104 protein-coding genes, 6 tRNA genes, 1 other RNA gene and 1 pseudogene (1 of these 112 only partly in view) are annotated in these 115343 nt (G+C 43.1%); 51 read left to right on the top strand and 61 right to left on the bottom strand.

All coding sequences use genetic code 11. The annotated features are described in order from the left end of the window. The 4 genes from F955_RS05450 to cxpE form a co-directional block, all read right to left on the bottom strand. A protein-coding gene (locus F955_RS05450; protein WP_004892162.1) for a CSLREA domain-containing protein crosses the window boundary here: on the bottom strand, window positions 1-406 show its beginning. It extends 2045 nt beyond the left edge of the window; 406 of the gene's 2451 nt are visible here — the first part of the coding sequence; the start codon lies at window positions 404-406; its stop codon lies beyond the left edge, outside the window. 11 nt (window positions 407-417) lie between these two features. Next, entirely contained in the window at window positions 418-2286 is a 1869-nt protein-coding gene (gene rbtA, locus F955_RS05445; protein ID WP_004892159.1) for a rhombotarget A, read from the bottom strand. Between the two features lie 123 nt (window positions 2287-2409). Further along, a complete protein-coding gene (hda, locus tag F955_RS05440) occupies window positions 2410-3114 on the bottom strand; it encodes a DnaA regulatory inactivator Hda (RefSeq protein ID WP_004815088.1) in 705 nt (234 codons plus the stop codon). A 14-nt stretch (window positions 3115-3128) separates the two neighbouring features. Continuing rightward, window positions 3129-4349, bottom strand: a complete 1221-nt coding sequence (cxpE, locus tag F955_RS05435) for a chloramphenicol efflux transporter CxpE (RefSeq protein ID WP_004892156.1) — start codon at window positions 4347-4349, stop codon at window positions 3129-3131. A gap of 134 nt (window positions 4350-4483) precedes the next feature. Between cxpE and purM the strand changes: the two genes are divergently transcribed. After that, window positions 4484-5554 (top strand): phosphoribosylformylglycinamidine cyclo-ligase, encoded by a 1071-nt coding sequence (gene purM, locus F955_RS05430; protein WP_004892154.1) that lies wholly within the window; start codon window positions 4484-4486, stop codon window positions 5552-5554. A 4-nt stretch (window positions 5555-5558) separates the two neighbouring features. Further along, window positions 5559-6188, top strand: a complete 630-nt coding sequence (gene purN, locus F955_RS05425) for a phosphoribosylglycinamide formyltransferase (protein WP_004892151.1) — start codon at window positions 5559-5561, stop codon at window positions 6186-6188. Between the two features lie 56 nt (window positions 6189-6244). Here the strand turns inward: purN and F955_RS05420 are convergent, their stop codons facing one another. Together F955_RS05420 and sppA are read right to left on the bottom strand one after the other, a co-directional pair. Next, a complete protein-coding gene (locus F955_RS05420) occupies window positions 6245-7051 on the bottom strand; it encodes an alpha/beta fold hydrolase (protein ID WP_004815080.1) in 807 nt (268 codons plus the stop codon). Beyond that, window positions 7048-8070, bottom strand: a complete 1023-nt coding sequence (gene sppA / locus F955_RS05415) for a signal peptide peptidase SppA (RefSeq protein WP_004815079.1) — start codon at window positions 8068-8070, stop codon at window positions 7048-7050. Before sppA ends, F955_RS05420 begins: the two co-directional genes overlap by 4 nt. Window positions 8071-8198: 128 nt before the next feature. Here sppA and F955_RS05410 point away from each other — a divergent pair, with 128 nt between their 5' ends. Next, window positions 8199-9209, top strand: a complete 1011-nt coding sequence (locus F955_RS05410) for a lysophospholipid acyltransferase family protein (RefSeq protein ID WP_004892148.1) — start codon at window positions 8199-8201, stop codon at window positions 9207-9209. On the opposite strand, the gene F955_RS05405 is transcribed toward F955_RS05410, so the two are convergent. The 3 genes from F955_RS05405 to F955_RS05395 form a co-directional block, all read right to left on the bottom strand. Further along, window positions 9196-11649 (bottom strand): DNA internalization-related competence protein ComEC/Rec2, encoded by a 2454-nt coding sequence (locus F955_RS05405; RefSeq protein WP_004892146.1) that lies wholly within the window; start codon window positions 11647-11649, stop codon window positions 9196-9198. The two genes, F955_RS05410 and F955_RS05405, sit on opposite strands and share 14 nt — an antisense overlap. A 96-nt stretch (window positions 11650-11745) precedes the next feature. After that, complete coding sequence (gene lolD / locus F955_RS05400) at window positions 11746-12429, bottom strand: lipoprotein-releasing ABC transporter ATP-binding protein LolD (RefSeq protein ID WP_004892142.1); 684 nt, start codon at window positions 12427-12429, stop codon at window positions 11746-11748. Further along, window positions 12422-13657: a lipoprotein-releasing ABC transporter permease subunit gene (locus tag F955_RS05395; protein ID WP_004815071.1), complete on the bottom strand. Its 1236-nt coding sequence runs from the start codon at window positions 13655-13657 to the stop codon at window positions 12422-12424. Before F955_RS05395 ends, lolD begins: the two co-directional genes overlap by 8 nt. Window positions 13658-13683: 26 nt before the next feature. Between F955_RS05395 and F955_RS05390 the strand changes: the two genes are divergently transcribed. Then, window positions 13684-14250 (top strand): PilZ domain-containing protein, encoded by a 567-nt coding sequence (locus tag F955_RS05390; RefSeq protein ID WP_004892139.1) that lies wholly within the window; start codon window positions 13684-13686, stop codon window positions 14248-14250. Between the two features lie 10 nt (window positions 14251-14260). On the opposite strand, the gene F955_RS05385 is transcribed toward F955_RS05390, so the two are convergent. Next, window positions 14261-15163: a DMT family transporter gene (locus F955_RS05385; protein ID WP_004892136.1), complete on the bottom strand. Its 903-nt coding sequence runs from the start codon at window positions 15161-15163 to the stop codon at window positions 14261-14263. A gap of 15 nt (window positions 15164-15178) precedes the next feature. Next, entirely contained in the window at window positions 15179-15682 is a 504-nt protein-coding gene (locus F955_RS05380) for a YaiI/YqxD family protein (RefSeq protein WP_034424949.1), read from the bottom strand. A gap of 229 nt (window positions 15683-15911) precedes the next feature. Between F955_RS05380 and F955_RS05375 the strand changes: the two genes are divergently transcribed. Then, window positions 15912-16841, top strand: a complete 930-nt coding sequence (locus F955_RS05375) for a hypothetical protein (RefSeq protein ID WP_004815058.1) — start codon at window positions 15912-15914, stop codon at window positions 16839-16841. A 606-nt stretch (window positions 16842-17447) separates the two neighbouring features. Here F955_RS05375 and serC read toward each other — a convergent pair. Beyond that, window positions 17448-18530 (bottom strand): 3-phosphoserine/phosphohydroxythreonine transaminase, encoded by a 1083-nt coding sequence (gene serC / locus F955_RS05370; protein WP_004892133.1) that lies wholly within the window; start codon window positions 18528-18530, stop codon window positions 17448-17450. A 145-nt stretch (window positions 18531-18675) separates the two neighbouring features. Continuing rightward, window positions 18676-19512: a hypothetical protein gene (locus tag F955_RS05365; RefSeq protein WP_004892130.1), complete on the bottom strand. Its 837-nt coding sequence runs from the start codon at window positions 19510-19512 to the stop codon at window positions 18676-18678. A 205-nt stretch (window positions 19513-19717) separates the two neighbouring features. Between F955_RS05365 and F955_RS05360 the strand changes: the two genes are divergently transcribed. From F955_RS05360 to F955_RS05345, 4 genes are all read left to right on the top strand, one after another. Continuing rightward, window positions 19718-21181, top strand: coding sequence for a TolC family protein (locus tag F955_RS05360; protein WP_004892123.1), 1464 nt, complete (start codon window positions 19718-19720; stop codon window positions 21179-21181). 62 nt (window positions 21182-21243) lie between these two features. Continuing rightward, window positions 21244-22278: an HlyD family secretion protein gene (locus F955_RS05355; protein ID WP_373853531.1), complete on the top strand. Its 1035-nt coding sequence runs from the start codon at window positions 21244-21246 to the stop codon at window positions 22276-22278. Then, on the top strand, window positions 22278-23408 hold the full coding sequence (locus F955_RS05350; protein ID WP_004892118.1) for an ABC transporter permease: 1131 nt from the start codon (window positions 22278-22280) through the stop codon (window positions 23406-23408). The genes F955_RS05355 and F955_RS05350 overlap by 1 nt, the downstream gene beginning before the upstream one ends. Continuing rightward, window positions 23405-24499, top strand: a complete 1095-nt coding sequence (locus F955_RS05345) for an ABC transporter permease (protein ID WP_004892117.1) — start codon at window positions 23405-23407, stop codon at window positions 24497-24499. Before F955_RS05350 ends, F955_RS05345 begins: the two co-directional genes overlap by 4 nt. A gap of 25 nt (window positions 24500-24524) precedes the next feature. Here F955_RS05345 and F955_RS05340 read toward each other — a convergent pair whose 3' ends face one another. From F955_RS05340 to F955_RS05315, 7 genes are all read right to left on the bottom strand, one after another. Next, entirely contained in the window at window positions 24525-24941 is a 417-nt protein-coding gene (locus F955_RS05340) for a DUF4878 domain-containing protein (RefSeq protein ID WP_008302383.1), read from the bottom strand. A 67-nt stretch (window positions 24942-25008) separates the two neighbouring features. Then, on the bottom strand, window positions 25009-27984 hold the full coding sequence (gene gyrA, locus F955_RS05335; protein WP_004892112.1) for a DNA gyrase subunit A: 2976 nt from the start codon (window positions 27982-27984) through the stop codon (window positions 25009-25011). 245 nt (window positions 27985-28229) lie between these two features. After that, complete coding sequence (locus F955_RS16570; protein ID WP_155757524.1) at window positions 28230-28370, bottom strand: hypothetical protein; 141 nt, start codon at window positions 28368-28370, stop codon at window positions 28230-28232. Between the two features lie 202 nt (window positions 28371-28572). After that, window positions 28573-28947, bottom strand: a complete 375-nt coding sequence (locus F955_RS05330; protein ID WP_004892109.1) for a hypothetical protein — start codon at window positions 28945-28947, stop codon at window positions 28573-28575. 106 nt (window positions 28948-29053) lie between these two features. Next, a complete protein-coding gene (locus F955_RS05325; RefSeq protein WP_004815039.1) occupies window positions 29054-29986 on the bottom strand; it encodes an electron transfer flavoprotein subunit alpha/FixB family protein in 933 nt (310 codons plus the stop codon). A gap of 18 nt (window positions 29987-30004) precedes the next feature. Then, a complete protein-coding gene (locus F955_RS05320; protein WP_004815037.1) occupies window positions 30005-30757 on the bottom strand; it encodes an electron transfer flavoprotein subunit beta/FixA family protein in 753 nt (250 codons plus the stop codon). A 552-nt stretch (window positions 30758-31309) separates the two neighbouring features. Further along, a complete protein-coding gene (locus tag F955_RS05315) occupies window positions 31310-31915 on the bottom strand; it encodes a LysE family translocator (protein WP_004815035.1) in 606 nt (201 codons plus the stop codon). Window positions 31916-32029: 114 nt separating this feature from the next. Here F955_RS05315 and F955_RS05310 point away from each other — a divergent pair, with 114 nt between their 5' ends. Beyond that, the gene (locus F955_RS05310) at window positions 32030-32524 is read left to right on the top strand and encodes an Lrp/AsnC family transcriptional regulator (RefSeq protein ID WP_004815034.1); all 495 of its coding nucleotides are present in this window, start codon (window positions 32030-32032) and stop codon (window positions 32522-32524) included. 56 nt (window positions 32525-32580) lie between these two features. On the opposite strand, the gene F955_RS05305 is transcribed toward F955_RS05310, so the two are convergent. Further along, on the bottom strand, window positions 32581-32961 hold the full coding sequence (locus F955_RS05305) for a hypothetical protein (protein WP_004815031.1): 381 nt from the start codon (window positions 32959-32961) through the stop codon (window positions 32581-32583). 197 nt (window positions 32962-33158) lie between these two features. Next, a pseudogene (locus F955_RS17055) lies at window positions 33159-33257 on the bottom strand (recombinase XerC); the annotation flags it as partial. Between the two features lie 320 nt (window positions 33258-33577). Here F955_RS17055 and F955_RS05300 point away from each other — a divergent pair. Continuing rightward, window positions 33578-35287, top strand: a complete 1710-nt coding sequence (locus F955_RS05300; RefSeq protein ID WP_004815030.1) for an amidase family protein — start codon at window positions 33578-33580, stop codon at window positions 35285-35287. Window positions 35288-35313: 26 nt separating this feature from the next. Here the strand turns inward: F955_RS05300 and xerA are convergent, their stop codons facing one another. The 5 genes from xerA to F955_RS05275 all read right to left on the bottom strand — a co-directional run bounded on the left by xerA (window position 35314) and on the right by F955_RS05275 (window position 40244). Continuing rightward, on the bottom strand, window positions 35314-36240 hold the full coding sequence (gene xerA, locus F955_RS05295; protein ID WP_004892105.1) for a site-specific tyrosine recombinase/integron integrase: 927 nt from the start codon (window positions 36238-36240) through the stop codon (window positions 35314-35316). A gap of 108 nt (window positions 36241-36348) precedes the next feature. Beyond that, entirely contained in the window at window positions 36349-37194 is an 846-nt protein-coding gene (gene dapF / locus F955_RS05290; protein WP_004815025.1) for a diaminopimelate epimerase, read from the bottom strand. Between the two features lie 12 nt (window positions 37195-37206). Continuing rightward, window positions 37207-38451, bottom strand: coding sequence for a diaminopimelate decarboxylase (lysA, locus tag F955_RS05285; protein WP_004892101.1), 1245 nt, complete (start codon window positions 38449-38451; stop codon window positions 37207-37209). Window positions 38452-38475: 24 nt separating this feature from the next. Further along, a complete protein-coding gene (lptM, locus tag F955_RS05280) occupies window positions 38476-38709 on the bottom strand; it encodes an LPS translocon maturation chaperone LptM (RefSeq protein ID WP_026056785.1) in 234 nt (77 codons plus the stop codon). Window positions 38710-38840: 131 nt separating this feature from the next. Next, entirely contained in the window at window positions 38841-40244 is a 1404-nt protein-coding gene (locus F955_RS05275; RefSeq protein ID WP_004815018.1) for an amino acid permease, read from the bottom strand. A 322-nt stretch (window positions 40245-40566) separates the two neighbouring features. Here F955_RS05275 and F955_RS05270 point away from each other — a divergent pair, with 322 nt between their 5' ends. Next, window positions 40567-41913, top strand: coding sequence for an alanine/glycine:cation symporter family protein (locus F955_RS05270; RefSeq protein ID WP_004815015.1), 1347 nt, complete (start codon window positions 40567-40569; stop codon window positions 41911-41913). 75 nt (window positions 41914-41988) lie between these two features. Here F955_RS05270 and F955_RS05265 read toward each other — a convergent pair whose 3' ends face one another. Beyond that, entirely contained in the window at window positions 41989-42417 is a 429-nt protein-coding gene (locus F955_RS05265; protein WP_004892097.1) for a hypothetical protein, read from the bottom strand. 187 nt (window positions 42418-42604) lie between these two features. On the opposite strand from F955_RS05265, the gene radA reads away from it, so the two are divergent. The 6 genes from radA to F955_RS05235 all read left to right on the top strand — a co-directional run bounded on the left by radA (window position 42605) and on the right by F955_RS05235 (window position 48359). Beyond that, entirely contained in the window at window positions 42605-43990 is a 1386-nt protein-coding gene (gene radA / locus F955_RS05260) for a DNA repair protein RadA (RefSeq protein ID WP_004815011.1), read from the top strand. A 120-nt stretch (window positions 43991-44110) separates the two neighbouring features. After that, window positions 44111-45118 carry a Tim44 domain-containing protein gene (locus F955_RS05255; protein WP_004892094.1) on the top strand — a complete coding sequence of 336 codons (1008 nt, stop codon included), beginning with the start codon at window positions 44111-44113 and terminating at the stop codon, window positions 45116-45118. 249 nt (window positions 45119-45367) lie between these two features. Further along, on the top strand, window positions 45368-45712 hold the full coding sequence (locus tag F955_RS05250; protein ID WP_004892091.1) for a hypothetical protein: 345 nt from the start codon (window positions 45368-45370) through the stop codon (window positions 45710-45712). Between the two features lies 1 nt (window position 45713). Next, window positions 45714-47402, top strand: coding sequence for a PepSY-associated TM helix domain-containing protein (locus F955_RS05245; RefSeq protein WP_004892087.1), 1689 nt, complete (start codon window positions 45714-45716; stop codon window positions 47400-47402). Continuing rightward, window positions 47399-47737 carry a DUF3325 domain-containing protein gene (locus F955_RS05240; RefSeq protein ID WP_004892084.1) on the top strand — a complete coding sequence of 113 codons (339 nt, stop codon included), beginning with the start codon at window positions 47399-47401 and terminating at the stop codon, window positions 47735-47737. Before F955_RS05245 ends, F955_RS05240 begins: the two co-directional genes overlap by 4 nt. A 97-nt stretch (window positions 47738-47834) precedes the next feature. Further along, window positions 47835-48359, top strand: coding sequence for a tetratricopeptide repeat protein (locus tag F955_RS05235; protein ID WP_004892081.1), 525 nt, complete (start codon window positions 47835-47837; stop codon window positions 48357-48359). A gap of 26 nt (window positions 48360-48385) precedes the next feature. Here the strand turns inward: F955_RS05235 and F955_RS05230 are convergent, their stop codons facing one another. Continuing rightward, entirely contained in the window at window positions 48386-49423 is a 1038-nt protein-coding gene (locus F955_RS05230; RefSeq protein ID WP_004892078.1) for a DUF4917 family protein, read from the bottom strand. Between the two features lie 227 nt (window positions 49424-49650). Between F955_RS05230 and ahcY the strand changes: the two genes are divergently transcribed. The 8 genes from ahcY to F955_RS17025 all read left to right on the top strand — a co-directional run bounded on the left by ahcY (window position 49651) and on the right by F955_RS17025 (window position 60153). Beyond that, on the top strand, window positions 49651-51033 hold the full coding sequence (gene ahcY, locus F955_RS05225; protein WP_004814998.1) for an adenosylhomocysteinase: 1383 nt from the start codon (window positions 49651-49653) through the stop codon (window positions 51031-51033). A 191-nt stretch (window positions 51034-51224) separates the two neighbouring features. Then, window positions 51225-52061, top strand: a complete 837-nt coding sequence (metF, locus tag F955_RS05220; RefSeq protein WP_004892076.1) for a methylenetetrahydrofolate reductase [NAD(P)H] — start codon at window positions 51225-51227, stop codon at window positions 52059-52061. Between the two features lie 106 nt (window positions 52062-52167). Beyond that, entirely contained in the window at window positions 52168-52878 is a 711-nt protein-coding gene (locus tag F955_RS05215; RefSeq protein ID WP_004892073.1) for a 16S rRNA (uracil(1498)-N(3))-methyltransferase, read from the top strand. A 195-nt stretch (window positions 52879-53073) separates the two neighbouring features. Further along, a complete protein-coding gene (locus F955_RS05210) occupies window positions 53074-55950 on the top strand; it encodes a putative bifunctional diguanylate cyclase/phosphodiesterase (protein WP_004892070.1) in 2877 nt (958 codons plus the stop codon). A 138-nt stretch (window positions 55951-56088) separates the two neighbouring features. Next, window positions 56089-58368: an NADP-dependent malic enzyme gene (locus F955_RS05205; RefSeq protein ID WP_004814993.1), complete on the top strand. Its 2280-nt coding sequence runs from the start codon at window positions 56089-56091 to the stop codon at window positions 58366-58368. Window positions 58369-58451: 83 nt separating this feature from the next. Next, window positions 58452-59684: a multifunctional CCA addition/repair protein gene (locus F955_RS05200; RefSeq protein WP_004814992.1), complete on the top strand. Its 1233-nt coding sequence runs from the start codon at window positions 58452-58454 to the stop codon at window positions 59682-59684. Window positions 59685-59883: 199 nt separating this feature from the next. Further along, a complete protein-coding gene (locus tag F955_RS16965) occupies window positions 59884-60009 on the top strand; it encodes a hypothetical protein (RefSeq protein WP_017401631.1) in 126 nt (41 codons plus the stop codon). A gap of 60 nt (window positions 60010-60069) precedes the next feature. Further along, entirely contained in the window at window positions 60070-60153 is an 84-nt protein-coding gene (locus tag F955_RS17025; protein WP_305790509.1) for a hypothetical protein, read from the top strand. A gap of 174 nt (window positions 60154-60327) precedes the next feature. On the opposite strand, the gene epmA is transcribed toward F955_RS17025, so the two are convergent. The 5 genes from epmA to F955_RS05170 all read right to left on the bottom strand — a co-directional run bounded on the left by epmA (window position 60328) and on the right by F955_RS05170 (window position 66679). Then, window positions 60328-61302, bottom strand: a complete 975-nt coding sequence (epmA, locus tag F955_RS05190; protein WP_004814990.1) for an EF-P lysine aminoacylase EpmA — start codon at window positions 61300-61302, stop codon at window positions 60328-60330. After that, window positions 61299-62366, bottom strand: a complete 1068-nt coding sequence (locus F955_RS05185; RefSeq protein ID WP_004892065.1) for a 4-phosphoerythronate dehydrogenase — start codon at window positions 62364-62366, stop codon at window positions 61299-61301. Before F955_RS05185 ends, epmA begins: the two co-directional genes overlap by 4 nt. Window positions 62367-62507: 141 nt before the next feature. Beyond that, window positions 62508-63746 carry a CaiB/BaiF CoA transferase family protein gene (locus tag F955_RS05180; protein WP_004814986.1) on the bottom strand — a complete coding sequence of 413 codons (1239 nt, stop codon included), beginning with the start codon at window positions 63744-63746 and terminating at the stop codon, window positions 62508-62510. Between the two features lie 52 nt (window positions 63747-63798). Continuing rightward, window positions 63799-65229, bottom strand: coding sequence for an MFS transporter (locus tag F955_RS05175; protein ID WP_004892063.1), 1431 nt, complete (start codon window positions 65227-65229; stop codon window positions 63799-63801). A 226-nt stretch (window positions 65230-65455) separates the two neighbouring features. Next, window positions 65456-66679, bottom strand: coding sequence for an acyl-CoA dehydrogenase (locus tag F955_RS05170; RefSeq protein ID WP_004892060.1), 1224 nt, complete (start codon window positions 66677-66679; stop codon window positions 65456-65458). A gap of 241 nt (window positions 66680-66920) precedes the next feature. On the opposite strand from F955_RS05170, the gene F955_RS05165 reads away from it, so the two are divergent. Further along, on the top strand, window positions 66921-67880 hold the full coding sequence (locus tag F955_RS05165; protein WP_004892057.1) for a LysR substrate-binding domain-containing protein: 960 nt from the start codon (window positions 66921-66923) through the stop codon (window positions 67878-67880). 37 nt (window positions 67881-67917) lie between these two features. Here the strand turns inward: F955_RS05165 and F955_RS05160 are convergent. The 3 genes from F955_RS05160 to greB all read right to left on the bottom strand — a co-directional run bounded on the left by F955_RS05160 (window position 67918) and on the right by greB (window position 68924). Beyond that, window positions 67918-68008 (bottom strand) — tRNA-Ser (locus F955_RS05160). Window positions 68009-68250: 242 nt separating this feature from the next. Continuing rightward, window positions 68251-68341, bottom strand: a tRNA-Ser gene (locus F955_RS05155). An 88-nt stretch (window positions 68342-68429) separates the two neighbouring features. Continuing rightward, on the bottom strand, window positions 68430-68924 hold the full coding sequence (gene greB, locus F955_RS05150) for a transcription elongation factor GreB (protein ID WP_004814978.1): 495 nt from the start codon (window positions 68922-68924) through the stop codon (window positions 68430-68432). 367 nt (window positions 68925-69291) lie between these two features. Between greB and F955_RS05145 the strand changes: the two genes are divergently transcribed. Further along, window positions 69292-70407 carry an MltF family protein gene (locus tag F955_RS05145; RefSeq protein WP_004892055.1) on the top strand — a complete coding sequence of 372 codons (1116 nt, stop codon included), beginning with the start codon at window positions 69292-69294 and terminating at the stop codon, window positions 70405-70407. A 62-nt stretch (window positions 70408-70469) separates the two neighbouring features. Here the strand turns inward: F955_RS05145 and F955_RS05140 are convergent, their stop codons facing one another. After that, window positions 70470-70853, bottom strand: coding sequence for an SCP2 sterol-binding domain-containing protein (locus tag F955_RS05140; RefSeq protein WP_004814972.1), 384 nt, complete (start codon window positions 70851-70853; stop codon window positions 70470-70472). Between the two features lie 226 nt (window positions 70854-71079). Continuing rightward, window positions 71080-72006: a tRNA 2-thiocytidine(32) synthetase TtcA gene (ttcA, locus tag F955_RS05135; protein ID WP_004814970.1), complete on the bottom strand. Its 927-nt coding sequence runs from the start codon at window positions 72004-72006 to the stop codon at window positions 71080-71082. 559 nt (window positions 72007-72565) lie between these two features. Here ttcA and F955_RS05130 point away from each other — a divergent pair. Together F955_RS05130 and htpX are read left to right on the top strand one after the other, a co-directional pair. Next, a complete protein-coding gene (locus F955_RS05130; protein ID WP_008305700.1) occupies window positions 72566-73372 on the top strand; it encodes a lytic transglycosylase domain-containing protein in 807 nt (268 codons plus the stop codon). A 170-nt stretch (window positions 73373-73542) separates the two neighbouring features. Continuing rightward, window positions 73543-74448, top strand: coding sequence for a protease HtpX (htpX, locus tag F955_RS05125; protein WP_004814968.1), 906 nt, complete (start codon window positions 73543-73545; stop codon window positions 74446-74448). Window positions 74449-74517: 69 nt separating this feature from the next. On the opposite strand, the gene F955_RS05120 is transcribed toward htpX, so the two are convergent. From F955_RS05120 to F955_RS05105, 4 genes are all read right to left on the bottom strand, one after another. Next, the gene (locus tag F955_RS05120) at window positions 74518-75111 is read right to left on the bottom strand and encodes a DUF4112 domain-containing protein (protein WP_004892045.1); all 594 of its coding nucleotides are present in this window, start codon (window positions 75109-75111) and stop codon (window positions 74518-74520) included. Between the two features lie 79 nt (window positions 75112-75190). Further along, window positions 75191-76519 carry a magnesium transporter gene (gene mgtE / locus F955_RS05115; protein ID WP_004892043.1) on the bottom strand — a complete coding sequence of 443 codons (1329 nt, stop codon included), beginning with the start codon at window positions 76517-76519 and terminating at the stop codon, window positions 75191-75193. A gap of 125 nt (window positions 76520-76644) precedes the next feature. Beyond that, entirely contained in the window at window positions 76645-79746 is a 3102-nt protein-coding gene (locus F955_RS05110; protein WP_004892040.1) for a multidrug efflux RND transporter permease subunit, read from the bottom strand. Window positions 79747-80002: 256 nt separating this feature from the next. Then, window positions 80003-81604, bottom strand: a complete 1602-nt coding sequence (locus F955_RS05105) for an isocitrate lyase (RefSeq protein ID WP_004814964.1) — start codon at window positions 81602-81604, stop codon at window positions 80003-80005. A 675-nt stretch (window positions 81605-82279) separates the two neighbouring features. Here F955_RS05105 and F955_RS05100 point away from each other — a divergent pair. The 3 genes from F955_RS05100 (at window position 82280) to F955_RS05090 (ending at window position 85065) form a co-directional block, all read left to right on the top strand. Further along, complete coding sequence (locus F955_RS05100) at window positions 82280-83269, top strand: LysR family transcriptional regulator (RefSeq protein WP_004814962.1); 990 nt, start codon at window positions 82280-82282, stop codon at window positions 83267-83269. 127 nt (window positions 83270-83396) lie between these two features. Continuing rightward, complete coding sequence (locus F955_RS05095; RefSeq protein ID WP_004892036.1) at window positions 83397-84722, top strand: polyamine export protein PaeA; 1326 nt, start codon at window positions 83397-83399, stop codon at window positions 84720-84722. Window positions 84723-84783: 61 nt separating this feature from the next. Further along, a complete protein-coding gene (locus F955_RS05090; RefSeq protein ID WP_004892033.1) occupies window positions 84784-85065 on the top strand; it encodes a hypothetical protein in 282 nt (93 codons plus the stop codon). A 33-nt stretch (window positions 85066-85098) separates the two neighbouring features. Here the strand turns inward: F955_RS05090 and F955_RS05085 are convergent, their stop codons facing one another. Beyond that, on the bottom strand, window positions 85099-85605 hold the full coding sequence (locus F955_RS05085; protein WP_004892030.1) for a hypothetical protein: 507 nt from the start codon (window positions 85603-85605) through the stop codon (window positions 85099-85101). A 174-nt stretch (window positions 85606-85779) separates the two neighbouring features. Here F955_RS05085 and F955_RS05080 point away from each other — a divergent pair, with 174 nt between their 5' ends. The 3 genes from F955_RS05080 to F955_RS05070 all read left to right on the top strand — a co-directional run bounded on the left by F955_RS05080 (window position 85780) and on the right by F955_RS05070 (window position 87522). Continuing rightward, window positions 85780-86508 (top strand): hypothetical protein, encoded by a 729-nt coding sequence (locus tag F955_RS05080; RefSeq protein WP_004892027.1) that lies wholly within the window; start codon window positions 85780-85782, stop codon window positions 86506-86508. 146 nt (window positions 86509-86654) lie between these two features. Then, window positions 86655-86740 (top strand) — tRNA-Leu (locus tag F955_RS05075). A gap of 92 nt (window positions 86741-86832) precedes the next feature. Beyond that, window positions 86833-87522: a hypothetical protein gene (locus tag F955_RS05070; RefSeq protein ID WP_004892024.1), complete on the top strand. Its 690-nt coding sequence runs from the start codon at window positions 86833-86835 to the stop codon at window positions 87520-87522. 28 nt (window positions 87523-87550) lie between these two features. Here F955_RS05070 and F955_RS05065 read toward each other — a convergent pair whose 3' ends face one another. From F955_RS05065 to rlmE, 5 genes are all read right to left on the bottom strand, one after another. Further along, entirely contained in the window at window positions 87551-87865 is a 315-nt protein-coding gene (locus F955_RS05065) for a DUF5713 family protein (protein ID WP_004892021.1), read from the bottom strand. 105 nt (window positions 87866-87970) lie between these two features. Further along, entirely contained in the window at window positions 87971-88825 is an 855-nt protein-coding gene (gene folP / locus F955_RS05060; protein ID WP_004892017.1) for a dihydropteroate synthase, read from the bottom strand. 76 nt (window positions 88826-88901) lie between these two features. Further along, entirely contained in the window at window positions 88902-89516 is a 615-nt protein-coding gene (locus tag F955_RS05055; RefSeq protein ID WP_004892014.1) for a GNAT family N-acetyltransferase, read from the bottom strand. A gap of 107 nt (window positions 89517-89623) precedes the next feature. Next, entirely contained in the window at window positions 89624-91513 is a 1890-nt protein-coding gene (gene ftsH, locus F955_RS05050) for an ATP-dependent zinc metalloprotease FtsH (protein WP_004814946.1), read from the bottom strand. Between the two features lie 129 nt (window positions 91514-91642). Continuing rightward, entirely contained in the window at window positions 91643-92293 is a 651-nt protein-coding gene (rlmE, locus tag F955_RS05045; protein WP_004892011.1) for a 23S rRNA (uridine(2552)-2'-O)-methyltransferase RlmE, read from the bottom strand. Between the two features lie 196 nt (window positions 92294-92489). On the opposite strand from rlmE, the gene yhbY reads away from it, so the two are divergent. Both yhbY and F955_RS05035 read left to right on the top strand, forming a co-directional pair. Continuing rightward, window positions 92490-92813, top strand: coding sequence for a ribosome assembly RNA-binding protein YhbY (gene yhbY, locus F955_RS05040; protein ID WP_004814942.1), 324 nt, complete (start codon window positions 92490-92492; stop codon window positions 92811-92813). A gap of 11 nt (window positions 92814-92824) precedes the next feature. After that, window positions 92825-93364 carry a DOMON-like domain-containing protein gene (locus F955_RS05035; RefSeq protein WP_004892007.1) on the top strand — a complete coding sequence of 180 codons (540 nt, stop codon included), beginning with the start codon at window positions 92825-92827 and terminating at the stop codon, window positions 93362-93364. Window positions 93365-93466: 102 nt separating this feature from the next. Here F955_RS05035 and F955_RS05030 read toward each other — a convergent pair whose 3' ends face one another. Both F955_RS05030 and F955_RS05025 read right to left on the bottom strand, forming a co-directional pair. Further along, window positions 93467-93688: a hypothetical protein gene (locus tag F955_RS05030; protein WP_004892004.1), complete on the bottom strand. Its 222-nt coding sequence runs from the start codon at window positions 93686-93688 to the stop codon at window positions 93467-93469. A gap of 101 nt (window positions 93689-93789) precedes the next feature. Further along, window positions 93790-94281, bottom strand: coding sequence for a hypothetical protein (locus F955_RS05025; protein ID WP_004892001.1), 492 nt, complete (start codon window positions 94279-94281; stop codon window positions 93790-93792). Window positions 94282-94589: 308 nt separating this feature from the next. On the opposite strand from F955_RS05025, the gene carA reads away from it, so the two are divergent. The 3 genes from carA to greA all read left to right on the top strand — a co-directional run bounded on the left by carA (window position 94590) and on the right by greA (window position 99550). Further along, entirely contained in the window at window positions 94590-95732 is a 1143-nt protein-coding gene (gene carA / locus F955_RS05020; RefSeq protein ID WP_004814933.1) for a glutamine-hydrolyzing carbamoyl-phosphate synthase small subunit, read from the top strand. Window positions 95733-95745: 13 nt separating this feature from the next. Next, entirely contained in the window at window positions 95746-98976 is a 3231-nt protein-coding gene (carB, locus tag F955_RS05015) for a carbamoyl-phosphate synthase large subunit (RefSeq protein WP_004814930.1), read from the top strand. Between the two features lie 97 nt (window positions 98977-99073). Continuing rightward, entirely contained in the window at window positions 99074-99550 is a 477-nt protein-coding gene (greA, locus tag F955_RS05010) for a transcription elongation factor GreA (protein ID WP_004891998.1), read from the top strand. 78 nt (window positions 99551-99628) lie between these two features. Here greA and F955_RS05005 read toward each other — a convergent pair whose 3' ends face one another. Then, window positions 99629-100210: a TetR/AcrR family transcriptional regulator gene (locus F955_RS05005; RefSeq protein ID WP_004891996.1), complete on the bottom strand. Its 582-nt coding sequence runs from the start codon at window positions 100208-100210 to the stop codon at window positions 99629-99631. 141 nt (window positions 100211-100351) lie between these two features. On the opposite strand from F955_RS05005, the gene F955_RS05000 reads away from it, so the two are divergent. After that, the gene (locus tag F955_RS05000; RefSeq protein ID WP_004891993.1) at window positions 100352-100747 is read left to right on the top strand and encodes a RidA family protein; all 396 of its coding nucleotides are present in this window, start codon (window positions 100352-100354) and stop codon (window positions 100745-100747) included. 103 nt (window positions 100748-100850) lie between these two features. Beyond that, window positions 100851-101468 carry a CatB-related O-acetyltransferase gene (locus tag F955_RS04995; protein WP_026056784.1) on the top strand — a complete coding sequence of 206 codons (618 nt, stop codon included), beginning with the start codon at window positions 100851-100853 and terminating at the stop codon, window positions 101466-101468. Here F955_RS04995 and F955_RS04990 read toward each other — a convergent pair. From F955_RS04990 to coaD, 5 genes are all read right to left on the bottom strand, one after another. Continuing rightward, window positions 101451-102854, bottom strand: coding sequence for a KAP family P-loop NTPase fold protein (locus F955_RS04990; RefSeq protein WP_004891987.1), 1404 nt, complete (start codon window positions 102852-102854; stop codon window positions 101451-101453). The two genes, F955_RS04995 and F955_RS04990, sit on opposite strands and share 18 nt — an antisense overlap. Before the next feature lie 101 nt (window positions 102855-102955). After that, a tRNA-Met gene (locus F955_RS04985) sits at window positions 102956-103032 on the bottom strand. A 72-nt stretch (window positions 103033-103104) separates the two neighbouring features. Then, window positions 103105-103482, bottom strand: an RNA gene (gene rnpB, locus F955_RS16170) — RNase P RNA component class A. A gap of 26 nt (window positions 103483-103508) precedes the next feature. Then, a complete protein-coding gene (locus F955_RS04980; protein ID WP_017401625.1) occupies window positions 103509-103772 on the bottom strand; it encodes a YfhL family 4Fe-4S dicluster ferredoxin in 264 nt (87 codons plus the stop codon). Window position 103773: 1 nt separating this feature from the next. Further along, window positions 103774-104265: a pantetheine-phosphate adenylyltransferase gene (gene coaD / locus F955_RS04975; protein ID WP_004814921.1), complete on the bottom strand. Its 492-nt coding sequence runs from the start codon at window positions 104263-104265 to the stop codon at window positions 103774-103776. A 139-nt stretch (window positions 104266-104404) separates the two neighbouring features. Between coaD and smpB the strand changes: the two genes are divergently transcribed. Then, window positions 104405-104884: an SsrA-binding protein SmpB gene (gene smpB / locus F955_RS04970; RefSeq protein WP_004891982.1), complete on the top strand. Its 480-nt coding sequence runs from the start codon at window positions 104405-104407 to the stop codon at window positions 104882-104884. A 59-nt stretch (window positions 104885-104943) separates the two neighbouring features. Here the strand turns inward: smpB and F955_RS04965 are convergent, their stop codons facing one another. The 3 genes from F955_RS04965 to rluD are packed head-to-tail and all read right to left on the bottom strand — an operon-like array spanning window position 104944 to window position 107378. Continuing rightward, entirely contained in the window at window positions 104944-105504 is a 561-nt protein-coding gene (locus F955_RS04965) for a flavodoxin family protein (protein ID WP_004814919.1), read from the bottom strand. 40 nt (window positions 105505-105544) lie between these two features. Next, complete coding sequence (pgeF, locus tag F955_RS04960) at window positions 105545-106285, bottom strand: peptidoglycan editing factor PgeF (protein WP_004891978.1); 741 nt, start codon at window positions 106283-106285, stop codon at window positions 105545-105547. A 40-nt stretch (window positions 106286-106325) separates the two neighbouring features. Next, the gene (gene rluD / locus F955_RS04955) at window positions 106326-107378 is read right to left on the bottom strand and encodes a 23S rRNA pseudouridine(1911/1915/1917) synthase RluD (RefSeq protein WP_004891975.1); all 1053 of its coding nucleotides are present in this window, start codon (window positions 107376-107378) and stop codon (window positions 106326-106328) included. A gap of 71 nt (window positions 107379-107449) precedes the next feature. On the opposite strand from rluD, the gene F955_RS04950 reads away from it, so the two are divergent. Continuing rightward, entirely contained in the window at window positions 107450-108439 is a 990-nt protein-coding gene (locus F955_RS04950; protein WP_004814916.1) for an outer membrane protein assembly factor BamD, read from the top strand. Window positions 108440-108629: 190 nt separating this feature from the next. Further along, entirely contained in the window at window positions 108630-110564 is a 1935-nt protein-coding gene (locus F955_RS04945) for a DNA primase (protein WP_004891971.1), read from the top strand. 68 nt (window positions 110565-110632) lie between these two features. Here the strand turns inward: F955_RS04945 and hemA are convergent, their stop codons facing one another. Then, a complete protein-coding gene (gene hemA, locus F955_RS04940; protein WP_004891969.1) occupies window positions 110633-111916 on the bottom strand; it encodes a glutamyl-tRNA reductase in 1284 nt (427 codons plus the stop codon). Between the two features lie 79 nt (window positions 111917-111995). Here hemA and F955_RS04935 point away from each other — a divergent pair, with 79 nt between their 5' ends. From F955_RS04935 to F955_RS04915, 5 genes are all read left to right on the top strand, one after another. Then, window positions 111996-113708 carry a tetratricopeptide repeat protein gene (locus F955_RS04935; protein ID WP_004891967.1) on the top strand — a complete coding sequence of 571 codons (1713 nt, stop codon included), beginning with the start codon at window positions 111996-111998 and terminating at the stop codon, window positions 113706-113708. Window positions 113709-113715: 7 nt separating this feature from the next. After that, window positions 113716-114297 carry a lipoprotein insertase outer membrane protein LolB gene (gene lolB, locus F955_RS04930; RefSeq protein ID WP_004891964.1) on the top strand — a complete coding sequence of 194 codons (582 nt, stop codon included), beginning with the start codon at window positions 113716-113718 and terminating at the stop codon, window positions 114295-114297. A 22-nt stretch (window positions 114298-114319) separates the two neighbouring features. Beyond that, the gene (gene ispE, locus F955_RS04925) at window positions 114320-115150 is read left to right on the top strand and encodes a 4-(cytidine 5'-diphospho)-2-C-methyl-D-erythritol kinase (protein WP_004814910.1); all 831 of its coding nucleotides are present in this window, start codon (window positions 114320-114322) and stop codon (window positions 115148-115150) included. Next, window positions 115149-115223 (top strand) — tRNA-Gln (locus F955_RS04920). The genes ispE and F955_RS04920 overlap by 2 nt, the downstream gene beginning before the upstream one ends. 26 nt (window positions 115224-115249) lie before the next feature. After that, window positions 115250-115324 (top strand) — tRNA-Gln (locus F955_RS04915). Window positions 115325-115343 lie beyond the last annotated feature (19 nt).

Genomic DNA, 115343 nt, shown 5'->3' with positions numbered 1-115343 from the left:
TAACCGTATTGAAAATTCGTGACTGGCCTTGTGCATTAATACTGGTCTGAATTGGCTGTTGGGCCGGGAAAGTTCCCTTTAATAAATCTTTAGCCTGCTCATCAAATGGTAATGCACCATACAAAGATATTGGTGAATTTAACTTGAGCTCACCCCGAGTAAGTATATATTCACCTTTTTCTAACTGAATATAATCAGGCTGTCCAGGTAAACGATTGCCTACATTACAGCTTCCATAACTTTTATTTTCATAAGCTGTTCTGATTGCTTGTCGTAGTGAACATGATTTAAGATCATCTATATCCAAAGTCGTCGTTACTTGGATAATTCTACTTTCAGCTGCCATCAATGACATAGTCGACAAAAAGACAGCTGTGAAAAGTCCTTTTTTATAATTCTTCATCATATATTTCCAAATTATTTTTTTAGTTTTCGCCAGGTCAAGCCGCCCATCAATAGTACCAGCCAGAATATACTGGTTGCCCCACCTGATGTTTTAACCTTATCGCTTTTCATATTATTTTCTGCTTCCATTACGATATTTACTCGAATTGGAAGATAAGCTGCATTTGAATCAAAACGATTCATCGTAGTCACTACACGTATAGTAAATAGATCTGCGCCTGCTTTAGGGTTTCTTGGGGTATAAACCAAATTACCATCCAAATCCAAAGAAACGGTTCCCTTAGAACTTACATGAGCCTGTTGTTCAATCAGTAAACAGCCGTCTTGCCATTCTTCACCCTGAGGATGGTCTAGTACAACTTCCTTACATTTCTCTTTAGGCAGAAGATCGCTATCACCTAATGCTTCTATGATAGAAATCCGGGCCACCTGATTATTTAACTTACCAATCAGTAAATCCTGTCCCACCAGACTCGTATCTCTGGAATCCTGGATTTCGATTGCTCCTCGATCACATTTACCGAATGGTGACTTACCACGCTGGTCATAACCTACACATCCAGCTTTAGTTTTATCAGTATTCTGTTCACCTTTATTCAAGATTGGAGTGGTATTCAAACTTGTATATGTCATCAGGATTCTTGGCCTGAAATACCCCAAAAATTGTTTTTCATTTTTAAAATAGGGGCATAAAATCGCATTTGCTGAAGTGGTAATATTCGGACACTTGCCCTCTAACTGATCACCAGCAAGAACCGTATAAGCATCATCCAGAATTTCATTCGCATAAATAGAAGCTCCCGTACCACAGGAATTCCCTACCAAGTTATTCTGCAAAATGGAACTCATTTTGACTTGCTCAGAACTAAATTGACAGTTCTGATCAGTGTTAGCAGAAGTACTCCCTGGATTATTCAATACAATACTATTTGCTAGATAACCAGGTTTGTTTACTACATCAAACTTGACCCCAATTGAATTATTTATAATTGTGGTGTTATTAATAGCAATAGCATCAAGAATAGTTACTGCTGCCCCTGTATTTCCATACAGAGTAGAACTGTAAATTGAAGATTGTGGCAAAACAAGTACATCAGTTTCTTCATTGGATAACACATCTTCAGTATAAATATTGGATGAACGAGAACTTGTAGCTGTCGTTGTATTTTTACTAATTACAGATTGCCTGATATGGAAGTTTGGTAATTCATTATAAATAGCCCCCCCTTCATTCGCTGTATTGTTTTCGAGTAAGGAGTTTTGAACCGTGAGGCTACCATTTTTAGTTTGATCGGTCTTATTTATGCCAGCGATATAAATTGCGCCTCCATCGTTGGCCATACCGCGATGTAATTTCACATACTCTAGGGTGAGCTTACCTTGGTTATAAATTAAGCCCCCTTTGCTCACTTTACAACTGATAGCACCACATCCTTCTAGTGTAACTTCACGCAGTCTGACAGATACGGTCTGATTTTTTTCTGAAACTGTTTCAGAATTAGCAATATTGAAAATTCCGCCCAAGGTATTAGCAGGCAGATTGTCCATAATTCTTATAGTTGCATTGCTCAAACCATCCTCTAGGTTATCCCCCATCTTCTTTTCATAAGTGGTATGGATATACATAGAGCGTATTATTTGTAATGGAGAATTTAGCTTATAAATTTCCTTCTCTTTTAACTTAATAACAGGAACAGGCTTGTCATCCCCACAGCCCAGATAAGGCTTATCCATCCCCTGATTAATATATTGCACGGCCTCACGTAGGGAACATTCTTTATCATCCCTGACGATATCTTCAGTGGTGGTGACGACAATTTCAGCACTGTATGCCTGCCCCATAATACATAGCAAAACAATGCCTAAGCTCTTCTTGAGCATGACCTTCTCCTAATTTTTTTATATTCTTTCTTTTTATTCTAAAATCGCATCATTCTAGCGATATTTGAATTATTTTGCTCTAATCTGTCATAACTTGAGTAATTACTCAAGAATTTTTATTATTTATCGATATTCGTCAATCAATGCATAAATCTGCCTTAAATTAGCATTACTCACTTTGAGTTTCTCACCCTTTAAAAGTTGAATAATCTGTTCAAGTGTTTGTAAAAGTACTGAGGTCTGATGCGGACCATGACTCAACAGGTAATCAAAAATTTGCTGATCCAGATGAATCCCACGTCTATCCAATACTGATGATACCAAGGCAAAACGGTCAGCATAAAGACTTCCGTTCGGAACGCGCGTACTTACAGCTTGGGTCAAACGAGACTGTAAATCCGGTAATTCCAGCTTAAGTTCAATCGGAGCAAACCTTGAAGAAAAAACCAGCTGACCACCGCCTTCATTATTATAATTAATTAAATGAAAAACTGCCTTTTGCCAGTGGGGTACGCCACTAATCGCTTCAATATCATCTAAAGCTACCAGATCATAGCGGTCAAGTGAGGTAATGGCTTCTGTAGGTGCATCCAAAAGTTCCAATAAAGAGACCTGAATTGCAGTTTTCCCCACTTCTAAGTAAGAATCACAAATTGCAGAAAGTAAATGACTCTTACCTGTTCCAGCACCCCCATAGACATAGAAACGATTAATCAGACCCGCATGGAGCTGGCGAATCGCATCAATTACATGCCCCCATCCCGGACCCGAAAAATCACTGATTCGGGCATCGAGCTGGGGTTCAATATCAAGTTGCAATTGACGCATATCTATTTTTTGGCCTATCCATCTTTAAGCTGGGTTTTTTCAATCTTACTCGATTTTTCATCTGCTTGCAGTGCTTTCTCATGAGGTGATTTCAGGTCAATATCTACATCTACATTAGGGGTTTCAATATTGATAGAGCCAGTAGAGGCCTTTTGGATGATGAGGGTTCTATTATCGTAGAGTGCACTTTTTTCATAGAATTCACGGGCATGACGCAGTAATACAACGATCACCGCAGCGACTGGCAAGGCAATCAGCATACCCAGGAATCCTGCCAGTTGAGCACCTGCCAATACGGCAAATACCACAGCGACTGGTGACAGGCCTATTTTATCGCCAAGCAGGAATGGTTGCAGGATATAGCCTTCTACCGCCTGACCTACCATGAATACAATGCCTACTAGAACCAGTTGCCACCAGTCGATTCCAAACTGGAATAAAGTCGCCACTACTGCTGCAATAATCCCAACTGCAAAACCCAGATACGGGATAATACTGCAAAGGCCCGCGACCATCCCGATGATCAGGCCGATTTCCAGGCCAATCAATTGTAAACCGACGGCATAAACAACGCCTAGTAATACCATGACCAGAAATTGTCCTTTCACAAATGCACCCAAAACTTCGTGACATTCACCAACAACTTCCAAAGTACTACGCTCGTATGGACGTGGAATGAGTCGGCGCATGCTGTCGAGCATACGTTCCCAGTCGAGCAGAAAATAAAAAGCAATGATGGGAACAAGAACAATCGTTCCACCAATCTGAATAAAACTGATCCCTGATTGTGCCAATTTCAAGGCCATTGCCTGAATGCTGTCGGCACTATAATTGGTCTGGACATAATCCATGACCACACTGGAAATCTGGTTGGTGTCAATTTCCATTGGCACGAGATTAAAAGTATCAGACAGCCATGGCAGGAAAGTATAATTGACCCAGTGAATTCCCGCAGGAATGCTGTCGCGGGCATACATTAACTGTTTCCATACCAACGGCACCAAGTACCACATGGCTAGGGTCAGCACCACCCCGATCCCGATAAAAACAATACTGATAGAGAGCCAGCGCGGCAGACCAATACGATGTAAACGATCAACCAAAGGGCTAAATAGATAGGCGATAAAAAATGCGCCAACAAATGGAACAACAACAGGCTTAAGCAGGTATAACACCCAAATAATCAAGGCGATACCAGCCAAGATAAAAATGCGACGTAAGGTACGATCTACCATAAAGTCTTGCCTTTTCTCTATTAATCATTATAAAAAGTAAAATATTTGAATAAAGATAGCATTTTAGAACATAAATAACATAAGAGTTTCGTATATTCGGGTATAATCAGCGCCGCGAATGCGGAGACTTCATTATGAGCAACTCAACTTCTACCCCAAACACTGGTTTAAGCTACAAAGATGCAGGTGTCGATATTGAAGCGGGAGACGCGTTAGTCGACCGAATCAAGTCCGTCGCTAAGCGCACTAAACGTCCTGAAGTTATGGGCGGTCTTGGTGGCTTTGGTGCACTTTGTAAAATCCCTAAAGGTTATGAAGAACCTGTTCTCGTATCTGGCACTGATGGTGTTGGTACAAAATTACGTTTAGCATTGAATTTGAACCGTCATGACACAATTGGTCAGGATCTGGTTGCAATGTGTGTAAACGACCTTCTCGTTTGTGGTGCTGAACCACTGTTCTTCCTGGATTACTATGCAACTGGTCACTTGAATGTTGATGTCGCAGCAAATGTTGTTACTGGCATTGGTGCTGGCTGTGAACTTGCTGGTTGTGCATTGGTTGGCGGTGAAACTGCTGAAATGCCAGGCATGTATGAAGGCGAAGACTACGACCTTGCAGGTTTCTGTGTGGGTGTTGTTGAGCAAAGTAAAATTATTGATGGCTCTAAAGTTAAAGCAGGCGATGTGCTAGTTGGTGTTGCATCTTCAGGTGCACACTCAAATGGTTACTCACTACTTCGTAAAATTCTTGACGTGAAAAACGTTGATTTAAACCAGATCATCGATGGTCGACCACTTGCTGACGTAGCAATGGAACCAACACGTATTTATGTAAAACCGATTCTTGAATTGCTTAAACAGGTAGATGTGCATGCAATGGCACACATCACTGGTGGCGGTTTGCCAGGTAACCTGCCTCGCGTCCTTCCAAACGGTGCTCAAGCAGTTGTGAATGAGTCTTCTTGGGAATGGCCTGAACTATTCAAGCTTCTTCAACGCGAAGGTGGTGTAGAACAGTTTGAAATGTATCGTACATTTAACTGCGGCGTAGGTATGGTACTTGTTGTTGACGCAGCAGATGCAGACAAAACTGTAGACGTATTAAACAGCCTTGGCGAAAAAGCATGGACGATGGGTCACATTGCGGACAATGCCGAGTCTGTAGAAGGCGCTGATGAAAAAATCCGTGTGATCTTCGCATAATCGCATGATTAAAATTGCTGTTCTTGTTTCAGGCAGTGGATCTAACCTGCAAGCCCTGATTGATGCCAATCTGTCAGGGCAAATTGTCGGCGTAATTTCCAACAAGCCTGAAGCTTATGCTTTAGCGCGTGCGCAAAAAGCTAGAATTCAGACTGCAGTGATTGAACACAAGCAGTATCCGAATCGTGAAGCCTTTGATGATGTGATGCATCAGCAACTGTTAGATTGGGATGTGGATTTAGTGGTACTGGCAGGCTTTATGCGAATTTTAAGTGAAAAATTTGTTAAAGCCTGGGAAGGTAAAATGGTGAACATCCATCCTTCTCTCTTGCCGAATTACAAAGGTATGCACACGCATCAACGGGTGCTGAATACTGGGGATACCCTGCACGGCTGTACCGTACATTATGTAACCGCTGAACTGGATGCCGGTCAGGCCTTGGCTCAAGGTATTTTAAAAGTATCTCATCAAGATACGACACACTCTTTAGCTCAGCGCGTTCATGTACTGGAACATTTGATTTACCCGCAAGTGGTGGAATGGATCTGTACAGGTGTCATTCAGCATACTGCTGCTGGCGTGATGTATCGCGGTCAGTTGATGCAGGAACCGGTTCAATTCTGCAAACTCTAAAGAATACACTGCATAAAAAAACGCATCCCCGGATGCGTTTTTTTATGATTCATTTTTCACTTTAAAGACTGCTCTGCAATGAGCTGCTTGATCAGACCGACGACTTCATACGGTCTTTCTAAAGGAAACATATGTCCACCTGGTGTTACCGTAAAGGGAATACCAAACTTCTTCTGAACCAATCTTGGAAACTGTCTTTTATGAAACAGGCTTTCATCACCTACAACAAGATGCATCGGCAGTTTGACCTTTGCTTGCGGTAACCACCATAAGGATGGATTGGTACGAAAGATATTCACTTCGTCCATTTTGGGAATGGTCAGCTCAACCCCACCCCGCACTGGGTCATCTTTCAAGGCATGATCAATATAGGCTTGAAAACAATCCTGATCAAAATCTTTATAAAAGCCCTTTGAACGTAGTAATTCTGCTGCCTGCTCACGGGATTCCCAATGATCACGACGGCGTAAAGACAAAGCAGCAGGTGACATCGTATCTACAGCCTTTAGCTTTAACACTTTTGCCATATGCAGCATCAATGAAGATGGTCCCATAATCAAAGGTGGGTCCAGCATGATCACCTGCTCGAACAGTTCGGGCCGTTGCCGAGCAGCCATCATGGTTAAGGCTCCACCTAGCGAATGCCCCAGACCAATCACCTGGCGACCTTGTGCTTGGCGTACGATACTGTCGATCACTTGCTGGGTCAGGCTATTCCAATGATTATCAATCGGATAACGTTTATCTGGACCCAGCAACGGCACATAGATAATGTCATACTCATCTTTTAGTCCATCAAACAGTTTCTGATAGACACGAGAAGGCACGCCATTGGCGTGCGCAAAATGAATAATTGGCTTCATTGCAGTTTGGTCTGACTTTCAGTACTGAGTTTCTGAGCAACCGAGCTGGCAATACCTTCGCCTAGGGAAGCCCCCATACGACCTAAGATAGACTCAAATGGGCTATATTCAACGGTGTAGTTCAAGGCTTTATCAGTTTTCAGCTCACGCTTCAGGGTTTGTAAGCTACCGGTACGGTCAGCAATACCTAATTGTACTGCCTGTTCACCCGTCCAGAACAGACCAGAGAAAATTGCAGGATCAGTTGATTTAAGCTTTGCTCCACGACCTTGTTTCACTGCATTGATAAAGTGAGCATGCACATTATCCAACACACCTTGAACATGGGCTTTCTGTGCAGCATCAACTGGCTGGGTCATCGAAAGTAGTGCCTTATTTTCACCCGAAGTCATGGTACGGTCTTCCACGCCCAGTTTCTGCATCAGGTTACTCACGCCATAGTTCGGCATGATCACGCCAATTGAACCGACCAGACTCGATGGATTGACAATAATTTCATCTGCAGCAGAAGCAATATAATAAGCACCCGAAGCGCCAGTATCACCAATTACAGCATACAGCTTTTTCTGCGGATACTGCTTTTTCAGGTACTGAATTTCCTGCCAGATTTCATCAGATTGCACTGGTGAACCACCTGGAGAATTGATATTCAGAACCACTGCTTTCGCCTGCTTACTTGCATAAGCTTTCTTCAGCGACTTGATGGTGTTGTTACTATTCACACTTTGCTTGTCTGATGCAATCGTGCCAATAATATCAACCACCGCCAGATGCTCATCTGAAGTTTTAGTGGCATCAGTCGATGCTGTACTGCAGCTTTTGCCCATGGCAAGTATAATAAACAGCAAATAGGCAAACGTCAGGAATTTAAAGAAGATTCCCCAACGACGTGCACGGCGCTGCTCTTCTACAGAGGCAAGTACCGCTTTTTCAAGCAGTTTCCACTCAGGTCCTGTTGGTTGCTGAGGTTGTGGCGTATTTTGTATTTGATTTTCAGGTTTTGGTGGCCAATCGGACATAAACAATCCAACACATAATTATATTGTGCCCATTATATACACCGATTTGAGTATTTCTGTCTAAACCAGCAGTTTTATCCTATAATAAATTTCAATTATTCCTTCCCATTGCTCTTAATATCAATTCAATGACTGCACAAAGCTCAAAGAATTCAACCTATGGTTTGCTTAAATTCGTCAGCCGACTTCCGCTCCCAATTACGAGATTGATGGCAAGTAGTCTTGCGGGCATTGTAAATCTATTGAAGACTTCCAAGACCTCAGAAACTATTCGCTTTAATCTGAAAATTGCACTTCCGGAGCTTTCAGAGCAGCAACGTGAAGAGATTACGCGTGCCTCAATCCGGAATGAATTGATGTCTTATTTTGAGTTTTTTAGTATTTGGGGCTCGAGCAATGAAAAAAATCTTCAACGTATCCATCATGTAGAAGGACAACATTTACTTAAGGAAGCACTTGCAGCAAATAAAGGGCTGGTACTGATTGTGCCGCATTTTGGTACCTGGGAAATCATGAATGCTTATCTCGCTCAATTTACTCAAATGAGCATCATGTATAAGCCGGTCAAAGATCCTGCCGTGGATGACTTTGTTCGTGAGGCACGGAGTCGTGAGCAGGCCACCTTATTACCCACCGATGAAACAGGCGTTCGTCAGATTTTTAAAGCCTTGAAACAAGGTGGCACGACAGTCATCCTTCCAGACCATACCCCAACTGCAGGCGGTGAATATATTCCTTTTTTTGGTGTACCACTCAGCTCAAGCAACCTCAGCGCCAAACTGATTCAAAAGACCAAGGCAAAATGCCTGTTCCTTTTTGCAATGCGTAATACTGAAGGAGGCTTTGATGTGTTCTTCGAACCCCTCGATGAGCAAATTTATAGCTCTACCCCGAATCAGGGTACCGAGATTATTTTCAAGAAAATGGAAGAATTGATTCATCGTTACCCGGAGCACTACCATTGGAGCTATAAACGCTTTAAAGCGCATGAGTCTCTGGGCGGCACAATTTATCGCATTCCACAGGATGAAGCACTGGCTAAAATTAATGATCTGCGCCAGGCTTATCAGGACGAACAGGCAAAACTTGCAGCAGAAACTTTACAGACTTTAAATACAAATACAGTTATTGAATCTTAAGATCTTCTCTCTGCAACCATTTATATTTTGATCGATAAGATGCAAGGTGTATTTGTTTGTCTTTAATAAAAAACTCGACGCTACCGTGCTCTGGCGTACTTAACAGTGGAATATTTAAAGCTTGTAATCGTGCTTGAGTCAATCGACTTGGATGGCCATAACGATTAAATCGCCCAGCAGAAGCAATCGCGATTTTGGGGCGGTAATGCTGTAAAAACTGATAGGCTGAACTGTGCTGACTACCATGATGCCCCAAGACCAACACATCGACTTTTAAATCCGGATAATCTCTTAGCAACTGAAACTCAGTTTGCCAGCCTGTATCGCCCATCAGTAAAAAATGCTGATAAGGCCAGGCATCTTTAACTTGTATATGGATAACACAGGAATTTTCATTTTTATCAGGTTTAAACTGATTAAGTGAGTCTGACCGCGGTGATAACACCTGAAAATAAACCTGTTCATTCCAGTTCCAGGATTGTCCCTGCTGACATAATTTAAATTGAGTGCTTTCATTCAGTTCAGGCTGTTCACTGGCGATAAGCTCTGAAACCTTAAGTTGATCACGGATATGCATATAAGCTCCGCTATGATCCTGATCCAAATGGGTCAATACCAGCTGATCAAGCTTAGATATTCCCTGCACGGATAGAAATGGAAGAATAATCTGCTCACCGATACTAAAACGACTTTCATCATAATTGCCACCAGTATCTACCATCATGTTATGTTGGCCTTGACGGATAAAGATGCTTTGACCCTGCCCCACATCCAGCACATGCAATTGAAATGGCGAATGATAAAGCGGTATTGCCATGATGGGGACCAGTCCACACGCTGCCCATGACTTAGGTACCGCTCCACGCGGTATAAAAAGAATTACAAGAATAACTACACTCAATATTAGTAGCCATGGTGTCATTGCGACCGGGATCAGTTCAGGTGAAAACAGATGATCCAGTAGATTAAAAAAACCAAGTAACATACTGATCATCAGATCGTTCATTTGAAAGATCAGTGCCGCAAATGGTTCCGCAATGAAGAAAAATAGAGCGGCAATAATATCCAGTGGCACAATAAGTAGACCAATCCATGGAATCGCGAACAAATTACTCAATGGTGCGATCCAGGCCAGCTGTTTAAAGAAAATAATCATTAAGGGAAATAACGCGACAAAAATTTTCCACTGAGATTCGACTAAAACTTTTACTGCAAAATATAGACGTTGTCCTGGACTTTGGATTACATCTCGTGGTTGTCGCTGTATGGTCTGATAAATTCGCAGCAAGACAAAACAGGCACCATAAGACAACCAGAAAGCTGCGGACAAAATACTAAAAGGATCCAGTAATAGTAATATTGCTGCACTTAAGATCAGTAACTTTAAAGGTTGCACATACTGCCTCAACCAGATACTGGCCGTGATCATCACACAGATCAACAAGGTACGTAAGGCCGGAATTTCAAAACCCACAAAGGCGCAGTACAGCAAGACACAAAGTAAAAAAGGTATACTCAGGTAATATTGTCTGGGCCATTTCAGATAGAGAGCTGGAAAAATCCTTGCTGTCAAAAACTGTAAACTTGCACAGAATATCAGTGCAAAAATCACTACATGCGGCCCAGAAATTGCCAGGAGGTGACTCATGCCGAAACGGCGAAACTGCTGTTCAATTGCTGGATCTAGTAAACTCTCATCTCCCGTTAGCAGAGCCAGCATCAACCCTTTGTTTCGTATTGGCTGTTGGTAAATAAATACTCTTAACTCTAATCGTTTTTGTTCAATCCAAAGAAGTAGCTGGGATCTTACACTTTGCTGTTGGCGTAAATGCTGGCTAAAACCGAGTGCATAAACTTCTTGCTGGGTTAAAGGCTGAATCTGTTGAATACGAAATCCTGCCATCAGGTTCTGCTCAAGGTGCCATTTCTCTACATCGAATGCACCGGACGTGGCATAGGCATGTGCCGGTCGTACTTCCCCATTCAGTCGATAATACTGCCCCAGCTGGAGTTGATTTGACATATTAAATGCAGCCTGCACTGGTCCTTCCTGTTTAACAGAACCCAGCCACTGCACTAGCGTCCCATTCGGCTGTAATACCTGTAAGGGTTGCTGAATACTGGCGGTATTTATTTTGTTGAGCCGGGAGATATAAACGATAACTTCTCGCTGCCCAACTTCTTTCTCGATAAATTGCAATCGCTGATCAAGAGCATGATTGGCAAAGCCCTGCCCTAATAAAAAGCTCAGACTTAGGGAAAATGAAATAGAAATAAAACGTAGATAAACATGATGCAGTCTTAAATGGATGACCCGGTAGATAAGCAACCATACCAGCATAATCAGGCAGACTGATCCTGCTGATAACTGGTACTCAGCTTTATTCCACCCCATTGTTGTCAAGCCAAGAATCCAGCCTACACCTAGCCATTGCAGCATGATTTTTCTTTTTATTGTTATTTTATGACGCAATAATAAAGCCCACCGGAGTGAGCTTCAATCAAAGAGGATTATTCCAATATTTTTAGGACAATATCAGTTATTCACCCATAATCCATCCTGCATATGCAGAATACGGTCTGCTGACTGAGCCAATTGCTCATCATGGGTTACGATCAGCATGGCCATATTGAACTCCTGACGTAATTCAGTCAGTAGCTCAAATATTTTTACCGCAGTTTTACGATCCAGATTCCCGGTCGGTTCATCGGCCATCATCAGTTTTGGTTTCCCCACTAAGGCACGCGCCATGGCCACACGCTGGCGTTCACCACCAGACAGCTCGCCCGGTTTATGGGTTAAACGATGACTTAAGCCCACACGTTCCAGCAGATATTCAGCTTGTTGTTTTACTTCCTTGAATTTGCTGCCCTTACGTAGCATCAGTGGCATCGCGACATTTTCAAGTGCAGTAAACTCAGGCAGAAGGTGGTGGAACTGATAGACAAAGCCTAAGTGCTCATTACGCACATAACCTCGCTCAGCTTCAGACAGCGTATCAAAACGCTGGCCGTTCACCATCACGTGACCCGAAGTTGGACGATCTAAACCACCGAGCACATGCAGCAAAGTACTTTTGCCTGAACCACTTGAACCAACAATTGAAACAAATTCACCCGCCTGCACCTGCAAAGACAGACCACGGATCACTTCAACTGTAGATTTACCATCGGTAAAAGATTTTTGAATATTCTGGGCATCTAGAATGATATTACTCATAACGCAATGCCTCCGCAGGCTGAATCTTGGCTGCTCGTAGCGCAGGATAGATTGTTGCTACAAAACTTAAGACCAATGACAATACGACAATCAGCACTACATCCTGCCAGCGTAGATAAGACGGCAAGTAATTAATGAAATAAGCATCAAACATATGCAGACCTAAAGTATTGTTCAGCCAGCCCACCAGACTACTAATACTGGTTGCAGCAATAATACCCAGAATTGCGCCGGCACAGGTACCAATTACACCAATGACAGTGCCCTGCACCATGAAGATTTTGGTAATAGTTGCAGGTGAAGCACCTAAGGTACGCAGAATGGCAATATCCGATTTCTTGTCAGTTACCACCATCACCAGAGAGGAGACAATATTAAACGCTGCGACCAAGACAATCAGGAACAGCAGCAAGCTCACCATTGCCTTTTCCATCTGAATGGCACTAAACAGGTTACCGTGAGTATAAGTCCAGTCAGATGCATAGAAGTTTGCTGGCAAATTCATGACAATATCACGTGAAACTTGCGGTGCAAGGAAGATATCATCCAGCTTCATGCGGATCCCTTGTGCACCATCTGGCAGACGCAGCAAAGTTGCCGCATCATTCAGGGCGATATAGCCCATCATTGAATCCACTTCTGCACCAATACTGAATATTCCAACCACATTAAAGCGCTTAAAGCGTGGCACTACACCAGCAGGTGACGGCGTGGCTTCCGGTAATACCAGGGTAATACTGTCGTTTAAACCGACCCCCATTGAGTCTGCCATCTGCTTGCCCAGCACAATTCCGAACTCGCCTTTTTTCAGCTGATCGATACTGCCTTCAACCATATGATTTTGAATGATAGAAACATTCTTTTCATAATCTGGTTCAATTCCTGTGACCATGATCCCGGCAACTTGGCCTTGCGCAGTCAACATTCCCTGTAACTGGGTAAATGGAGCAACACCTTGAACATGTTCATGTTGTTCGATTTTTTTTGCAAGTTCAGGCCAATTTGTTAAAATTTGTGTTGAAGAAACAGTAGCTTGAGGTATCATTCCTAAGACACGATTTTTTAATTCTCGATCAAAACCATTCATTACAGACAGTACTGTAATGAGGACTGCCACACCAAGCGTGAGGCCGATCATAGAGACTAAAGCGATAAAAGAAATAAAGTGGTTACTGCGCCGTGCGCGAGTATATTTCAACCCTATGTACAGCGAGATTGGTTTGAACATAACCATCTAGTCCGAGGTAATAAATTATGGAAAATTTACAGCATCAGCATGGAGTTACTGAAAGACGTGTCATGTCACGCATCGATGCTGCCTTACGAATTAATTATCAGATTATTTCCGATGATGTAGCCTTAAATGATCCTTACGATGCTAATTTCGTATTGCCCCGCTATTTTCTACTACTTGCTGAGTTAGATCAATTTGATCATGCACTCAACTACGAATTAGAACAATTAGCTGAAAAAGATCAACAAATTGCTCGAATCTTATCCTTATTTAACCAAAAATTAAACCTGATCACCGGGTCTTTATACGATTCAATTGTACAGAGCATGTTACCTGTGCCTGAAGATGTGAACTTTTCCGAGTCTGGCTTAAGCTTTTTCAGTAAACGCCTCATCAAAGAAGGCACCTATATTCACCTGACCTTAAGCCATCCGGAGAACTTCTTCCATATTGCAGCGACAGCGCAAGTGGTTTATAGCCGTGCCGAAGATAATGGCCAATTTCGCACTGGGGCTTATTTCATTACTCTACATCCACAGGATCGGGCAAAAATTAGCGAATGTGTGAAAGCTTACGAAATTCCATAATCTGACTAAATTATTGCTTTTTATGACGGGCCTGAATACTCGCCCGAATTTCTTTCAGGAAATATACAACAAGACCAGACAATAAAATTACGACCCCCACCAAAGCAATGAGGGGCAATTTTTCATTATTCAGTAAAGCGCCTATCATTAGTGCCAACATCGGTGTCAATACATTGGTAAGCGACAAGGTAGTCGGTTTGATCTTCTGCACCAGTTTAAAATAACAGAACATCGCAATCAGCGAAGCCATTATTACGGCATACCCTAATCCAAATAGACTCTTGGCATGTGGCATGGCAGTAGGTGCGTATTGCCAGATAAAAGGCAGCATACCGATAGAGAAGATTACCGACAAGCCAATTGAGCCTGCTGCCTGTGCCATCGGGTCAATTGGCGCATTAATCTTTTTCACCCAATACATGGACATGCAATAAACCAGCACACCAATCAGCGCAATCACAATCCCGACTGGTTGAATATGCTGATCTGCATCCCCCAGACAAATGATGGAAAGTCCTGTTAAGGCAATTGTCATCCCTAGCCATTGATTGAGAGAAAGATGCATCCCAAACATGAAGCGCCCAATCAGGCCGGAAATCACAGGTGAAAGACCAAACATCAGGGCAATGATACCGGAGCTAAGATAGTCTGTAGACCAATAGGTAAAGGTCTGCGAGCCGATAAAACTGCAGGCCCCTGCCAGATAGCTGTGCAAGGAAACACGATCAAATGGTAACCGGGTTTTAAACAGCCAAAGTAGTCCCAAAGCCAAAGGCAGAGCCAGAAAGAACCGGATTGCCAATGCCCACATTGGATGTAGATCTTCCACACTCCAGACAATTGCCAGTGGTGTGGTGGACCAGATGAAAACCAGTAAGGCATAGGTTACCATCAGGTTACTTTGTTTGGGCATTTGAAAATTTTCTCGTTATTTTGCAGCTGTTTTGCGCTTTTGCTTTTGAATGGTTTGATCGAGCGAACTGGAAAACTCGCGTTTATCACGCTCAGAAATTGGTGGCGGTCCACCAGTTTGTACCCCTGCGCCACGCAGCGTATCCATAAAATCACGTAAATGCAGACGCGCTTTGACATTGGCCGTGGTATAGATTTCACCTCGTGGATGAATGGCAATACCACCTTTTTCAATGACTTGTGCCGCCAGCGGAATATCCTGGGTAATCACGATGTCATGTTCATTCATGCGATCTATAATTTCCTGATCTGCCGCATCGGCACCACTGAGTGCCTGAATCGAGTTAATACGAATTGAAGGAGTGATCCCTACAGGCTGGTTTGCTACAAAGGTCACTTCAAGCTGATAACGGTCTGAAGCGCGAATAATGACATCTTTAAGAATACGGGGTAATGCATCGGCATCTACCCAAAGTTTAAATGGCAACACGCATGGGTCCGGGATAGAAATGAATGTCATCTATTCTAGCAAATGCAGTGCTCATCGTTCCGGTTTTCTTTATACCCTTTTGATATGATCATGTTTGGTACACCCTTTGAACAATTACAACTATGCTGATCTCTAGACTGCGAATAAGAATTGACAAGAATCTGATGGCAATTTAATTTTAAAATTCATCTGATTGACTTGAAAAATCAGAATGACCCTCGATTAACTATAAATAAGCAATCCCAGATCAATTGTGCATATGAAAAATTCAAACAGTCCTGAGATCATCACTATCGATGATCAAAACTTCGGTAGTCATGTTGAACACTGGAATCTCCTTACAGACAATCCAGGTACCGATGTACCGAAGTGGTTAACTCAGGCACTTGATGCCCCGGTCATGCCGATGGGTCTCTGCAAACAAGAATGCGATATGGATGAAAACACCTGGCTGATTCAGGGTCCGAGCAAGGCCACTGTGCAGTTAAGCCAGATCATTGAGGTGGAAAGCAATAAACCCAAAGCAGTCAAAACTGCCTTTCCATGCTTCGACAGTCCTTATAAAGTAAAGGCACAAATTGAACGGATTATCAGCTGCAAGTCCAATACTCAAGCGGTCTTACGCCTGAATCTGGGTCTGAACAATATTGTGTATGCGTTTGACAGTCTGTATAGCGTCAATCATACACAATACGATAAAGATCAAAATTATCTGGTGAATCTGAATGCCTGGGCTTATGAACTCGAGCCTGTAGCGGAACATGAACATCTGATTGTCGATGATCCGGCTTCAATCAAGCACCACCGTGCGCTGAATGATATTCTGGCAGCCAACAATGGCGTTGCACCTGAAAATCTGCAGGAACAGATTGATGCGTGGGAACCTAAATCTGAAGATGATAAAGCTCCGGTTACTGTGGATTTCTCTAAAATGGTGGCTTACCTCTATGGTGAAACCATTGGTCAGGAAGATGAAGCCTGGTTTCAGGGCAATATTGTCGGTAAGACTTCAATGCAATTTATGGATCAGGAATACACACTTTATGATGTCACCCTGATTCATGATGAAGGTCGTCCTGCCACCCTGCTCCGTGTTGCTACGCGCAATCCAGCACATAAAGACTTTAGTATCGGGCAATATATCCGTGGCAATCTATGGATTCAGGCCAACATTTATAGCAAAGCCTAAAAATTTTATATTTTAAATTCAAAAACAGGAGATATTCACATCCGTTGAATATCTCCTGTTTTTTTAAATAAATATTTTCATTGATGATTTTATTGAGCTGGTTATTTTATCCACAACTTACTCTTCTAAATACACTTTATAAATTCACAAATTAATCACTTATCCACAATTTTAAATTCAAATAAATTCATTTTTAAAATAACGAATATTATTTATGATATTGGCAATACCCTGTAAACAGTGACTCTTGCTTTCGCAGGATTAAATAAATAGATTTATTTAATGGATAAAAAAATAATAACTTTATGCAGTTAAATTAAGAATGTACTTTATTTAACCAATTTTTTATGATAAAAAGGCTCATAACAAATAGTAATTAACGATAAATAGATCGGACAATAATATCTATGAAAATCGTACAGGAAGAAAATTTACATCAAGTCGAGCATCATCTTCGCTCGAGCTATGACATTGACATGATGTCATGCTTGTTTTTTGCCTTGGGCATGCTGATCTGCGCCTTTCTACTTCATCTTTTCGTGTTTTAATTTTCAGAATCGGAAGATAAAAAAACCCAGCCTGAGCTGGGTTTTTTGCATGCTGGATTTAAGCATTGCGTTTTGCAAACTCATCCATGAATTTTACCAGTGCCTGAACACCTTCAAGCGGAACTGCATTGTAGATACTTGCACGCATACCACCTACTGAACGGTGACCTGCAAGGTTCAACAGATGATTTTCTTCAGCTTCTTTCAGGAACTGTTTTTCCTGTTCAGGTTTCGCCAAAGTAAATGGCACGTTCATCATTGAACGGTTTTCTTTGGCAATCGGGTTTGCATAGAAATCGCTAGAGTCGATATAACCATACAGCAGTTCAGCTTTTGCGAGGTTAGCTTTATAAATTGCATCTACACCGCCCTGCTCTAACAACCATTCAAATACCAGACCTGACAGGTACCAGGCATAAGTTGATGGAGTGTTCACCATAGAGCCGTTTTTCGCTTGATCTGCATATTTCAGGATGCTTGGAATTTCCGGTTTCGCTTGATCCAATAGATCTTCACGGATAATGACCAGCGTCAGACCAGCAGGACCAATATTCTTTTGTGCACCGGCATAGATCAGGCCAAATTTAGTTACATCGATTGGCGCAGATAGAATACTTGAAGAGAAATCACACACCAATGGCTTGTCAGTTTCAGGAATATGGGCAAATTGCAGGCCACCAATCGTTTCGTTATCTGCGTAGTGCACATAAGCAGCATCATCTGACAGGTTCCAGGTACTTTGCTCAGTAATCGCTAATTTACCGTCAGCAGTTTTAGTACCTGCTTCAATGACATTGATGTCGCCATAGCGTTTTGCTTCTTTCAATGCTTTTTCAGACCAGATGCCAGTATGGATATAGTCAGCCTTGTTGTTTTTACCCAACAAGTTCAACGGAATTGCAGAGAACTGTAGCGATGCACCACCCTGTAAGAACAATACTTTATAGTTCTCAGGAATGTTCATGAGTTTGCGTAGATCTGCTTCTGCTTTCTCAGCAACCGCGACGTAGTCTGCACTACGGTGACTCATTTCCATGATCGAAAGACCCTTGCCCTGCCAGTCGAGCATTTCAGCTTGAGCTTTTTCAAGAACGGCAGTAGGTAATGCAGCAGGACCAGCACAGAAGTTGTACGCGCGCATGATTTTTCCTTTCAGAGTGAAACACAATAAAATGATGGCATTTAACCATATCTGGGCTTAGCTTGCACAAAATTATTTCAATCCATGAATGAAGATAGAGTCAAAAAATCAATGTAGATTCGAGGGATAAATTTAATTTCTACTGTTAACTTAAAGTTTTCGTTAAATCGTTTATAGCGGCCTGAATAACCAACCAAGAAATACTAGTAGTATCTTTATTAGGATTAAAATTCGATATCATATGTTCATAAGGATGAATTAAATTTCTAAATTCTCTGAGAGAATGGGAGAATCTTTTTACATCAATTTCAATCCAACCTAATGAATGCGCAACATCAATCATTTCACTCAATTTCCATTCTGAAAAAGGTTTAACCTTTCCTTCTCGGGTTTTAGGAGCTGAATATGCTTGATTAGCAAGCTTAATATTTTTATGAATTACTCCTAAAAGTAATCCTTCCAATAAGCTTCCCATAAGAATTACCGCCGATAAATCAGCATCAGCTTCGATACAACGTTGGATTTCGTCCCATCTATAATCAAGAATTTCTCCTACACCAGGTTCTAAACCTAATACTAGAAAATTGGGTCTAGGGATTGGCTTGAATTCAGGTTCAATCTTCTCACTAAAATTTATTTGTATTTTTTTAAACTTGGGTTCAATTCCTTCCAGATAAATTTCGAAGCCTTCTATATACAAAATTTTGTTAAGAAGTCTTAATGCACTTATTACTTTTGAATGATTTCCACTATATTCTTTTGGAGAAGCCAATCTTTTTAAAACATCAGCTAGCTGACTTTTACTACAACTTACAAGTTGCTCGAATACCCATTTAGCACGTGTTGATCCATCATGATAAACAGATATACCTACACTATGAAAAAAAGAAGTTAGATCTGAACCTTTTCGATAAACCGGATATATTTCTTCATTTGTTCCACATATGAATTCTGCTAAATTTTCTAATGTTTTTTTATCCATTTTTTAGAATCAATCTCAATATTTATGTTTATATTTTACACAAAATATATAATTTGATATTAACCATAGAATTTGATTCTTATATAAATGATTCCTATAAGTGGTGATTACAACACTATTACAACTTTTCTTTTCTCCTAACCTACAAGCACTTGACTTATAATACTCATAAAACTGATTTAATGTGCTTTTGCATCTCTACTTTATGAATATGAAGAAAAATAAACGATGTGTTTACTGGGGTCTGTCTGTACTTGCATCCATGATGTATGGTGGCTTTGCCTATGCACAAACTATTAGCTTTCAGGATGCAGAACGACAACTGCTGCAACGTTCCTATACCAGTCAGGCTTTCCAGAATCTGGAACAGGCTGCAAAACTGGAAGCAGAAGCGGTTAAAGGCATTGGTTTGCCACGGGTTGATCTGAATGTCCGTGCTTATGCTTTTCGTAATGAATTAGACATTCCTTTAGGTGCTGTTAAAAATAACCTTGAGCAGTCACTTACCAATGGCTTAAATAATAAAATTGATGAGTTTAATTTAGACCAGGCTATTGCCGACCCGCTTAAAGAAAACTTGAAGCAACCTATTCAGGATGGTGTTGGTTTAATTCCAGATTCATCCAATGTTGTACTTAGAGATGAAGTTATTCGCCCTACTATTTCAGTGATGATGCCACTTTATACCGGAGGCCTCAGCCGTAGTGCCAAAGAAATAGCCAGCATTCAGGCGGGACGCAGTGAATTGAGCAACCAGCAACAGCAGGATACACAACGCTTTGAACTGATTCAGGCTTATTTTAATGTGCAACTGCAAAAACAGTTATTGGAAGCCGCACGTTTTAATTCAAATGCCATGCAGCAACATTACCGTAATGCGCTGAAAATGGAACAGCAGGGATTCATCAGTAAGGGTCAGCGTATGCAGTTTGAAGTGGCACGCAATAATGCTGAACGCGCACAACAAAATGCCCAAGCCAATCTGAATGCTGCCCTATTTCAGCTAAATAATCTGTTGCTGGATAGCAATATCACCGAGCTAAGCACACCTTTGTTTGTGAATCGTGCTGAACCACAAAATGTGAATATTCTGCTCAGCAGTTTTAGTCAGAACTCTCCCCTGATTAAAAAAATGAAAATGGATACTGAGCTGGCCAAAGCCAATGTTAAAGCCCAGCAGGCAACAAAAAGACCCAATGTATTTGCCTTTGGTGAATATAGTCTGGATGAAAACCAGAACTGGATTGTAGGCGTTGCAGCACGTTATAACTTATTTTCCGGCATTGATAAAAAGAAGAATATTCAGGCTGCCGAACTGAAGCGTCATGCAGCAGAATTGATGACGGCACGTACCCAACAGGAAATTGAGAATCTGATTTATAAATCATTTAGTGAAGCGGTCAGCGCCCAGCAAAGTGATCTGCTATTACAACGAAACCTGAAAGCAGCACAAGAAAATCTGCGTATTCAGCAACTGTCTTTTAAGGAAGATGTTGGCACCGCGACGCAGGTAATTGATGCGCAAAATATGTTGAGTGGCCTGAAAGCTGAAATGGCCCTAAATGCCTATAAATACATCATGTCACTTGCCACTTTATTGCAAAGCCATGGCTCAATTACTGAATTTCCTGACTATATGCAACATGCCAATACCCACTATATTCGTTAATGGAGCCAAACATGACTGATGAGCAAAAGCCAGAATTTCCTGTTGATGAACCGGCTTCAGAAATGAATCATATCGATTCACCAAAACAAAGTCTTGCTGAAACTAAACAGGACAAATCTACCAAGAAATACCTGCTGTTAGGTCTAATTCCAGTCATCCTGGTTTTAATTGGCTTTGGCTTGTGGAAAACTTATCAGCCTAAAGACATCGAACTGCAAGGTCGGGTTGAGGCTGAAACCGTACAGGTCGCGACCAAGGTTCCAAGCCGGATTGAAAAAATTTATGTGCAGGAAGGTGATGACGTCAAGAAAGGTCAGGTATTAGTTAAGTTGCATAGCCCTGAAATAGAAGCGAAAAAACAGCAGGCATTAGCAAGCTTGCAATCTGCCTTAGCCTTACAATCGACAGCCGAACGCGGATCACAAGAAGAAAATGTCGCTTCACTGTATGCCAACTGGCAATCTCTCAAAGCACAGGAACAGCTGGCAAAAACCTCTTATCAGCGCGGTGCAAACCTGTTTCAAGAAGGTGTAATTTCCCGTCAACGCCGAGATGAGCTATTTGCTGCCTCACAGTCTGCCTCCCAGATGACTGAAGCTGCTTATCAGCAATATATCCGCGCTAAACGTGGCAGCACCCCAGAACAGAAAATTTCAGCAGATGCACAGGTCGACATTGCCCGTGCAGCAGTCGCTGAAGCCAGTGCCCTGGAAGCAGAGACCGAACTACTGGCGCCTATTGATAGTACAGTATCTAAAACCTATGGCAATCTCTCTGAGCTGGTCGCAACCGCAGTACCCGTGGTCAGTCTGATTTCGGCAGAACGCTGGGTCAGTTTGAATATTCGCGAAGACCAATATGCTTCCCTAGGTGAACAAAAGCAGCTCGAAGGTTTTATTCCGGCACTCAATAAAAATGCAATATTTAAAGTAAAAAGTATTAGTGCTGAAGGTGAATTTGCCACCATTAAAACCACACGTCAGACTGGTGGCTACGATATTCGCAGCTTCAAAGTCCACCTTGTACCAGCGACTACAATTCCTGAACTGAAAGTTGGCATGAGTGTGCTGTTTAAGCTGCAAGAGTCTTCAAAATAATGTGGGCAGGTATCCGGCGCGAACTGTGCTATTTACTCAGGGAAAAATGGGATCTGGCCTTGGTTGTACTTGCCCCTGCCTGCATTTTGATTTTACTCGGCAGCATGTTTGCTCAAGGCAAGCCCGATCATTTAGCGATTGCGATTATTGATCAGGATCGAAGCCGCCTGAGTAGCCAGATTTATAATCATTTATCGCTAAATCATACCCTACAGATATATATCGTTTCTGATCAGACCGTTGAAGTAGAAAAACTGCTGAATCAGAATAAAATCTGGGGTTATATCCATATTCCTGCGGGCGCAGAACAACGATTAATCACAGCCCAGGATGCTGAAATTAGTATTGCCTTTAATCAGAGTTATTTTAGTATCGGGAATACCATTTCTTCGGCTATGTTATTGAGCACGCTTCAGGCAATGGCAGAATTTACTGGCAGGCAGTATCTGGGTAATACCCTACCTTATCTGGAGGCACCGACACCTAATATTAAAATTTCCCCGCTGTATAACCCGCAATTAAATTATGAATTTTATCTGGAACCTTATATGGTTCCGGCAATTTTGCATTTGTTATTGTGCTGCTGTGTAGCATTTGCTGTAGGACAGGAAATCAAGCGTCATACTTTTAATCATTGGATTAATGGACAAAATCTCTGGTCAGCATTACTGTCTAAAAATCTGGTCTATGTCGCAATTTTCTGTTTCTGGACCTGGGTCTGGATGCTGTGGATGGTGGAGTTTCGGGGCTGGTTTATTGCTGGCTCATTATGGCTGATTTTATTGGCACAAGTCCTATTCTATAGTGCCTATGCCTTTATCAGTAGCGCGGTCGTACTGGCAACGCAGGATCTAAGGAAATCTTTTGGTTTACTGGCAGTCTATGGTGGCTCATCGCTCAGCTTCGCCGGTGTCACATTGCCTCTCAATAATGCACCACTGTTTACCCAGCTCTGGGCCAATATTATTCCCTATACACCTTATGCCAAATTACAGACTGAACAATGGGTGATTGGTAGTCCCTTATATCTCTCAGCTCAACCAATATTCATACTGACTACCTATGTGGTGCTTTATGCTGTATTGGCCTATGTATTTTTAAAGAAAATAGCGAAAGGAGTGTCCACATGAAAGCACTCTGGGCCGCTTACTGTAAAACTTTTAAAGATATTGTTAGCAATACCAGTATTTTTACTACGTTAATCCTATCTGTACTGTTTTACAGTTTTTTCTATCCAACCGCGTATAAGGCTGAACACGCCGAAGCCTTGCCCATTATTATTGTCGATGAAGAGCAAAGCAACTTAACCACTACTATTATCAGTCATGTCAGCCAAAGCCCGAATGTACAGATCAAGGCAGTCACTGGAAATTTTACAGAGGCCAAACAGTGGGTAGAGGCTCAAAAGGCTGACGGGATTTTATTATTACCAGACAACCTTTCACAATCCATTCGACATGGTGAAAATGGCGGGATTGGGCTGTATTTAAGTGCAGCGAATTTCCTGATTACCAAACAGATCGGTTTAGGCCTGGTTGGTTCTGTCGAAAATACCTTAAGTGAATATGCAGAACGCTTTAGCGAAATTTCGCATTTCTCTCCTGCCCTATCGATTCACCAGATTCCACTATTTAATCCACTTTCTGGCTATGGAAGCTATGTATTTCCAGCGGTTGCCCCACTGATTATTCATCAGACGATTTTTCTGGGGCTCAGCATGTTGATTGCACTGTATCGTGAAAATAAACAGGTGATCAATTTGACGACCTTATGTGGAATCAGTCTGGCAATTTTGACCATTGGCTGTCTGGGATGCTACTACCTGTTTGGTTTCACCTTCTGGTTGTTTGACTATCCACGTGGCGGGAATTTCTGGGGCATGCTGCTGGCTGTTCTGGTTTTTGTATTCTGCATAATCGGCATCACGACCCTGTTCGCCAGTTTTCTGGATATGCCAGAGCGTGCCGGACATGTTATTGTCTTTACCTCAATTCCCTTATTTATGCTGTCCGGAGTCGCCTGGCCACATGCTGCGATGCCCGTCTGGATGCAAATGTTTGGACAGGCCTTACCTTCCACACAGATCGTACAGATGTTTATTCAACTGAATCAGATGGGCGTAACGACCAGCATGATTTTAGGGAAACTCGCCTATCTGCTGATTGTTGGATTTTTTTGCTTTAGCTTAGGCTATTATCGCCTATGCTCACGCATTAAATAAGCTTGAACCCTGTTAAGCTAAAAGCTTATTCCCCATATACGCGGATATAAAAGTTCTGGATTTTGCTACTGCCGTTGGGCTTGTCAAAGCTGACATCGTATTGCACCAGATTGTTTGGATAAGCGATTTCATAGCTGACCTTGTATTCACTTGGTTGACCTGATTTTTCAACAAAAGTTTTTACCATCAAGGTCTTAGACTTATACTCACCTTCAGGAATGGAATGCGAAAACTTCTTCATGGTTTTCTGATTTTCCTGAAAATACTGCTGTAATTTCGGATCCAGATAACTTAAAAATTCTTCATACTTACCATCACGCAAGTCGTTATAGGCAATTTCTGCTGCCTGGGCTTGGGCTGTACTTGGATCTGCTACCTGTTCGGTAGTGCTACAACCGGCAAGAAGAGCTAGCCCAGCAAGTGACATCAATTTAGTTTTCATCATGGTCATTTCCAGTAAAGTCTGTAAAAAAGGACGCCGAAGCGCCCTTTTTATAAGAATTGAAGGCTTAGTCTTCTGCTGTATTTTCGCCATTTTGCGCTGCATCTACAGCCTCAGGAGTTTCAGCCAGATTATCTTCAGAAACTTCTGTTTCTTCCAATACATCCAATTCTTCATCTTCAACGGCTTCAATCGCTTCTACACCAACCAGTTTTTCATCTTCAGCCAGACGGATCAGACGAACACCTTGTGCATTACGGCCAGTTTGTGCCACTTCAGATGCACGGGTACGAACCAAAGTACCGCCATCAGAAATCAGCATCAACTCTTTAGATGCATCAATTGCCACTGCACCCACTAGCTCACCGTTACGTTCAGAGGTCTTGATCGCAATCACGCCCTTACCGCCACGTTTTTTGGTTGGGAAGTCATCTACAGGCGTACGTTTACCATAGCCATTTGCAGAGGCACACAGTACTTCACCCGTTTCAGGCACCACTACCAGAGATACGATACGGCTAATGAAGTTCGCTTCAGTTGCATCCTCATCATCAGATTCAACCTCTGCATCTTCTGCATCTTCAACTTGCGAAGCACCGATGGTCACACGCATACCGCGCACACCCTTGGCTGAACGACCCATTGAACGTACATCAGTTTCTGCAAAGCGAATGGCTTTACCTTCGTTCGAGAACAACATGATTTGCTGTTCACCGTCAGTAATCGCAACACCAATTAAGGTGTCATCACCATTCAGTTCAATCGCACGCAAACCGTTTGAACGAACATTCGAGAACTGTTCCAGTTCTACACGTTTAATCGTACCGTACTCGGTCGCCATAAACACATAGAAATTCTTGCGAACAGCTTCAGCTTGCTGAGCAAAGTCATTGATAATGTCATCATCAAGATCAGTAGTTGAAAGCGCCAAGCCCAATTCTTTCAACTGAACACGCAGTGCATCAGAAATATCATCTGCACCCTCTTCAGATTCAGCAAGTGCAGCTTCTAATGCAGCAAAGTGACTGTTGATCACTTCGTTGCTTTGCAGCTGGGCAGCATTAGCTTTTACAAATGCTTTAAAGTCTGCCAAACGTTCTTTGAATTTCTTCGGTGCATCAATCACTGGCAAGATTGCAGTAATGGTTTCGTTGTCATCTAGTGGCAGCAAGTTCACCATTGGACGACCTTTGGCACCACGAGAGGCTTGTGGTACTTCGTAGACTTTCAGACGGTAAACCTTACCGACATTGGTGAAGCAAAGCACGGTTGCATGGTTCGAAGTAACCACCATATGCTGGATATAATCGTCTTCTTTCATGCTGGTTGCAGACTTACCACGGCCGCCACGACGCTGAGCCGCGTAGTCAGACAATGGTTGAGTTTTTGCATAACCAGTTTTTGAAACTGTCAGCACCATTTGCTCTTCAGGAATCAAATCTTCACGAGAGAAGTCGATACGTGATTCAACGATATCGGTCTTACGTGCATCACCATACTGCTGAAGAATCAGTGCAAGCTCTTCACGAATTACGTTCATCAATAAATTAAAATCATTCAAGATGGCAGTATATTCAGCGATTTGCGCAAGAATTTCAGAATATTCAGCTTGCAGCTTATCTTGTTCAAGACCTGTTAAGCGATGGAGACGCAGCTCCATGATTGCGTTCACTTGGGTCGGTGATAAACGATAGATATCGCCATCAATACCAAATGGACGGCTAGGATCTTCACCTTCAATTTCGTCAGGACGTACAGAAACAGCACCCGCTTTTTCGAGCAAGGCTGCTACACCGCCTGCTGCCCACTCACCTGCTTGCAAACGCTCACGCGCTTCAGCCGGGTTGGCAGAAGTTTTAATAGTTTCGATGATGGCATCAATATTTGCCAGAGCAACGGTTAAACCTTCTAAAATATGACCACGTTCACGTGCTTTGCGCAGTTCATACATAGTACGACGTGTCACGACTTCTTGACGGTGACGAATAAACGCAGCAATGATGTCTTTCAGATTCATCAATTTCGGCTGGCCATTGTCCAGACAAACCATGTTGATGCTGAATGAGTTTTCTAACTGGGTATTCTGGAACAGGTTGTTCACGATCACTTCAGCGTTTTCACCACGCTTCAGGTCAATCGCAATACGCATCCCTTCTTTATCAGATTCGTCACGAAGTTCAGAAATCCCTTCGAGTTTTTTCTCTTTTACCAGCTCAGCAATACGCTCAATGGTTCTCGCTTTGTTGACCTGATAAGGAATTTCAGTGAATACAATCGTGCTACGGCCAGTTTTGGCATCTTCTTCGATGTGGTATTTACCACGGATATGCAAACGGCCTTTACCGGTACGGTAGGCATCTACAATACCCGATTTACCGTAAATAATACCGCCAGTAGGAAAATCTGGACCCGAAATATGTTCCATCAGCCCTTCAATGCTGATATTCGGATCATTGGCATAGGCTAAACACGCATTGATGACTTCAGTCATGTTATGCGGTGCCATATTGGTCGCCATACCTACGGCAATACCAGCAACACCATTAATCAACAGGTTAGGAATACGCGTCGGCATGACTTGTGGAATGCGCTCAGAACCGTCGTAGTTATCTTCCCATTCCACTGTATCTTTTTCAAGATCAGCAAGGAGCTCATGGGTCAGCTTACGCATACGTACTTCGGTATAACGCATTGCCGCTGCACTATCACCATCGACAGAACCGAAGTTACCCTGGCCATCAACCAACTGGTAACGCAAGCTAAAGTCTTGTGCCATACGGACAATCGTTTCATAAACGGCAGAATCACCATGCGGGTGATATTTACCAATCACGTCACCGACTACACGTGCAGATTTTTTATATGCTTTGTTATAGTCATTGCCTAATTCGTGCATTGCGAAAAGCACACGACGATGAACCGGTTTTAAACCATCTCGTACATCTGGCAATGCACGTGACACAATCACGCTCATCGCATAATCGAGATATGAGCTTTTAAGTTCATCCTCAATGGCAATCGGTCTAATTTCCGATACGCTCATGCATACTCCTTATTCTACAGGCCCTGTTTGACCTGTATTTATATGTCGTAAATCCAGCTATAAATTGGTTCAAAAAACGCTGAACCAATATTTAAAATTCAGTCGGACAGTATAGCATAAATCAGGCTAAATTAAGCCGTTTCAGCCCCAACTATCCAAAGGATTTTTAGTAGAAATTTTAACCACTTCACAATTTTTAACGCATAAAAAAACCTCTGCACACAGAGGTTCATTCTTAGCTTGAATTATCGCATTTTATGCACGGAAATATCTTGTACTGAATCCACTGTTTCTTTCTGCTGATCAAGCATACACAGACAATTTACCTGCATGCAATCCAGCTGCACCAATAGCCAGGTAATTAAATACTGGACGACAATCAACATCACCAGCATGCATCAGGGCGACAGGCCATCAAAGTTCACAGGGAGACGCCGCCAAACCGGCAAGTAAATTAAAATATGAATATTAGTATTACTTTTAAATCTTCTAAAGCTCGCTTAATACCTACCCTATTAAGTGCCAAAAGCAACACATCCAATCTTTATTTTCAGTCCAATTTTCTAATCATTATTCAAATTTTCATACTTAATTTGTAAATAATTTAGAACATCCATACAACAACCATGTAGATAATACAAAAGGGAAAATAAGCGCCAATACCATCAGCGCATCGCCTTGAATACCATAAGCACTGTTCTGAAATCGCTGATTATCAAGCTCGATCCATTGCTCTGCTTTCGCAAGCACCTGTGCATCTGAAAGCGCATTCAAATAGATCAGATGGATAAATCCTGCAAAACTACAGGCAGCAAAAATAAGCCACAGTCCAGCGATCTGTATTAAGATGATCAAATAAGCCAATACAGCAAGAACAAATAGTATTAGAGTTGAACAAAACAATCGATAAAATCGAGCATTTTCGATTAAAGGCTGATATACAGGCAATATAAAAACTTTCATTATTATTTTATTCATTTTTCATTATAAATAAAAACGCCCCTGAACAGAGCAGTAAGTATTCACTTACCGCTCACGCAAGAGCGTCTTTTTAAACTGTATTCAGGAATTAGATTTTAGATACTAATTCTGGAATAACAGTGTTCAAGTCACCTACTAACCAGTAGTCAGCGACTGCATTGATTGGTGCTTCTTCGTCCTTGTTGATCGCAACGATCACTTTAGACTCTTTCATACCCGCCAAATGCTGGATGGCACCAGAAATACCGACAGCGATGTACAGGTCAGGCGCAACGATCTTACCAGTTTGACCAACCTGCATATCGTTAGGAACGAAGCCTGCGTCAACAGCCGCACGAGATGCACCTTGAGCAGCACCTAGCTTGTCAGCTAGTGGATCAAGGATTTTGTGATAGTTCTCACCAGAACCAACACCACGACCACCAGAAACAACGATACGAGCAGCTGTTAATTCTGGACGTTCAGATTTAACGATTTCTTCGTTAATGAACTTAGAAATACCAGCATCACCAGTCGCTGTAGCAGCTTCAACAGCAGCAGAACCACCTTCAGCAGCAACTGGATCGAATGCAGTACCACGAACAGTTGCAACAACAACTGATTCAGAAGATTCTACAGTTGCAATCGCGTTACCTGCATAAATCGGACGTTTGAATGTGTTTGCAGAATCAACAGCAATGATGTCTGTGATCATGCTTACGTCTAGTAATGCAGCTGCACGTGGCAGGATGTTTTTACCAGTCGTGGTAGAAGCAGCAAGAATATGGCTATAGCCTTTGCCCAATTCAGCAACCAGTTTCGCTACATTTTCAGCCAACTGGTTTGCATAAGCAGCATCATCCGCAAGCAATACTTTGCTTACGCCAGCAACTTTAGCCGCTTGGTCAGCAACTGCTTGAGCGCCAGAACCAGCAACCAATACAGTGATATCACCACCGATTTTTTGCGCCGCAGCAACAACGTTTAAAGTAGCAGCGTTTAATGCTTTGTTGTCGTGCTCAGCGATAACTAAAATACTCATGATTTTTATCCTTCTGTATTAGATCACTTTCGCTTCGTTTTTCAATTTTTCTACAAGTTCGTCTACAGACTTCACTTGTACACCAGCTTTACGCTCTGCAGGAGATTCAACTTTTACTGTTTTCAGTTTAGTTGTAGTGGTTACACCGAAATCTGCAGGTGACTTAGTATCCAGCGGTTTTTTACGCGCTTTCATGATGTTTGGAAGAGCAGCATAACGTGGCTCGTTCAAACGTAAGTCAGTGGTAATGATTGCTGGCAAGTTCAATTCAACAGTTTGTAAACCACCATCGATTTCACGAGTCACTTGTACTTTGTCGCCTTCAACTTTCACTTCAGAAGCAAAAGTACCCTGGCCTGCACCTAGAAGTGCACCAAGCATCTGACCAACCTGGTTAGAGTCATCATCAATCGCTTGCTTACCAAGAAGGATTAATTGCGGTTGTTCAGCTTCAACAACGCCTTTAAGAATTTTCGCTACTTCTAACGCACCTAATTGGCTGTCATCAGCTTCAACCAGGATACCGCGGTCAGCACCAAGAGCCATAGAAGAACGGATTTGTTCTTGAGCTTCTTTAGGACCAATAGAAACAACAACGATTTCTGAAACAGTTCCTTTTTCTTTTAAACGAACCGCTTCTTCCACTGCGATTTCACAGAATGGGTTAATTGACATTTTAACGTTTGTTAAGTCAACACCACTGTTGTCCGGCTTAACGCGAACCTTAACGTTGGCATCAACCACACGTTTTACAGCAACAAGAGCCTTCATGTAATCCTCGGCTGTTTTAGCAAATGTAAATATTTAGAAAAGTTATAATAACTCTTCACTTAAATTTTTTTAGGTGCCCTATCTTGCAATGCGTTCGGCATTTCGGTCAAGTCACAATTCACCAATAGGGTGTAAAAATGCGTAATTTTCCTTGAACGTCGCGTTCACATTTCAAGATTTGACATTTATATAGAACAAATTCCCATCATTTTATTTAAAATTTAACCATTGATTTTTAGTATCTTTTTATTTGATTATGCACATCAAAAGATTTGATCTATTTTATAAAATTTAATTTCATTTCTTGTCACTATTATTATAAAGAATACAAATTACTCCTATCTAAATCTGTCATTTCTGACATATGGTGATGGGTTCGATTCATTATTTCAGATTTGGTCAAAATTCCCTCTTATAAATAGATCAATGAAATAGCAAAAAATAATTTTTATAAGGAAATATATTAAAAAAGCACGCTGTGATCACGTGCTTTTAAATTTTTAAAACGAATTTATGACTTATTTGATGAACATTGGTGAATTTTATAGCTCATTAATTAATGATTAGCCATGAAGCAGCGAGTGCCAATAAACCACCTGAAGTCCCATCAATCCACTTTTGCTTACGTTCATCAATCTGAGCCGAACGGGTAAGTCGGGCGAATAAAAGGCTTAAGGCACAATACACTACAAAGATCATAGCAATAAAGATAAAAGACAGAATTAAACCCTGGCTCACCGTATTCCCATTTTTATCTATAAACTGCGGCAGGATTGCAAAGTAAATCAACATGCCTTTCGGATTCAGTAACGCAGTAATGAACCCTTTTTTTACCGGATTACTGGATGATTTCTTTTCAATGGTCAGCGTATTTTTGCTAAATACCGATTTCACCAGACTGAATGCCAGAAATAACAGATAAGCAATTCCTAACCAGCGAATAGTTTCAAACAGCACTGGAAAAGACACAATAATTGCTGCAATTCCTAACGCCACCAGAATCGAATGCACCAGATAACCGCAACATACCCCTATAGTCGCCATCATGCCTGCTTTTGCATCTTTACCCATCACTTGAGACAGGATAAATAGCATATCTGGTCCAGGTGTAAAAATAAGGGGAAGCACGGTCAGTGCAAAAAGTGCAAATACAGACATTTCCTTGTTCCTCTGTACATGTCGGAAAGTGAAATTAGTATCTGCGATTTTTTACAAAATAGGCTTTCAATTTATTTTATAATATGCATTATTTTTAGAATATTATTCTATTTTATGAAGATATCTTCCAAGTCTATTCGAGTAAAACTCGATCGTATTGACAAAAATATCATTCAACACTTGCAAGCCAATGGCCGGATTCAGAATAACGATCTGGCACGTGAAATTGGTCTTTCGCCTTCTTCGTGTTTGCGTCGGGTAAAACTGCTTGAAGATGCGGGGGTAATCCAGAGCTATACCACGATCGTGGACCAGCAGAAGATTGGTTTCCAGCTGATTTTATTTTCTCGTATCTGGCTAGTGGGTCAGGATGCTGAAACGATTGACACCTTTATTGAAGCCATGAAAGAACTGCCCCAAGTAATGGAGTGCTATATCATTTTGGGTGAATGTGATGCAATGCTCAAAGTGGTGGTGCCCGATCTGGAAAGTTATCGTAAATTCCAGTCCACGCATTTAACTAAAAAGAATGGGATTACCAGCGTCAAAACTGATTTACCGAGTCAGATTATCAAGCAGAGTTTTCAACTACCTTTAGATGATCTTTAATATTGGTCAAATAAAAAGGATGATTGATATCGTCCTTTTTTTACTGAAGATCAGTTTTAGACACGACTGTCCAGAAAGTCACGGTGCACATGACTGAGGTCAATCAGTTCATAAGATTTTAAATCGAAGATCTTCCAGATTTCGATGGCATCTTCTTTTAAGTCCACTGCCTGGGTCGCACGAGTAGTCGCTTGCCATTGCAAGTCTGAAATCCAGATATAGTATTCATGGCTATCAGGATTATAGGCTTGAACCTTACCATCTGTATTAATTCCCTGCACATGAGCACCTTCGGGTAAAGATGTTTCAATATTTGGTAGACTGATTTCCACAAAATGTTTGATCTGGCGCAGACCATAACCTGCAAAAATTTCTTTTTGTGCTTCGCTTAACCGATCATATTTTTGTTGTATATCTACAATAATTTCTGTGCCCATATACTTCCAGTCCTGTCAGGCTGAATTCTTTTCAGCCATACCCTATTTTTCAGCTTAAATTCTGTTCTTTTGTTATACCTGAATTTTAGCTTTTCGCGAATAAGACCATGGTGAAATAATCTGCATGGTCATTCTATTTCTCTCAGCATAAATATTCTTTATGAAATTTTTATGCCAACCTATATTTTTAATAATGATTATTTAAGATTTTCAGGTTTATGTTGTGCCCGTGGATGCACCTGATCATAAATCTGCGCTAGATGATCAAAATTGATATGGATATAAATCCGAACGGTTTTAGATTACTATATTCTTCAACCAATCATTCAGCTCATTCTAGCTATCTCTTTTTCAATAAAATCTAAGAATATTTTTCTTTATTGAGCAATGCAAATCATATAGAACCAACATTTATAATATTTAGTAATATCTCTATTTTGTTACATTTATCGCCAATATTACTTTAAATTGCACTAGTTTCAAGCAACTTCTTCATTTGTCTAAATAGTTAATTTATTTAAAAGTCTTATTTTATCTACTTTCTTATTTACATAAATAGTGGCACATGATTTGCAATTCATCCCTGGTACTTTTCTATAACCAGGTGAATAATTAAATGCATACAGTATCTAAAACGCTCTTATGTATCTCTCTTACAGCATTACTCACTGCATGTAATGACGACAATGATTCAAAAAAAGCTGCTAATTTTGCCCCACAGGTAGAACCTGTTCCATTTGAGCCAGTTGAAGCAACTATTGAGGACTTACACACCTCCATTAAAACCAAAGGGGCAACATGTGTTGATGTTGTGCAAAGTTATCTTGAACGAATAGAAGCTTATGATGTACAAGGCCCTACTCTTAACAGTGTTATTTCGGTCAATCCTTATGCTTTAGAAGAAGCCGCCGAATTAGATGAATATTATAATAAAAATGGTAAATTTAAGGGCGATTTACACTGCGTAACTGTCTTAGCTAAAGATAATATTGATGTTGTAAATATGGCCAATACTGCGGGATCTTCTGCATTACTTGATAATTTCCCACCTGATGATGCATATATTATTAAAAATATTAAAGAAAAGGGTGGCTTAATTATCGGGAAAGCTAATCTGGATGAGTTTGCTTTTGGTTTTGGGGGTAAGTCTACAGTAGGTGGTCAGGCTAAAAACGTTTATGATTTAACAAAAGGCCCAGGCGGATCATCATCAGGTACGGGTGCTGCCATTTCTGCTAGCTTAGCAACCGTTGGTATAGGGACAGATACAGGTGGGTCGATTCGTGTACCTTCATCTGTACAAGGTCTTGTTGGCTTACGCCCATCACTTCGCCTGCTAAGCTTAGATGGAATTATTCCACTGGCTCCTACTCAAGACACAGCAGGCCCAATGTGTCGTCAAACGGTTGATTGTGCAAAATTATTCAATGCAATGGTTGGTTATGATTCATCACCAAGCTCTAACCAACGTAGTGATTTTGCACATGATGCACCACTACTAGCATCAGAAACAGCATATCGTGCATTAATTAACCCGCCAGAAACCTACGTTCCTACTGGAGCATCTTTAGAAGGTAAACGTATTGGTTTAATTAAAGATACTTATGCAAATAGTGAAGAAGGTGCACTAGTTAAAGATATTATTGCTAAAGCGGCTGCAAAGATGCGTGAAGAAGGTGCAATTGTTGAGGAAATAGAAGTTTCAGATTTCAAAACAATCATAGGAAGTACAGCTGTTATGAATGATAAAGGTTTCACAGAAACTTTTAGAAGTCTTTCAGGAGTAGAATTCAAGCAAGCATTAACTGATTATTTATCTACAGCTACTACTGCTTTCAAGTCATATGATGAACTTTTAAATAACGGTAAGATGATTTCTAGTTTCCAAGGTTACAATACAGATCCGAACAGTGAGACATTTATCAATCGCTATTACAACAATACTACCTTCCGTGCACCTTATGTTCGATTACGTTTAAATACTGCTTTAGGCAACCGTACCTTAGATGGTACGCCTAAAGGTCCACGTTATGATGCACTTGCGTATCCATCAATCACAGGATTTGTTGGCAATTTAGGTGGCAGCCCAACAACAGGTAGTAACAACCGCTTAAGTCCATTCAGTGGATTCCCAGCATTATCTATACCAGCCGGAACTGTGAATTATGAGCGTCGTAGTGCTTATCCATTAAATGTTAATATCGAATTTATCGGACGTGAATTTGATGAACCAACATTATTCAATATTGCGACTGCTTTTGAGAAAGTAAATCCAGCTCGTGTTACACCTACACATACACCAGCATTAAGTGCAGCAGTTTACTAATTTATATAACTTAAATAAAAAGGAGGCTAAGCCTCCTTTTTATGTTGTGCCCTTGGGTGTGCCTGATCATAAATCTGCGCCAGATGATCAAAATCGACATGAGTATAAATTTGGGTTGTGGTCAGATTACTATGTCCCAGCATTTCCTGTACTGCACGCAAGTCTCGGCTATTGGATAACATATGACTGGCAAAACAGTGACGCAGTAAATGCGGATGCAGGTCAACATTGACGCCTGCCCGTTGCGCCTGAAGCTTGACCCGATTTTCAATCTGCCTTGCTCCTAGCGGATTACCCTTCTGAGTGATAAAGACATGTGCTTCTGGCACAAAATCACCATGCCATAGCGGATAAATCTGTAACCACGCCATGACACTGTCTTTGGCTTTGGAACCAAATGGCACGATACGGGTTTTATTCCCCTTACCCGTAATGCGAAGCAGCTGACGGTTGAAGTCAATATCTTTAATTCTGAGGCCTTGTACCTCAGCCAGACGTAGCCCACTGGAGTAAAGCAGTTCCAGAATTGCCTTATCACGCTTCCACATCTGCTGCTGCACCTCACCTTCAGGTTCAGACTGATCCAGAATCTGATGAATGGTTTCAATATCAACCATACCGGGCAAAGGTCTGGATTGTCTTTTCAGCTGGAAATCATCTGCCGGATTAAAACTGACATGCTGTGCCTGTTCAGCCCATTTCATAAACTGGCGAATTGCTGAAAGTAGCCGCTGCAGACTGCTGGAACTTAGGCCCTGTTGTTCAACTTTTTCCGCCATAAACTGGCGTAAATCTGTTGATTCAACATCTCCAAGTGCTAAAGCATGACGCTGACAAAAATTCAGAAAGTCCGAAACATCACGTTCATACGCCTGCAAAGTATGTTTGGACTGGTTCTGGATTTCACGTTCTTTGAGCCATATGGATAACAATTGCTGTGGATCAAGCTGCATTCTATCCTCCTTGGCTGTTGAGTCTGAAAAACATCAGTCTATCAAATAATGCAGGAATAATTTATTCGGCTTAATTTAAAAAGCCCTGACTCTTCAGGGCTTTTTAAATTAAGCTTGGAAATAACGTAAGTCTAAGCGACCTTCATAAACAGTTGCAGTTGGACCAGTCATCCAGACTACATCCCCCTCGACCCATTCAATCTGCAACTTGCCGCCCGCCAGTTCAATCTCGACATTGTTGGCAAGTAGACCACGGCGCATACCAGATACTGCTGCTGCGCAAGCACCCGTACCGCATGCCAGTGTTTCACCTACACCACGCTCATACACACGTAAACGCGCATGCTTTTCATCAATGATCTGCATAAAGCCTGCATTGACGCGTGCCGGGAAACGCGCATGCGATTCTACTTGTGGACCAATACGGGCTACATCTGCATTAATCACATCCGGTACGACTGTTACTGCATGAGGATTACCCATGTTCACTACATCAATCGTCAGTTTTTCACCCTCTGCCAGATCGATGTCATACAGGTTATCCGGTTCATCGGCTAGGAATGGAATTTCTTGAGGCAAGAATTTTGGATAGCCCATATTGACGCGTACCCAGCCATTGGCGCCCAATTCAGGTTCCACAATGCCAGATTTGGTCTGTACTTTGATTTTGGTTTTCGTCGTCAGCTGACGCTCATGCACAAAACGGGCAAAACAGCGCACGCCATTGCCGCATTGTTCTACTTCAGAACCATCGGCATTGAAAATACGGTATTTAAAATCAGCACTCGGAACATCAGGTGGTTCTACAATCAGTAACTGATCAAACCCAATGCCAAAATTGCGATTTGCCAGACGCTGAATAGTCAGGGTATCCAGATAAGCACGCTGGCTGATCAGGTCAACCACCATAAAGTCATTGCCCAGACCATGCATCTTGGTAAATTCAAGTAACATTATTGTGTCTCCTTAAGGCAATAAACGCTCACGTTCCCACAGTGATTCAATCTTTTCGCGTTCGCGAATCAGATGTCCTTGAGCACCATCGACCATCACTTCAGCAGCACGGCCACGGCTATTGTAATTCGAGCTCATCACAAAACCATAAGCACCAGCACCGAGTACTGCCAGCACATCATTTTCCTTGATCGCAAGCTCACGCTCTTTACCGAGAAAATCGCCAGTTTCACAGATCGCACCCACCAAATCCCATTCTTTCGTCTCGACATCATTACGCGGTGTCACAGACTGAATATCCATCCATGCTTCATATAAAGCTGGGCGAATCAGGTCATTCATTGCCGCATCAATAATTGCAAAATTACGATGATTGGTCGGTTTGAGCAGATCCACTTTGGTCAGTAGCACGCCTGCATTGGCAGAAATACTACGGCCCGGTTCCATATAGACTTTCAGGCCCAGCTTTTCTAAAGCCGGACGCAACGCATTGGCATATTCTTGAACAGATGGTGGTGTCTCATCTTTATAAGTCACCCCTAAACCACCACCGATATCGATATGTTTGAGGTGAATGCCCATCTCTTTTAACTGGTCGATCATCACGATGACACGATCCAGCGCATCTACAAAAGGCTGGGTTTCAGTCAGCTGTGAACCGATATGGCAGTCAATTCCAACGACATCCAAGTTGGCTAAAGATGCTGCATACTGATAAGTTTCAAATACGCTATCCGATGGAATGCCGAATTTATTTTCTTTCAGCCCCGTTGAAATGTAGGGATGAGTTTTCGCATCTACATCCGGATTTACACGCAGTGAGATCGGCGCTTTTACACCCAGTTCCGCCGCAACTTTCTGAATACGATCCAGCTCGGCATAAGATTCTACGTTAAAGCAGGCAATACCAACTTCTAGCGCTTTCTTGATGTCCGCTTCTGATTTACCTAGACCCGAAAATACGATTTTAGAAGGTTCACCACCCGCTTTCAGTACACGTGCCAGCTCTCCGCCCGTGACGATATCAAAACCTGCCCCTTGTTTTGCCAATACATTCAATACCGCAAGATTGGAGTTTGACTTCACGGCAAAACAGATTTGGTGATCAATAAAGTCAAATGCACGGTCCATGTCCAGATAATGCTTTTCAAAAGTCGCCTTTGAATAAACATAGAGTGGTGTGCCAAATTGCTCTGCCAGCTGTTGCAGTGAACATTGCTCGGCATGCAATACCCCATTAATACGGGTGAAACTCATGAAGGTATCCTTTCTTTGAAAGCGTTAAGGTGTAATGGTTGAATCTGATGTTTCGGGCGCAGCAAACTGTTGTTGCACAGGGGCATCTCGTTCTTCATCGGAAGTTTTAGACTCAGCTTCGGTATTTTTATAGAGCAGATACTTGGCACGCTTGTCGTAATCCGGATCATTTGGCAAGTGCAAGGCACCTGACTGACCACAACCTGCAAGAGCAAGACCTGCTGCTAAGATACTGATGTAGCAAATGACTTGGCGCATCTGACCACCTAATTGAATAGTTTCGATGAGTATAACGCGATCATTCGCCATGACCAAAGCGTTAAACGCTAGAGAGTATCTTTAGACAAAAAAAAACGCCAGCAGATCGCTGACGTTTTTATTGATATGGATTATTTATGTTTCTGTTTATAGAAGCCTAAATAGCCCAAAATCAGTAGAACAAACCAGATCGGACTGACCATCAAGGCACGGCGAGTATCATCTTCTAATGCCAGCACACCAATCATGCCGACAAAGAAAATAATCACGATCCAGCAAGTCACCAAACCACCTGGTAGCTTAAATACTGATTTGGCATGTAGCTCTGGACGGGTACGGTAATAAATCATGTAACTCCAGATAATCATCAGCCATACACAGATAAACAGGATGGTTGATAATGTTGTCGCCAATGTAAAGGCTTCAACAGTATTCGGTACAAAATACTGTAATGCCGCGCCTAATAATAAGCAGACTGCAGAGAAATACAGAGCATTAGCAGGTACAGCACGCGGGTTCAAACGACCGAAAGCTTTCGGTGCCTGTTCTTCACGCGACAGACCGAACAGCATACGGCTGGTCGAGAATACCCCACTGTTCATCGATGACATCACCGAGGACAACACCACCAGGTTCATGATGATCGCAGCAGCTGCAATACCGGCTTGGCTAAACAGATTCACAAACGGAGAAACACTTGGATTAATCTGATCCCATGGCGTCACAGACATTACAATGACTAGAGCAAGTACATAGAAAATAATGATACGGATCGGAATCGAGTTCACCGCTTTTGGCAGGTTACGCTCCGGGTCTTTGGTTTCGGCAGCCGTGGTACCTACAAGCTCAACACCCACAAAGGCAAAAATCGCAATCTGGAAACCAGCCAAGAAACCCATAGCACCCGTCGGGAACAAACCACCATGATCCCAAATGTGCGCAAAGGATGCGACCGTACCGGCATCATTGGTAAAGCCGGTGAAAATCATCCACAGACCAACCGCAATCAGTACTACAATCGCAATAATTTTGATCAGGGCGAACCAGAATTCCATTTCACCAAAGAGCTTCACGGTGGCCAGATTCAGCCCCATGATAAAGACAATAGAGGCGATACTGATTAATACCCCTTCGCCTGGGGTAAATGGGAGACCATTATTAAAAAACTGTAAATAATAAATAATCGCAGACAGGTCAGCGATTCCGATCGTAATCCAGCATAACCAGTAGGTCCAGCCGACAAAATAGCCTGCCCATGGTCCGATCAGATCCGTAGAGAAATCGATAAATGACTTATATTGTAAATTTGACAGTAATAACTCGCCCAATGCACGCATCACGAGAAATACCATGAAACCGATGATCATATAGATCACCAGAATCGAAGGCCCTGCCAGACTAATGGTTTTACCTGAGCCCATAAACAGGCCGGTACCAATAGCACCTCCAATCGCAATCAGCTGCAGGTGTCGATTGGATAAACTACGCTGCAGCTCGCCGTTTTCGGACGGCGAACCAGTATGATGACCTGACATTATTTTTCAACTTCGATGTCTAATCGCGACAAATTAACGCAAAAAAGGGGGAATACAAAAAGAAAATTCGCATCATTTGTATTTTCCACTTAATCTTAAAAGTTAATTTATTTTTCTTATATAACGAATAGGTTCTCTTTAGTCGTAGAAGCTCTGGATAAATTTCCTGCATATTTGTTGTAAAAGTTCCGAAACTGTGTAAAAAATAAACCTATAAAAATGTCGTGAATAGTGCTGAGGATGAGCACGTCTGGCATGTCATTTGCTTGATTAAAATTAAGTGAACTTTAAACTGATACTCAGGACGAATAAGAAGAACTTTATGCAAAATTTACAAAGCATCATGGAAACCCTCAGTGGTTGGGTCTGGGGTCCATATATGCTGGTACTGATTGTCGGTACTGGTGTATTCCTTACTTTCCGATTACTTTTCTGGCAATTCCGTATGTTGCCACTGGCCTTTAAACAGGTTTTTGGCAAACACCCTTCCCACGAAGGCGATATTTCCCAGTTTAGCTCACTCATGACCGCCCTTTCTGCCACCATTGGTACCGGTAATATTGCAGGCGTGGCAACTGCCTGTGTCTTGGGTGGCCCAGGTGCCGTTTTCTGGATGTGGATGACTGCCCTGTTCGGTATGGCGACCAAATATGGCGAAGGCGTTCTGGCGGTAAAATACCGAGTAAAAAATGAGAAAGGTGAAATGTCTGGCGGTCCGATGTATTACATCGAACGCGGCCTGAAATGGAAATGGCTAGCCTTAATTTTCGCATTTTTTGGTGCTGTTGCCTCTTTCGGGATCGGCAGCTCGGTGCAGTCTAATACTGTAGCACTGGCCGTTGAAAATGGTTTTGGTCTGGAAACCTGGATTACAGGCGTGATCATCACAGCCTTTTCTGCACTGGTGATTCTAGGCGGGATTAAATCCATTGCCAGAGCTTCTTCCTTTATTGTACCGATCATGGCGATTGGTTATGTCGCGGGCGGTCTGATCATTATTTTTAACAATCTGGAGCTGGTTGGCCCTGCCCTGAAAATGATCTTTACCTATGCATTCACCGGTGAAGCAGCAGTTGGTGGCGCTATTGGTGCAGCGATTCGCTACGGTGTGGCACGTGGTGTATTCTCGAATGAAGCCGGTATGGGTTCAGCACCGATTGCCGCCGCTGCAGCAAAAACGGATCACCCGGCTCGTCAGGGTCTGGTATCGATGACCGGTACTTTTATTGATACCATTATTGTCTGTTCGATTACCGGTATTGTGCTGGTGATGGGCTTTATCATGGCGGGCAATGATTTTGGTGGTCAAACTGGTGCGGTACTGACCATCGGTGTATTCGACAAACTGTTACCAGGCGTTGGTGGTTGGGTCGTGACTTTCGGCATTATCTTCTTTGCCTACTCCACTATTCTAGGCTGGAGCTACTACGGCGAAAAATGTGCGACTTACCTACTCGGTGAAAAGTTTGTTTTGCCTTATCGCATTATTTACATTGCTACCGTATTCATTGGCTGTATAGCTACACTAGATCTGGTCTGGCTATTTGCCGATACTTTCAACGGTCTGATGGCGATTCCAAACTTGATCGGCTTGTTACTGCTTTCAGGTGTGATTGCCAAAGAATCGAAAGACTTTATTGCCCGACGCAAGTCTGGTGAGCTTTATTAATATAATCTAAAGCCCTAAAGAAAAAAGCCACTGTAAAAGTGGCTTTTTTTTACGGTCCCAGTGTTCTAAACAAAATCAGTTCAGACGACCTGAAAATTCATCGTCATCATGATTTTGATTAAGATTCAGAAATTCCTCACGATCTGCTTTAATCTCAAGCGCAGTTTCCAAAGATAAGACAAAAAATAGTACGCCAGGAATTTTCATTTCTCCTTCGCTATCTTCCAGATAGTCACTCAGCATTTGATAGATCGGGTTGGCTTCATCAAATGGCACATCGATATAAAGATCACCTGAATAGCTTTCAATCATACCGGGTTGTTCAATCCCCATACATGGTGCAAAAGCAATTTGGCGTTGCTCCAGCCACTCCATCAGATTCTGGCGCAGGTGATAGGAGTCAGCATCTGCATTTACATGTTCATAATTTTCAAAATGTACAAATAATACATCACGGTCTTTTTCACGTGCGATTGCATCAATATGTTGCATATGTTGTGGCATGTTTGGTTTCCTGTTCCCGTGATGATTAAGGTCATTATAGGGTGTATTTGATGCTCATGTAGAGTAGCAGATGCAGATACGTCACACGCTGACGTAAAACAGCGAATTTTTCAGGTGAAGATCTTGGTTTTCAGTGGCATTCACCGCTATGCTGTAGCCCTATTCCCAATCTTGTTTTTCGGAAACTATGGCTAAAGCAAAAAGTGTCTATCGTTGTGAGCAATGTGGTGCAGACCATCCTAAATGGTCTGGTCAGTGCGCTGAATGTGGTGAGTGGAACAGCTTGCTGGAAGTCAACATTGCACCTGCGGTGACTCATCGTGCCCAGCCTAAAATTGGCGGCTATGCTGGTCAGGCCGCTGCGATTACCACGCTTAATAAAGTTTCCGTTTCACATGAAAGTCGCATGCCGACCGGAATTGGAGAATTCGACCGGGTTCTGGGTGGTGGTCTGGTGACAGGTTCCGTTGTGTTGATTGGTGGTGATCCAGGGATTGGTAAATCGACTATTCTGCTACAAACTGCCACACATATGGCCGCGGGTAACAGTTCCGCACTCTATGTGACAGGTGAAGAATCTTTATCTCAGGTGGCATTACGGGCCCAGCGTCTAGACTTGCCAACTGAACATCTTAAAGTCATGGCAGAAACCTGTGTGGAACGCATTTGTGAAGTACTGGCACAGGAACGACCAGCGGTTGCAATCCTCGACTCGATTCAAACGCTTTATACTGAAACCTTGCAGTCTGCACCGGGTGGTGTATCACAGATTCGTGAATCAGCAGCGCTCCTGACCCGTTTTGCCAAAAATAGCGGAACTGCCTTGTTTATTGTCGGCCATGTCACCAAAGAAGGTGCACTCGCAGGTCCGCGTGTGCTGGAACATATGGTGGACTGCGTTCTATATTTTGAAGGTCAGTCAGATTCGCGTTATCGAATGATCCGTGCAGTAAAAAACCGTTTCGGTGCAGTGAATGAACTTGGTGTATTCGGCATGACCGATAAAGGTCTGCGTGAAGTCTCCAACCCGTCTGCCATTTTTCTGAGTCGTTATGATGAAGCCATACCTGGTTCAATTGTGATGATCAGCCGTGAAGGTACACGTCCACTGCTAGTTGAAGTTCAGGCACTGGTCGATGATGCGCATGGTCAACCGCGTCGTGTAGCGTTAGGTCTGGAACAAAACCGTCTGAATATGCTGTTAGCCGTAATGCATCGTCATGGCGGCGTACAAACCTCTGGTCAGGATGTCTATGTCAATATCGTCGGTGGTTTAAAGATTACCGAAACGGGTTCTGATCTGGCAGTTCTACTTGCCTGTGCATCGAGTATCCGTGGTAAAGCTCTGCCGCAGCAACTGGCTGTGTTTGGTGAAGTTGGTCTATCAGGAGAAATCCGTCCGGTACCCAATGGTCAGGAGCGTCTCAAAGAAGCCATCAAGCATGGTTTTAAATATATTATCCTGCCGCGTGCCAATGCCCCGCAGAAAGAAATTCCGGGCGTACGCTTTATTGCGGTTGCCCGTCTGCATGAAGCCCTCAGTGAAGCCATGACTTTGAGTGATGAACTGTAGGATTCAATTTGTGGCACTAAGTTTGGAATTTCGGTAAAAAAATACAGTTTTTTAATTGAAATTCCATGTAAAGCCTATATAAATAGAGTGTTCAAATATATTTTTACATAGGAAAATTGAATGGAAGTTCGACAGCGCGGTTTGATCGCGGGTTTCTTGACTGCAGCATTACTGGTTGCGCCTCTAGCTGCTGAAGCAAAACGTGCCGGTGGTGGTAAAAGCCATGGTATGCAACGTTCTGCTGCGCCGACTCAGACTTATCAGCAACCTCGTCAGGCAGCTCCTGCACAACAGGCGCCGACTGCAGGTGCGGCAACTCAGCAGAAATCTGGTCCAGGTGTTGGTGGTATGGTGGCAGCGGGTGTAGCGGGTGCTGCGATTGGTGCTGTCGCAGCGAATGCTTTGGCAGATGACAACGCGGCATCTCAAGCACAAGTTGAAGCTGTTCAAGAAGAAGAACAAGGTGGTATCCCAGGCTGGATCTGGATCTTACTTGCTGCAGCTGTTGCCTTCTTCATTTTCCGTAAGATGGGCGCAAAAAAAAAAGTAACTACTAGCAATCCATTCGCTCCAAACAATGGTGCCGGTTCGTCAGCACCATTTGGTCAAGCACCTGCTGCACCTCGCGGTGGTGATACTACCAATATCTTTGGTCAGAATGTCGGTGGTCAAACACCAGGCAATAATGCCCCATTTGGTTCTGCTCCGGTAAATAACGCGCCGTTTGGTACTGCTTATACTCAAAGCGGTAGTCAGCTTCCTGATGGTACTGAACCTGCTGCCTTCTTGCGTGTTGCGCGTCAGCGTTTTAACCATATTCAGTCTATGAATACGGCGAGCAACATTTCAGAAATTCAGCGTTATCTGACACCTGACCTGTATCAGTCTATGTATAACGACATTATGGCGAATCAGGATCAGGACGTTGCTGAGTTCTCTAATCTGAATGCCATGGTTGTAGATTCATCAAATGAAAATGGTCAATACGTGGTGAGCGTACGCTTTACCGGTACAGTAAGTGAAGACCTGAACAGTCTGCCACAGCCATTTTCTGAAGTTTGGCACTTTGTAAAACCTGCAGGTTCTAGCCAGGACTGGCTGGTTGCGGGTATCCAGCAAGAAAGCTAAGACTTAAGTATTTTTAATAAAACAGCGGCCTTCGAGCCGCTGTTTTTATTTTCAGTATTGGGTTCCCATGCTGTGCTTCACAATCTATTTATCCCCCTATTTACACTGCTTAAACTCACACTTCATTTTAATTATTTAAAAGATCTTTAAAAATAGTTATTTGAAATATAAACAATAATTGTTATCATTCGCATTAATGAAATTCCCACAATTAAATAGACAGTATTTTCAATGACCAGCAGTCCTCATATGGATCTTACAGCTACTGAAAAATTAGCTGTCCCGAATCCAGTCATCCGATCTAAAAAGAAAGTGCAGCCCAAACTCACGGCTTATCGCTTTATGATTTTTTACCGTTTCATACTCGCTGCTTTAGGCGGATATGCTTTAGCCACTTTTGCAGCTATGGCTATTGCTCAGTACTTTAGTGAGTATCAAAGTAGCGCTGCCATGTCCGCCACCATGATCGCTTTTCTTTTACAGACAGGGGCTTTCATCTGGGTATTTATAGTCAATAAAACCCTAAAAGCGACGCTGGGCATTTTGGTTCCAGCTGGGTTGTTCTATATCGCTTACCAGTTTTTAGGGAAATAAGATGAGACCAGATGCAAAACCGGAAGGTCCACGCCAGTCCATGTCATGGCTGCATACTTGGGCCAGTTTAATCTTGGGCTGGCTGCTTTATGCGATTTTTCTGACAGGTACATTAAGTTTTTTCCAGAATGAAATTACCATCTGGATGAAACCAGAGTTGCACCAGTCTGTTCCGCAAGCCACCCAGATTGAACAGACCCGGGTGGCACTCGCCTATTTACAGAAAAATCATCCTGATGCGGGTAGCTGGGCCATTCAGCTACCGCATGCTCGTCAGAACTATACTACGCTCAATATCCGTGGCGCTGGTGAAGATCCTCGTGCACGCCGCGGCGGCACACGAATTACTTTGGACAGTGCAACCGGTGAAGTACTAGAAGCACGCGAAACCCGTGGTGGTGGTTTCCTGTACCGTTTTCATTTTGAGTTATATGGCATGCCACGTATGTGGGCACGCTGGATTGTCGGGATTGCGACTTTACTGATGATGGTGGGAATTATCAGCGGGATTATTACCCATAAGAAAATCTTTAAGGATTTCTTTACCTTCCGCCCAGGTAAAGGACAACGTTCATGGCTAGATGCACACAATGCAACCGCGGTATTTGCACTTCCTTTCCATATTATGATTACATTCAGTGGCTTATTGCTGCTGTTATTTACCATCATGCCTTGGGGCGTAAACCAGATTTATGAAAATCGTGGTGCTTTCCTCCAAGATCAACGTAAAACTTTAGTTCAGAATAATAGTCAGGAAGCTGAATCTCGTGCAGGTCGTGGCGAACGAGGTGAAATGGCAGGTCGCGGTGAAGCACGTCGATCTCGTGACGAAAATTCCTCTGCCCGTCCAGCGCCTTTAACCGATCTGGCACCGGTTCTGGCAGCTGCGGACAAAGAATGGAATAACAATCCGGTTGGTACCATCACCATTATTCGGCCAAATACCAGCCAAGCTGAAATCGAATTACGTGCTCTGAATGGTATCAGTGTTGCCTATCGTAGCGTGTACCCAAGTCTGGAATTCAACGGCGTAACCGGTGCGCTCAAACTGGATCAAACTGAACTAAAAACACCCTCAGTCGCGAATGGCATCTATAACGTGGTGACTTCACTGCATGAAGCACGCGGTGTGGATCTCGCCCTGCGCTGGTTACTGTTTCTGTCTGGTATTGTCGGCACATTGATGATCGCTACTGGTCTGATTCTATGGTGTGTGAAACGTGCACCGCAACAGCAGAAACAGGGCTATAAATCTTTTGGTTATCGTACGGTAGAAGTGACTAATATCGCAGCAATTATCGGTCTACCTATTGCCTGTGCTGCTTACTTCTATGCCAATCGTTTTATTCCGGTGGAACTGGAAATGCGTACCAACTGGGAAATCCGTACCTTTTTTATAGTATGGGTGCTGACTTTCTTCTATGCCATGATCCGGACGCATCGTCAGGCCTGGTTAGAGCTGCTGGCACTGGCAACTGCTTTATTTGCCCTGCTTCCGGTCATAAATGTCCTGACTGGTGGACAGCCAATCTGGAATACTATAGCGAATGGTCAATGGGTTATTGCAAGCTTTGACCTGGCTATGTGGCTACTAGCTGTTGTGTTCTGGCTTACCTTTAAGAAAGTGAAAAATCACCAAGGCTTGCCTTCTAAAAAAGCTAAGACTACAGCTGTGGAGACTGAAGTATGATGTTCTTCTTATTCATCTGGTCTGTATCTGCACTGGGCTTTATTGCACTGGCGGCTTCAATGTCTAAACATCAAAAACAGATATTTGGCAAAGAACTGGATGCTGGCAAAACCCGACTAGCCACACTTGCTGGCTGGGGACTGCTGATCATTGCGCTAATTTTTTGCCTGTTTAGCGGTACGATCAGCAATATGGTCAGCTATTGGCTAGGTAGTCTGACTTTTTCAGCATTAGTAGTTGGCCTGAGCCTGACTTACTTTGAATTAAAAATTAAAATAATCAGTATTGGCTTTGTGCTCATTGCATTCATTTCTGGACTAATTTGCGTATTTTAAGCTCAATTTAATTTCTTTTATAAAAAAGCCAGTCTTCGGATTGGCTTTTTTATTTTGAACCTTTTAATCTACATGCAAAGATTTTTGAGATTTTGACATGACCGAGCGTGTTTCTCCCCCTGCCACTCTGGCAAACCGCGCACTGGCAGGCAATGCCGAAGCACAATTTGAACTTGCCGAACTATATATGCACAGCGAGCATGAAGATGACATTATCCTGGCTGAAGAATGGGCACTAAAAGCAGCGAACGGCGGTCTGGTTGAAGCCATGTACTGGCTCGGTGAAGGTTATACGGTTTATGCCAAAGAAATTGCGGAGGAAGACCCGGAAGAATCCAAAGCTCACTTTGAGTTAGCCTATTACTGGCTCAGCAAAGCCAATTTCGAAAAACACCCAGCGGCGACTTTAGAACTGGCAGGTTTTTATCGTCGTGGTGATGTGGTTGAAAAAGATGTCGAAAAATCTATTGCACTGGTGAAACAGGCAGCTGAATGGGGTGAAGTTCAGGCCATGCGTGACCTTGCCTTTATTTATGCCAATGGTCTTGGTGTTGTAGCGGATGACATACAGGCAGATTACTGGACACAAAAAGCAGACGAAGCTGAGCAGGAAATAGAATAAAGAAGAAGCCCATCAGATGATGGGCTTTATTTATGGATTGTTCCAACAGCCTGAACTTTCACTGTTAAAAACTCTATTTCTATCTTTGAGTTAAGTTTATTTATTAGCTGTTTTACTCTATAACAATAGTCTTGATCATTTTTAAAAACTGAAATTGCTACTTTACCATCAGCTTTGTTTTTAAAGATTTGTTTAACTAAATGGTGCTCTTGCTCTCCTAACCCCCAACCATAAATGACTAGATTTTTACCATCATCTAAAAACTCAGGAAGAATTTCATAAAAGACTTTACTCAAATAATTACTATCTCTGATTGCATCCATTTTTTTTACACTAGTCCCTTCAGCAACAAAAATAGGAATATTATCGTCAACCCAATTTTTTTCGATTATTTCTAATAGATCCGATTGATCCTTTCTTTTCACTTTACGTTCAACTTTATTTGCATAGCGAAATAACGTTAGATTACCATGCTGATAAAAGGTTCTAGTAATTTCCTTTTCATAAGGTCTTCTGTAATATGGCGTTTTCAAATAATCCCATCGATCAAATATAATCCCTTCATTCTTAAATCCATCTTTAAATACATGACCATCATTATTTTTTTCATTTCCATACATTCTTATCCAATGTAAAATAAGATCATAATTAAGTGAAACGATAGTAGAAAATTGCTTGGTAAACTTATAAAGAATAGGTAATTGCTTAACTATTTGAGCATGTTCACAATGAACCTCTTTAACAACTTCGATCAGTGCTTGTTTGATATTCTCATATGCTGAATCAATTTTCGGATCTACTATTCCCAAATGTTTATTTACCAACTTTGCATGCCAAACTAATCTCAAGATTAGCTCAAAATCACATGTATCAAATTCAACAAAAAGTTTAGATATATCTTCACTGAAAAGTTTTAATTTCTCAGCTTCTGCTTTTAATGAGCTAAACCCAAATTTAGAGTGCAAAGTAATACTAGCACCATTTCCAATAATTAAATTGCTATGCCTATAGTTATCTTTAATTTCAACCCATTCTTTAATTGAATACTTTTCATTGTCCGTCATAGTTTAATCTCAAAATTTTCTTATTAGTCAGATATTAAACAATTTCGGATTGGAACCAAATTAATTTCCAAGTACAATACCCCGCTAGTCGAGGGATGCTGCGACGTTTTACAGGTACGAAATGTAAAAGCGCCAGGCTCGACGATCGGTCCATCTTTTTCTAGACAGACCAACAACGGCATCCGCGAACTGAATGATCAATTATTGTTTTTTATAAGGAGATCGTGATGAACGCGGTTAATGCTTCATTTACAGATTATAAAGTTGCCGATATTTCACTGGCTGACTACGGCCGTAAAGAAATCAAACTTGCAGAAGCTGAAATGCCAGCCCTAATGGGTCTGCGTAAGCGTTACTCTGCTGCTAAACCACTTGCTGGCGCTAAAATTTTGGGTTGTATCCACATGACAATCCAAACAGCTGTTCTTATCGAAACTTTGGTAGAACTGGGTGCTGAAGTTCGTTGGACATCTTGTAACATCTTCTCAACTCAAGACCACGCTGCTGCTGCCATTGCTGCGTCTGGTGTTCCAGTATTTGCCTGGAAAGGCGAAACTGAAGAAGAATACATGTGGTGTCTTGAACAACAAATCAATGTAAACGGCACACCTTGGGATGCCAATATGATTCTGGACGATGGCGGTGACTTAACTGCACTTGTTCATGAAAAATACCCAGAAGTATTAGCGAAAATCCACGGTATTACTGAAGAAACAACAACTGGTGTTCAACGTCTGCTTGAAATGTGGAAAGACGGTTCACTTAAAGTGCCTGCAATCAATGTAAATGATTCAGTAACTAAATCTAAGAATGATAACAAATACGGTTGCCGTCACTCACTGAACGATGCCATCAAACGTGCAACAGATATGTTGTTATCTGGTCGTCGTGCGCTTGTCATTGGTTACGGTGACGTAGGTAAAGGTTCTGCACAATCGCTTCGTCAAGAAGGCATGATTGTACGTGTTTCTGAAATCGACCCAATCTGTGCAATGCAAGCATGTATGGACGGTTACGAAGTTGTATCTCCATACAAAAATGGCGTGCAAACAGGTAAGAAAGAAGATGTAAATGCTGACCTTCTTTTAAACACTGACTTGATCGTAACAACGACGGGTAACTACCACGTATGTGATGCTGCAATGCTTGATACATTAAAAGCAGGTGCTGTGGTATGTAACATCGGTCACTTCGACACTGAAATCGACACCAACTACTTACGTGGTTACAAGTGGGTTGAAGTTAAGCCACAAGTACACCAAGTGTATCGTTCAGAAAACGAAAATGATTACCTGATCCTTCTTTCTGAAGGTCGTCTGGTGAACCTTGGTAATGCAACAGGTCACCCTTCACGTGTGATGGACGGTTCATTTGCTAACCAAGTCTTGGGTCAAATGCATTTATTCGCTGAGAAATTTGCTGATCTACCTGAAGATCAAAAACAAGCAGCGATTCGCGTTGAACTTCTTCCTAAGAAATTAGATGAAGAAGTTGCGGCAGCCATGGTTGCAGGCTTTGGTGGTGTGTTAACGCAGTTAACGCAAGAACAAGCGGATTACCTTGGTGTAGCTGTTGAAGGTCCGTTTAAGTCTGACGCTTATAAATATTAATTAGCCCTCACCCCATCCCTCTCCCATAGGGAGAGGGTGAAACTCTCAAGTCATTTACATCTCAGGTTTTATTTATGACATGTAAATAATTTGATTCAAAACCCTGTGTTATTCAGTAATGAATACTCCTCTCCCTTTGGGAGAGGTCAGGGAGAGGGTGAATAAAAAGTATTTATAAAAAGGATTTAAACATGTCTAAACAGATTCCTATTTCTTTTGAGTTCTTCCCAACCAAAACTGATGCTGGTGCGGAAAAACTTAAAGTAGTTCATCAAGAACTACAATTGTTAAACCCAGAATTCTTCTCTGTGACTTATGGTGCCGGTGGTTCAACCCGTGAACGCACCTTGTCCACATTGGCTGATTTCAATGGTAAAGGGACGCCAGTTGCCCCTCACCTTTCATGTATTGGTGATAGCAAAGAACGTATCGCAGAATTACTGGATTTATATAAATCTCAGGGTATCAACCGTATTGTGGCACTGCGTGGTGATTTACCATCAGGTCAAGTCGGTTTAGGTGAATTACCATACGCGCAAGATTTGGTTCGTTTTATCCGTGAACATTCAGGTGATCATTTCCATATTGAAGTGGCAGCCTACCCTGAAATGCATCCACAAGCAGACAACTTTGACGCTGATATCAAACGTTTCTGCGAAAAAGCCCGTGCTGGTGCCAATGCTGCACTTACACAGTTCTTCTTTAATCCAGATGCGTACTTCTACTTTGTAGAACGTATCCAAAAAGAAGGGGTGAATATTCCTGTTGCACCGGGCATTATGCCAATTACCAATGCCAGCAATTTAATCCGCTTTGCCGATGGTACAGGTGCAGAGATTCCACGCTGGATTCGTAAACAATTGGCAACTTATGGTGACGATGCTGCATCCATCAAAGCATTTGGTCATGAAGTGATCGTTAAACTTTGCGAACGCCTGATTGCTGGCGGTGCACCAAGCCTGCACTTCTACACCATGAACACCACTGACCCTACACGTCAACTTGTAAAAGACTTAGGTCTTGCATAAGTTTTGAGGCGGTATTTTCCTTCCTTAATTTATCCCTTTGGGAGAAATACAGAGGGGGCGTAAAAAAATACCGTCTTGTTTTGTTCCACTTGAGAGTAATCCTTAAATGCCACGTTTTTTTATTAAAGCAGACTTAAATGTTGATTCCACGGTTGAGTTAACTGAAACCGTTTTTCATCATTGGGTGAAGGTATTACGTGCTCAAGTCGGTGAAAAAGCCACCCTGTTCAATGGGCAAGGTGGTGAATATGAAGTTGAACTTGTAGAAGTTGCCAAAAAGTCAGCTACTGTACAGGTCAATAGCTTTAACCCAAGCAACCGCATGCCAAAATTCAAAGCTTTATTGGGTCAGGTCATGAGTAAAGGCGACCGTATGGATTATGCCATTCAAAAAGCGGTTGAACTTGGTGTCTCAGAAATTCAGCTTTTAACCTCTGAGCGCTGCGAAATGCGCCTCAAGTACGATCGTGACCAAAAAAAGCTCGATCACTGGCAAGCTATTGCTACGGCAGCCTGCGAACAATGTGGTTTGAATATTGTTCCAAAAATTCTCCCTCCGATGTCACTGGAAAACTGGTTGCAAAGTGAACTTCCTCAAACCAAGCTCGTGTTGGCTCCAAACAAAGATGAAGTGGATGTTCTTTACAATGCAACGCCAGACTTGGCATTACTCATTGGCCCAGAGGGTGGACTCAGTGAGGCTGAAATCTCTGCTGCCAATACTCAGGGATTTGTGAACTGGTGTATTGGTGAACGTGTTCTGCGTACCGAAACTGCGCCTGTCGTAGCTTTATCTATTTTGAACTACAAATTTTAATTTCTCTCAATGATCAATTTTACTTTATCGCATTTGTAAAAATTTGTGGGGCTTTTGATTGATTTTTATATATTGGCACTTTAGTCTTAATAAGATAAAAATGAATGACCTATTAAATGATAAAAGTTACTTATTTAAGGGGCTTAATAAAAACAATGCAGTACCACCCTTACGTAGATTAAAGGCATCTTAATCATGATTCATAATCAGGATGATTATATTCAGCAGCAGCTAAACAGTGCACAAATCGTGAATACGATTCGTCACAGTCGATACTTTTTAATTAGTATCCTGCTGGTATGTCTTTATATCTTCTGTATTTACCAGTTACATTATCATCCGGCAGACAATTACCTGAATCTCTGGTTTATTCTTACTGAGATGGTGGTCTGCATGTGCTGGCTGATTAGTACCGTCTACTTTAAACCGAATGAGTTTAAACTGGAAACTGCTCACCGCTGGCTACAAATCCAGTGTCTACTGGTAGGTATCTGTATTTCAACCGGGATTTTTACCCTGTATGTTCATTTGCCGCGTGTAAATCCATCTTTTGAACTGATTGAAGCACTGACCCTGACTGGCTTGCTGATTATGGTGACTCAAGCTTTTGGTCTCACCTATCTCACGCAAAAACTGAGTTATTTCTGCCTGATATTCTTGCCGTCCCTGGTCCCATTCTTCTTTCTGCAGATCACGGAATCCTCTTCACTTAATCCGTTTTTCAGTCTGGCACTAAACTTTTCTGTCATTGTCATTTTACTGTGTGCCAATAGTACTTACCGTATTCATCAACGTACTTCACGTCTATATGCGGAGAATAATCTGTTGGTGACAAATGCTGAACAGCAAGTTACCTGGACTGATGAACTGTGTAAACAGTTACAAACTGAAGTAAATAAATCCAAAGATATCGAACTTCAGTTACAGCTCAATAATCAGCTGCTAGAACAAAAAGTGCGGGAACGTACTTATGATATCGAGCAGATTAATCTTGCCTTACAGGACCAGCATCAGAATCTGGAACTTGCGCATGAAATTGCAGGCATCCGCCCTTGGGACTGGAACATTAAAGATCGAACTATTACCCTGACTACACATACACAAGAAAAAATCCAGCGCAGTTCTGGTCAGCATCAGGCACAACTGCATCATCTGATCCATCCGGATGATCTTCATCATTTCAAAGATATGATGAAACAGCATTTACGCGGTCAGGTAGAACGCTATGAAGCCACCTACCGCATCCAGAATACCCAAGGGGTATGGGGCTGGGTTCATGATATCGGGCGTGTCATCAGCCGTGATCCAAAAACCAATAAACCTGTACGCATGGTCGGTATTCGCCGTGACATTCAGCAGGAACGTAATTCTCAGGAAGGATTAAAACTTGCAGCCAGCGTATTAGAGCAAGCGGCTGAAGGTATCTTTATACTTAATCAAGAGCTGAGCTATATCGAAGTTAATCCTTTTTTCGAGCAACTTTCTGGTTTTGAACGTCAGCAAATTCTGGGCAAGCACCTGTTTGATATTACGGTAAATACCAAATCTCAGCAGCGCAGTGTACATGCCAATATCATCAAGCAGGTCATGAAGATTGGTTCTTTTGATGGTGAACTTAATGAAAAATTCTTGTCCGGCAAAGAGATGCCACTATGGCTGCATATCAATGCCATTATGGATGATGAAGGCCGTATTACCCACTATATTGGGATTGTGTCGGACCTGACTGAACGTAAGCTTCAGGAACAGCGTCTGTCTTATCTGGAAAATTATGACACCCTGACCGACTTACCAAATCGTTTCTATTATAACTATCAGCTGCACCAGTACCTGGTGACACAAAAAGATTCCATCAAGCAGATGGCGGTGATTCGGATCAATATCGACCGTTTCCGTCCGCTGAATGAATATCTGAGCAACAACGGTGGTGATGAGTTATTACGTCAGGTGGCACAGCGCTTACGCTTAACCAATGCTGAAGCCATGTTTGTTGCGCATTTGAATGGCGATGACTTTGCCATTCTGTATGAAATCTCGCATATTCGTCCTTCCGTGCAGGAACATTGTGAGCATATTGCGAAAGCCTTTAGTCAGCCATTCAATATCTTTGGTCAGGACTATGAAATTACGCTTTCAATGGGGGTAGCTTTTTATCCTGATCATGGCCGCCAACTGGACTATCTCAATAACTGTGCCGAACAGGCACTGAGTGAAGCTAAGAATCTCGGTGGGAATACCATTCACTTTTATTCAAGTGAAAATACTGCCCTGCTGGAACAAGGAATTTTCATTGAACGCGATCTGCGTAAAGCCATCCAGAATGGTGAACTGATCGTCTATTATCAGCCGAAGATCAATCTTAATGACCAGAAGATCTACGGTTTTGAAGCCTTAATCCGCTGGAATCATCCGGAGAAAGGCATTATTCCACCGGGGATGTTTATTCCATTGGCAGAACAGACCAGTATGATTTCGGAAATCGGTCAACTGGTGATACAGCAAACGGCAAAACAGATCCGTAAATGGAATGACCAGGGTTTCCATAATATCTGTGTTTCAGTGAATATTGTGGCACAACAACTTCGCCGCGGCCAGTTACTGGATGATCTGGATGAAGCGATCAAACTGAACTGCATTTCTGGTTCGAATCTGGAACTGGAAATTACCGAATCTTCATTAGTAGAAAATTCTGAAACCGTAATGAATGTGCTGAATCAGATCAAGGAACGTGACATCAACATTTCCCTGGATGACTTTGGTACGGGCTATTCGTCCCTATCTTATCTGGCAGAGTTCCCAATCGATATTTTAAAGATTGACCGCAGTTTTGTATCTAAAATTGGTGAAGCCAAACAGGATGCTATTGTCAGTGCAATGGTTGCAATGGGCAAAGCCATGGGAATGAAAGTAGTGGCTGAAGGTATTGAGACAGAGCAGCAGCTAGATTTCCTACGTCAACTCGGTTGTGATATTGCACAGGGCTATCTGTTTTCCAAGCCGCTTCCTGAACAGCAAGCGACCGAATTTCTTGAACAAAATATGACACCTGAGACTTATACCTATCAGGTATAAATCCAGACCTAAGACCAATTATTTCTTCAAAAAACGGGTGTGTTTGGCTGGGCTAAGCGCACAACTAGTGATATATTCTCCTGTATTCCGCGGTTATGTTACCTGCAATTGGGTAATTATTGATACATCGAGAGACTAATGGACGAACAATCTTTAAAACAACAGGCACTGTACTACCACGAATTTCCTACCCCCGGCAAAATCAGCGTCACCCCAAGCAAACAACTCGTTAACCAACATGATTTAGCACTAGCTTACTCTCCAGGTGTTGCAGCGCCGTGTTTGGAAATTGAAAAAGACCCATCTAAAGCAGCGCTGTATACAGCACGTGGTAACCTGGTTGCGGTAGTAAGTAATGGTACAGCGGTTCTTGGCCTGGGTAACATTGGTCCTTTAGCATCTAAACCGGTTATGGAAGGTAAAGGCGTCCTGTTCAAGAAATTTGCTGGCGTCGACGTATTCGATATCGAAATCGCAGAAAATGATCCAGACAAAATTGTCGACATCGTTGCAGCATTAGAACCGACTTTTGGTGGTATTAACCTCGAAGATATTAAAGCACCAGAATGTTTCTATATCGAACAGAAACTTCGTGAACGCATGAACATTCCGGTGTTCCACGATGACCAACACGGTACATCAATTATTGTAGGTTCAGCATTACTCAATGCTTTAATCATCAATGGTAAAAAAATTGAAGAAATCAAGATCGTAGCATCTGGTGCAGGCGCTGCTGCATTGTCTTGCTTGAACCTTCTTTGTGCACTAGGTGCTAAAAAAGAGAATATCATCGTTGCTGACTCACGTGGTTTATTGACTACAAAACGTGAAGGCTTAGATGAATCGAAAAAAGCGTATGTACAAGACATCGAAGGTACTCAGCTTGCTGACGTAATGGACGGCGCAGATATGTTCCTGGGTCTGTCTGCTGCAGGCATTCTGACTCAAGACATGGTCAAGAAAATGGCCAAAGACCCAATCATCTTTGCCTTGGCTAACCCGGATCCGGAAATTTTGCCAGAACATGCCCATGAAGCACGTTCAGACGTGATCATGGCAACTGGCCGCTCAGACTATCCGAACCAGGTGAATAACGCACTTTGCTTCCCATACATCTTCCGTGGCGCACTTGACGTTGGTGCAACCACCATTAACGAAGAAATGAAGATTGCTTGTGTACACGCGATTGCGCGTATGGCACATGTCGAAGCAGATGCTGCATCTTATGGTGAAAAATCAGCATCATTTGGTCGTGATTACTTAATTCCTCGCCCACTGGATCAACGTTTGATTTTAGAGATTGCACCAGCAGTTGCTAAAGCAGCGATGGATTCTGGCGTAGCAACACGTCCAATTCAAGACTTCTCTGTGTATCATCAACGTTTGTCTGAGTTTGTTTATAACTCAGCATTTATGATGAAACCGATTTTTGCTCAAGCAAAATCAGATCCTAAGCGTATTGCATATGCGGAAGGTGAAGATCTTCGTGTACTTCGTGCTGTACAAATTGCAGTGGATGAAGGCATGGCGAAGCCAATTTTGGTGGGCCGTACAGCAGTAATTGAAGCAAATATCAAAAAATTGGGCTTACGCTTAGAAAACGGGGTGAACATCACCATCGTTGACCAAGAAAAGAACCCAGACTACGAGAAATTTGCCGATGACTACTACAGCATTATGCAGCGTAAAGGGGTAACACCAGAATACGCACAACGTGAAGCTCGTCGTCGCTCAACACTTATCGCATCTATGCTTGTCAAACACGGCCTTGCAGACGGTATGTTATGTGGTACGTACTCAAGCTACGACATCCACTTGGACTTCGTCAGCAATATCATTGGTAAAAAAGACGGTCACAATACCTTCTTTACTTTGAATGCCTTGATGCTTGAAGAGCGTAACCTGTTTATTGCAGATACCTATATCAACCGTAATCCAACTGCTGAACAGCTTGCTGAGATGACCATTCTTGCTGCTGAAGAAGTACGTCGTTTCGGTATGACACCACGTATTGCGCTATTGTCTCACTCTAGCTTCGGTTCTGACCAGAACGATGCCAGTGCACAGAAAATGCGTAAGGTCTACGACATTCTGTCTGAGATTGCGCCTGAACTAGAAGTTGAAGGTGAAATGCATGGCGATGCGGCACTGGATGAAAATATCCGCCAGTTTGCTTATCCGAACTCACGCTTCAAAGGTGCTGCGAACCTGTTGATCATGCCAAACCTGGATGCAGCTAACATTTCGTTTAACCTGTTAAAAGCAACTTCTGGTAACAATGTGACCATTGGCCCGATTTTACTGGGTGCAGCGAAACCAGTTCATATTTTAACGCCGACAGCGACTACACGCCGTGTCGTGAATATGACTGCTTTGACTGTTGCAGAAATCCAACAAGCGGAACAAGACGCCCTGTAAGCAAACGCGGCGAACGCCGAGTTTCTTGACTTGAGAAAACCTCTATTCTGTAGCATGATGCTTCTAAGAATAGAGGTTTTTTCATGCAAGTTTATTTAGTAGGCGGTGCAGTTCGGGATCATTTGCTCGGACACCCCTATCACGAAAAAGATTATGTAGTGGTGGGCGCAAGCCCCAATCAAATGCTCAATCTGGGCTATCAGCCGGTTGGGAAGGATTTTCCTGTATTTTTGCATCCTGAAACAAAAGAAGAATATGCATTAGCACGTACCGAACGTAAATCCGGCACTGGTTATCATGGTTTTGAATTCCATACCGATACCAGCGTCACGCTTGAACAGGACTTGATCCGTCGCGACCTGACCATCAATGCCATGGCCATGGATGAAGCCGGTCATGTGCATGATCCCTATAATGGTCAACAGGATCTTGCTGACCGCGTTTTACGTCATGTTTCTGATGCTTTTATTGAAGATCCACTCCGCGTATTACGTGTAGCGCGCTTTGCTGCGCGTTATCATGCAATGGGCTTCCATGTTGCCACAGAAACACTCGATTTGATGCGTCAACTCACTGAATCAGGGGAATTAAATACGCTAACACCTGAACGGGTCTGGAAAGAAACATCCCGTGCCCTGATGGAATCACATGCGGATATTTATTTTGAAGTATTACGCAGCTGTGGTGCATTAAAAGTACTGTTCCCAGAAATTGATGCCCTGTTCGGCGTCCCGCAACGTCCGGAATATCATCCGGAAATTGACTGCGGTATTCATACCATGATGTCGCTACAACAGGCTTGTCGCCAGAACTATGATTTGGATGTACGTTTTGCTGTTCTGGTGCATGACTTAGGTAAAGCCTTAACACCTGCCGAGGAATTGCCACGTCATATCATGCACGAAGAGCGTGGTGTACAGCCGGTAACTGAATTGTGCGAACGTTTCAAAGTACCAACTTATACCAAACAACTGGCAATTGCAGTCTGTAAAGAACATTTAAAATGTCATCAGGCACTCAATCTGAAACCAGGTACTTTATGGCGGCTATTGCAGCGTCTGGATGTATTACGTCGCCCGGAACGTGTAGAAGCTTTTGTGCAAGCCTGTGAATGTGATTCTCGTGGCCGTTTAGGTCTGGAAGACCGTGCCTATCCACAAGCGCAATATGTGCGGGAAGCCATGCAAGTGGTTCGTGGCATCAAGGCTCAGGATTTACCAGCAGATATTCAAGGTCCTGATATTGGCGAGATGCTGATTGAACGTCGTATCCATGCCTTAGCCGAGCTGAAAGAACGCCATACTGCCTTAATTTAAGAAAGCTCCTTCGGGAGCTTTCTTCTTTGTATATATTGATATCTAAAATACTTTTATTCTGCGCACTTATATTCATATTCAAAATTATTAGAATTCATTGACCTCACCTTCCGCCTAAAATCAGGTTATCTCTCTTTCGCTTCTGTCTGGATAAAAACTTATGAATTTTCTGATTCGTCCTTTGCAACTTTGACAGGATTTGTATGCAATCCATGCACTTACTACACAACTTGGCTATCCCACCACAGTAGAAAATATTCAGCAGCGCTGGCAACGCATTCATCAGGATGCGAATGATTTGACGCTGGTCGTTGAACATGAATAACAGGTCATAGGCTATGCAGGTTTAATTCAGAAAGACACCTGGAAATTTGATGGGGAATATTTGCGAATTCAGGCTTTTGTAGTTGATCAGGCTCATCGCGGGCAAGGTGTGGGAAAAGGCTCATTGCAGCGATTGAAGAGTTAGCTAAACAACGTCTTTTAAAATTGATACAAGTAAATAGCGGCAATCGTGAGGAACGTTTAACTGCACATGCTTTTTATAAGAATCTGGGTTTTGATGCTTACAGTATCGATTTTTCGGAAATATCTGGCTTAATCAGCCTGCTCAGATAACAGGCTGATTAGATCAGGAAGAGGATCAGGAAATATCTGCCGGGAAAGTAATTACCTTTTCAAGCTTCATCTGATTGGTGGCGATCATCAACAGACGATCCACCCCAAGTGCGATCCCGGAACATTCCGGCATATTCGGTAAAGCAGCCAACAGATACTCATCAATCGGCATGACATGTAAACCGAGAGAGCTACGCTCTACATTATCTGCTTCAAAGCGTGAGCGTAACACTTCCGCATCAATCAGCTCATCATAGGCATTCGCCAGTTCCAGACCTTCTATATAAAGTTCGAAACGTGCTGCAACCAGTTCACCATCTTCATTGAGTTTGGTTTTTGCTAATGAAGCAAGTTCAGGCGGGAAATCGGTCAGAAATACCGCTGTGTCAAATCCCAAGCTCGGTTCCACCATATGCGAGAACAACAGGTCAATATAGGCCAGACGATCCTGCCCCAGATCCAGATTTAAACCGACTCGACGGCAGCAGTCTTTCAATTCCTGTAAAGTTGCCTGTAAGGGATTCAGATCTAGTCGATCCATAAAAGCATGCTTATAGCTCAGTACCGTTGGACGGACTTCACCAAAACGGGCTTTTAATACCACATTTAACAGATCTGAAACTTCAAACATCAGGTCTTTCAGGCTAAAGCCTGGACGATACCATTCCAGCATGGTGAATTCGCTGTTATGTTTACGCCCATGCTCATCATCACGAAACACTTTGCAGATCTGGTAAATCGGGCCACTACCACTTGCCAACAGGCGTTTCATCGCAAATTCAGGAGAAGTTTGCAGATAATGGGTATTGAGCTTACCCAGTACATGACGTTGTGCTTGCACAGATGCCAGATGCACATCGGTCACACCCGCTTGAGACAAAATCGGGGTTTCTACTTCCAGCACATCACGTTCCGCAAAGAACTGACGCAGCTGTGCATATAAATGAGCACGTGCGCGCATCGCATTTACATCACAGCTCGGTTGATAAGCAATCGTCATGCTTTCGGTCCTCCATGTGCCGCCCATTCACGACGTAACGGATAGGTCTTACGTAAATGGTCAAAAGCCTGTTGATCGACTTTAGCGTCTTTTAAGCAAGCACGCAGATTGGCATCGTCACGTTGGATATCATAGATTTCACCCAGGTGCTGTTTGAGAGCTGCTTTTAGATCCTGTCCTGCAAAATATGGCACACATTCTGGTAACTGGCTTTCAAACTGCTTATTAATTTCATAGCCAAAATGACGACAGAAAGCCTCATAGATCATTTGTGTACCACGCGCCTTACCTTCCAGACTATAACCGGCAATATGTGGCGTTACCAAGCTGGCCAGATCCAGCACTTCAGCCGAAATCAACGGTTCATGTTCAAATACGTCCAGTACCACCTGACGCCGAGTTGCCTGGATATCAGCGATTAATGCTGCTTCTTCAACGACTGGTCCACGTGCTGAATTGATCAGGATAGTTTCAGGCTTCATTTGGGCAAAGGCATCTGCATTGATCATATGATAAGTCAGATGCTCACCCTGTTTGGTCAAAGGAACATGAATACTGATCGCATCGGATTGCGCCAATAAGCTTTGTAGATCAACCTGTTCAATATGGTCTCGTTGTACAAAAGGATCACAACCGATCACACGCCAGCCTAGCAGATCTGCCATATAAGCCAGTCGCGTACCCACGTTGCCTAGCCCAATAATTCCCAAGGTAAAATTGGCGCCAGCATCCAGGAGGGCTGGACGAAGTTTTAATAAGGCAGTAATCACGTACTCAGCCACGGCTTGGGCATTACAACCGGCGGCATTGCTCCAGGCAATCCCCTGCTGTTCAAGTGCAGCAATATCCAGATGATCCGTACCAATCGTCGCACTACCAACAAACCTGACCGGGCTGCCTTCCAGTAGCTGTGAATTGACTTTGGTCACTGAACGCACCAGTAAGGCATCTGTATCCTGCACATCTGCCGCAGTCAGTGTACGCCCTGCACAATGCTGAATCTCGGCAAATTCTGCAAAGAAATAATTGGTAAATGCCAGATTTTCATCTGCGACAATTTTCATAATGCCTTCCAACAACACAATGCCGTTATCTTAACGCGTGATGCTGCTGATGACTATTCAGTTATGTGGACTTCTATTTTCTTAAGTGATTAAAAAAACCGAAGACTGGCTTCGGTTTAAGTAGAAAAAAACATTAACAGTTTAGGAAGCCGCAGATACAACATGATCAATAATACCCTGCGCATTGAGCGCGGCAATTTCTTCGGGACTACGGAACTGCGACAGAATCTGCTGGGTATGCTGTCCCAGTTTTGGCGGTGCATGACGATATTGTACAGGTGTATCCGACAGCTTGATCGGTGAACCAATCATTTTAAACTGGGCGTTTAAAGGATGCGGTAAATCTACCAGCATTTCCCGTGCAGCAACTTGGGGCTCATTCAAAGCATCTTCAATCGAGTTAATCACACCGACGGGGACTTTGACCGCGTGAATGGCATCAACCCAGTCTTTGGCATTCTTTGCAAGAAAATATTCTGACAATAAGGGAATCAGTTCATCACGATGTTTCACCCGATCCTGATTGCGCTGGAATTTTTCATCCTGCAAAAGTTCAGGTAACTCAATTGCCATGCATAAATCCCGGAATTGCTTATCATTGCCACAGGCGATAATAAATTCCTTATCTTTGGCTTTAAAGGTTTGATAAGGCACAATATTGGGATGATGATTTCCCATTCGTTTTGGTGCCGTGCCTGAAGTTAGATAGTTCATCCCCTGATTGGCCAAAGCAGCTACCTGTACATCCAGCAAAGACATATCAATATATTGACCTTTACCTGTATGATGACGAGCCAACAGCGCAGCCTGAATGGCAATGGTCGCATACAGCCCGGTTTGAATATCCACAACCGCTACACCGACCTTCTGCGCACCACCACCCAGGACATCATCTGCTTCACCGGTAATGCTCATCAGACCTGACATGCCCTGAATAATAAAGTCATAACCCGGCTCTTCGGCACGAGGCCCGTTCTGGCCAAAGCCAGTAATCGAACAATACACCAGCTTCGGATTAATGGCCTTTAAGCTTTCATAATCCAGCCCATAGCGCGCTAATGCACCCACTTTATAGTTTTCAATCACCACATCGGCAGTTTTGGCAATATCCCGGATGAGTTCCTGTCCTGGTTCAGAGGCAATATCGACAGTGACCGAATATTTATTACGATTGGCACACTGAAAATAGCCTGCCTCACGGGTATTTTCACCAGATGGCGTTTTCATCCACGGCGGTCCCCACATGCGGGTATCATCCCCCACACCTGGACGCTCGATCTTAATCACTTCAGCACCCAGATCTGCCAGAATTTGTCCACACCATGGTCCTGCCAGTACTCGGCTTAAATCCAGTACACGTATTCCTTTTAATGCACTCATACTCAATCCTTTTTTCATTGGCCAGGAAACCCAGCCTTTATAATGTTGATGATTACTGACTTGCAGTCGCTGGACGAGTTGGTTTTTTCGCAGCCACTGATCCAGTTGAATCACCATTTTCTGCTTCAGCCGGCTTCACCAGACTGGACTGTTGTGGATCATATTGACGCTCACGAATGAACAATCCTGGAATCACCCCGGCAATAAAGTACGCAGTTCCCATCACGATAAATGCCATGGTGAATGAACCACCTGCGGCAATAAAACCGATAGTTGCCGGTGCAATCGCAGCACCTAGACGGCCCATGTTATAGGCCCCACCAATTGCCGTACCGCGTACATCAGTTGAAAAGGTTTCAGCCATATAAGTTGCATTGACACCGTATGGAATTCCGTAAAGGAAACCGAAAGTAATCAATAAGTAGGCAATATTGGTTGGGGTATTATAGAAAATGATGATTGGCAGGAAAGCCGCTGTACTGACCGTACCAAATACAAAGGTAATACGACGTCCAAATTTATCCGCTGCATAACCGGCAATAATCTTGCCCAGAATCATGGCGGTATAAGCACCGACCATATAGCCAGTCAAGGCTTTGAAATTCATATTGAGTTCGGTTTCCAGATAGGTCGGCATCCAGTTATTGACACCGTAATAACCAAACTGCAGAAATGCGGCAGTTGTCATCCATAACAGGAACATACGGCGATGCGACTGATGACCAAAGATACGCTTATAAATGCTTTCTGATGGTTGTTGAGCAGTAACTGTTGTTTCTGGATTTTCCAGTTTCAGCGCTTTACGTTTCGCCTGCTCGATTTTCGCTTCCTGCCAGGATGCTGGCTCTGGCACAAAACGCATAAATAGCAATGCAAAAGCGGCGGGAATGATTGTCACGTAGAACAGCATGCGCCAGCCATAGTCTGGAATAATCGCACCAGCCATCAAAGTCGCCACGATATAACCGACAGTTTGACCCGTCTGTAAGGTACCTAGTACTGTAGTGCGGTATTTGGTCGGTACATATTCTGCCATCAAGGTATTACAGGCCATGTACAGTGAACCCAAGCCGAATGCACCAATAAAACGAAGTACCATGAATTGCTCATAGCTTTGAGTGAAACCTAAGATACAGGTCATAATTGAGAAAAACACGACTGACCAGGCGATGGTTTTTACCCGTCCAAACTTGTCGCATGCCCATCCACCCGTAATCCCGCCAAGTGCCATCCCGGCCAAAGAGGCACTCCCCAGCATTCCGGCCTGAAATGAAGTCAGGCCAAACTCTGCTTTGAGACTGGTCAAGCTAAATGACAACAGCATAATATCCACACCGTCAATCACCAGAGAGACGAATGCGAAGATAAATGCCAGTTTCCAGGTATGGGCATGAATGCGATGAGCTGTGCCGACATTATTCGGCAGCTTTATACCCAAGGCAACAGCGTCCTGATGGAGACTATTTTGATTTTCGTTGTTCATGTATTACCTCATTTTCCCAAATGAGTCATCGACATTCCTCTGTCTTCAGGTTTACAGCAGCGTTCTTTATTCTTTTTCTGCTTACATCTTATGAACTTCTGCTTATTAATACTGAGAATGACAAGAAAGCTTCACGATGAATCCTTTATTTAAGTTATTGACCGTTTTTTAGGGACAAAAGCCCTAAGGATGCTCAACCCTGAGCATCCCGAATTTAGAAAATAAATTAATTAGAAAAAGCTGCGATACCTGTTTGGGCACGACCGAGAATCAGTGCGTGTACATCATGGGTACCTTCATAGGTATTCACCACTTCCAGGTTGACCAGATGACGTGCCACACCAAATTCATCAGAGATGCCGTTACCGCCCATCATGTCACGCGCAACACGAGCAATATCCAGGGCTTTACCACAGTTATTTCGTTTGATCAGTGAAGTTCCTTCTACCGAAGCAATCCCTTCATCTTTCATACGGCCAAAACGTAAAGCGACCTGTAAGCCAAGCGCGATTTCAGTTTGCATATCCGCCAGTTTTTTCTGAATTAGCTGGTTGGCTGCCAATGGGCGACCAAACTGTTTACGGTCCATGGTGTATTGATGCGCAGTATGCCAGCAGAATTCAGCTGCGCCCATCGCACCCCAGGCAATGCCATAACGTGCACTGTTCAGACAGGTAAATGGTCCACGTAAGCCACGAATTTCCGGAAACGCATTTTCTTCTGGAACAAATACATTATCCATCACGATTTCGCCGGTGATCGAAGCACGCAAACCCACTTTGCCGTGAATCGCTGGTGCAGATAAACCTTCCCAGCCTTTTTCCAGAATAAAGCCACGAATATCCCCAACATTACCTTCAACAGAGACTTCTTTCGCCCATACTACAAATACATCGGCAATCGGACTATTGGTAATCCACATTTTTGCGCCAGTTAAGCGGTAACCGCCATCGACTTTCTTGGCACGGGTAATCATGCTGCCCGGATCTGAACCATGATCTGGTTCAGTCAGGCCGAAACAGCCGATATATTCACCAGTTGCCAGTTTTGGCAAATACTTCTGTTTTTGCTCTTCAGAACCAAATTCATTGATTGGCACCATCACCAGCGAGCTTTGTACGCTGGCCATAGAACGGTAACCTGAATCGACACGTTCAACTTCACGTGCAATCAGGCCATAGCTGACATAGTTCAACCCGGCACCACCATACTGTTCAGGAATCGTCGGTCCTAGCAAGCCGAGCTCACCCATCTCACGGAAAATATTCGGATCAGTCTGTTCATGACGGAATTGTTCCAATACACGTGGTTGAAGCTTCCCCTGACAATAAGCGCGTGCAGATTGCATAATCATGCGCTCTTCTTCTGTCAGTTGCTGCTCCAGTAAAAATGGGTCTTGCCAGTCAAAATAGTTTTTCTGGGCTTTTTTTGTATTGACCATTTGATTCATCGCATCCTCTGCTTAACTGTCCATTGTTCTCGATCTTCTGACTTGATCCTAGGCAGGAATGAAATAGCTTTCAAACGAGTATTTAGCATGTAGATATGCGTTAATTGCATAACTGAGATATAAGCCTTTTAATCAACAACCCTTGAAGCCTGATTAACTCAACGCTGTAGACCAAAGTTGTATATAGGTTTAAGTTTAATATGTCATTTTGTGATAGGACGATATTTTCAAGGAGGAAATTATGCGCCGGAAAATCCCTTCTACCCAAAGCCTCATGTGCTTCGAATCTGCAGCACGCCATGCCAGTTATACCCATGCTGCACAGGAGCTCTTTCTGACGCAGAGTGCGATCTCACGCCAGATCCAGCATCTGGAAGAATTACTCGAGGTACAATTGTTTAGCCGTACGCGTCATGGCGTGGAACTGACCGCAGCAGGACAGCAATATTATGAAAGTATCAAACCTTTATTAATAAGTCTGGAACAAGCTACGCTGGATGTCATAGAACATAAAGGTCAAGGCGGTACGCTGAAACTGGGGGTTGTTCCTACTTTTGCAACCCGGTGGCTATTACCTAAGCTACATCGTTTCCAGCAGCGTCATCCGGAAATTACTGTACATCTGGAAACCAGCACACGCCCCTTCCTGTTTCATGAAACTATCTTCGATGCTGCCATTTATGCAGGCACACCAGAACAGGTCGCACAGTGGCCTGGAATTACCAGCCATTTCCTGATGCATGAAGATGTGGTTGCTGTCTGTTCACCCAGTCTCATCAAAACACATTTAAAAATGAATGTAACAGCTAACACACCACATTTAATACTGAGTGCTGAACAGCTATTACAGTTACCGCTTTTACAACAGACGACCCGCCCCACAATCTGGCAGGACTGGTTCGAATTGCATCAGGTAAAACATCCAAATCCTTTAGGCGGACAGCGGCATGAATTATTTTCTATGCTTGCCGTTGCAGCCAAACATGATATGGGAATGGCCCTGATTCCGCAGATGTTAATTGAAACAGAACTCGCCAGTGGAGAACTGGTGAAAATTTCTGATCAGAAACTGGAACGACGCCGGGCCTATCACCTGATTCATGCCCATAATGAACATTCCACGCTCATTGCCAGATTTGTAAACTGGATGAAAGAAGAACTACAGCAAGAACCCATTCAGGCTGATTCTGAAGCCCCATAAAAAAAACCCCAATCTTTCGACTGAGGTTTTGCAAATCTGGCGGAAGCGGTGAGATTCGAACTCACGGAGGGGTATAAGCCCTCGTCGGTTTTCAAGACCGGTGCATTAAACCGCTCTGCCACGCTTCCATGGACGCCATCATATAAATATTTCTGTTTCTTGGCAATAAATTTTCGCAAAACTTATTAAAAAATCCGTTCAATCAGCTAATTTTCAGCCGGACGCTTTTCTTGAGTAGACACTTGATAGATAGATGAATAATAAAAATAAACCCAATAAATTTATAATGCTGATTAAAACGGAATCACTAACATGAAAAAAAATTATAAACATAAAAAAACCCCAATCTCTGGATCGGGGTTTTCAAATTTGGCGGAAGCGGTGAGATTCGAACTCACGGAGGGGTATAAGCCCTCGTCGGTTTTCAAGACCGGTGCATTAAACCGCTCTGCCACGCTTCCATGGGCGCCATCATATAAATAAAAATCCGGCTTGGCAAATATTTTTGAGAAATTTAGCTATCAAATGCACAAAATAAAATCAATTCGGTCAATTTGCTGAATTTTCAGGCTTTTCATAGCGGATGGTATTGATGAACCAGACTTTCTTACCAGAGGGTGTTATTACTTCTGCTTCATCATCAACCTGCTTGCCAAGCAGCGCACGTGCCATTGGCGAATCAATCGAAATATGCTGTGGATGATGGTCATAAATTTCATCGACTCCCACTATACGTAAAGTCTTTTGTTCTCCGGCTTCATTTTCAATTTCGACCCAAGCACCAAAGTAAACCTTCCCTTCCTGCTCAGGTGAAAAGTCAATGATCCGTAGCTCTTCCAGACGTTTGCCCAAATAACGGACACGACGGTCGATCTTGCGTAACAGCTGCTTGTTATACTGGTAATCAGCGTTTTCAGAACGGTCGCCGAGGCTGGCGGCCCAGTTCACTTTTTTAGTGATTTCCGGTCGTTCTTCATGCCACAGATATTTAAGTTCTGCCACTAATTTGTCATGCCCACCACGGGTAATCAAATTGGATTTCATCGTTTTCTTACACCACTCATGACATCATTTTCCTTGCTAACTGCCCTATTTTATTGGCTATTTTAACAAGCAAACATAATACTAAAAAAATTTTCCAATGATTTTAAATACTTAAATTACATTTTTAAACATTTTTGCGTACAAAATTTGACAATCTATTTTTTGATCATTACCATGCGCACATCTAATTAACTTTGTTTATTTTTTACTCTGTGTAGTTTTTCTACACATTGCCGTTTAATCCCAAGTCATTTTGAATGACGTCATGACTGCCCAACCCTAATTGAATTTATCAACTTTAAGAAAGTTCTGTGGTGTCTTTTGCCTAAAACTTTCGAGGGCATAAATTACTTGTAGCGGAGACAACATGCACAGTAGTTCATCTTCTGGGTCGAGGCTTTGCCTAAGATCTTTATTTTCCTCTCTCCCTGTAAAAATTCTTGTATTGAGCACTGCGCTTGTTCCATTCCACGCCATCAATGCAAGTAAAACACCAGCACATCAGTTTGATAGTGTCGTTAACAGCAATAAGCTTACTGTCGTTGCTGTGAAGAGCCCGACCACAGTGTTTGAAGAAGGCGGTCACCTGCATGGTTTTGGTTATGATCTGGTTCGTAACTATGCCAAAAACATGAATGTAAAACTGGATTTCAAAACAGTCAGCGATGATGCCACTGCATTGAAAATGGTTGCTCAAGGCAAAGCCAACATGGCAATGACTACAAGCAGTATCAGCAGCATTGAAGCGCGTAAACTGACGTCATTCTCTGCAACTTGTGGTGATGGCAGTTCTCTGTCGTCTAAAGGCCTGAATGCCAACCTGAACTGGGTTTTCAAATCAGCCAATGATCCATTGAGCCAGACTGCAAGTAATTTCGTATGTAACAGCAAGCAAAGCGGCGCAATCAATCAGCTCGCTTCCTTTTACAATCAGAATGTAGTCGAGGAGCATTTCAAGGATAATATCCATCAGGATCTTAGCCAGCGCCTCCCCATTTACAAGGCCAGCTTCCAGCGATCTGCACAGCAATACGGCCTGGACTGGCATCTGCTCGCCGCGATCGGCTACCAGGAATCTTATCTCAAGCCAAACTCCGTGTCCCCGACCGGTGTCCGTGGTCTGATGATGCTGACAAGCTCAACCGCAAAGGCAATGGGTGTAAATAACCGTACCGATCCTGTTCAAAGTATTGAGGGCGGTGCGAAATACTATGACAAGATGCTGTCACGCTTTGAGCATATTCCTATGCCGGACCGTAACTGGTATGCCTTAGTAGCCTATAACATGGGTCCGGGTGCAGTTCAGAAAATTCAGAACAGTATCCGTAACCAGGGTAAGGATCCGGATAACTGGGTGAACCTGTATAGCTATCTGGAGCATAACAAAGCCAGTAATGGCCGTTATCGTCAGGCGTTGCAATATGTAACCCGTATCCGTTCTTATCTGGAACAGATTAAAAGTTCAGAGCTTGTGAATATCTAATTTATTCAAGCCATAAAAAAAGCTTACCCTGGGGTAAGCTTTTTTTATGCAGATAGGACTGATCAGGTTGTTTGTTCAAGCACTTTCTTGAACAGATCTTTTTGCTCTTGGCTTGGTTTTGCAGTTTGCAATGCCATCAGCTGAGACATATCCCCCTGAACCTTGATCTTACCGGTCATGAATGCTTGCATTGCAGCAGCCATGTCAAACTCAAGGAATACTTTACGCAGAGTTTCTGCATCCATGTTCAGCGTAGTCTTCGCATTTGAAGACAGACCTTTTTTGATCGCTCCACCATCTAAAGATAATTCAGTATTACCTGTAGCGTCCGCAACCACCAGATTGATTGCAAGATTCGCAAGCGCTGGCGCCAGGTTTAGGTCACCTGCTTGAGCAGTCAGAGTTTCTACAGTTGAAAACCAATCATCAGTTAAAAAAGCAGGCATGATCTTTCCTCAATTTATTAGTTCGTGTGTGTCGTCTATCCAGACAACATCATTGTTGACGCTATTGCGCTTGCAGATTGTTATAACATGATCATTTGTCGAATGGCTAACGAATTTTGTACGCAGCGTTCAATTTTTGTCATTATCTTTCTGTTTTTATGTACATCGCCTTGATTGATAAGGCTTGACGGGCATTCAACTTGAATGAATACCCGTCAAAAAGGTCTTAATCCGCAGCAAAACCGAGGTTGACCATATTAATTCGTTTGCTTTCGCCTTCTACTGCTTCTTCAGTTGAGCAAGAATCTTTAAAGTCGAATTCACGTTGGCTGTCGAGTGCCTCGAAGTCAAACAGTTCACGGTCAGCCAGTTGTGACGGTGAAACATTTTGCAGTGCACCGAAAATGCTGTGCAGACGTTTCGGATGAGCTTTATCCCAGTCACGCAGCATGTCATTAATAATGGCACGTTGCAGGTTTTCCTGAGAACCACACAGGTTACACGGAATGATCGGGAACTGACGCATCTCGGCATATTTGATGATGTCCTTCTCTTCCACATAAGCCAGTGGACGGATCAGGATGTTCTTCTTGTCTGAAGACAACAGTTTTGGTGGCATCGCTTTTAAGCTGCCGCCATGGAACAGGTTCAGGAAGAACGTCGCCAGGATGTCATCACGGTGATGACCGAGCGCAACTTTGGTCGCACCAATTTCTTGCGCGAAACCATACAGCGAGCCACGGCGCAGACGAGAACATACGGCACAGTAAGTCTTGCCTTCAGGCGTTAGCTTCTTGGTAATGCTGTAAGTGTCTTTTTCCAGGATGTAATACGGAATGTTATTTTCTTCAAGATAACGTGGTAATACATCTTCAGGGAAGCCCGGCTGTTTCTGGTCCAGGTTTACTGCAACCACATCAAAGTTGATAGGTGCGATACGCTTGAACTGCAGCATGATATCTAACAAGGTATAGCTGTCTTTACCACCAGAAATACATACCATGACCTTGTCGCCATCTTCGATCATTTTAAAGTCACGAATAGCGTGTCCGACCTGACGGCGAAGCTTTTTCAACAAACGGTAATAGGCAGAGCTTGTTGGCAATTCCGGTTTGAAATTAAATCCTTGCTCGGATTCAACTGGCGAGTACATAGACGAGAATAACCCATAAATAAAAATACCGCGCAATTTTATCCGATTCGGGTGCTTCTCGCATCAAAAGAATTTATTTTCCTGTTATTGAAGTAATACTCTAAACTTCATGTTTTATTTAGATTGATAAATTGAACGAAACAGTTCATTTTTTATCCAGGATGCTTATGTTTTGGACTTTTCCACAGTTTTCCACAAAACCTGTGGATAACTTTGTGGATTTAAAACGACTTGACAGCTTTATCGGCCCCAAAAATAAGGGTTCTATTTAAATTGATCATTTTTTAACCAATTTATTTTATATTTAAAATCAATAACTTAAGTGTGTCAAGAAAGCCATATTAAAAAAAAATAAATATTTTTTTTGGTTAGTTCTTCAACATTAGGGACTTGCATTTACAAACTTGTTTATAAATGCGTCGCTCATCACTTTTCATTACAGTAAATTTTGTTAAACTCTGTAGTAAGTTTTGGGGACAAATGTTCAATACATATACTTACAATGAATAAAAATTTGTGGTTTAAGGGGACTTCTGTACTAAGTTGTCTTTATATTTTGATGGGAACTGCTGCTTTTTCGCATGCAGGTCAGACGATCTATCAAATGAAAGATAGCAATGGTGTTACCCTGCTGACGAATAATAAAGGTCGCTACAGTAATCTAAAAGTAGAAAAAAAGACCTATTATCCGGACAGTAACATTCATAGCTATAGCAACTGGGGCTCAAGTGAGGCTTCGGTATTGCCGAGCTATAGCAAAAACAAAAATGCCTTTGATTCAATTATCCGTGAGGCTGCACAAAAGCACGGTATTTCTGAAGGTCTGATCAAGGCTGTAATGCATACTGAATCCGGCTTTAATGTCCATGCCCGTTCTCCAGTCGGTGCTCAGGGACTAATGCAGCTCATGCCTGCTACCGCACGCCGCTTTAATGTATCCAATGCTTATGATCCGCATCAGAATATTATGGCAGGTGCCAAATATCTGGCCTGGTTAATGAAACGTTTTAATGGTAATACCGCTTTAGCACTGGCAGGTTATAACGCTGGTGAAGGCAATGTCAGCAAATATGGCGGTATCCCCCCCTTCCGCGAAACACAAGACTATGTACGCCGTGTGACCAGCCGGTATCACAATCTATATTCCAGTGGCGTTAATCTGACTGCCGCTGCGGCACCGGTTGAAACCGCCAAGATTCTGGCCAGCTCTGCCAATTATAAAACGTCAGCAGCACCTACCATCAAAGCCAGCAATTATCAGCGTCAGATCATTGCCAATGCAGATGGCAGCTTCACTGATGCGCCTGCCGGATCTTATGCCACCGCACATGCCACTGCATCCGCCAGAATATATATCAACGATTAAGCCCCTCCTCTTCATCATTCATCCTAAGTTTTGATTGATCATGGTGAGGAGGTAAATTCTGCGTAATTTACTATTTTTTTTCTTGAAATTTGAGTCATTTCACCTCATATTGAGGGTAATGATTGTAATTTGCTAATCAGATTATTTTTCTATAATAAGAGGATTTCTCAATGATGCGGATTGGTTTGTTTTTGCTAACCAACCTCGCGGTACTGGTTGTAGCTGGCATTATCTTGTCACTCTTCGGTGTCGGTAGTTACCATGGCGCGGGTGGCTTGAATCTAGGCAACCTGCTAGTGATCTGTTTTGTGTTCGGTATGGTGGGTTCTTTAATCTCACTATTCATGTCTAAATGGATGGCGAAGAAGACTACTGGTACTGAACTGATTGATCCGAATGCTCCTCGTAACCAGGCAGAAGCATGGTTATTACAGGAAGTAGCACAGCTATCTCAGCGCGCTGGTATTAAAATGCCAGAAGTGGGTATTTTCCCATCTTACCAGTCAAACGCCTTCGCGACCGGCTGGAACAAAAACGATGCACTGGTGTCTGTTTCTACAGGCTTGCTAGAACGCATGAACAAAGATGAGTTACGTGCTGTACTTGCCCATGAAATTGGTCACGTTGCCAATGGTGACATGGTAACACTTGCTCTGATTCAGGGTGTGGTCAACGCCTTCGTCATGTTCTTTGCCCGTGTTGCTGGTGATTTTATCGACCGTAACGTATTTGGCCGTGAAGATGGTGAAGCACCAGGAATTGCTTTCTTCGTGATTACCATTGTGCTTGATATCGTATTTGGTATCCTGGCATCCGCTATCGTGATGTGGTTCTCACGTCATCGTGAATACCGTGCCGATGAAGCCGGTGCACGTTTAGCAGGTAAACAGGCCATGATTTCTGCGCTATTACGCTTACAGGCAGAATCTGAAATGCCAGATGCCATGCCGAAAGAAATGAAAGCCTTTGCAATTTCAGCAGGTCAAGAACAAGGTTTCAGCTTAGCTGCATTGTTCCAGACACATCCAACGATTGAACAACGTGTAGCCGCTTTGCATCAGCTTGATTGTCCTTAATCTACTGAGCACAACGCTATACCGAAAAGCCTCCTGACGGAGGCTTTTCTTTTATTTATACTTTTGTGTTTAAGCAGTTTGACTGATCCATTGATACAGGGCCATCCCGCCCCAGCCAATTGCCAGTACAAACAGAATCAGGAAGATGGTACCCAGAATATCCGGAATATGAATCCAGATCCAGGCAACCACTGGATTGCGCCAGAATGCAGACTGCTGCTGTTTCTGTTCCAGTTTTTCATGCAGAAAAGGATGTACCACATGCCGATCCGTGTGGATCTGGTATTCCTCACGGATATGATCATGCACGATATCTAAGGCCTTACGGCTAGGACGGATAAAAATGTCGAAGATGGTTCCAGCCACGGGAATGAAACCGACCACGGCGTCCATGGTTGCCAATTTAATGACCGGATTCAGTTTGGACTGTGGCACTCCGATCTGACGTGCCTTATAAATGGCATAACAGGTCAAGGCAAAACCAGCCAGATCTCCCGCCACAGGTACGGTACTGAGTGCAGCATCAGCACCAACACCCTGCTTGGTAAACGGAATCCGGACTACGGAGTCCATCATATTGGCAAACTTGGCCAAATCCCGTTCCAGGCGAATGACTTCCTGTTGTGTCAGTTTTGGTGAGTTGCTGTTGTCTGTCTCAATCATCGGAACAACCCGTTTATCATTGTGTAATGATTCAGCCTAACCTAATTAGATATCAAAAATATAGCGTAATTTTATTAACTTAAAACAAAAGTCTGGATGCCACGAACAAATACACCACCACCCCACTGGCATCGCAGATCGATGTCACCAGTGGCGCTGAAGCACTGGCAGGATCGAGTTTCAGCTTATTCAAGACAAATGGCAGACTCATGCCGATCAGACAGCCGAGTAAAACAATCCCGGTCATACTGATGGCAAGTACTACGGCAACCATCAGATCGCCCCGGATATAACCCAGAATCGACACTGCACAGGCCATAGTTAGACCAAGACACAGCGCCACCAGAGACTCCCGTCCAACCAGACGGAACCAGTCTGAAAACTGTACATCACCAGTTGCCAATGCCCGAACCATCAATGTAGCAGACTGAGAACCCGCATTCCCGCCACTTCCCACCAGCAGCGGCAGGAAAAATACCAATACGATATGTTCCGCAATGATGTCCTCATATTTGGCAATACCAAAACTGGACAGCAAACTGCCAAACACCAGCAGTACCAGCCAGAATACCCGCTTTTTATACAGCGATAAAATCGGCACAGTTTTGATACTGTGTTGATCTAGCGGTGACACCGCACCTGCTTTTTGGAAATCCTCCGTGCTCTCGGCCTCGGCAATATCCATGGCATCGTCATAAGTCACAATCCCGACCAGCTTTTTGGAAGTATCAACAATCGGCAAGGCAATAAAGTCGTAATAAGCCAGTGTGCGTGCAATCTTTTCCTGATCTTCATCCACCGTGCCATAAATCACTTCTTTCGTCATAACCTCGGCAATAGTCGCGGTAGGCAGTGCCTGAATAATTTGACGTAATGAAATTACCCCCAGCAGATGTTGCTGTGCATCTACAATATAGATCAGATACAGCGTGTCATGATTTCCAGCGATATCACGTAGCGTTTCAATCGCCTCGTTCATGCTGAGTTCAGGAGGCAGCGTCAAATAATCCGAACTCATCAATGCACCGGCAGTTTCCTCCGGATAGGCATGGAGTACTTTCAGTACCTGACATGACTGTGCTGAAAGCTTGCCCAGCAATTGCTGCTGTACCGAAAGAGGCAGCTGTTTATACAGGTCAATAAAGTCATCCGAATGCATTGCATCCAGTAAGGCCACCAGTTCTTCGAGAGATAATGATGCCGTAAGCTGAAGCTGCTGATGCAGAGGCAAGTATTCAAAGACTTCTACCGGGCGTTGCAGCTGCTCAAAGCGATGCTGCCGTTCAGCTGGTTTCAGTTCGGCTAATAGCCTTGCCTGATCGGCGATATTCAATTGTGCTAGCTGCTGGTCTGCACCTGTCTGATGCAATTTTAATAATTCCCGTACCTGTTCAACTTGCTGATCCATCTGCGCGCTGCTGCCCTCTTGTTATCATGTATTTTTATATTCTAATTTCATTCACTATGCCTCAGCTGAGTGAAGCATGGTGTTACTTCATTGATCTTTATAGCTGAAGTTAAATGATGAGCATCTTAATTCAGTTCCTGTTTTTTCTTCTGAAACAGGCTACGGATCATCACATACATAAATGGAATAAAGATCAGCACCAACACAGTTCCAAAGATTACCCCACCCAGAACACTAACCCCGATTTCCTGACGGCTGACCGCCCCGGCACCAAAGGCAAACACCAGTGGCAGAATTCCGGCACCAAAGGCCAACGACGTCATTAAAATTGGACGTAAACGCAAGCTTGCACCTTCCAGCGCTGCCGCGACAACGGATTTGCCATGCTGCTCTGCCAAGGCAGCAAATTCCACAATTAGAATGGCGTTCTTACAGGACAGACCAATCGTGGTCAGCAAGGCAATCTGGAAATAGATATCATTCGGAAAGCCTGCAAAATAACTGAAAATAATATTCCCACCAATACCCAGCGGAATTGCTGACATTACCGCAGTTGGAATACTCCAGCTTTCATAGAGTGCAGCCAGACACAGGAAGATAAAGCCAATCGAAATCGCATACAGCCAGATGGCCTGATTGCTGGATTGCTTTTCTTCAAAGGACAATCCACTCCAGGTCACATCAATACCTTTTTGATCGGCTACTAATGCTTCTACATCCCGCATCGCTTCACCGGTACTTGCATCTTTAGTGACATCCGCTTCCATCTGCAAAGCGGTATAACCCATAAAACGATTGACCACTTCCGGACCACCGCTCCAGTCTACCGTGGCAAAATTACTGAACGGCACCATCTGATTCTGGTCATTGCGAACATGCCACATCGCCAGATCTTCAGGTTTGGAACGGAATTCTGCATCACCCTGCATCATTACCCGTTTAATCCGGCCTCGGTCGATGAAGTCATTGACATAGTTACCCCCCCAGGCAGCAGAAAGTGTACTGTTGATCGCGGATTGGGTCAGGCCATTGGCCATGGCCTGTTTCTGGTCAATATTAACCTTTAATTCAGCCTTCTCCGGATTGGAGCGCTTACCTAAATTTTCAAACGTTGAATATTGTTTGGTTTTTTCTTCCAGTTCTTTAAATTGCTGTTCCAGATATTGACGGCCATTTCCCTCTATATCCCGAATCCAGAATTCCAGTCCATCGGTTTGTCCCAGACCGCTGACTGAAGCTGGCATATTGATATTGACCTGTGCATCCTTAAAACCACGGAAATGTTTTAAGGCACGTTCACGAATAGCTTGCGCGGTATTTTCCTCGCCAGGACGATCATCCCAGTGTTTCAGTGCCACAAAACCGGTTGCCAGATTCTGACCGGTACCCGAGAAGTTACGGCCATAACGCATCATCACCAGATTAATATTGTCTTTTTCCTGTTCCAAGAAATATTCACGAATCTTTTCTCCGGTGGCCACCGTATTCTTTAGCGGCGCACCTTCTTGCAGGCGCACCTGAATGCTAAGCGTTCCCTGATCTTCACTTGGCAGAAAGCTGGTTGGCAAAGCCTTATAGAACAGACCAAATACAGCAACCAAACCGGCAAATAAAATTAAACAGATGGCCTTATGTTGTAGGGTGACATTAGAAAGTTTCAGATAACGCTGCTTAACACTTTCCAATTTATGGTTAAACCATTGCGCCCAGCGTGCCGGATTCGGATTTGGTTTGAGAATCAGGGCACACAGGGCTGGTGTCAGAATCAGGGCCACCATCAGTGATAAGGACATGGCAGCAACCAGCGTAATGGAAAACTGACGATAAATAACCCCGGTGGAGCCACCAAAGAACGCCATAGGAATAAATACTGCCGTCAATACCAAAGTAATACCGACCAGAGCCCCACTGATTTCCTGCATGGATTCTAGTGCTGCTTCCTTGGCGGTCAACTGCTTCTCATGCATCAGACGTTCAACGTTTTCCACCACTACAATAGCATCATCTACCAGCAGGCCGATTGCCAGAACCAGGGCAAATAAAGTCAGGGTATTGATACTGAATCCAAGAGCATACAGGATTGCCATAGTACCGAGTAAAACCACTGGCACAGTGACTGCTGGAATCAGGGTAGCGCGCCAGTTTTGCAGGAAGATAAACATCACCACAATCACCAGGATAATGGCTTCAACCAGTGTTTTAAGGACTTCCTTAATGGATTCCTGAACGAATGGCGTGTTATCCCGTGGATAGGCAATCTTATAGCCTTCCGGCAACTGATTAGACAGACGGGCAATTTCTGCCTTGATTCGTTCTGACGTTGCGATGGCATTGGCACCGGAAGCCAGCGAAATTGCCAGACCTGCGGATGCATAACCATTATTGGTACTATAGGATTGATAATTTTCTGCACCGAGCTCAACACGTGCTACATCTTTTAAATAGATAAAGCTGCCATCCCGGGCAGACTTTACAATGATATTTTCAAATTCTTCTACAGTTCTGAGTCGCGTGCCCGAAGTTACCTTGGCATTCAGATACTGATCCTCGACCGTAGGCAGATCGCCCACAGCACCAGCTGCGACCTGGGTATTCTGTGATTCAATCGCAGCACGCACATCGCTAGGCATCAGGTTATACTGTTTCAGCTTGAGTGGATTCAGCCAGATTCGCATGGCATATTGCGAGCCAAAAACATCCACCTCACCAATGCCTTCAATCCGGGAAATGTCCTGTTCCAGATGTGTCATCAGGTAGTCTGACAAGGCAATATTGTCACTGCGCCCGGATTCGTCATACAGGCTGATCACCATATGCGTATCGCCCAGCGACTTGAACACATTCACACCCTGCCGTTGTACATCTTCAGGCAGGCGGTTCAGCACCCCATTAATCGCATTTTGTACCTGTACCTGAGCCGTGTCTGGATCAGTCCCGTTTTCAAAGCTGATATTGATCCGGCTACGCCCGGAGGAATCGCTGCTGGAACTAAAATACAGTAAGTGATCAATGCCTTTAATCTGCTGTTCCAGTACTTGGGTCACGCTCTCCTCCACCGTTTCCGCAGATGCGCCGGAATAGGTTGCCGATACGGTCACTCGCGGTGGTGCAATATCCGGATAACGTTCCACAGGTAAATTCATCACCGCAAAAAGTCCAATGGCCATGACTACAATGGCCAGCACACCTGCAAAAATAGGACGATGAATGAAAAACTTAGACAGCATAAGTCTGAATCACTTTGAATTTAATGAATTATGGAAAGCGTTGCATTATTGAGTCAGCTTAAGGATATTCAGGCAGTGGCCTAGAGAATGCAAGGCTTGATCACAGAAAAATATGTATAAAATTGAATCATGAAGAAAATATGAAGATTTTGCCTTTCATCTAGCTGTTTCAACAATTTATAAGGTTATTCATTTTATTTTAGGCATAAAAAAACCCTGCTTGCGCAGGGTTTTTTTAGAATCGATTCAGAGCTGATTAAGCAGAGAATTGGTTCATTGTGTTTTTCGCATCGTCACCCGCTTTAAGCGCGTTGTCACCAGCGAAGATTTCTTTGTGGTCGTCACCGATGTCAGAACCCGCCATTGCTTGGTGTTTCACACAAGCGATACCGCCACGGATTTCTTTACGTTGTACGCCAGCAACATAAGCCAACATACCTTCAGAACCGAAGTAACCTTGAGCAAGCTCGTGAGTAGAAAGAGCAGCTGTATGGTAAGTAGGTAGAGTGATCAAGTGGTGGAATACACCTGCTTCACGAGAAGCATCTGCCTGGAATGTACGAACTTTCTCGTCAGCTTCAGCAGCCAATTCAGTGTTGTCGTACTCAGCGCTCATTAGTTTAGCGCGGTCGTATGCAGATACGTCTTTACCTTCAGCAACCCAACGGTCGTAAGCTTGTTGACGGAAGTTTAAAGTCCAGTTGAACGATGGAGAGTTGTTGTAAACAAGTTTCGCATTTGGAACAACTTCTTTAACACGGTTAACCATGTGAGCGATTTCAGCTACGTTTGGAGTCGCAGTTTCGATCCAAAGAAGGTCAGCACCGTTTTGAAGGCTAGTTACACAGTCAAGTACAACGCGGTCGATTTGAGTGCCTTCGCGGAACTGGTACAGACCAGAAGCAAGACGTTTTGGACGGTGAAGTTTGCCATCACGTTTGATCAGGATTTCGTCTTCTTGCGCTTCTGAAATGTCAATTTCAGTTGTATCTAAGTAGCTGATGTATTGAGAAGCGATGTCACCTGGCTCTTTAACCACTGGGATTTTTTGAGTCAAGTCAGCGCCTTCAGAGTCAGTACGTGCAACGATGATACCGTCGTCTAGACCCATTTCCAGGAATGCATAGCGAAGCGCGTGGATTTTCGCGATGAAGTCTTCGTGTGGAACAGTTACTTTACCAGCTTGGTGACCACATTGTTTCGCGTCAGACACCTGGTTTTCGATTTGAAGTGCACAAGCACCCGCTTCGATCATTTTCTTCGCTAGTAAGTAAGTTGCTTCTTCGTTACCGAAACCAGCGTCGATGTCCGCAATGATTGGCACAACGTGAGTTTGGAAGTTGTCGATTTGAGAAGTGATTTCAGCAGCTTTAGCAGTGTCACCAGCTTCTTGAGCTTTTTTAAGTGAACGGAACAGATCGTTCAATTCTTTCGCGTCAGCTTGACGTAAGAATGTGTAGATTTCTTCAATCAATGCAGGAACAGAAGTTTTTTCGTGCATAGATTGGTCAGGAAGTGGACCGAACTCTGAACGAAGTGCTGCAACCATCCAGCCAGAAAGGTAGATGTAGCGACGTTCAGTTGTACCGAAGTATTTTTTGTTCGCAATCATTTTTTGTTGTGCGATGAAACCGTGCCAGCAACCCAGAGATTGAGTGTATTTGCTAGAGTCAGCATCATAAGCAGCCATATCACGACGCATAATTGCTGCTGTGTATTTTGCAATGTCTAAACCTGTTTTGAAACGGTTCTGAAGTTGCATACGCGCAGCATCTTCAGGACTGATGTCTGCCCAAGTGTTGCCGAATTTCGCTTTTAATTCGCGGATTGCATCAATCGCTGTTTGATATGTAGTCATGATATATTCCTGTAATAATATTAGGATTTTTCTGCAACGTTGTTCTAAAATCAGACCCTCAAAACTTTGTTTAGATTTTAGTCAGCTCGTTGCGATGTTTAGAGATTAGATGCAATAAAAAAATTAATCCAATATTCTGCAAGAATTATCACTATTTATTTAAAAAATATGTAGATGAAAGTCTAATCATATATTGATCATTTTTATATAAATTATTGTAATTAATAGTTTATTTCTGAATTTTTAAAATAGATTTTTGTCTAAAATTTCAGCTTATTGAATATAAAATATTCATTAGACTTAAGTCTTGACTTGCTTGATGACCTAATTTTTTTGGTCTTTTTTGCCAGTCTTCCTTTATATTTCCGGCAAACTGAATTAATGCAAAACTATATATTTCACATAATTTATATACTATTAATCATTGACTCATTTCTTGTCTTGAAATCATTTTCACTTACCCTGATTTAACTAAAAACAGGTATCCAGTTTGATCCGGTAATGAACCAAATTGACAGAAAAAACCCAGACTTGATTAATAGATTCCTCTTGCTTGAAAATGAATAAAAACTGCTATAAATTCGGTGGCTTTTTTTTCATCGGTCACGTACACAAGCCGCAGTACTTATGGCATAATCACTATAATTTCATGATTTTATTTTCGGTATTTTTTTTATGAATCTGGAGCGGGTCGATCTCAATCTATTAATTTATCTTGATGTACTTCTTCGCGAAAAAAATGTCACACGTGCTGCTGAGCAACTTGGCGTGACCCAGCCTGCCATGAGTAACATTTTGCGTCGTCTGCGCAATTTATTTAATGATCCCCTCCTGATCCGTTCTTCTGAAGGGATGACACCGACTGAACGTGCACTCGAACTGCAGCCACGTATTCGCGATGCCCTATCTGATCTGTCCATGATTCTGGAACCCCGTACCGAGTTCCGCCCTTATACCTCAAATCGTGTATTTCGTATCATGACTTCAGATTATGCTGAAGCGACGCTGGTACCGCGCCTGGTCAAGGCTTTACGCTCTGAAGCACCCAATGTTGTTCTGGACTTCCTGACACCTAGTGATGTGTCTTATCGTGACATGGAACAAGGTAAGGTTGACCTAGCGATTAACCGGTTTAATGAAATTCCGCAAAGTTTCCATCAGGTACTGGTGTGGCGTGACAGCTTTTCTTGCTTGTTAAATAATAAACACCCTGCTGCTGGTAACCTGAACCTGAAAAGCTATTTAGATGCACAGCATATCTGGGTATCTAAAACCGGCATGGGCGTGGGTTTCGGGGTTAATCCTGAAAAGCAGGCCGGACTTGGCTGGATTGATCAGGCGCTGGAACGTATTGGGCAAAAACGTAAGATTTCAGTATTTACCCGTCACTATCAGATGCCGGGACTTTTGGCATCAAATGTGGATCTGGTAGCAACGCTGCCAACGCGTATTGCCCGCCTGCAGGCCAAGAACCATAATTTGCTACTTAAAGATCCACCCTTCTATATTCCTGAATTTGAACTGAAGATGGCATGGTGTCCATTACTGCATCATCATCCGGCTCATCGCTGGTTGCGTCAGCTGATTCTGTATGTAGCACGCCAGATGATTGAAGAAGAGAATCGTGAATTTATGCAGAATAATTCGCAATTTTCACCTTATTAAAATGAATTTCACATAAATTATTATTTTTTAAGCTTATACTGTAAGGACTTGAGATCTGTTTGTACACCTCAAGTCCTTTTTTGTGTTAAAAATATTCCAAGATAATATCAATCCACAGGTGGATTACGTGAGCCTCTTTCAAAACATCGTGATTATCTTAATACTCATCGCGGGGGCTGGTTTTTTATCACTGACTGAAATCGCACTCGCAGGTGCCCGTAAGGTCAAACTTAAAATTTTGGCCGAATCAGGCGACGTCCGTGCCCAGAAAGTGCTGGATTTACAGGAAAACTCAGCAGACTTCTTTGCTGCCTCCCAAATTGGCTTAAATGCTGTCGCCATTCTCGGCGGTATTCTGGGTGAAGGAGCTTTCCGCCCTTATATCGCCGAATTTGTCTCGCGTATATATGATGGTCCTTGGACCGAGAACATCAGCTTTGCCTTATCTTTCACTCTGGTGACTTCATTATTCATTCTGTTTGCCGATCTGATGCCAAAACGTCTGGCAATGATTGCACCGGAAAAAATTTCAGTCGCAGTTATCAACCCGATTCAAATTTTTATTAAAATCTGCAAGCCGTTGGCCTGGATAATTAATGCCATTGCCAATCTGTTGTTCCGGTTATTCAAAGTCAATACGATTCGTGATGACAATATTACCTTCGCAGATATTTCTGCCGTGATGGATGCTGGTGCTCAGGCTGGCGTACTACAAAAGCAGGAACACCACTTTATTGAAAACGTGTTTGAACTTGAAGAACGTAATGTTCCTTCCAGTATGACCACACGTGAAAATGTGGTGTTCTTTACCCTGACTGAAGCTGAAGACAGTATTCGTCAAAAGCTGGCGCAATATCCTTATTCCAAATTTCTGGTCTGTAATGAAAATATCGACCAGGTAATTGGCTATGTCGATGCCAAAGACATTCTGGTCCGTATTCTCAACAACCAGAAAATCAATCAGCTGAATGAATCTACCATTCGTAATGTGTTGATGATTCCGGACACCCTGACGTTATCTGAACTTCTGGACCGCTTCCGTTCGAGCAAAGAAAAGTTTGCAGTGGTCATTAACGAATATGCACTTGTCGTGGGTGTGATTACCCTGTCTGACATCATGATTACCGTAATGGGTGACTGGGTAACGCCAATGGAAGAAGATCAGCAGATCTTTAAACGTGATGCTGATTCATGGCTGATTGAAGGCAGTACGCCAATTGAAGACATGAAACACGCCTTAGGCATTGATGAAATGCCAGATGAAGAGAATTATGAAACGCTGGCTGGTTTTATGATGTACAAACTGCGCAAGATTCCACGTCCAGCTGATATCGTGATTCATGCAGGTTATAAATTTGAAGTCGTCGATGTCGATCATTTCAAAATTGACCAGTTGCTGGTGACTCGCTTACTGGAACCCAATAAAAATAATATTGAGGAAGAATCAGGTTAATCTGATTCTTCTACAGACGTTACACTAAAAAAAAGAATATAAAAATTGAAAGGATGAATCGATGTCTATTTCTGCCCTACTTGCGTGTTTTAGTTTTTATTCTGCGCTGTATCTAATTTATTTTTTCTTTGCTAAACAGCAAAATGCGCTATTTTTATTTTTAGCGGTAGGATTACTGATTTTCGCCTGCATGATCACACCGTATAGCTATGAAAGACGTCGAAAAAGTTACGACAACACCATGTCATTTGAACCTTTTTGGGCGATTTATCCTCTAATCACATGGTGGCGCTTATTTATTTGGCCTGTACGCGGTTTATTGCGCTGGATTTATGACCATTAAAAAAAGCACCTTTAGGTGCTTTTTTATTTTGAATCAGTATTTGCTGATCAATGCATCTAATACTGCCTGGTAGTGAATACGAATATCATCTTCCAGAATTTTATAGGCATTATCGAACTGCACCATAGGCCAGCCTTCTTTCCAGAAGGGGAAAATATTATGCAGGTCATGCGTCACGATTGCATCTTCACGCACAATAGCCTGCGCGATCTGTGCCAATACAAATGCAGTTTCCGCACCATCAATCGCCAGGTAATCAATACCACGCGCCTTTAAAATACGGATACGGTCTTTCTTGTAACGAATCTTTTTGATCTGAGCTTCATTCAAATGAAGCGCGATAGACACTGCTTCAACAAATTTTTCTTCAAATGACTGATGCAATTTAACCAGCGCCTGTTTATGCGCTTCCTGACGACCCGCTTTACCACCCTGACGAATAGCTTCTTTCGCTTCGGTATCTAATTCATCGTTTTTCATTGCCTGTAACAGGTCCAGAATTTCGATGTCGCTTAAAGTCTCAGGAGATTGATCAGTCATGAACTGCCCTTACAAATAATATTTACAATGGGCTATTTTCGCATAATTCCCGGACAAAAAGACAAAATCCTGCTGCAAGTGAGATGATTTAATTGCGCATTGCAATTTTTCGGAAAAATTCAGCAATTTACTTTATAGTAATCTTATTCATCCATCTCCTACCCGACTTCATACATGCAAAACCAACAAGTCAATGTGCTGCTTCAGCAACTTCAGCGGCTCTATCCGGCGGCTTTTAAGCACAATTACCTGTTTTATAGCCAGATCAAGACCAGAGGTGTACTGGATGACCGTCGTGAATTTATTCCCTGGCTATTGGCGAGCATGATTTTTATGCCAATCAGTTTCGTACTGAAAGATATTTTCCTGAGTAATTTTACTGAGCTGAGTAACTTTCAGGCACAAGCCTATGCCATTCTGGCAATTCTTTTATTCTTGATGCTGATTGTTCCCTTAGTCATTAAACAGATTCGACATTCTTCGCATTCACTTTATCAACTATTACGACATAGTCCGGTCAAGCTTGCTGTAATCGTCATTCTGTCTGCCCTGAATATTCAATTTTTACAAAGTCAGTTTGTGATGTGGGCGCTCCTGTTCTTTGGTGTCAGTTTTGGCTTTGTGCGTTTTTATAAGGAAAATCTGTTTCGTCAAAACAGTCATGACAGTGAATATTATCAGCTGCATCAACTGCGTCGTGTGTGTTTCTGGGCATACAAACAAAGCCTGAGAACCCGATTAAAACTCTACATGACTTCGGCTCAAAGTCCTGAATATGAAGTACTCAAGCGTCAGCTAAACCGCTATGCCGACCTATATAGCCAGTTATTCAAATCTGAACACCAGTACTGTAAAAGCATTAAACATATTGATGTGGACAGTTATCTGGATGAAATGCTGTAAATCCATTAATTTATTGAAATTTAAAGCTTTGAATAACCTCAGCCTTGCTTTCTTTTAAATTTTAATGGCTAAATTGCCTGAAATTAAAACAAATAATAAGAAATCATCTTGCCAAGCTCTCGCTGCTCATCTATGATGGCGCGCATGCCCGAGTGGTGAAATCGGTAGACACAGGGGATTTAAAATCCCCCGCCCACAAAGCGTGCCAGTTCGAGTCTGGCCTCGGGCACCATTTTGATTCAGTTTAAAATGGTGCAAATGCAGAAACCCAGCAATGAGCTGGTTTTTTTGTGCCTGAAATTTATAAATAGAGTGTGCCTCCTCATGTCCGCACCCCGCTCTTTCGATCTAGCCAGATTACAGTTACGCCATCCTGATGCATTCTTTTGCAGACTTAGCTATAGCCGCTATAAATATTTGAATCAAACTATTGATCCGTATTTATATTTGCGTATCGGGATTTTGATGCTGATTACGGCATTTTGTGGTCTGTGCTTTTCCTTGCCTTTTTATCCGGACTTTATGGATTCAAAAAATCAGGCCATTAGTGCGGGTACAATCGTACTCATTAGTATGCTCTATCCTTATATCTGGCGTGCCCAGTTTCAGGCCAAGTACAGTTCTGTACGCTACGCAAAGCGCCTGCAATCCTGTTTATATATTCAAGCCCTGATTGTTGTTCTGTCACTGATCAATTACCAGTATTTTCATTCAGCGTTCATTGCTCTACCTTGCCTGGGTCTACTTGCATTCAGCAGTTTTGTAGCGGTGTTAATTGAGCCCGGCTTTAGAAGTTCTACCCGCAGCACCCTGCTGGTACGTTTGCAGCACATCCGCCAATTGGCTTACTGGTCTTATCAACAGTCGCAAAGCAAAGAGCCGGAACCTGTGCCACTGCAAAAGGATTTAAAAAAATATTATCTGGAATTACATCAACGTTGCATGCAGGAAGAGCAGAAACTCCTAAATGAAATTCATTATAAAAATTTTAAAGAAGCATTTTTAGATCATTAAAAAAAGCCCTGTAAAAACAGGGCTTTTTTTACCATTCGCGGGTAGCGACCAGTTCTTCCATTTCAACTTCGAAGTATCCCTGTTCCTGCACCACCATCATCATGGCTTCAGCAATATAATCTGCTGCGGTATCATCTAAAGAGGAATCCAGGTCTTCGAACTGCGGCTTCATTTCATTGATTTCTGCCACAGTCGCATTGGCAAACTGATAAATCTCATATTCAGATAAACCAGATTTTGTCACCTTTTTGGCAAAACGCTCGATGTGCTGCTTTACTTCAGCAACCAGAATATCGGGATAATATTCATCATCGAACATTGGGAGAAGTAAATCTGCAAACATTACAGGCACTCTAAAACTATAACTAAAAATTAAGCGTGCCCTATATACCATATTGCCGCTTAAAAGCCAAACAGCACGCCGCCTGACATACAATCTAGCCAACAATTAAACTACGGCTTGCATTGCCTTCCAGACCTTAATCGCATCTGCTGTCACTTTGACATCATGTGCACGTACCATACAGGCACCTTGTTGAATACTTAGCAAGTGTGCTGCTACTGATCCCACTGCGCGTTCTACGGCTTCTGCTCCACCCAGCACCTGTCCAATAAAGCGTTTACGTGACAACGCAGACAATATTGGATAACCGAGTTGAGTCAGTTTGTAAAATTCATTCAGTAGTTTCAGGTTCTGTTCAGCATTTTTGGCAAATCCAAAACCGGGATCAATCATAATGTGCTCAGCCTTTACCCCGGCATCTAAAGCATCCTGCACTCGCTGTTTTAATTCCGCAATGACATCAAGCGTGACATCTTGATACTGATCCAGATTATTCATCGTAGTAGGTTCACCACGCATATGCATAATAATTACCGGAATATCCAACTCAGCAGCAGTTACCAAGGCATTCGGTCGTGTCAGTGCACGAACATCATTCCAGATATGTGCTCCAGCTTTCACTGCAGCCTTAATCACTTCTGGCTGGGAAGTATCAATTGAAATCACGACATTGTGCTTGGCCAGTTCTTCAACCACAGGCACCACACGGCGAATTTCTTCTTCTACTTCAACCACCGATGCACCCGGACGGGTCGACTCGCCACCCACATCAATGACCGTTGCGCCTTCTGCCATCATTTCCAATGCACGCGCTACTGCAGCATCTTGAGAATTATGTTTACCCCCATCACTAAATGAATCCGGTGTAACATTCAGAATTCCCATCACATGCGGCTGGGACAGATCCAGTGTTAAGTGTCCAAATGTCCATACGCGTGGTAATAACGGCATCAGCTGCATGTTTTCATCCTAAATCCAATAACTGGCGTATTGTCGTATGGATAGAGATATAAAGCAAAGCTGAAACAAACCAGAATTAAATTTCAAACTGCGGTTTATTTGAGTATTGCATAAGCTTAGATTGTAACTGTGATTTTACCTCTACCCATTCACTTCTTAAAATACTGTAAATATAACTATCCCGCACTGTCTGACCATCTTTACGCAACATATGACATCGAATGATGCCATCTCGTTTAGCTCCTAGCGCTTCAATGACTTTTTGACTTTTTAGGTTCAGATGATCCGCACGAAAGCCTACTACCTGAGCATTTAACCGTTCAACAGCATGACTTAACAGGAGATATTTACAGACCCGATTCACATAGGTACGCTGATAACGCTGTGCATACCAAGTATAACCAATATCCACACGTGGAATTTCAGGCTTGATATCATGATAACTGGTGGTTCCAATCGCTCGACCCGATGTTAAATCAATCACAGCAAAACCCATCCTTGTACCTTGAGCTTGTTGAGCCAAAGCTTGCTGTACATATTGTTTTAATTCGCTTAAGTAAGGTACAGAATTATAAAGCACTTCGCCTAAATCCCCTTCAGCACAAGCTGCTTCTAAATCTGTAAAATGCTCCCAAGTTAATGGTTCTAAACGTAAGTGATAAATACGGGATTCCAAAACAGGTATTGTCATTTTTATTTTTGCTCATTGATTTTTTATAGTTGAATATAGCATCACGCCAAAACAATCCAAATCATTGCCATAAAAAAACCACCCGAAGGTGGTTTTTTATTTTCTGCTTAATTAGCTGGTAATGGCGGAGGAGTCAACGGCCCATCCTTCGGTGTTACATCAATTACAGGATTGTCTGAAACATAGACCTTAGGTGGCTTAGGCTCACGACCTTCCATGATGTCACGGATTTGCTCGCGATCAATTGTTTCCCATTCCATCAACGCTTTCACCATGGCATGCGCGATATCCTTGTTGTTTTCCAGAATATCACGAGCCACTTTATATTGCTCATCGATGATACGGCGTACTTCAGCATCAACCTGCTGTTGAGTCGCTTCAGAAATCGTACGACTGCCAATGCTGCCCATAAATGACTGTTGCGAGTCATCTTCATAGACCATTACGCCTAACTTGTCAGACATACCGTATTTGGTCACCATCGCACGCGCAACTTTGGTTGCACGTTCAAAGTCATTTGAGGCACCAGTCGACATCTGGTTAATAAAGACTTCTTCTGCGATACGACCACCGAACAAGATCGAAATATCATTCAGCATTTTATCTTTGTAATGGCTGGTCTGGTCAAACTCAGGCAACTGCCAGGTTACACCTAATGCCCAACCACGCGGCATGATCGTTACTTTATGCACAGGGTCAGTACCTGGCAGCATTTCCGCAACAATTGCGTGCCCTGCTTCATGGTAAGCCGTAGCACGACGCTCTTCTTCACGAAGTACCATTGATTTACGTTCAGGCCCCATATACAGCTTGTCTTTAGCATCTTCAAAGTCATGCATGTCGACAGTATTCTTGTTACGACGTGCCGCGAATAATGCTGCTTCGTTTACAAGGTTTGCCAACTGCGCACCAGAGAAGCCTGGAGTACCACGAGCCAGGACTTTCACATCCACACCCGTTGTAGACGGCAGTTTCTTCAAGTGAACATTCAGGATTTGCTCACGGCCTTTAATGTCTGGCAAGCCAACCATTACTTGACGGTCAAAACGACCTGGACGAAGTAAGGCTTTATCCAGTACATCAGCACGGTTAGTTGCCGCGATGACGATAATACCTTCATTGCCTTCGAAACCGTCCATTTCAACCAGCATCTGGTTCAGTGTCTGTTCACGTTCATCGTGACCACCACCTGTACCTGAACCACGGTGACGACCAACAGCATCAATCTCATCGATGAAGATGATACATGGCGCATGACGCTTCGCCTGCTCGAACATGTCACGTACACGAGATGCACCAACACCCACGAACATTTCTACGAAGTCAGAACCGGAAATACTGAAGAATGGAACTTTCGCTTCACCTGCAATCGCTTTTGCAAGCAGGGTTTTACCCGTACCCGGAGGACCCACCATCAGGACGCCCTTAGGAATAGTTGCACCCAGACGTTTGAATTTCGCAGGATCTTTCAGGAAGTCAACGATTTCCACGACTTCCTGTTTTGCTTCATCACAACCCGCAACATCAGTAAAGGTGACTTTAATCTGGTCTTCAGACAGCATTTTCGCCTTCGACTTACCAAAGCTCATCGGGCCGTTCTTGCCGCCTGCACCGCCACCCATGTTGCGCATAAAGAACATGAATAACAAAATGATTAAGAGTACAGGGAAACTTGCAATCAGCAACTGCATCAACAAGCCTTGGCGTTGTGGTGCAGTACCTTCAACAACCACATTGTTCTTGATGAGATTTGGCATCAGTTCAGGATCCTGAACTGCCGGACGAATACTTTCAAACTCGGAACCGTTTGATTTCTCACCACGAATTCTTTCGCCATCTATTGTCACTTGCTTAATCTGGCCGTCATTCACCGCTGCAACAAACTCTGAATAGTTCATTGTTGTCGGCTGATTGCGATCACTGACGTTGCTGAAGATGAGCACCAGCACACCCAGTATCACGAGCCACAATACGGCATTCTTAAAAAGATCGCTCAAAGCTTTATTCCCATTTCCAATCTAATTTGATCATGCCCTCGCGGGTGACCTGAATTTCCAAGTTTGTTCAACTTGCAATTATTAAAAACGTACAAAATGCACAATTTTTAGCGTATTGGCAAGTAGACTTTATTTCAAAGCCTTCTTGCGCCCCTGCCCCACCAGAAAGACTTCTTTCGAGCGAGCACGCGATGCAGCAGGTTTTACCGTTTTCAGAACATCAAAACTATTAACAACTTCCTTACGGAATTCATCAAAGCCAGTGCCCTGGAAGACTTTAACAATAAACTGGCCTTTAGGACCTAAAACCTTGTTGGCAAAGTCAAGGGCCAGTTCACAGAGATAGATCTGACGCGGTTGATCTACAGCCTTATTACCTGATGTATTGGGGGCCATATCGGAAATTACAACGTCTACCGTACGTCCATCTAAAATATTTAACAATTTATCGAACACTTCCTGCTCACGAAAGTCACCTTGCAGGAAGGTCACATCTGGCAGTGCATCCATTTCCAGGATATCCGATGCGATCACCAGACCTTTAGAACCGACCAGTTTACCAGCAATTTGCGACCAGCTTCCTGGCGCTGCGCCCAGATCGACAACCGTCATACCTGGTTTAATAATGCCGTATTTTTCTTGAATCTCAAGAAGTTTATACGCTGCACGTGCCCGATAACCTTCTTTTTGCGCTTTCTTCACATAAAAGTCATCGAGATGCTCTCTCATCCACGCACGACTACTTTTGGATAACTTCTGGTTGGTAATGCGTGTTGCCATAACTCTCTAAATAAAAAAAACTTCCAATTATTAATTGTACGTGAAAAACATATGATTTGCAGTATTGATCTGTATCTAAATCTAAGACAGTTGGTTGGATTTTTTATGTGATGGCACCGATTATTTCCTGAGAATATAAAGCGTTTGTTTTTTGCTTTTGCTATACTAAGCCGTTTTAAAAATCAGGTTATCTCTCATGGCGTCTTTATCTATTCAGGAACGTAAACGTTTACGTCAAATCGGACATGCATTAAACCCGGTGGTAATGCTTGGTGACAAAGGCCTGACTGAAAATGTGATCGAAGAACTTGAGCGTGCGCTGAACGACCACGAACTGATTAAAGTGAAAGTTGTGGCTGAAGATCGTGAAGCACGTGCTGTTCTCATTACTGAGATCGTTGAAGCAACAGGTGCTGAAATCGTACAAACCATTGGTAAAATCGCGTTGCTTTACAAAAAAGCGCCGAAACAAAACCAAAAACTGTCTAACCTTGTTCGCTTTGCGCACTTGTCTAACTAAGTTCAGGATCTATGGCTAGTTACGAACTGAATGCATTCGATCGTCGTTTTCAGGCGATCTCGCTGGTCGGCGCGATTGAACAGCAAGGCCCATCCACATTGAATGTGGGTTTTTGGCTACGCGATCCGAACCAGTCTGTGCTTTGGCCAGAACTGGTCGCAGCACATCCCCGTCAGGACTTCCTCTGGGAACAGACGTGTTTTGAAATTTTTATTGGGGTAAAGGACGAGGATTTTTATCGTGAAATCAATCTCTCTCCTTCTCAGGCCTGGCAAGCCTATCAGTTTGAAGAATACCGTTATCCAGAAGAAATGCCGCCACAAGCGGCTTACGATATCGATCTGAACCAGCTCAAGCGTACCCATTATGGACTCAATGTCAGCTTGGATCTAACCGATTTCATGGCCCTGAACAAGCTAAAATGGGCTGATCTGTTCCTTGGCTTGTCTGCTGTATTGAAAACCCCTCAAGGCGATCAATACTATGCCATGCAGCACAGCAGTCCACAGGCAGACTTTCATAACAAGCGTGACTGGTTACATGTGTTCTAGGATGTAAATACTCTCCTGTAATACACAAATGATAAAAATATAAAAACGTGAGGCTCATCGGTCTCACGTTTTTTATTTTGCCTGAAGTTCAGGGTAAGTGGATTAGTGATGTAGTCTTGCATTTCTCTGTACTGCTGTCACAGCAGCGTAAAAAATCAGAATCATAGTAATCGCAATAATGGAAACTGCGGCCTGTAAAACACTGAAATAGCTAAAACTCAGTATTACCATGGCAAGATAGGCTAGACGGCTTTTCCAGGTTTCAAGATTTAAAACCATGATCAAGGCAAGTAGCAATATTGCCGCTATAAGATGATGTTGCATCATGACCCCCTATTTTTGTTTTATGAGTCAGTGTTGCGTCTAATACGAAAGGAGAACATAGATGCTCCCCTTCGGCTGCTTTTTTTGTTTTTGTTGCTTGTTTAACTTTTTAGATCAGTTTCTTTTTCTTCGGTTTCTCCTTTTACAACGACGGGTTTAACTTTTTTCAAAACTTCAATCGTACTGTCTTTAGAGCGTTTTAGGGTATCTGCCAGATGATCCTTATGCTTGGTCGAAATCTGGGTGACATCTTCTTTTAATTCTTTACCGAGTTTCGATAGATCATCAATGACCGCATTAAATTCGGTTTTGATAAAGCTGCTCAGTTCATTCAACTCTTTTTGTGAGCCAAACAACTGCTCTTTCAGGGTATCGATGCGCTGTAGTAAATCCTGTTTAAACTGGGTCAGCTGATCAGTCACAGTATTGCTCAGTTTTTTTACTTCAGCTTCAATATTTTCTTTGCTTTCGCCAAGCGTTTCCACTGCCTGCTCTTTCGCCTCTATTGCTGCTTTTTCAAGCTGCTCGGCAGTTTCAGTGACAACGACATTCAGATTTTTTTTAGATGTTGTAGTTTTAGTTGGGGTAGCCATGTCTTTTGCCTTTAGTTATGTTTTGACGATTTCATATTAGTAAATTCGATAAAATTTAAGACTTGATTTGTCTGACAATTATTAAATGGTTACATTTTTCAACATTGATCATGAAACAGACTTTCAAGCAAAAAGCAAGCCATTTATCTCATACTTTTGCAGCAAAGCTATTGGACTTAGCAGGTGTTACTGCGTATAATGCCGTGTTAAGTTCAAGCGAGCAGACATAGGAGGGTAGGTTTAAAAATTAACCTTCCTTTTTTTTCGTCTACTCGCTTTTTTACAGCCTAAATTTCAGGAGCTTTGGTTTGAGCACCCCAGCAATTTTAGCCCTTGCCGACGGAACTATCTTTAAAGGTACTTCGATTGGCGCATCGGGTTGTACGACTGGTGAAGTCGTTTTCAACACTGCCATGACTGGCTATCAAGAAATTTTGACTGATCCAAGTTATGCACAGCAGCTTGTAACTTTAACTTACCCACATATCGGTAATACGGGTTGCAACGAAGAAGACGCAGAATCAGGTCGTATTCATAAAGTATGGGCAAACGGTTTAATTATCCGTGACCTTCCTTTATTACACAGTAACTTCCGTGCTGAACAATCACTAGGTGAATATCTAGAACAGCACAATGTAGTGGCTATTGCTGACATCGACACGCGACGATTAACTCGAATTTTGCGTGATAAAGGTGCACAAAACGGTTGTATCCTTGCAGGCGAAAACATCACTGAAGAAGAAGCACTTGAAAAAGCACGCGCATTCGGTGGTCTGAATGGTTTAGACCTTGCAAAAGAATGCTGTGATCCTGAAGGTTTTGAATGGACTGAAGGTTCATGGACTTTAGGTAAAGGCTTCGCTCAACCAGAATTTAAATTCCATGTTGTTGCATACGATTACGGTGTCAAAACCAACATCTTACGTATGCTTGCAGACCGCGGCTGTAAATTGACCGTTGTTCCTGCGCAAACTCCTGCTGCTGACGTACTTGCACTGAATCCAGATGGCGTGTTCTTGTCGAACGGCCCTGGCGATCCAGCTGCATGTGACTACGCAATTGAAGCTGTAAAAACAATTGTAGAAGATGCCCGCAATATTCCTGTATTCGGGATTTGCCTGGGCCACCAGATTCTTGCGCTTGCAAGCGGTGCCAAGACTGTGAAAATGCCTCACGGCCATCACGGTGCCAACCATCCTGTACAGAACATTGAAACTGGTACAGTGATGATTACTTCTCAAAACCATGGCTTCGCAGTGGATGAAAGCACCTTGCCTGCGGTATTGCGTGTGACTCATCGCTCACTGTTTGATGGTACTAACCAAGGTATCCATCGCACAGACAAACCTGCATTCAGCTTCCAGGGTCACCCTGAAGCAAGCCCTGGTCCACATGACTGCGCACCATTGTTCGATCATTTCATCGAACTTATCGAAGCATCTAAGAAGTAATTAAGGAAGCATCATGGCTAAACGTACAGACATTAAAAGCATCTTAATTATCGGTGCTGGTCCTATTGTGATTGGTCAGGCGTGTGAGTTTGACTATTCAGGCGCGCAAGCGTGTAAAGCGCTTCGTGAAGAAGGCTACCGTGTTATTTTGGTCAACTCGAATCCAGCAACCATTATGACTGACCCTGCGATGGCAGACGCAACGTATATCGAACCGATTACCTGGCAGACTGTTGCAGCAATCATTGAGAAAGAACGCCCAGACGCAGTTCTTCCTACAATGGGTGGTCAAACTGCATTGAACTGTGCCCTTGCCCTTGATGAGCACGGCATTTTAGAAAAATTCAATGTTGAACTGATCGGTGCGACCAAAGAAGCGATTGAAAAAGCTGAAGACCGTAAACTGTTCGACCAGGCAATGCGTAAAATTGGTCTTGAATGTCCAAAAGCAGACATTGCCGAATCAATGGAAGAAGCTTTAGAAATTCAAGCGCGCTTCGGTTTCCCTGTGATTATCCGTCCATCATTCACCATGGGTGGTTCAGGCGGCGGCATCGCATACAACAAAGAAGAATTCATTGAAATCTGTGAACGCGGTTTTGATCTTTCTCCAACCAAACAGTTATTGATCGATGAATCACTCATTGGTTGGAAAGAGTATGAAATGGAAGTTGTTCGTGACAAAAACGACAACTGTATCATTGTATGTACCATTGAAAACTTCGACCCAATGGGCGTGCACACAGGTGACTCGATCACTGTTGCGCCTGCTCAAACCCTTACAGATAAAGAATTCCAGTTACTTCGTAACGCATCTTTAGCGGTGCTTCGTGAAATTGGTGTAGAAACAGGCGGTTCTAACGTTCAGTTCGGTATTAACCCGAAAGATGGCCGTATGGTTGTGATCGAGATGAACCCGCGTGTTTCTCGTTCATCTGCGCTTGCGTCTAAAGCAACTGGTTTCCCAATTGCGAAAATCGCTGCGAAACTGGCTGTGGGTTATACGCTTGATGAACTGAAAAATGACATCACTGGTGGTACAACTCCTGCATCATTCGAACCTGCGATTGACTACGTTGTAACGAAAATTCCTCGTTTCAACTTCGAGAAATTCCCGCAAGCTGATGCAACTTTGACGACTCAGATGAAATCTGTAGGTGAAGTGATGGCCATTGGTCGTAACTTCCAGGAGTCTATGCAAAAAGCGCTTCGTGGTCTTGAAGTCGGTGCATCTGGCTTTGATGAGAAAATCGAAGCGGGTACTGAAGGCGCGCGTGAGAAAATCTTACAAGAGCTTAAAGTTCCAGGTCCTGAGCGTATCTGGTACGTGGGCGATGCATTCCGTCACGGTTTCACTCTAGACGAAGTATTTGCTGCGACCAACATCGACCGCTGGTTCTTGATCCAAATCGAAGACATTATCAAAACTGAAAACCAGATCAAAACTTTAGGTTTTGGTGATTTGAATGCGGACAATATCCGTGCATTCAAACGTAAAGGTTTATCAGATCTTCGCATTGCGAACTTGATGGGCATTTCACAAAAACAATTCCGTAAACACCGTTGGAATCTGGGCGTAACGCCAGTTTACAAACGTGTGGATACCTGTGCTGCAGAATTCGAATCTGATACAGCTTACATGTACTCAACTTACGATGAAGAATGTGAAGCAAATCCATCGACTCGTGACAAGATCATGGTGATTGGTGGCGGTCCTAACCGTATCGGTCAAGGTATCGAATTCGATTACTGCTGTGTACACGCTGCCCTTGCAATGCGTGAAGACGGCTATGAAACCATCATGGTGAACTGTAACCCTGAAACTGTTTCTACGGATTACGACACATCTGACCGTTTGTACTTCGAACCAATTACACTTGAAGATGTGCTTGAAATCGTACGTATCGAGAAGCCAAAAGGCATTATCGTTCAGTATGGTGGTCAAACACCTTTGAAACTGGCTCGTGCTTTAGAAGAAGCGGGTGCGCCAATTATCGGTACATCACCTGACGCGATTGACCGCGCAGAAGACCGTGAACGTTTCCAGCAAATGATTCAACGTCTACAACTTCGTCAACCAAATAACAGCATCGTAAAATCTGCTGAAGAAGGTATGGCTGAAGCGTCTAAAGTAGGCTATCCACTTGTGGTACGTCCATCTTACGTCCTTGGTGGTCGTGCGATGGAAATCGTTTATAACGATGAAGAATTAAAACGCTACTTACGTGATGCGGTTCAAGCATCAAACGAAGCGCCTGTTCTGCTTGACCGTTTCCTGGATGATGCAATCGAAGTTGACGTAGACTGCGTATCTGACGGTAAAGACGTTGTGATTGGCGGCATTATGCAGCATATTGAACAAGCAGGTATTCACTCAGGTGACTCAGCATGTTCGATTCCTCCTTATTCTCTGTCTAAAGAGATTCAGGACGAAATGCGTCGTCAAACAATTGCAATGGCAAAAGAACTTGGCGTAATTGGTCTAATGAACGTTCAGTTTGCGGTTAAAGGCGAAGACGTTTACATTCTGGAAGTGAACCCACGTGCATCACGTACTGTGCCGTTCGTTTCTAAGTGTATCGGCGAATCTTTAGCGAAAGTGGCTGCACGTTGTATGGCGGGTCAATCTCTAGAATCTCAAGGATTCACTTCAGAGATTATCCCTGAACACTTCTCTGTAAAAGAAGCAGTGTTCCCATTCAACAAATTCCCTGGTGTTGATCCGATCCTTGGCCCTGAGATGAAATCTACAGGCGAAGTGATGGGTGTTGGTAAAACATTCGGTGAAGCATTTTATAAAGCTGTTCTAGGTGCGAACGAACGTCTACCTGGTCTTCCGACAGAAGGTGAAGTGAAACACGCATTCATTTCTGTACGTGACTCAGATAAACCTCGTGCAGCAGGTATTGCGAAACAATTGATTGACCTAGGCTTCAAGATTCTTGCAACTGATGGTACATTTAAAGTGATTAGCGAAGCTGGTCTTGAATGTGAACGCGTAAACAAAGTAACTGAAGGTCGTCCAAACATTGTGGACCGTATCAAAAACGGCGAAATCCACCTTGTAATCAATACGACTGAAGGTAAAAAAGCGCAGGAAGATTCATTCTCGATCCGTCGTTCAGCGCTACAAGGTAAAGTGTATAACACAACTACCTTGAATGGTGCGGACGCAGTATGCCAAGCTTTAGCGATTAAATTGCCGATGGATGTATATCGTTTGCAAGATTTAACAGTAGGTTAATTCGTTACTGAGAAGTCCCGTCACCTTCTCGGTGGCGGGCTTTTTTTCATTTATACACTTTGTATTTTACTTACATACCTAATTTTGAGGGACAACTATGAAACGTTATCCTATGACTCCTGAAGGCAAACTTGCCTTGGAAAAAGAATTACATCAGCTAAAAACTGTTGATCGCCCGCGTATTACAGCCGCAATTGCTGAAGCACGTGAACATGGAGATCTAAAGGAAAATGCAGAGTATCATGCTGCACGTGAACAACAGGGCTTCTGTGAAGGTCGTATTCAGGACATCGAAGGTAAACTTGGTGCTTGCCAGGTAATTGATGTTAAAGCGCTAGAACAAAACGGTCGTGTTGTATTTGGCGTGACAGTGACCATTGAAAATCTGGACACTGAAGAACAAAAAACTTACAAAATCGTGGGTGATGACGAAGCAGACTTTAAGATCAACAAGATCTCTGTGAACTCTCCGATCGCACGTGGTCTTTTAGGTAAAAACGAAGGCGACGAAGTGAAAATCGTGACACCACAAGGTGAAGTGGAATACGAAATTTCCAAAGTTGAATATATCTAATTTCTATTTAGATATTTTTAGGCTGTAAGACCCCTCGCTTGAGGGGTTTTTTATTAATCCTGAAAATTTCTATCGGTTTTATTTTAAGAAGCCAGAAGCCAATGCTTCAAATGCCTGTAAAGCCTGAGGTAAAACCTGTGCAGGATCATCGCTGGATGCCACCCACAGTGCTGCATTCATTGCTGCGCCATTTAGCAAGACCGCAGTAGCAAGCGCATCGACTGGTTTTAATCGACCTTCAGCCAGTAACTGTTCTACACATTCACGTGTTGACTGTAGGCATTTATTTTGACTTGGCCAATGTGCTGGATCACCGAGTACGGCCGGGCCATCGCGCAGCACAATCCGTTGAAACTCAGCATTTAATGCATGTTCAATATAAGTGCGTCCTTCAAGCATCAATCCTTCCCAAAGATCATCAGGCTGCTCCAGATGTTGCTGGGCAGATGAAGCCATTTCTGAATCAATCTGATCGACCACCGCAGAAAATAAGCCCTTTTTATCACCAAAATGATGATATAGCGCACCACGGGTCAGCCCTGCTTCTGCCGTGAGTTTATCCATTGAAGTCTCTGCATAGCCATATTCCCCAAATGCACGGCGTGCCACTTGAATCAGTTTTTTACGGGTCTCGGCCATTTTTAATTCACGAACAGACATTTCTATTCTCACTTCAGCATTATAAAAATTTTAATTGACATACGCTACGTATGTCAATTATGTTTACATACGAAGCGTATGTGAAACTGCCAGACGCTTTAAGAAAGGATTTTCATAGTAATTTTTTTAAAGAGAATAGCCATGACTAGAACTGCAATATTTCCCCAAGACCGCCATGCCCTGTATGAACAACATGGTTATTCTGCTGCGATCAAATCGCAAGATTTACTCTTTGTTTCAGGTCAGGTCGGTAGCCGTGAAGATGGTTCTCCTGAACCAGATTTTGAAAAACAGGTAGAACGGGCTTTTGAAAATTTAGCTGCGACATTGGCAGCGGCTGGTTGTACTTTTGATGATATTGTCGATGTCACCACTTTTCATACTGATCCTGAGCAGCAATTTGAAAGCATTATGAAAGTTAAAAACCAGATTTTTACCCAAAAGCCTTACCCAAACTGGACGGCTGTGGGCGTGACTTGGCTGGCTGGTTTTGATTTTGAAATTAAAGTCATTGCACGTATCCCTCAAAGCACTTAGATCAGCATTTACTTTAAAATTTTCTTCACGGACTAGATTGAGATTGTTAATTCAGCTTGCAGCGCAATTCGGTATAATGACCCATTTTATTGTTCTTGCCTCTATGTCTGAAAAGTTAATTAATTCGCCTGTGAATCATTGGTGTGAATTTGAGTTCATCTCAAAAACCGTGAAGAACCCGAATATTCATATTAAAGGGAATTATTCCTACTATTCAGCCTATTGGGATCAGGGTTTTGAGCGTTGTGTGGTGCGTTATTTACATGACAAACCCTCTACCCCAGACAAACCGATTGATCAGCTTTATATCGGTAATTTCGTCTGTTTTGGTGCAGAATGCGTGATTATGATGGGTGGCAACCAATTACACCGCACGGATTGGATTTCAGCATTTCCGTTCGATACACGTAGTTTTGTGCCTGCTGGCGATACAGTGATTGGTGATGGTTGCTGGATTGGCTCACGCGCCATGATTATGCAAGGCGTGACACTCGGTGAAGGTGCTGTCGTTGCTACAGGTGCAGTCGTGACCAAAGATGTGCCGCCTTATGCAATAGTTGGCGGCGTACCAGCGAAAATTATTAAATACCGTTTCCCACAGGAAGATATAGACAAACTGCTTTCCCTTAAAATTTATGATATCGATGAAAAGCAGTTTCTAAAAATGCGTGAACAGTTGCAGACGGATGATGTTGAAAAACTATCAATATTTTTCAAATAAACCAGTTTTAATATATTGGATCCAAACAGATTTAAAATCTTTAATATCATCTAACCCACCAATACAGTAAGGAATTAGTAATTTTTTTATAGCTTGCTCTTTCTGCTCCTGCTGCCCTAGTGTTAAAAAATTCGTCTCTATGTAACTAATGCCTTCATACATATTGTAAATTATGGAGTCATTTATATTTAGTTTATCGAATAATTTCTGCCGAACAAAATAAGATTTTGTCATCCCCCCATTTTCAGAACCCTCAAAATAATTGAATAGATAATTAATTATTTTATTCAAATGATTTATTGAAATCTCAAATTTTTGATCAAATATTAGTGCTATTAAAATAAAATTAATTTTTATATCATCTGCTCTTAAAAGTGCATATTGATTAATCTTTTTTACCAACTCTCTTGAATTATATTTTTTTGCTGCTTGAAAATTTAAAACCCAGAAAAACAATTCACTTTGATCATCTTTAGACTTCACCTCTCCAATACGATATAATTGCTCTTTAATCACTCCCTCATATAATTGATCTTCGCCTATTTTTGGAAACTCAATTGTATAATCAATAAATTTCTCGAAATAATCCCCATTTAGATCTGAGTCGTAACCATAATAATTTTTAACAGACTGTAAAAGCTGTAGCTTATTCATTACTAATACAAAAACGATTTTTGGAATATCAAAGAAATGTTTAATACGCTCAATTAATCGAATAGAAAAATCAGGACGACAACGATCTAGTTCATCAATTATAAAGACTAAAGGTTTATCTAATTTTTCTACGGTTTCAGCTAAATGCTTTTTAAACTCTATTAAAGTTTTCTTTTCAGCTTCATGATTAGCTATCTTCTCCTGAATACTTTCCTTTATTCGGTCACTTGCTTCATCCGATAATTTTTCAATTTCATCTTTTGCACTTTCATAACCTTGTTGTAAAGCAGTACTGATTAGTCCTGCTCCAATGAGATGCAAGCCAAGTGTAAAAGCAACTTTAGGCAAAAAAGGCAATAATGCCGTTCCAACTGAGGCAGATAAACGAATTAATTTATTAATTTTTCGACTAGTACTCTTATCTTTTTTTAAAACATTCGCAATTTCAGACGTGATAACTAGAAATGGATCATCTAAGTAATCATTTGCAAAAGCATCTAAATAAATCACATTATGATCTTTCGTTTCTAAATGCTTTGTCCAATGGCGAACAAACCATGTTTTGCCTTCACCCCAACGCGCATCTAAAGCTAAAACTGCGCCACATTGCAAACGGTCTACATAACGTTCTAATTGCTCTCCTAGACGACGGCGATCCCACAAATCACCATCCCAAGCTGTTTGAATATTCTCAAAATTATCTTTCTGCCAATTTAGTTGATCTGTAACCATTTTTATTGAAATTCATTCGTTTACATTTCATTCATTATATTCATTTTAATTTTTAAAAGCATAAAAAAACCCACTCAATCGGAGTGGGTTTTTTCAGAATATGGTGGCTATGACGAGACTTGAACTTGTGACCCCCGCATTATGAGTGCGGTGCTCTAACCAACTGAGCTACATAGCCTTAAACTGTGCGCGCATTATGGGATTTTCTGTAAATCACGTCAACCCCATATTGTGCTGTTTGATCAAAATTTGTTGAAGTGAGCCGATAAGCCGGGTTCTGTCGAGAACGATCATTCCTCTAGGCGTACAATCACTCATACGCTCAAGCGACCTACCCGGATCCAGCATGGGCCATGCCTAAAGGATCCCTATTTGGTCTTGCTTCCGGTGGGGTTTACCATGCCATGAACTGTTACCAGTCATGCGGTGCGCTCTTACCGCACCCTTTCACCCTTACCTCCGATTCCGATTACTCAGAACCATAATGAAGGCGGTCTACTCTCTGCTGCACTTTCCGTCGGCTCACGCCGCCCAGGCGTTACCTGGCACCTTGCCCTATGAAGCCCGGACTTTCCTCCCCTGCTTCAATCACGGAGATCTCCACAGCAGCGATCGTCTGGCTCACTTCGAGCCGCATAGTATCAAATCTGGCAACTAATTGCTTGATGTTTTTTGAGCAGTCAGTTTTTCATACTTGGCCTGAAGCTGTTCCTGCGTCTCTGCATGGTTTGAATCAAGCGGGATACAGTCTACAGGACAGAATAACTGACACTGGGGTTTATCATGATGTCCGACGCACTCGGTACACAGATCAGGGTTGATCTCGTAAATGAGTTCCCCCATATAAATTGCCTCATTCGGGCATACAGGTTCACAGACATCACAGTTGATGCATTCATCGGTGATATATAAAGACACGCTACCAACCTTGTTGAAGTTTACGCTCGAAGGCAGCAACCACGTTTGGCGGAACAAACTTGGTTACGTCCCCTCGCAAGCGGGCAATTTCACGCACCAGAGTGGATGAAATAAAGGAATACTGTTCTGAAGGGGTTAAAAATACCGCTTCAAAATGTGAATCCAGCTGACGGTTCATATTGGCCAACTGAAATTCATACTCAAAATCTGACACTGCACGCAGACCACGCAGGACTGCTGTAGCATTCTGCTCACGAAAGAAATTCACCAGCAGGCCATCAAATCCTACAAATTCAACATTGTTCAAATGGCTCAACGACGCTTGGGCCAGCTCAACTCGCTCTTCCAAACTAAATACCGGGTTCTTGTGATGTCCAATCGCAATTGCAACTACAACTTCATCAAACATCTTTGCTGCACGGGTCACCAGGTCAATATGGCCATTGGTGATCGGATCAAAGGTCCCCGGATAAATTACACGAGTTTTAGTCATCCATTTTTACTCTGTTTATTGTGTAAGTTTTCCATTTTAACAAAATCTTGATTTTTTGGCGAAGAAACTCCATCAATTTAAAAACTTCAACTCAATTAAAGTTGCGGTACAATAGCAGCAAGTTTGGAAGTATCAGATTATGGCGAAAGCAAGTATTGTAGTTAAAAAAAATAACGGCGGAACGATTGCGCTAAACAAACGTGCCCGTCACGATTATTTTATTGAAGAAAAATTTGAAGCTGGACTTTCCTTACAAGGCTGGGAAGTAAAATCCTTGCGTGCTGGTCGTATGACCATCGTGGAGAGCTATATCACCTTTAAAAATGGTGAAGCTTTCCTGTTTGGTGCCCAGATTCAGCCGCTATTGAGTGCGTCTACCCATGTGGTGCCTGAAGCGACGCGTACCCGCAAATTGTTGCTGAATCGCCGTGAAATTGAAAAACTTTTGGGTGCAATCAACCAGAAGGGTTATTCATGCGTACCACTGGCTTGTTATTGGAAAGGTCCAAATGCCAAACTGGAAATTGCGTTGGTAAAAGGTAAACAGCTGCATGATAAGCGTGCAACTGAGAAAGACCGTGACTGGCAACGTGATAAAGCGCGAATTTTCCATCGCTAATGGTTACATAATGCCTATAAAAAAACCTCCATAAAATGGAGGTTTTTTTATGAATCCAATTAAGCCTTCAGATTCATACGGGCCAGCGTCAAGGCAATATATTCACCAAACCAGAGCGCAGTTTTTAAATCTCCTTCAGGTGGGGTTACTTCAACAGGTGCATTATCCGATTGAGTCATCAAACCTAAAAAGCTGGACATACGGTTGAGGTCAGTTACGCTACGTCCAGTTGGCATTAACGGCAAACCTGCCCATAACATGCCATGCTGCATGGCAAACAGATTAATCTGCTGCAATACTGCCAGCTTGTCGCCACTAAGACCACCGCCATTGGTAAAAGCTGCTGCCAGCTTGCCCTGCCAGGCACGCGCCAGCCAGCGTTTCGAAGACTGTTCCATAAATAGCTTCATCGCGGAAGTCAGACTACCCATATAAGTTGGACAGCCAAAAATAATGGCATCTGCGGCGTCCAGCACCTCCCAATCTATATGTTCGACATTCATCATATGCACCTGAACACCAGTTTCCCGTGCACCATCAGCAATGAAATTTGCCACTTTAGCCGTGTGTCCATAAGGACTGTGATAAACAATCGCAACAGATTGGGAAGATAGGGACATAATACTTAAAAACCAAGAATTTCAGTCAAGTTTAACATTTTCAAGCCATAAACACGAATGTTGCCATGCGTCCGGTCTTGGCTTCACGGCGATAAGAGAAGTATTCATCTGCCTGACGGTAAGAGCACTGATCACCACCCAGCACGGTTTTGATACCATGTTGATTCAGGATATAACGGGCGATTGCATACAGATCGGCATAGTGCTTGCCTGCCTGCTCTCCTGCCTGAAATGCACTGTCCAGTTCAGGATATTTGGAACAGAAAGCTGCTTTTACTTCTGCGCCAATTTCAAAACACGGCTGACTAATCGCCGCACCGAGCCATGCCCAAGTCGGCTGAGTCTGCATGGCAGCAATGGTATTTTCCACAATCCCACCTGCCAGCCCGCGCCAGCCTGCATGTAAATTGGCAACTTCTGTGCCATCTGCATTGCCCAGTACCACAGGTAAACAGTCTGCGGTCATCATCATCAAGGCGTGCGCTTTGCGCTGCGTAACCAGACCATCACCGATCAGCGCCTCAAATGGCATCTGCTTATTGATGGTATGACAAATCGTGCTATGGGTTTGGGTCATCCAGGTGATTTTATCCACGCCAAAAGGCTGGAAGTCTTTTAGCAACTGGATGCGGTGTTTTTGCACACGCGCCGGATTGTCATTGACATGCAATGCCAGGTTAAAGCCCGCCAGTTCTGGCTGCTCCGATGGCTGTACCTGTTCATGATGAACACGGGTCTGACCCACATAAACGCCTTGAGGCAAACCTTGTACAAATTGCATGTCTCTTCCTTTTTAATGACCAATGCTGGAAATGAAGAAATTAATAAGCCTTGTTTTCGCTGCGCAGCACTTCAACCAGATTGGTGAAATCTTCTGGCCACGGCGCATTAAAGGTCATTTCTTCTTTGGTCCGTGGATGTTTCAGACCTAAAGTCGCAGCATGCAGTGCCTGACGCTTAAAGCCACGCAAGGTATCTTCAAGCAACTGTGAAGCACCAGCTGGCATACGGACACGCGGCATATACACCTGATCACCTACCAGACCATAACCGATATAGCTAAAGTGCACACGGATCTGGTGAGTACGACCAGTTTCCAGACGCGCTTGAACCCGGGTAAAGTGCTGGAAGCGTTCTTTCACATTGTAATGCGTGACTGCATCCTTGCCACCTGGAAGTACGGTCATTTTGACACGATCTACCGGATGACGTTTGATTGGCTCATCAATGGTACCACCGGCAATGATGTTGCCATATACAACGAGATCATAAACGCGGTACACCGATTTTTTCTCAAGCTGACAGCTTAAAGAGAATTGCGCTTCAAGATTTTTCGCAACCACCAGTAAACCCGAGGTATCTTTATCGATACGGTGCACCAGACCGGCACGCGCCAGTTCTGCTGATTTTGGATAATGATGCAATAAAGCATTCACCAAAGTACCAGAACTATTGCCTGCACCCGGATGTACGACCATGCCAACTGGTTTGTTGACTACAATAATGTCATCATCTTCATAGACGATGTCCAGTGGAATATCTTCAGGAAGGCTGCGGGTTTGTGTTTCAAGCTCAACATTTAATGTAAGCGTTTCAAAACCATCACATTTGTATTTAGGCTTTACAGGCTGGCCATTGACCAATAAATTACCGTCTTTAATCCACTGTTTCAGCTTTTCGCGGGAAAAATCGCTCCATACGATCGCGGCAACCTGATCGATACGCTGGCCCAGGTAGGTTTCATCCACTTGAAATTGCAACGCTAAACGTGTTGCAGTTGTGTCTGAAGTATGGTTATCTGCATCCTCAGAATCTTCAAGTAAATTAAAATCAGTTTCAGGGAAATTAGAATTGGAAGATTGTGCTTGACTCATTTGCTCATTCAGACAAAAGTGGTTTAATAGTGCAATTGTAGCTCATTGCCCGTATTAACAGAGGAATTTTTATGTCGCTACCACATTATAAAATGACAATGCTTGCAATTACGTTAGGCGTTGCATCGGCAATGGTAGGCTGTAGCAGTAATCCAACAAAAAAAGACGTCGTGGATAAAGGCCCTGAAGCCAGCGAACAGGTTTATATTCAAAAAGCACAAAAAGCGCTTGATCGTCAGCAATATAGTGATGCTGCACGTCAGCTTGAAGGTCTGGAAACCTATTTCCCTACCAGTCAGTATGCAGCTCAGGCGCAACTGGATCTGATCTATGTCAAATTCCAGCAAAAAGATTTTGAAGGTGCAGTAGCATTGGCTGAACGCTTCATCCGTCTGAACCCACAACATCCAAATGTGGACTATGCCTACTATGTGCGTGGTGTAGCCAACATGGAGCAGAACTATAACGGTCTGCTGCGCTATACCAAACTGAAACAGTCACACCGCGATGTCAGCTATCTGAAAGTGGCTTATCAGAATTTTGTCGATTTTATTCGTCGCTATCCTTCAAGCGAATATGCAGTTGATGCTGCTCAACGTATGAAGTTTATTGGTCAGGAACTGGCTGAGCACGAAATGAATGCGGCGCGTTTTAATATCAAGCGTAAAGCCTACCTTGCGGCTGTTGAACGTGCGCAATGGGTGATTGAACACTACCCACAAGTGCCACAAACTCCGGAAGCTCTGGCGACCATTGCCTATGGCTATGACAAGCTCGGTGATAAAGCGACTTCACAGCAATATATCGAAGTGCTGAAACTGAACTATCCAAATCTGGTGAATGCCGATGGTACAGTGGACTTAAGTTCGGCACGCAGTGAAGGCAGTTTCTTTAACCGTGCAACCTTAGGGATCTTCGGTAAGGAAGCGCGTACCTACTCAGGTTCTGACAATATTCCGGAACCAAAACAGGAACGCAGCCTGACCAATCGCATGTCATTTGGTTTGTTAGATCGTCCTAAAAACACTGAAACTGAACAGCCTGAGCCGACTGCTGAATAAGCCGACTGTTACAGGTGCAATTTTGCAAAGGGCAAGGTATCATACTTGCCCTTTTGCCATTTCTGAGCAACGCTTGAACAAATCGTGCAAAAGGTATACAAAGGAATTTATATAGAGCTGGCTTAATTCCTACTCTTAATTTTTCAATGATTTACACCTTATAAACGCAGCACGAGAAGCTCAGCAGACTATGGCCATTCCTCAACATACGATTGATCAGATTCTCGATCGCACCGACATTGTCGATGTGATTGGTCAATTCGTGAAATTAAAAAAAACTGGCCGTACCTATTCGGGCTGTTGCCCTTTCCATCAGGAAAAATCGCCTTCTTTCCACGTTTACCGAGACAAGCAGTATTTCCACTGTTTTGGCTGTCAGGCCAATGGTAATGCCATCCGTTTTTTAATGGACATTGGCAACCGTAATTTCATTGAAGTGATGAAAGACCTGTCCAGTCAGACCGGCATTGAATTACCTAAAGATAATCAGGAATCCAACAAGCTTAAATATAAGCGTGAAGCAGCGAAGCCTAAAGCTGCAACAAAACCGTCTGCGCCAAAGGCAGCAACCAATACATCCAATAAGCAGAATCAGGCAACTTCAGCTGCCAGTGATACTGCATCGGCCGCCAGTTTTGACCCTTTTGCGGAATTTCAGAATCCTGAACAGGACTACTACAGCGATCCGTTTACTGCTTTTGAGCAAATGCCAATGCAGGACGCGCCTCAGGAAGGCAACCTGTTTGACCTATTGGAAAATATCGCACAGTTCTATGAGCGCCAGTTACCGAATAGTGCCAGTGCACAGCAGTATTTCCGCCAACGTGGCCTCAGTGCTGAAACAATTGCCTATTGGCGCTTAGGTTATGCACCGGAAGACTGGCAGCACCTGGAAAAAGCTTTCCCGCAGGATATTGAAGGTCTCAAGCTCTTAGGTTTGATTCGTACCAGCGACAATGGTCGTGATTTCGACCTGCTTCGTGACCGGGTGATTTTCCCGATTCGGGATGCGAAAGGTCGTGTGGTCGGCTTTGGTGGCCGTGCGCTTAATGATGAAATCAAGCCGAAATATATCAACTCGCCGGATTCGGAAGTTTTCCATAAGAATCAGTTGCTGTATGGCCTGTATGAAGGCCGTAAGCAGAAAGCTCAAGACTGGCTGATGGTCGAAGGCTACATGGATGTCATTGCCTTGCAGCAATATGGCATTCATGGTGCTGTGGCGACACTGGGGACTGCCAGTAATACCGAACATCTGAATATCCTGTTCAAGCAGAATCATCGTATCACGATTGCCTTTGACGGTGATGCTGCCGGTCAGAAAGCGGCACGACGTACACTTGAGATTGCCCTGCCGTTACTCAATGATGGTCGTGAGTTGAAGTTCTTTGTACTGCCAAATGACCATGATCCAGATTCATTGATCCGTCGTGAAGGCATTGAAAACTTTCGCCGTCTATTAGATCAGGCTCCGCTATTATCCGATTTTGTATTTGCCCATCTGGCCCAAAACCATGATGTGACCACACCTGAGGGTAAAAGCCAGGTCATGGCAGAGTTGCGTCAGCTGACCGAGCTATTACCAAAGCAAGGTTCTTATCGCTATCTGCTGCAACAGTTCTTCCGGGAAAAACTAGGTTTTAACCGCAAATGGCAACCCAAGGTTAATAATGATGCCAGCTTAAGCTTTAGTACTAAGATTGATGCTGAAGAATATGTAATTGCAATCTTGCTGAATCATCCCTATTTGTACATTCATTTTGAACCATTGCGTGCTCTGGTTTCACCGGACCAATTGCTCTATAAGATCTTGAATATTCTGAATGTGATTTTTGATGATCTACCAGATGATCCAGAATTGTCGACTTATTATGTACTCGGTGCCTGTGCCGCGCATCACCATGAATTACAGCACATCCTGCAACATGCCAATGTCAGCGACTATACCTCTTCTCCTGAACAGGCAGACAAGCTGGCAGCTGATTTCTCGACCAAGCTGCAATATCAGTGTTTAAAAAACAAGATTAAGTCGAAGAAATTTAGCAGTATTGAAGAAATGAAGAATCTGAAGTTGCAGATTTTTGAGATTGACCGGAAGCGTACGATGACACTGCTTGAAGAATAATTTTCTTATTTTTAAGTTGAGTAATGGAGATCTGTGTAGATCTCCATTTTTTATTGGATCGAAAATATCTAGTGCTTTGGTTTACGGCGTTTTAGCATGACCTCATGCAAGGTATGCTGTACCATCTCAAAACAACTCGGGTCTTCAGCTTTGGCCGCTTCACGCAGCACGATCGAAGTGGGATGTAGCAGCTTTTGAGTCAGACGATGTGATAAATCTGCCAGTACCTCTACAGCCAGATCACCTTTGGCAATACGTTGCATGGCATGGGCCAGTTCTTCTTCACGTAACTGTTCACCATAGTCACGATAGGTATGAATAGTGTCACCTGCCAGATTTACTTTCTGTTGGGTAACCAGTTCAGTTGCCAGCTGATTGACCATTACTTCCGCTTCAACCGCCGCCTGACGACGCTGTGCCAGGTTTTCCTCAATCACGCTTTGCAGGTCATCGACACCATAGAGATAGACTCCATCCAGCTTTTCAACCTTGGCATCGATATCCCGCGGTACAGCCAGATCAACCAACAGCATTTGCTGGTAACGGCGTTTCTTTAATGCCGCTTTGACATCAGCAAAATGGATCACCTGATGCAGACTACCGGTACAACTGGAAATGACATCAGCACGATGCAGGTTCGCTGCCAGCTGATCAAATTCAATAATTTCAACATCGACACGATGCGCGATTTCCTGTGCCAGACTTTCAGCACGTGCGCGGGTACGGTTGCAGATAATGACCTTACCGACACCCATTTCCGCCAGATGCTTGGCCACCAGGCTATTCATTTCACCTGCGGCAACAATCATGACGGTCAGTTTTTCCGGCTTGGAAAAAACCTGAATCGCCAGCTGTGCCACCGCATACCCCATCGATACAGCATGACTCCCCACTGCAGTTTCCGAACGCACACGTTTGGCGGCATAGAAGGCATATTCAAATATACGGTTGAGGTTTGGCGAAACGGTATGAGCTTCTTTAGCCAGGGATAAAGCGGTTTTTACCTGTCCCAGAATCTGTGGCTCACCTAACATCAGTGAATCCAGACCACTGGCGACACGCATCAGATGCGTAACTGCCTGAGCATTTTCATAGCGATACACATGGTTTTGCAGCTGCTTGACATTAACCCCATTTTTTTGGGCGAGCCAGTTCAGCACCATGTCGACATTGTCAGACATCGCGTAGATTTCAGTTCGATTACATGTAGACACCACCACCATGTCATTCAGCTCAGGGTGCTGGCTTTGTTCAGCAAGCAAGACACTTAATTTTTCAGGATTAAAAGCAACTTGTTCACGAAGTTCTACAGAGGCAGTTTGATGGTTGACACCCAATGCAAAGAAAGACATATCAGGTCATCATTTCACTAAATTTATGCTATTGTGCAACATCGGTGTCATAAAAAGCATTACTTGGATCAAGAAAAAATTGCGATATATCAACAGCCGTAGTCACGGCCATACAATTAAGCAATATTCTACCACATTCTTACTTGTAGGTAGCATGGCTTCCACTGCCCAGCTTCAGGCAGCAGGAACAGTTTACCATGCCAACCCAAATTATGAAGCAATAAAACAGAGTATGATCGCCGAGTTTGCTTTAGCTTCCAACGACATTCCAACTGCACTACATAACTATACTGTGCTGGCCATCAAGAGCAATTCCACCACAGTAAAACAACGTGCCTTGAATGTTGCTTTGGAACATGATGATCTGCGTGCAGCCCTTGATATTTCGACACATTGGGTAGTTCAGGAACCACAAGATGTCCCAGCAATGTTCTATCTGGCGCATATCGCCTTAAAAGCCCACGAATATGAACTGGCAGCAGAAACCCTAGATAAAATTCTACAGATTGATGACAGTGCCGATCTGGAAGAAATTCTTGCAGGAATCGTCCCAACAGATACTGAAGATCGAAATTATCTGATACAGGCACTCAGTTCCAGCAAAGCCAAAAATAACCCCTCTATTCTTGTCCTGGTCGCAGGACTGGAAGCCCAGAATGGTCAGTTTGAACAGGCACTGCTGACCATTAATCGTGCTCTAAAGAAGCGTCCCAGATCTACGGGCTATATTCTGCTGAAGGCCAATCTGTTACAGGCCTTAGATGACCAGGAACAGACCTTAAAATGGTATGAAAAAGCCAGCAACAAAAACCGCAACAATATCGAAGTGCGCCTGGCTGAAGTCAAATACCTGATCAAGCTCAATGAAACTAGATTAGCCCTGCAAAAACTGGAAACTATTCTAAAAAAATGGCCTACGCATGAAGAGGCCTTATTTATTGCAGGCCTGACCAGTATTGACCTTGAAGAGTACGACAAAGCAGAAAAATATCTGGTCGAACTGCGCTACTCAGATCAGTATCAGAATGAAGCTTATTATTATTTGGCGATTAATGCCGAGCGTAAGCAGCATTATGAAACTGCCAAAGCCTATTACCGTCTGGTGGATGGCAGCCTGTATACCGTTTCCAGGCGTAACATGATCTCTATCTTCAGCAAGCAGGAAAAACTGACAGATGCCCTGCGCTTCCTGACCCAGGAACGAGTTAATTATCCACAACATGCCAGTTTTCTGTATCTGGCTCAGGCGGACATCTTAAAAAAGATGGACAACAAGAAAGCTGCCCTGCGTCTACTGGAGGAAGCCAGCAACAATCTGCCAGATGATCCGGAACTGGTCTATGCTCAAGTACTATTGTTAGATCCACATCAGGATCGTCTTCTGCTCGATCAGTTGCTGAAACGCTTATTGAACATTGAACCGAATAATCCAGCTTATTTGAATGCCTATGCCTATACACTGGCAATGCAGAACCGTCGTCTGGAAGAAGCCCGTCGTTATGTCGAGCAAGCACTGGAATATGCTCCTGAGCAAGCCTCGATTTTAGATACCTTCGGCTTTATCTGCTATCAGCAAAATGACTTTGCTACTGCTGCTCTAGCTTGGGAAAAAGCTTACAACCTGAATCCGAGCGCAAAAATTGGCGTACGACTGGCTCGCTCACTGTACATGAACGGTGATATTGAACAATTCCAACAAGTCTTTAAACAATTACAACAAAATTATCCGGATGATCCTGAATTAAAGCAGCTTCATTCGTTATTGTTATCACCACCGATGAAAACGAGTTAATTCTATTATGCCTAAGCTTAGCCAGCTGGCCTGTTGCTTCCTTGCATCAGGCACTTTGATTCTGACCGGTTGTCAGCAGATCGCGCAACCCAAACAACCTGCCACATCGGCAATTCCAACTGCTGAAAATGAATTCCAGCTCCAAGGCAAGATTGGTGTGCGTACCCCACAACAAAGTGGCAGTGCCTTCTTCACCTGGGCACAGCAGCAGGAACAATTTGATATTGAACTGACGGGTATTCTGGGCGTAGGCAAAACCCAGATCACTGGCCAACCTGGTCAAGTTTCGCTGAATAGCGCCAAAACAGGTCTGATTAAAGCTGCTACACCAGAAGAGCTACTGCAACGTGCAACTGGCTGGCAGGCACCGATTACCCATCTGGTCGATTGGGTACAGGCTCGTCCTGCGACCAGCAATGCCCAATTGCAAAAAGATGATACTCAACGCATCAGCCAGATTATTGAAGATGGCTGGACCGTGGATCTCAGTTATGCAGCACAGGCACGTCTGCCAAACCGCCTGATTTTAAAACAGACACTTGGGAATGGCGGTGAAAACCGTATTACAATGGTGATTCAAAATCGTTAATGCATTTGATTGAAACTTAACCATGATTCGTGTTCCCTCGCCTTCTAAACTGAATTTGTTTCTCCACATTACGGGTCGCCGACCAGATGGTTATCATGAGCTGCAAAGTATTTTTCAGCTGATTGATTTGTGCGACTGGCTGGAGTTTGAGCAAACTGCAGATAAACAGATTCAGATTGAAGGGCTGGCATCTGTCGATCTGGAACAAAACCTGATCTATCGTGCGATTCAGGTGCTTAAACCTTATGCAAAAGCTTATTCGGGTCTAAAAATCCGTCTGGAAAAAAATATTCCGATGGGTGCTGGACTGGGTGGTGGTTCATCGAATGCTGCCACCACTTTAATTGTCGTGAACCAGCTCTGGGATTGTGGGCTAACAATTGAGCAGTTAGCTGAACTGGGTGTCAAGCTTGGTGCCGACGTGCCGATTTTTGTTTATGGCCGAAATGCATGGGCAGAAGGCATCGGTGAACACTTAACATTCATTGACTTAGATCAAAAACAGTTCATTGTGCTCAAACCTGACTGTTTTATCAGCACTCAACTGCTTTTTTCACAAAAAACGTTGACAAGAGACACGAAGAGCTCTAAATTTTGCGCCTATCAGATAACGCCATCTGATTTCGGAAATAACTTTGAGCCACTGGCAAGAAGCTTATATCCTGAAGTCGATGAAGCAATGCAGTATCTCGACCAGTTCGGTGTTGCAAAGCTTACAGGTACAGGTGCCTGCGTGTTTATCGAAGTAACTGAAAAGATGAATGTAACCAACATTCTTGAAAATGCACCATGTAAAGCTTACCTGGTGAATAGTTTACAAGAATCACCATTACGTCATTTTAAGGTTTGTTAGGGGTATCGCCAAGTGGTAAGGCAGCGGGTTTTGATCTCGCCATCCGTTGGTTCGAATCCAGCTACCCCTGCCATTTTTCACCTGTAGATGTACTGTAGTAGGGGCGTCGCCAAGTGGTAAGGCAGCGGGTTTTGATCTCGCCATCCGTTGGTTCGAATCCAGCCGCCCCTGCCATTTTACAGTCATCAAATTA

This window comes from Acinetobacter schindleri CIP 107287 (genome assembly GCF_000368625.1).
In the GTDB taxonomy this organism is placed as follows: Bacteria; Pseudomonadota; Gammaproteobacteria; order Pseudomonadales; family Moraxellaceae; genus Acinetobacter; species Acinetobacter schindleri.
The sequence above is the reverse complement of the archived record's forward strand: the minus strand, read 5'-3'. Positions and strand labels throughout refer to the sequence as shown.

What these genes read in the sequence shown, in the direction of transcription:
- rbtA (WP_004892159.1), bottom strand. Translation starts at nt 2,286, where the DNA reads ATGCTCAAGAAGAGCTTAGGCATTGTTTTGCTATGTATTATGGGGCAG.
- hda (WP_004815088.1), bottom strand. Translation starts at nt 3,114, where the DNA reads ATGCGTCAATTGCAACTTGATATTGAACCCCAGCTCGATGCCCGAATC.
- cxpE (WP_004892156.1), bottom strand. Translation starts at nt 4,349, where the DNA reads ATGGTAGATCGTACCTTACGTCGCATTTTTATCTTGGCTGGTATCGCC.
- purM (WP_004892154.1), top strand. Translation starts at nt 4,484, where the DNA reads ATGAGCAACTCAACTTCTACCCCAAACACTGGTTTAAGCTACAAAGAT.
- purN (WP_004892151.1), top strand. Translation starts at nt 5,559, where the DNA reads ATGATTAAAATTGCTGTTCTTGTTTCAGGCAGTGGATCTAACCTGCAA.
- F955_RS05420 (WP_004815080.1), bottom strand. Translation starts at nt 7,051, where the DNA reads ATGAAGCCAATTATTCATTTTGCGCACGCCAATGGCGTGCCTTCTCGT.
- sppA (WP_004815079.1), bottom strand. Translation starts at nt 8,070, where the DNA reads ATGTCCGATTGGCCACCAAAACCTGAAAATCAAATACAAAATACGCCA.
- F955_RS05410 (WP_004892148.1), top strand. Translation starts at nt 8,199, where the DNA reads ATGACTGCACAAAGCTCAAAGAATTCAACCTATGGTTTGCTTAAATTC.
- F955_RS05405 (WP_004892146.1), bottom strand. Translation starts at nt 11,649, where the DNA reads ATGCTGCAATGGCTAGGTGTAGGCTGGATTCTTGGCTTGACAACAATG.
- lolD (WP_004892142.1), bottom strand. Translation starts at nt 12,429, where the DNA reads ATGAGTAATATCATTCTAGATGCCCAGAATATTCAAAAATCTTTTACC.
- F955_RS05395 (WP_004815071.1), bottom strand. Translation starts at nt 13,657, where the DNA reads ATGTTCAAACCAATCTCGCTGTACATAGGGTTGAAATATACTCGCGCA.
- F955_RS05390 (WP_004892139.1), top strand. Translation starts at nt 13,684, where the DNA reads ATGGAAAATTTACAGCATCAGCATGGAGTTACTGAAAGACGTGTCATG.
- F955_RS05385 (WP_004892136.1), bottom strand. Translation starts at nt 15,163, where the DNA reads ATGCCCAAACAAAGTAACCTGATGGTAACCTATGCCTTACTGGTTTTC.
- F955_RS05380 (WP_034424949.1), bottom strand. Translation starts at nt 15,682, where the DNA reads ATGACATTCATTTCTATCCCGGACCCATGCGTGTTGCCATTTAAACTT.
- F955_RS05375 (WP_004815058.1), top strand. Translation starts at nt 15,912, where the DNA reads ATGAAAAATTCAAACAGTCCTGAGATCATCACTATCGATGATCAAAAC.
- serC (WP_004892133.1), bottom strand. Translation starts at nt 18,530, where the DNA reads ATGCGCGCGTACAACTTCTGTGCTGGTCCTGCTGCATTACCTACTGCC.
- F955_RS05365 (WP_004892130.1), bottom strand. Translation starts at nt 19,512, where the DNA reads ATGGATAAAAAAACATTAGAAAATTTAGCAGAATTCATATGTGGAACA.
- F955_RS05360 (WP_004892123.1), top strand. Translation starts at nt 19,718, where the DNA reads ATGAATATGAAGAAAAATAAACGATGTGTTTACTGGGGTCTGTCTGTA.
- F955_RS05355 (WP_373853531.1), top strand. Translation starts at nt 21,244, where the DNA reads ATGAATCATATCGATTCACCAAAACAAAGTCTTGCTGAAACTAAACAG.
- F955_RS05350 (WP_004892118.1), top strand. Translation starts at nt 22,278, where the DNA reads ATGTGGGCAGGTATCCGGCGCGAACTGTGCTATTTACTCAGGGAAAAA.
- F955_RS05345 (WP_004892117.1), top strand. Translation starts at nt 23,405, where the DNA reads ATGAAAGCACTCTGGGCCGCTTACTGTAAAACTTTTAAAGATATTGTT.
- F955_RS05340 (WP_008302383.1), bottom strand. Translation starts at nt 24,941, where the DNA reads ATGAAAACTAAATTGATGTCACTTGCTGGGCTAGCTCTTCTTGCCGGT.
- gyrA (WP_004892112.1), bottom strand. Translation starts at nt 27,984, where the DNA reads ATGAGCGTATCGGAAATTAGACCGATTGCCATTGAGGATGAACTTAAA.
- F955_RS16570 (WP_155757524.1), bottom strand. Translation starts at nt 28,370, where the DNA reads ATGTTGATTGTCGTCCAGTATTTAATTACCTGGCTATTGGTGCAGCTG.
- F955_RS05330 (WP_004892109.1), bottom strand. Translation starts at nt 28,947, where the DNA reads ATGAAAGTTTTTATATTGCCTGTATATCAGCCTTTAATCGAAAATGCT.
- F955_RS05325 (WP_004815039.1), bottom strand. Translation starts at nt 29,986, where the DNA reads ATGAGTATTTTAGTTATCGCTGAGCACGACAACAAAGCATTAAACGCT.
- F955_RS05320 (WP_004815037.1), bottom strand. Translation starts at nt 30,757, where the DNA reads ATGAAGGCTCTTGTTGCTGTAAAACGTGTGGTTGATGCCAACGTTAAG.
- F955_RS05315 (WP_004815035.1), bottom strand. Translation starts at nt 31,915, where the DNA reads ATGTCTGTATTTGCACTTTTTGCACTGACCGTGCTTCCCCTTATTTTT.
- F955_RS05310 (WP_004815034.1), top strand. Translation starts at nt 32,030, where the DNA reads ATGAAGATATCTTCCAAGTCTATTCGAGTAAAACTCGATCGTATTGAC.
- F955_RS05305 (WP_004815031.1), bottom strand. Translation starts at nt 32,961, where the DNA reads ATGGGCACAGAAATTATTGTAGATATACAACAAAAATATGATCGGTTA.
- F955_RS05300 (WP_004815030.1), top strand. Translation starts at nt 33,578, where the DNA reads ATGCATACAGTATCTAAAACGCTCTTATGTATCTCTCTTACAGCATTA.
- xerA (WP_004892105.1), bottom strand. Translation starts at nt 36,240, where the DNA reads ATGCAGCTTGATCCACAGCAATTGTTATCCATATGGCTCAAAGAACGT.
- dapF (WP_004815025.1), bottom strand. Translation starts at nt 37,194, where the DNA reads ATGTTACTTGAATTTACCAAGATGCATGGTCTGGGCAATGACTTTATG.
- lysA (WP_004892101.1), bottom strand. Translation starts at nt 38,451, where the DNA reads ATGAGTTTCACCCGTATTAATGGGGTATTGCATGCCGAGCAATGTTCA.
- lptM (WP_026056785.1), bottom strand. Translation starts at nt 38,709, where the DNA reads ATGCGCCAAGTCATTTGCTACATCAGTATCTTAGCAGCAGGTCTTGCT.
- F955_RS05275 (WP_004815018.1), bottom strand. Translation starts at nt 40,244, where the DNA reads ATGTCAGGTCATCATACTGGTTCGCCGTCCGAAAACGGCGAGCTGCAG.
- F955_RS05270 (WP_004815015.1), top strand. Translation starts at nt 40,567, where the DNA reads ATGCAAAATTTACAAAGCATCATGGAAACCCTCAGTGGTTGGGTCTGG.
- F955_RS05265 (WP_004892097.1), bottom strand. Translation starts at nt 42,417, where the DNA reads ATGCCACAACATATGCAACATATTGATGCAATCGCACGTGAAAAAGAC.
- radA (WP_004815011.1), top strand. Translation starts at nt 42,605, where the DNA reads ATGGCTAAAGCAAAAAGTGTCTATCGTTGTGAGCAATGTGGTGCAGAC.
- F955_RS05255 (WP_004892094.1), top strand. Translation starts at nt 44,111, where the DNA reads ATGGAAGTTCGACAGCGCGGTTTGATCGCGGGTTTCTTGACTGCAGCA.
- F955_RS05250 (WP_004892091.1), top strand. Translation starts at nt 45,368, where the DNA reads ATGGATCTTACAGCTACTGAAAAATTAGCTGTCCCGAATCCAGTCATC.
- F955_RS05245 (WP_004892087.1), top strand. Translation starts at nt 45,714, where the DNA reads ATGAGACCAGATGCAAAACCGGAAGGTCCACGCCAGTCCATGTCATGG.
- F955_RS05240 (WP_004892084.1), top strand. Translation starts at nt 47,399, where the DNA reads ATGATGTTCTTCTTATTCATCTGGTCTGTATCTGCACTGGGCTTTATT.
- F955_RS05235 (WP_004892081.1), top strand. Translation starts at nt 47,835, where the DNA reads ATGACCGAGCGTGTTTCTCCCCCTGCCACTCTGGCAAACCGCGCACTG.
- F955_RS05230 (WP_004892078.1), bottom strand. Translation starts at nt 49,423, where the DNA reads ATGACGGACAATGAAAAGTATTCAATTAAAGAATGGGTTGAAATTAAA.
- ahcY (WP_004814998.1), top strand. Translation starts at nt 49,651, where the DNA reads ATGAACGCGGTTAATGCTTCATTTACAGATTATAAAGTTGCCGATATT.
- metF (WP_004892076.1), top strand. Translation starts at nt 51,225, where the DNA reads ATGTCTAAACAGATTCCTATTTCTTTTGAGTTCTTCCCAACCAAAACT.
- F955_RS05215 (WP_004892073.1), top strand. Translation starts at nt 52,168, where the DNA reads ATGCCACGTTTTTTTATTAAAGCAGACTTAAATGTTGATTCCACGGTT.
- F955_RS05210 (WP_004892070.1), top strand. Translation starts at nt 53,074, where the DNA reads ATGATTCATAATCAGGATGATTATATTCAGCAGCAGCTAAACAGTGCA.
- F955_RS05205 (WP_004814993.1), top strand. Translation starts at nt 56,089, where the DNA reads ATGGACGAACAATCTTTAAAACAACAGGCACTGTACTACCACGAATTT.
- F955_RS05200 (WP_004814992.1), top strand. Translation starts at nt 58,452, where the DNA reads ATGCAAGTTTATTTAGTAGGCGGTGCAGTTCGGGATCATTTGCTCGGA.
- epmA (WP_004814990.1), bottom strand. Translation starts at nt 61,302, where the DNA reads ATGACGATTGCTTATCAACCGAGCTGTGATGTAAATGCGATGCGCGCA.
- F955_RS05185 (WP_004892065.1), bottom strand. Translation starts at nt 62,366, where the DNA reads ATGAAAATTGTCGCAGATGAAAATCTGGCATTTACCAATTATTTCTTT.
- F955_RS05180 (WP_004814986.1), bottom strand. Translation starts at nt 63,746, where the DNA reads ATGAGTGCATTAAAAGGAATACGTGTACTGGATTTAAGCCGAGTACTG.
- F955_RS05175 (WP_004892063.1), bottom strand. Translation starts at nt 65,229, where the DNA reads ATGAACAACGAAAATCAAAATAGTCTCCATCAGGACGCTGTTGCCTTG.
- F955_RS05170 (WP_004892060.1), bottom strand. Translation starts at nt 66,679, where the DNA reads ATGAATCAAATGGTCAATACAAAAAAAGCCCAGAAAAACTATTTTGAC.
- F955_RS05165 (WP_004892057.1), top strand. Translation starts at nt 66,921, where the DNA reads ATGCGCCGGAAAATCCCTTCTACCCAAAGCCTCATGTGCTTCGAATCT.
- greB (WP_004814978.1), bottom strand. Translation starts at nt 68,924, where the DNA reads ATGAAATCCAATTTGATTACCCGTGGTGGGCATGACAAATTAGTGGCA.
- F955_RS05145 (WP_004892055.1), top strand. Translation starts at nt 69,292, where the DNA reads ATGCACAGTAGTTCATCTTCTGGGTCGAGGCTTTGCCTAAGATCTTTA.
- F955_RS05140 (WP_004814972.1), bottom strand. Translation starts at nt 70,853, where the DNA reads ATGCCTGCTTTTTTAACTGATGATTGGTTTTCAACTGTAGAAACTCTG.
- ttcA (WP_004814970.1), bottom strand. Translation starts at nt 72,006, where the DNA reads ATGTACTCGCCAGTTGAATCCGAGCAAGGATTTAATTTCAAACCGGAA.
- F955_RS05130 (WP_008305700.1), top strand. Translation starts at nt 72,566, where the DNA reads ATGGGAACTGCTGCTTTTTCGCATGCAGGTCAGACGATCTATCAAATG.
- htpX (WP_004814968.1), top strand. Translation starts at nt 73,543, where the DNA reads ATGATGCGGATTGGTTTGTTTTTGCTAACCAACCTCGCGGTACTGGTT.
- F955_RS05120 (WP_004892045.1), bottom strand. Translation starts at nt 75,111, where the DNA reads ATGATTGAGACAGACAACAGCAACTCACCAAAACTGACACAACAGGAA.
- mgtE (WP_004892043.1), bottom strand. Translation starts at nt 76,519, where the DNA reads ATGGATCAGCAAGTTGAACAGGTACGGGAATTATTAAAATTGCATCAG.
- F955_RS05110 (WP_004892040.1), bottom strand. Translation starts at nt 79,746, where the DNA reads ATGCTGTCTAAGTTTTTCATTCATCGTCCTATTTTTGCAGGTGTGCTG.
- F955_RS05105 (WP_004814964.1), bottom strand. Translation starts at nt 81,604, where the DNA reads ATGACTACATATCAAACAGCGATTGATGCAATCCGCGAATTAAAAGCG.
- F955_RS05100 (WP_004814962.1), top strand. Translation starts at nt 82,280, where the DNA reads ATGAATCTGGAGCGGGTCGATCTCAATCTATTAATTTATCTTGATGTA.
- F955_RS05090 (WP_004892033.1), top strand. Translation starts at nt 84,784, where the DNA reads ATGTCTATTTCTGCCCTACTTGCGTGTTTTAGTTTTTATTCTGCGCTG.
- F955_RS05085 (WP_004892030.1), bottom strand. Translation starts at nt 85,605, where the DNA reads ATGACTGATCAATCTCCTGAGACTTTAAGCGACATCGAAATTCTGGAC.
- F955_RS05080 (WP_004892027.1), top strand. Translation starts at nt 85,780, where the DNA reads ATGCAAAACCAACAAGTCAATGTGCTGCTTCAGCAACTTCAGCGGCTC.
- F955_RS05070 (WP_004892024.1), top strand. Translation starts at nt 86,833, where the DNA reads ATGTCCGCACCCCGCTCTTTCGATCTAGCCAGATTACAGTTACGCCAT.
- F955_RS05065 (WP_004892021.1), bottom strand. Translation starts at nt 87,865, where the DNA reads ATGTTTGCAGATTTACTTCTCCCAATGTTCGATGATGAATATTATCCC.
- folP (WP_004892017.1), bottom strand. Translation starts at nt 88,825, where the DNA reads ATGCAGCTGATGCCGTTATTACCACGCGTATGGACATTTGGACACTTA.
- F955_RS05055 (WP_004892014.1), bottom strand. Translation starts at nt 89,516, where the DNA reads ATGACAATACCTGTTTTGGAATCCCGTATTTATCACTTACGTTTAGAA.
- rlmE (WP_004892011.1), bottom strand. Translation starts at nt 92,293, where the DNA reads ATGGCAACACGCATTACCAACCAGAAGTTATCCAAAAGTAGTCGTGCG.
- yhbY (WP_004814942.1), top strand. Translation starts at nt 92,490, where the DNA reads ATGGCGTCTTTATCTATTCAGGAACGTAAACGTTTACGTCAAATCGGA.
- F955_RS05035 (WP_004892007.1), top strand. Translation starts at nt 92,825, where the DNA reads ATGGCTAGTTACGAACTGAATGCATTCGATCGTCGTTTTCAGGCGATC.
- F955_RS05030 (WP_004892004.1), bottom strand. Translation starts at nt 93,688, where the DNA reads ATGCAACATCATCTTATAGCGGCAATATTGCTACTTGCCTTGATCATG.
- F955_RS05025 (WP_004892001.1), bottom strand. Translation starts at nt 94,281, where the DNA reads ATGGCTACCCCAACTAAAACTACAACATCTAAAAAAAATCTGAATGTC.
- carB (WP_004814930.1), top strand. Translation starts at nt 95,746, where the DNA reads ATGGCTAAACGTACAGACATTAAAAGCATCTTAATTATCGGTGCTGGT.
- greA (WP_004891998.1), top strand. Translation starts at nt 99,074, where the DNA reads ATGAAACGTTATCCTATGACTCCTGAAGGCAAACTTGCCTTGGAAAAA.
- F955_RS05005 (WP_004891996.1), bottom strand. Translation starts at nt 100,210, where the DNA reads ATGTCTGTTCGTGAATTAAAAATGGCCGAGACCCGTAAAAAACTGATT.
- F955_RS05000 (WP_004891993.1), top strand. Translation starts at nt 100,352, where the DNA reads ATGACTAGAACTGCAATATTTCCCCAAGACCGCCATGCCCTGTATGAA.
- F955_RS04995 (WP_026056784.1), top strand. Translation starts at nt 100,851, where the DNA reads ATGTCTGAAAAGTTAATTAATTCGCCTGTGAATCATTGGTGTGAATTT.
- F955_RS04990 (WP_004891987.1), bottom strand. Translation starts at nt 102,854, where the DNA reads ATGGTTACAGATCAACTAAATTGGCAGAAAGATAATTTTGAGAATATT.
- coaD (WP_004814921.1), bottom strand. Translation starts at nt 104,265, where the DNA reads ATGACTAAAACTCGTGTAATTTATCCGGGGACCTTTGATCCGATCACC.
- smpB (WP_004891982.1), top strand. Translation starts at nt 104,405, where the DNA reads ATGGCGAAAGCAAGTATTGTAGTTAAAAAAAATAACGGCGGAACGATT.
- F955_RS04965 (WP_004814919.1), bottom strand. Translation starts at nt 105,504, where the DNA reads ATGTCCCTATCTTCCCAATCTGTTGCGATTGTTTATCACAGTCCTTAT.
- pgeF (WP_004891978.1), bottom strand. Translation starts at nt 106,285, where the DNA reads ATGCAATTTGTACAAGGTTTGCCTCAAGGCGTTTATGTGGGTCAGACC.
- rluD (WP_004891975.1), bottom strand. Translation starts at nt 107,378, where the DNA reads ATGAGTCAAGCACAATCTTCCAATTCTAATTTCCCTGAAACTGATTTT.
- F955_RS04950 (WP_004814916.1), top strand. Translation starts at nt 107,450, where the DNA reads ATGTCGCTACCACATTATAAAATGACAATGCTTGCAATTACGTTAGGC.
- F955_RS04945 (WP_004891971.1), top strand. Translation starts at nt 108,630, where the DNA reads ATGGCCATTCCTCAACATACGATTGATCAGATTCTCGATCGCACCGAC.
- hemA (WP_004891969.1), bottom strand. Translation starts at nt 111,916, where the DNA reads ATGTCTTTCTTTGCATTGGGTGTCAACCATCAAACTGCCTCTGTAGAA.
- lolB (WP_004891964.1), top strand. Translation starts at nt 113,716, where the DNA reads ATGCCTAAGCTTAGCCAGCTGGCCTGTTGCTTCCTTGCATCAGGCACT.
- ispE (WP_004814910.1), top strand. Translation starts at nt 114,320, where the DNA reads ATGATTCGTGTTCCCTCGCCTTCTAAACTGAATTTGTTTCTCCACATT.